The organism is Patescibacteria group bacterium (assembly GCA_023380635.1).
Classification (GTDB): domain Bacteria; phylum Patescibacteriota; class Microgenomatia; order JAMCZE01; family JAMCZE01; genus JAMCRP01.
The window spans coordinates 453,480-559,045 of record JAMCRP010000001.1 but is presented as its reverse complement, the minus strand read 5'-3'; the positions used below and the strand labels follow the sequence as shown (position 1 = coordinate 559,045).

Annotated in this window: 125 protein-coding genes and 4 tRNA genes (1 of these 129 only partly in view); 39 read left to right on the top strand and 90 right to left on the bottom strand. The window is 47.1% G+C overall.

Going from position 1 to position 105,566, the window contains the following annotated elements:
- Positions 1–167: 167 nt before the first annotated feature.
- Positions 168–377: a hypothetical protein gene (locus tag M1403_03210; GenBank protein ID MCL4398010.1), complete on the top strand. Its 210-nt coding sequence runs from the start codon at positions 168–170 to the stop codon at positions 375–377.
- Here M1403_03210 and M1403_03205 read toward each other — a convergent pair.
- Together M1403_03205 and M1403_03200 are read right to left on the bottom strand one after the other, a co-directional pair.
- The gene (locus M1403_03205; GenBank protein MCL4398009.1) at positions 374–1,324 is read right to left on the bottom strand and encodes a hypothetical protein; all 951 of its coding nucleotides are present in this window, start codon (positions 1,322–1,324) and stop codon (positions 374–376) included. The two genes, M1403_03210 and M1403_03205, sit on opposite strands and share 4 nt — an antisense overlap.
- Before the next feature lie 28 nt (positions 1,325–1,352).
- On the bottom strand, positions 1,353–2,090 hold the full coding sequence (locus M1403_03200; GenBank protein ID MCL4398008.1) for a DsbA family protein: 738 nt from the start codon (positions 2,088–2,090) through the stop codon (positions 1,353–1,355).
- Positions 2,091–2,158: 68 nt separating this feature from the next.
- Here M1403_03200 and trxB point away from each other — a divergent pair, with 68 nt between their 5' ends.
- Together trxB and M1403_03190 are read left to right on the top strand one after the other, a co-directional pair.
- Positions 2,159–3,070, top strand: coding sequence for a thioredoxin-disulfide reductase (gene trxB, locus M1403_03195; protein MCL4398007.1), 912 nt, complete (start codon positions 2,159–2,161; stop codon positions 3,068–3,070).
- A gap of 17 nt (positions 3,071–3,087) precedes the next feature.
- Positions 3,088–3,324: a hypothetical protein gene (locus tag M1403_03190; protein MCL4398006.1), complete on the top strand. Its 237-nt coding sequence runs from the start codon at positions 3,088–3,090 to the stop codon at positions 3,322–3,324.
- Here M1403_03190 and trxA read toward each other — a convergent pair.
- The 14 genes from trxA to M1403_03120 all read right to left on the bottom strand — a co-directional run bounded on the left by trxA (position 3,321) and on the right by M1403_03120 (position 13,729).
- The gene (gene trxA / locus M1403_03185; protein MCL4398005.1) at positions 3,321–3,632 is read right to left on the bottom strand and encodes a thioredoxin; all 312 of its coding nucleotides are present in this window, start codon (positions 3,630–3,632) and stop codon (positions 3,321–3,323) included. The genes M1403_03190 and trxA overlap by 4 nt on opposite strands.
- Complete coding sequence (locus M1403_03180) at positions 3,613–4,104, bottom strand: hypothetical protein (GenBank protein MCL4398004.1); 492 nt, start codon at positions 4,102–4,104, stop codon at positions 3,613–3,615. Before M1403_03180 ends, trxA begins: the two co-directional genes overlap by 20 nt.
- Positions 4,105–4,109: 5 nt before the next feature.
- The gene (locus M1403_03175) at positions 4,110–6,434 is read right to left on the bottom strand and encodes a hypothetical protein (GenBank protein MCL4398003.1); all 2,325 of its coding nucleotides are present in this window, start codon (positions 6,432–6,434) and stop codon (positions 4,110–4,112) included.
- A gap of 3 nt (positions 6,435–6,437) precedes the next feature.
- Complete coding sequence (locus M1403_03170) at positions 6,438–6,704, bottom strand: hypothetical protein (GenBank protein ID MCL4398002.1); 267 nt, start codon at positions 6,702–6,704, stop codon at positions 6,438–6,440.
- A 12-nt stretch (positions 6,705–6,716) separates the two neighbouring features.
- On the bottom strand, positions 6,717–7,367 hold the full coding sequence (locus M1403_03165; protein ID MCL4398001.1) for a cohesin domain-containing protein: 651 nt from the start codon (positions 7,365–7,367) through the stop codon (positions 6,717–6,719).
- Positions 7,364–7,945: a hypothetical protein gene (locus M1403_03160; protein ID MCL4398000.1), complete on the bottom strand. Its 582-nt coding sequence runs from the start codon at positions 7,943–7,945 to the stop codon at positions 7,364–7,366. The genes M1403_03165 and M1403_03160 overlap by 4 nt, the downstream gene beginning before the upstream one ends.
- Before the next feature lie 43 nt (positions 7,946–7,988).
- Entirely contained in the window at positions 7,989–8,270 is a 282-nt protein-coding gene (locus tag M1403_03155; protein MCL4397999.1) for a hypothetical protein, read from the bottom strand.
- Positions 8,242–8,709, bottom strand: coding sequence for an aminoacyl-tRNA hydrolase (pth, locus tag M1403_03150; GenBank protein MCL4397998.1), 468 nt, complete (start codon positions 8,707–8,709; stop codon positions 8,242–8,244). The genes M1403_03155 and pth overlap by 29 nt, the downstream gene beginning before the upstream one ends.
- Positions 8,710–8,791: 82 nt before the next feature.
- Complete coding sequence (locus M1403_03145) at positions 8,792–9,247, bottom strand: hypothetical protein (protein ID MCL4397997.1); 456 nt, start codon at positions 9,245–9,247, stop codon at positions 8,792–8,794.
- A gap of 71 nt (positions 9,248–9,318) precedes the next feature.
- Positions 9,319–10,398: a DUF2130 domain-containing protein gene (locus M1403_03140; GenBank protein ID MCL4397996.1), complete on the bottom strand. Its 1,080-nt coding sequence runs from the start codon at positions 10,396–10,398 to the stop codon at positions 9,319–9,321.
- A gap of 59 nt (positions 10,399–10,457) precedes the next feature.
- Complete coding sequence (locus M1403_03135) at positions 10,458–10,703, bottom strand: hypothetical protein (protein MCL4397995.1); 246 nt, start codon at positions 10,701–10,703, stop codon at positions 10,458–10,460.
- The gene (locus tag M1403_03130; protein MCL4397994.1) at positions 10,700–12,442 is read right to left on the bottom strand and encodes an ATP-dependent DNA ligase; all 1,743 of its coding nucleotides are present in this window, start codon (positions 12,440–12,442) and stop codon (positions 10,700–10,702) included. Before M1403_03130 ends, M1403_03135 begins: the two co-directional genes overlap by 4 nt.
- 34 nt (positions 12,443–12,476) lie before the next feature.
- Positions 12,477–13,562: a Fic family protein gene (locus M1403_03125; protein MCL4397993.1), complete on the bottom strand. Its 1,086-nt coding sequence runs from the start codon at positions 13,560–13,562 to the stop codon at positions 12,477–12,479.
- Positions 13,523–13,729, bottom strand: a complete 207-nt coding sequence (locus M1403_03120; GenBank protein ID MCL4397992.1) for a hypothetical protein — start codon at positions 13,727–13,729, stop codon at positions 13,523–13,525. The genes M1403_03125 and M1403_03120 overlap by 40 nt, the downstream gene beginning before the upstream one ends.
- A gap of 53 nt (positions 13,730–13,782) precedes the next feature.
- Between M1403_03120 and M1403_03115 the strand changes: the two genes are divergently transcribed.
- On the top strand, positions 13,783–14,484 hold the full coding sequence (locus M1403_03115; protein MCL4397991.1) for a hypothetical protein: 702 nt from the start codon (positions 13,783–13,785) through the stop codon (positions 14,482–14,484).
- Here the strand turns inward: M1403_03115 and M1403_03110 are convergent.
- The 12 genes from M1403_03110 to M1403_03055 form a co-directional block, all read right to left on the bottom strand.
- Complete coding sequence (locus M1403_03110) at positions 14,468–15,457, bottom strand: AAA family ATPase (protein MCL4397990.1); 990 nt, start codon at positions 15,455–15,457, stop codon at positions 14,468–14,470. The two genes, M1403_03115 and M1403_03110, sit on opposite strands and share 17 nt — an antisense overlap.
- 263 nt (positions 15,458–15,720) lie before the next feature.
- Positions 15,721–16,590, bottom strand: coding sequence for a bifunctional DNA-formamidopyrimidine glycosylase/DNA-(apurinic or apyrimidinic site) lyase (gene mutM / locus M1403_03105; protein ID MCL4397989.1), 870 nt, complete (start codon positions 16,588–16,590; stop codon positions 15,721–15,723).
- Positions 16,591–16,611: 21 nt separating this feature from the next.
- A complete protein-coding gene (locus M1403_03100; protein ID MCL4397988.1) occupies positions 16,612–17,736 on the bottom strand; it encodes a glycosyltransferase in 1,125 nt (374 codons plus the stop codon).
- Between the two features lie 212 nt (positions 17,737–17,948).
- Positions 17,949–18,935 carry a hypothetical protein gene (locus M1403_03095; GenBank protein MCL4397987.1) on the bottom strand — a complete coding sequence of 329 codons (987 nt, stop codon included), beginning with the start codon at positions 18,933–18,935 and terminating at the stop codon, positions 17,949–17,951.
- Positions 18,936–19,027: 92 nt separating this feature from the next.
- On the bottom strand, positions 19,028–20,956 hold the full coding sequence (gene ftsH / locus M1403_03090) for an ATP-dependent zinc metalloprotease FtsH (GenBank protein MCL4397986.1): 1,929 nt from the start codon (positions 20,954–20,956) through the stop codon (positions 19,028–19,030).
- The gene (locus M1403_03085) at positions 20,956–21,303 is read right to left on the bottom strand and encodes a methionine--tRNA ligase (protein ID MCL4397985.1); all 348 of its coding nucleotides are present in this window, start codon (positions 21,301–21,303) and stop codon (positions 20,956–20,958) included. The genes ftsH and M1403_03085 overlap by 1 nt, the downstream gene beginning before the upstream one ends.
- A gap of 13 nt (positions 21,304–21,316) precedes the next feature.
- Positions 21,317–22,294, bottom strand: coding sequence for a tryptophan--tRNA ligase (gene trpS, locus M1403_03080; protein ID MCL4397984.1), 978 nt, complete (start codon positions 22,292–22,294; stop codon positions 21,317–21,319).
- 152 nt (positions 22,295–22,446) lie between these two features.
- Positions 22,447–22,989, bottom strand: a complete 543-nt coding sequence (locus M1403_03075; protein MCL4397983.1) for a hypothetical protein — start codon at positions 22,987–22,989, stop codon at positions 22,447–22,449.
- A gap of 54 nt (positions 22,990–23,043) precedes the next feature.
- Positions 23,044–23,478: a hypothetical protein gene (locus tag M1403_03070; protein MCL4397982.1), complete on the bottom strand. Its 435-nt coding sequence runs from the start codon at positions 23,476–23,478 to the stop codon at positions 23,044–23,046.
- Positions 23,479–23,544: 66 nt separating this feature from the next.
- Positions 23,545–23,617 (bottom strand) — tRNA-Met (locus tag M1403_03065).
- Positions 23,618–23,687: 70 nt separating this feature from the next.
- Positions 23,688–23,762 (bottom strand) — tRNA-OTHER (locus M1403_03060).
- A gap of 35 nt (positions 23,763–23,797) precedes the next feature.
- Complete coding sequence (locus M1403_03055; GenBank protein MCL4397981.1) at positions 23,798–24,142, bottom strand: septum formation initiator family protein; 345 nt, start codon at positions 24,140–24,142, stop codon at positions 23,798–23,800.
- A gap of 47 nt (positions 24,143–24,189) precedes the next feature.
- Between M1403_03055 and M1403_03050 the strand changes: the two genes are divergently transcribed.
- On the top strand, positions 24,190–25,041 hold the full coding sequence (locus tag M1403_03050; GenBank protein MCL4397980.1) for a tyrosine-type recombinase/integrase: 852 nt from the start codon (positions 24,190–24,192) through the stop codon (positions 25,039–25,041).
- A 9-nt stretch (positions 25,042–25,050) separates the two neighbouring features.
- Positions 25,051–25,629 (top strand): hypothetical protein, encoded by a 579-nt coding sequence (locus M1403_03045; GenBank protein ID MCL4397979.1) that lies wholly within the window; start codon positions 25,051–25,053, stop codon positions 25,627–25,629.
- Here the strand turns inward: M1403_03045 and M1403_03040 are convergent.
- The 5 genes from M1403_03040 to M1403_03020 form a co-directional block, all read right to left on the bottom strand.
- Positions 25,552–26,172: a hypothetical protein gene (locus M1403_03040; protein MCL4397978.1), complete on the bottom strand. Its 621-nt coding sequence runs from the start codon at positions 26,170–26,172 to the stop codon at positions 25,552–25,554. The two genes, M1403_03045 and M1403_03040, sit on opposite strands and share 78 nt — an antisense overlap.
- A gap of 53 nt (positions 26,173–26,225) precedes the next feature.
- Complete coding sequence (locus M1403_03035; protein MCL4397977.1) at positions 26,226–26,474, bottom strand: hypothetical protein; 249 nt, start codon at positions 26,472–26,474, stop codon at positions 26,226–26,228.
- Positions 26,475–26,512: 38 nt separating this feature from the next.
- A tRNA-Ile gene (locus tag M1403_03030) sits at positions 26,513–26,584 on the bottom strand.
- A 24-nt stretch (positions 26,585–26,608) separates the two neighbouring features.
- Entirely contained in the window at positions 26,609–28,972 is a 2,364-nt protein-coding gene (locus M1403_03025; protein ID MCL4397976.1) for a type IV secretion system DNA-binding domain-containing protein, read from the bottom strand.
- Between the two features lie 491 nt (positions 28,973–29,463).
- Positions 29,464–29,907 carry a cob(I)yrinic acid a,c-diamide adenosyltransferase gene (locus M1403_03020; protein MCL4397975.1) on the bottom strand — a complete coding sequence of 148 codons (444 nt, stop codon included), beginning with the start codon at positions 29,905–29,907 and terminating at the stop codon, positions 29,464–29,466.
- 24 nt (positions 29,908–29,931) lie between these two features.
- Here M1403_03020 and M1403_03015 point away from each other — a divergent pair, with 24 nt between their 5' ends.
- Entirely contained in the window at positions 29,932–30,318 is a 387-nt protein-coding gene (locus tag M1403_03015) for a hypothetical protein (GenBank protein ID MCL4397974.1), read from the top strand.
- Positions 30,319–30,534: 216 nt separating this feature from the next.
- Here M1403_03015 and M1403_03010 read toward each other — a convergent pair whose 3' ends face one another.
- The 4 genes from M1403_03010 to pgk all read right to left on the bottom strand — a co-directional run bounded on the left by M1403_03010 (position 30,535) and on the right by pgk (position 35,876).
- Entirely contained in the window at positions 30,535–33,027 is a 2,493-nt protein-coding gene (locus tag M1403_03010) for a vitamin B12-dependent ribonucleotide reductase (GenBank protein ID MCL4397973.1), read from the bottom strand.
- A 136-nt stretch (positions 33,028–33,163) separates the two neighbouring features.
- On the bottom strand, positions 33,164–33,667 hold the full coding sequence (locus M1403_03005; protein MCL4397972.1) for a DUF5667 domain-containing protein: 504 nt from the start codon (positions 33,665–33,667) through the stop codon (positions 33,164–33,166).
- 183 nt (positions 33,668–33,850) lie between these two features.
- Positions 33,851–34,891, bottom strand: coding sequence for a type I glyceraldehyde-3-phosphate dehydrogenase (gene gap, locus M1403_03000; protein MCL4397971.1), 1,041 nt, complete (start codon positions 34,889–34,891; stop codon positions 33,851–33,853).
- Positions 34,872–35,876 carry a phosphoglycerate kinase gene (gene pgk, locus M1403_02995; protein ID MCL4397970.1) on the bottom strand — a complete coding sequence of 335 codons (1,005 nt, stop codon included), beginning with the start codon at positions 35,874–35,876 and terminating at the stop codon, positions 34,872–34,874. The genes gap and pgk overlap by 20 nt, the downstream gene beginning before the upstream one ends.
- Before the next feature lie 34 nt (positions 35,877–35,910).
- Here pgk and M1403_02990 point away from each other — a divergent pair, with 34 nt between their 5' ends.
- Entirely contained in the window at positions 35,911–36,120 is a 210-nt protein-coding gene (locus M1403_02990; protein ID MCL4397969.1) for a hypothetical protein, read from the top strand.
- Positions 36,121–36,373: 253 nt separating this feature from the next.
- Here M1403_02990 and M1403_02985 read toward each other — a convergent pair whose 3' ends face one another.
- From M1403_02985 to M1403_02965, 5 genes are all read right to left on the bottom strand, one after another.
- Positions 36,374–37,312, bottom strand: a complete 939-nt coding sequence (locus M1403_02985) for a D-glycerate dehydrogenase (protein ID MCL4397968.1) — start codon at positions 37,310–37,312, stop codon at positions 36,374–36,376.
- A 283-nt stretch (positions 37,313–37,595) separates the two neighbouring features.
- Positions 37,596–38,459, bottom strand: a complete 864-nt coding sequence (locus M1403_02980) for a class II fructose-bisphosphate aldolase (GenBank protein ID MCL4397967.1) — start codon at positions 38,457–38,459, stop codon at positions 37,596–37,598.
- Between the two features lie 73 nt (positions 38,460–38,532).
- A complete protein-coding gene (locus M1403_02975; protein ID MCL4397966.1) occupies positions 38,533–39,450 on the bottom strand; it encodes a carbohydrate kinase family protein in 918 nt (305 codons plus the stop codon).
- Between the two features lie 14 nt (positions 39,451–39,464).
- Complete coding sequence (gene deoC, locus M1403_02970; protein ID MCL4397965.1) at positions 39,465–40,133, bottom strand: deoxyribose-phosphate aldolase; 669 nt, start codon at positions 40,131–40,133, stop codon at positions 39,465–39,467.
- 23 nt (positions 40,134–40,156) lie between these two features.
- Positions 40,157–40,714 (bottom strand): LOG family protein, encoded by a 558-nt coding sequence (locus M1403_02965; GenBank protein MCL4397964.1) that lies wholly within the window; start codon positions 40,712–40,714, stop codon positions 40,157–40,159.
- 40 nt (positions 40,715–40,754) lie between these two features.
- Here M1403_02965 and M1403_02960 point away from each other — a divergent pair, with 40 nt between their 5' ends.
- The 4 genes from M1403_02960 (at position 40,755) to M1403_02945 (ending at position 47,172) form a co-directional block, all read left to right on the top strand.
- On the top strand, positions 40,755–42,968 hold the full coding sequence (locus tag M1403_02960; protein ID MCL4397963.1) for a transglycosylase domain-containing protein: 2,214 nt from the start codon (positions 40,755–40,757) through the stop codon (positions 42,966–42,968).
- A 49-nt stretch (positions 42,969–43,017) separates the two neighbouring features.
- Positions 43,018–43,533 carry a hypothetical protein gene (locus M1403_02955; GenBank protein ID MCL4397962.1) on the top strand — a complete coding sequence of 172 codons (516 nt, stop codon included), beginning with the start codon at positions 43,018–43,020 and terminating at the stop codon, positions 43,531–43,533.
- A gap of 102 nt (positions 43,534–43,635) precedes the next feature.
- Positions 43,636–46,074, top strand: a complete 2,439-nt coding sequence (locus tag M1403_02950) for a PBP1A family penicillin-binding protein (protein MCL4397961.1) — start codon at positions 43,636–43,638, stop codon at positions 46,072–46,074.
- A 24-nt stretch (positions 46,075–46,098) separates the two neighbouring features.
- A complete protein-coding gene (locus tag M1403_02945) occupies positions 46,099–47,172 on the top strand; it encodes a quinone-dependent dihydroorotate dehydrogenase (GenBank protein MCL4397960.1) in 1,074 nt (357 codons plus the stop codon).
- 105 nt (positions 47,173–47,277) lie between these two features.
- Here M1403_02945 and M1403_02940 read toward each other — a convergent pair whose 3' ends face one another.
- Positions 47,278–47,772, bottom strand: a complete 495-nt coding sequence (locus M1403_02940; GenBank protein MCL4397959.1) for a ribonuclease H-like YkuK family protein — start codon at positions 47,770–47,772, stop codon at positions 47,278–47,280.
- 61 nt (positions 47,773–47,833) lie between these two features.
- On the opposite strand from M1403_02940, the gene M1403_02935 reads away from it, so the two are divergent.
- The 5 genes from M1403_02935 (at position 47,834) to M1403_02915 (ending at position 51,552) form a co-directional block, all read left to right on the top strand.
- The gene (locus M1403_02935; GenBank protein ID MCL4397958.1) at positions 47,834–48,406 is read left to right on the top strand and encodes a hypothetical protein; all 573 of its coding nucleotides are present in this window, start codon (positions 47,834–47,836) and stop codon (positions 48,404–48,406) included.
- A 17-nt stretch (positions 48,407–48,423) separates the two neighbouring features.
- Positions 48,424–49,542 carry a hypothetical protein gene (locus tag M1403_02930; GenBank protein MCL4397957.1) on the top strand — a complete coding sequence of 373 codons (1,119 nt, stop codon included), beginning with the start codon at positions 48,424–48,426 and terminating at the stop codon, positions 49,540–49,542.
- Positions 49,543–49,591: 49 nt separating this feature from the next.
- A complete protein-coding gene (locus M1403_02925) occupies positions 49,592–50,233 on the top strand; it encodes a hypothetical protein (GenBank protein ID MCL4397956.1) in 642 nt (213 codons plus the stop codon).
- Complete coding sequence (locus M1403_02920; protein MCL4397955.1) at positions 50,230–50,931, top strand: DUF5666 domain-containing protein; 702 nt, start codon at positions 50,230–50,232, stop codon at positions 50,929–50,931. The genes M1403_02925 and M1403_02920 overlap by 4 nt, the downstream gene beginning before the upstream one ends.
- Positions 50,932–50,997: 66 nt before the next feature.
- The gene (locus tag M1403_02915) at positions 50,998–51,552 is read left to right on the top strand and encodes a thermonuclease family protein (GenBank protein MCL4397954.1); all 555 of its coding nucleotides are present in this window, start codon (positions 50,998–51,000) and stop codon (positions 51,550–51,552) included.
- On the opposite strand, the gene M1403_02910 is transcribed toward M1403_02915, so the two are convergent.
- From M1403_02910 to M1403_02895, 4 genes are read right to left on the bottom strand one after another with little or no spacing between them, the layout of a single operon-like run.
- Entirely contained in the window at positions 51,549–51,767 is a 219-nt protein-coding gene (locus M1403_02910; protein ID MCL4397953.1) for a hypothetical protein, read from the bottom strand. The genes M1403_02915 and M1403_02910 overlap by 4 nt on opposite strands.
- A 1-nt stretch (position 51,768) precedes the next feature.
- Positions 51,769–52,491 (bottom strand): hypothetical protein, encoded by a 723-nt coding sequence (locus M1403_02905; GenBank protein MCL4397952.1) that lies wholly within the window; start codon positions 52,489–52,491, stop codon positions 51,769–51,771.
- Between the two features lie 21 nt (positions 52,492–52,512).
- On the bottom strand, positions 52,513–54,243 hold the full coding sequence (locus M1403_02900; protein MCL4397951.1) for a hypothetical protein: 1,731 nt from the start codon (positions 54,241–54,243) through the stop codon (positions 52,513–52,515).
- Positions 54,240–55,088, bottom strand: coding sequence for a nucleotidyltransferase domain-containing protein (locus tag M1403_02895; protein ID MCL4397950.1), 849 nt, complete (start codon positions 55,086–55,088; stop codon positions 54,240–54,242). Before M1403_02895 ends, M1403_02900 begins: the two co-directional genes overlap by 4 nt.
- Between M1403_02895 and M1403_02890 the strand changes: the two genes are divergently transcribed.
- Positions 55,048–56,040: an AI-2E family transporter gene (locus M1403_02890; GenBank protein ID MCL4397949.1), complete on the top strand. Its 993-nt coding sequence runs from the start codon at positions 55,048–55,050 to the stop codon at positions 56,038–56,040. The genes M1403_02895 and M1403_02890 overlap by 41 nt on opposite strands.
- Positions 56,041–56,159: 119 nt before the next feature.
- On the opposite strand, the gene M1403_02885 is transcribed toward M1403_02890, so the two are convergent.
- Entirely contained in the window at positions 56,160–57,419 is a 1,260-nt protein-coding gene (locus M1403_02885) for an extracellular solute-binding protein (protein MCL4397948.1), read from the bottom strand.
- A gap of 10 nt (positions 57,420–57,429) precedes the next feature.
- On the opposite strand from M1403_02885, the gene M1403_02880 reads away from it, so the two are divergent.
- Positions 57,430–58,875: a VanW family protein gene (locus tag M1403_02880; GenBank protein ID MCL4397947.1), complete on the top strand. Its 1,446-nt coding sequence runs from the start codon at positions 57,430–57,432 to the stop codon at positions 58,873–58,875.
- On the opposite strand, the gene M1403_02875 is transcribed toward M1403_02880, so the two are convergent.
- A complete protein-coding gene (locus tag M1403_02875) occupies positions 58,868–59,101 on the bottom strand; it encodes a hypothetical protein (protein ID MCL4397946.1) in 234 nt (77 codons plus the stop codon). The two genes, M1403_02880 and M1403_02875, sit on opposite strands and share 8 nt — an antisense overlap.
- Positions 59,102–59,122: 21 nt before the next feature.
- On the opposite strand from M1403_02875, the gene tsaD reads away from it, so the two are divergent.
- Together tsaD and M1403_02865 are read left to right on the top strand one after the other, a co-directional pair.
- The gene (gene tsaD, locus M1403_02870; GenBank protein MCL4397945.1) at positions 59,123–60,103 is read left to right on the top strand and encodes a tRNA (adenosine(37)-N6)-threonylcarbamoyltransferase complex transferase subunit TsaD; all 981 of its coding nucleotides are present in this window, start codon (positions 59,123–59,125) and stop codon (positions 60,101–60,103) included.
- A 4-nt stretch (positions 60,104–60,107) separates the two neighbouring features.
- Positions 60,108–60,737, top strand: coding sequence for a hypothetical protein (locus tag M1403_02865; protein MCL4397944.1), 630 nt, complete (start codon positions 60,108–60,110; stop codon positions 60,735–60,737).
- Here M1403_02865 and M1403_02860 read toward each other — a convergent pair.
- Entirely contained in the window at positions 60,691–61,872 is a 1,182-nt protein-coding gene (locus tag M1403_02860) for a hypothetical protein (GenBank protein ID MCL4397943.1), read from the bottom strand. The two genes, M1403_02865 and M1403_02860, sit on opposite strands and share 47 nt — an antisense overlap.
- A gap of 58 nt (positions 61,873–61,930) precedes the next feature.
- Between M1403_02860 and M1403_02855 the strand changes: the two genes are divergently transcribed.
- Genes M1403_02855 through M1403_02845 form a run of 3 tightly spaced genes read left to right on the top strand, consistent with a single transcriptional unit; the run spans position 61,931 to position 64,786 of the window.
- The gene (locus tag M1403_02855; protein MCL4397942.1) at positions 61,931–62,158 is read left to right on the top strand and encodes a hypothetical protein; all 228 of its coding nucleotides are present in this window, start codon (positions 61,931–61,933) and stop codon (positions 62,156–62,158) included.
- A 28-nt stretch (positions 62,159–62,186) separates the two neighbouring features.
- On the top strand, positions 62,187–64,163 hold the full coding sequence (locus tag M1403_02850; GenBank protein ID MCL4397941.1) for a valine--tRNA ligase: 1,977 nt from the start codon (positions 62,187–62,189) through the stop codon (positions 64,161–64,163).
- Positions 64,164–64,183: 20 nt separating this feature from the next.
- Positions 64,184–64,786 (top strand): hypothetical protein, encoded by a 603-nt coding sequence (locus M1403_02845; GenBank protein ID MCL4397940.1) that lies wholly within the window; start codon positions 64,184–64,186, stop codon positions 64,784–64,786.
- Here the strand turns inward: M1403_02845 and M1403_02840 are convergent.
- Genes M1403_02840 through M1403_02785 form a run of 12 tightly spaced genes read right to left on the bottom strand, consistent with a single transcriptional unit; the run spans position 64,749 to position 73,497 of the window.
- On the bottom strand, positions 64,749–65,444 hold the full coding sequence (locus tag M1403_02840; protein MCL4397939.1) for a 50S ribosomal protein L25: 696 nt from the start codon (positions 65,442–65,444) through the stop codon (positions 64,749–64,751). The genes M1403_02845 and M1403_02840 overlap by 38 nt on opposite strands.
- Positions 65,441–67,927: a DUF4012 domain-containing protein gene (locus M1403_02835; protein ID MCL4397938.1), complete on the bottom strand. Its 2,487-nt coding sequence runs from the start codon at positions 67,925–67,927 to the stop codon at positions 65,441–65,443. Before M1403_02835 ends, M1403_02840 begins: the two co-directional genes overlap by 4 nt.
- 9 nt (positions 67,928–67,936) lie before the next feature.
- Complete coding sequence (locus M1403_02830) at positions 67,937–68,344, bottom strand: ribonuclease HI family protein (GenBank protein MCL4397937.1); 408 nt, start codon at positions 68,342–68,344, stop codon at positions 67,937–67,939.
- A complete protein-coding gene (locus M1403_02825) occupies positions 68,337–69,644 on the bottom strand; it encodes a flippase (protein ID MCL4397936.1) in 1,308 nt (435 codons plus the stop codon). Before M1403_02825 ends, M1403_02830 begins: the two co-directional genes overlap by 8 nt.
- A complete protein-coding gene (locus tag M1403_02820) occupies positions 69,644–70,699 on the bottom strand; it encodes a hypothetical protein (protein ID MCL4397935.1) in 1,056 nt (351 codons plus the stop codon). Before M1403_02820 ends, M1403_02825 begins: the two co-directional genes overlap by 1 nt.
- Before the next feature lie 12 nt (positions 70,700–70,711).
- On the bottom strand, positions 70,712–71,044 hold the full coding sequence (locus M1403_02815; GenBank protein ID MCL4397934.1) for a hypothetical protein: 333 nt from the start codon (positions 71,042–71,044) through the stop codon (positions 70,712–70,714).
- The gene (locus M1403_02810) at positions 71,041–71,556 is read right to left on the bottom strand and encodes a KH domain-containing protein (GenBank protein MCL4397933.1); all 516 of its coding nucleotides are present in this window, start codon (positions 71,554–71,556) and stop codon (positions 71,041–71,043) included. The genes M1403_02815 and M1403_02810 overlap by 4 nt, the downstream gene beginning before the upstream one ends.
- Positions 71,543–72,289 carry a YidC/Oxa1 family membrane protein insertase gene (locus M1403_02805; protein ID MCL4397932.1) on the bottom strand — a complete coding sequence of 249 codons (747 nt, stop codon included), beginning with the start codon at positions 72,287–72,289 and terminating at the stop codon, positions 71,543–71,545. Before M1403_02805 ends, M1403_02810 begins: the two co-directional genes overlap by 14 nt.
- Positions 72,282–72,494: a membrane protein insertion efficiency factor YidD gene (yidD, locus tag M1403_02800; protein ID MCL4397931.1), complete on the bottom strand. Its 213-nt coding sequence runs from the start codon at positions 72,492–72,494 to the stop codon at positions 72,282–72,284. Before yidD ends, M1403_02805 begins: the two co-directional genes overlap by 8 nt.
- Entirely contained in the window at positions 72,433–72,780 is a 348-nt protein-coding gene (gene rnpA, locus M1403_02795; GenBank protein ID MCL4397930.1) for a ribonuclease P protein component, read from the bottom strand. The genes yidD and rnpA overlap by 62 nt, the downstream gene beginning before the upstream one ends.
- The gene (gene rpmH / locus M1403_02790) at positions 72,780–72,917 is read right to left on the bottom strand and encodes a 50S ribosomal protein L34 (GenBank protein MCL4397929.1); all 138 of its coding nucleotides are present in this window, start codon (positions 72,915–72,917) and stop codon (positions 72,780–72,782) included. Before rpmH ends, rnpA begins: the two co-directional genes overlap by 1 nt.
- 52 nt (positions 72,918–72,969) lie before the next feature.
- Positions 72,970–73,497 (bottom strand): hypothetical protein, encoded by a 528-nt coding sequence (locus tag M1403_02785; GenBank protein ID MCL4397928.1) that lies wholly within the window; start codon positions 73,495–73,497, stop codon positions 72,970–72,972.
- Positions 73,498–73,644: 147 nt separating this feature from the next.
- On the opposite strand from M1403_02785, the gene dnaA reads away from it, so the two are divergent.
- Both dnaA and dnaN read left to right on the top strand, forming a co-directional pair.
- Positions 73,645–75,021, top strand: coding sequence for a chromosomal replication initiator protein DnaA (gene dnaA, locus M1403_02780; GenBank protein ID MCL4397927.1), 1,377 nt, complete (start codon positions 73,645–73,647; stop codon positions 75,019–75,021).
- Positions 75,022–75,300: 279 nt separating this feature from the next.
- Complete coding sequence (gene dnaN / locus M1403_02775) at positions 75,301–76,431, top strand: DNA polymerase III subunit beta (GenBank protein ID MCL4397926.1); 1,131 nt, start codon at positions 75,301–75,303, stop codon at positions 76,429–76,431.
- Here the strand turns inward: dnaN and M1403_02770 are convergent.
- Genes M1403_02770 through M1403_02760 form a run of 3 tightly spaced genes read right to left on the bottom strand, consistent with a single transcriptional unit; the run spans position 76,406 to position 80,343 of the window.
- Positions 76,406–78,367 (bottom strand): ATP-binding protein, encoded by a 1,962-nt coding sequence (locus tag M1403_02770; protein MCL4397925.1) that lies wholly within the window; start codon positions 78,365–78,367, stop codon positions 76,406–76,408. The two genes, dnaN and M1403_02770, sit on opposite strands and share 26 nt — an antisense overlap.
- A 4-nt stretch (positions 78,368–78,371) precedes the next feature.
- A complete protein-coding gene (locus M1403_02765; GenBank protein ID MCL4397924.1) occupies positions 78,372–79,037 on the bottom strand; it encodes a hypothetical protein in 666 nt (221 codons plus the stop codon).
- Positions 79,021–80,343 (bottom strand): hypothetical protein, encoded by a 1,323-nt coding sequence (locus M1403_02760; protein MCL4397923.1) that lies wholly within the window; start codon positions 80,341–80,343, stop codon positions 79,021–79,023. Before M1403_02760 ends, M1403_02765 begins: the two co-directional genes overlap by 17 nt.
- A gap of 118 nt (positions 80,344–80,461) precedes the next feature.
- Here M1403_02760 and M1403_02755 point away from each other — a divergent pair, with 118 nt between their 5' ends.
- A complete protein-coding gene (locus M1403_02755) occupies positions 80,462–81,043 on the top strand; it encodes a ribonuclease HII (GenBank protein ID MCL4397922.1) in 582 nt (193 codons plus the stop codon).
- On the opposite strand, the gene M1403_02750 is transcribed toward M1403_02755, so the two are convergent.
- The 15 genes from M1403_02750 to M1403_02680 form a co-directional block, all read right to left on the bottom strand.
- A complete protein-coding gene (locus tag M1403_02750; protein ID MCL4397921.1) occupies positions 81,040–81,429 on the bottom strand; it encodes a low affinity iron permease family protein in 390 nt (129 codons plus the stop codon). The genes M1403_02755 and M1403_02750 overlap by 4 nt on opposite strands.
- Before the next feature lie 14 nt (positions 81,430–81,443).
- The gene (locus M1403_02745; GenBank protein ID MCL4397920.1) at positions 81,444–82,367 is read right to left on the bottom strand and encodes a TPM domain-containing protein; all 924 of its coding nucleotides are present in this window, start codon (positions 82,365–82,367) and stop codon (positions 81,444–81,446) included.
- Positions 82,367–82,933 (bottom strand): LemA family protein, encoded by a 567-nt coding sequence (locus M1403_02740; protein ID MCL4397919.1) that lies wholly within the window; start codon positions 82,931–82,933, stop codon positions 82,367–82,369. The genes M1403_02745 and M1403_02740 overlap by 1 nt, the downstream gene beginning before the upstream one ends.
- Before the next feature lie 3 nt (positions 82,934–82,936).
- On the bottom strand, positions 82,937–83,902 hold the full coding sequence (locus M1403_02735; GenBank protein MCL4397918.1) for a phospholipase D-like domain-containing protein: 966 nt from the start codon (positions 83,900–83,902) through the stop codon (positions 82,937–82,939).
- Positions 83,886–84,440 carry a cupin domain-containing protein gene (locus tag M1403_02730; GenBank protein ID MCL4397917.1) on the bottom strand — a complete coding sequence of 185 codons (555 nt, stop codon included), beginning with the start codon at positions 84,438–84,440 and terminating at the stop codon, positions 83,886–83,888. Before M1403_02730 ends, M1403_02735 begins: the two co-directional genes overlap by 17 nt.
- The gene (locus tag M1403_02725) at positions 84,437–84,670 is read right to left on the bottom strand and encodes a DUF5652 family protein (protein ID MCL4397916.1); all 234 of its coding nucleotides are present in this window, start codon (positions 84,668–84,670) and stop codon (positions 84,437–84,439) included. Before M1403_02725 ends, M1403_02730 begins: the two co-directional genes overlap by 4 nt.
- A 35-nt stretch (positions 84,671–84,705) precedes the next feature.
- Positions 84,706–85,104, bottom strand: a complete 399-nt coding sequence (locus tag M1403_02720; protein MCL4397915.1) for an MscL family protein — start codon at positions 85,102–85,104, stop codon at positions 84,706–84,708.
- 278 nt (positions 85,105–85,382) lie between these two features.
- Entirely contained in the window at positions 85,383–85,805 is a 423-nt protein-coding gene (locus tag M1403_02715; protein MCL4397914.1) for a DUF5666 domain-containing protein, read from the bottom strand.
- Positions 85,802–86,548 carry an ABC transporter permease gene (locus M1403_02710; protein ID MCL4397913.1) on the bottom strand — a complete coding sequence of 249 codons (747 nt, stop codon included), beginning with the start codon at positions 86,546–86,548 and terminating at the stop codon, positions 85,802–85,804. The genes M1403_02715 and M1403_02710 overlap by 4 nt, the downstream gene beginning before the upstream one ends.
- Before the next feature lie 7 nt (positions 86,549–86,555).
- Positions 86,556–87,350, bottom strand: coding sequence for an ATP-binding cassette domain-containing protein (locus M1403_02705; GenBank protein MCL4397912.1), 795 nt, complete (start codon positions 87,348–87,350; stop codon positions 86,556–86,558).
- A complete protein-coding gene (locus M1403_02700) occupies positions 87,343–88,569 on the bottom strand; it encodes an ABC transporter permease (GenBank protein MCL4397911.1) in 1,227 nt (408 codons plus the stop codon). The genes M1403_02705 and M1403_02700 overlap by 8 nt, the downstream gene beginning before the upstream one ends.
- A complete protein-coding gene (locus tag M1403_02695) occupies positions 88,556–89,263 on the bottom strand; it encodes an ABC transporter ATP-binding protein (GenBank protein ID MCL4397910.1) in 708 nt (235 codons plus the stop codon). Before M1403_02695 ends, M1403_02700 begins: the two co-directional genes overlap by 14 nt.
- Positions 89,264–89,267: 4 nt before the next feature.
- Positions 89,268–90,536, bottom strand: a complete 1,269-nt coding sequence (locus M1403_02690; protein ID MCL4397909.1) for an HlyD family efflux transporter periplasmic adaptor subunit — start codon at positions 90,534–90,536, stop codon at positions 89,268–89,270.
- 65 nt (positions 90,537–90,601) lie between these two features.
- Positions 90,602–91,627: a HAMP domain-containing histidine kinase gene (locus M1403_02685; GenBank protein MCL4397908.1), complete on the bottom strand. Its 1,026-nt coding sequence runs from the start codon at positions 91,625–91,627 to the stop codon at positions 90,602–90,604.
- A 4-nt stretch (positions 91,628–91,631) separates the two neighbouring features.
- Positions 91,632–92,312 (bottom strand): response regulator transcription factor, encoded by a 681-nt coding sequence (locus M1403_02680; GenBank protein ID MCL4397907.1) that lies wholly within the window; start codon positions 92,310–92,312, stop codon positions 91,632–91,634.
- Positions 92,313–92,581: 269 nt separating this feature from the next.
- Here M1403_02680 and msrA point away from each other — a divergent pair, with 269 nt between their 5' ends.
- Together msrA and M1403_02670 are read left to right on the top strand one after the other, a co-directional pair.
- Positions 92,582–93,088, top strand: coding sequence for a peptide-methionine (S)-S-oxide reductase MsrA (gene msrA, locus M1403_02675; protein MCL4397906.1), 507 nt, complete (start codon positions 92,582–92,584; stop codon positions 93,086–93,088).
- 47 nt (positions 93,089–93,135) lie between these two features.
- Positions 93,136–93,612, top strand: coding sequence for a methyltransferase domain-containing protein (locus tag M1403_02670; GenBank protein MCL4397905.1), 477 nt, complete (start codon positions 93,136–93,138; stop codon positions 93,610–93,612).
- On the opposite strand, the gene M1403_02665 is transcribed toward M1403_02670, so the two are convergent.
- From M1403_02665 to M1403_02655, 3 genes are read right to left on the bottom strand one after another with little or no spacing between them, the layout of a single operon-like run.
- Positions 93,591–94,157: a class F sortase gene (locus tag M1403_02665; GenBank protein ID MCL4397904.1), complete on the bottom strand. Its 567-nt coding sequence runs from the start codon at positions 94,155–94,157 to the stop codon at positions 93,591–93,593. The two genes, M1403_02670 and M1403_02665, sit on opposite strands and share 22 nt — an antisense overlap.
- A 10-nt stretch (positions 94,158–94,167) precedes the next feature.
- The gene (locus tag M1403_02660; protein MCL4397903.1) at positions 94,168–94,386 is read right to left on the bottom strand and encodes a hypothetical protein; all 219 of its coding nucleotides are present in this window, start codon (positions 94,384–94,386) and stop codon (positions 94,168–94,170) included.
- Between the two features lie 55 nt (positions 94,387–94,441).
- The gene (locus M1403_02655) at positions 94,442–94,984 is read right to left on the bottom strand and encodes a class F sortase (protein MCL4397902.1); all 543 of its coding nucleotides are present in this window, start codon (positions 94,982–94,984) and stop codon (positions 94,442–94,444) included.
- Positions 94,985–95,079: 95 nt separating this feature from the next.
- Between M1403_02655 and M1403_02650 the strand changes: the two genes are divergently transcribed.
- Both M1403_02650 and M1403_02645 read left to right on the top strand, forming a co-directional pair.
- Positions 95,080–95,472 (top strand): VOC family protein, encoded by a 393-nt coding sequence (locus M1403_02650; GenBank protein MCL4397901.1) that lies wholly within the window; start codon positions 95,080–95,082, stop codon positions 95,470–95,472.
- A 14-nt stretch (positions 95,473–95,486) separates the two neighbouring features.
- Positions 95,487–96,260, top strand: coding sequence for a class I SAM-dependent methyltransferase (locus M1403_02645; GenBank protein MCL4397900.1), 774 nt, complete (start codon positions 95,487–95,489; stop codon positions 96,258–96,260).
- On the opposite strand, the gene M1403_02640 is transcribed toward M1403_02645, so the two are convergent.
- From M1403_02640 to M1403_02625, 4 genes are read right to left on the bottom strand one after another with little or no spacing between them, the layout of a single operon-like run.
- The gene (locus M1403_02640; GenBank protein ID MCL4397899.1) at positions 96,250–96,555 is read right to left on the bottom strand and encodes a hypothetical protein; all 306 of its coding nucleotides are present in this window, start codon (positions 96,553–96,555) and stop codon (positions 96,250–96,252) included. The two genes, M1403_02645 and M1403_02640, sit on opposite strands and share 11 nt — an antisense overlap.
- Before the next feature lie 42 nt (positions 96,556–96,597).
- A complete protein-coding gene (locus tag M1403_02635) occupies positions 96,598–96,996 on the bottom strand; it encodes a cupin domain-containing protein (protein MCL4397898.1) in 399 nt (132 codons plus the stop codon).
- Positions 96,997–97,013: 17 nt separating this feature from the next.
- A complete protein-coding gene (locus M1403_02630) occupies positions 97,014–97,820 on the bottom strand; it encodes a hypothetical protein (GenBank protein MCL4397897.1) in 807 nt (268 codons plus the stop codon).
- A gap of 20 nt (positions 97,821–97,840) precedes the next feature.
- A complete protein-coding gene (locus M1403_02625; protein ID MCL4397896.1) occupies positions 97,841–98,431 on the bottom strand; it encodes a cache domain-containing protein in 591 nt (196 codons plus the stop codon).
- A 241-nt stretch (positions 98,432–98,672) separates the two neighbouring features.
- Here M1403_02625 and M1403_02620 point away from each other — a divergent pair, with 241 nt between their 5' ends.
- The 8 genes from M1403_02620 (at position 98,673) to M1403_02585 (ending at position 103,586) form a co-directional block, all read left to right on the top strand.
- Positions 98,673–98,930, top strand: a complete 258-nt coding sequence (locus M1403_02620; GenBank protein MCL4397895.1) for a GIY-YIG nuclease family protein — start codon at positions 98,673–98,675, stop codon at positions 98,928–98,930.
- Positions 98,921–98,992: transfer RNA gene (locus M1403_02615), tRNA-Asn, on the top strand. The genes M1403_02620 and M1403_02615 overlap by 10 nt, the downstream gene beginning before the upstream one ends.
- 94 nt (positions 98,993–99,086) lie before the next feature.
- Positions 99,087–99,398 (top strand): metalloregulator ArsR/SmtB family transcription factor, encoded by a 312-nt coding sequence (locus M1403_02610; GenBank protein ID MCL4397894.1) that lies wholly within the window; start codon positions 99,087–99,089, stop codon positions 99,396–99,398.
- Positions 99,395–99,646, top strand: a complete 252-nt coding sequence (locus tag M1403_02605; protein ID MCL4397893.1) for a thioredoxin family protein — start codon at positions 99,395–99,397, stop codon at positions 99,644–99,646. The genes M1403_02610 and M1403_02605 overlap by 4 nt, the downstream gene beginning before the upstream one ends.
- The gene (locus tag M1403_02600; protein ID MCL4397892.1) at positions 99,643–100,530 is read left to right on the top strand and encodes a permease; all 888 of its coding nucleotides are present in this window, start codon (positions 99,643–99,645) and stop codon (positions 100,528–100,530) included. Before M1403_02605 ends, M1403_02600 begins: the two co-directional genes overlap by 4 nt.
- A gap of 148 nt (positions 100,531–100,678) precedes the next feature.
- Positions 100,679–101,968, top strand: a complete 1,290-nt coding sequence (locus M1403_02595; protein ID MCL4397891.1) for a hypothetical protein — start codon at positions 100,679–100,681, stop codon at positions 101,966–101,968.
- 410 nt (positions 101,969–102,378) lie between these two features.
- Positions 102,379–103,266, top strand: coding sequence for a hypothetical protein (locus M1403_02590; GenBank protein ID MCL4397890.1), 888 nt, complete (start codon positions 102,379–102,381; stop codon positions 103,264–103,266).
- Between the two features lie 65 nt (positions 103,267–103,331).
- Positions 103,332–103,586, top strand: a complete 255-nt coding sequence (locus M1403_02585; protein ID MCL4397889.1) for a YdeI/OmpD-associated family protein — start codon at positions 103,332–103,334, stop codon at positions 103,584–103,586.
- Between the two features lie 18 nt (positions 103,587–103,604).
- Here the strand turns inward: M1403_02585 and M1403_02580 are convergent, their stop codons facing one another.
- The 3 genes from M1403_02580 to M1403_02570 form a co-directional block, all read right to left on the bottom strand.
- The gene (locus tag M1403_02580; protein ID MCL4397888.1) at positions 103,605–104,240 is read right to left on the bottom strand and encodes a hypothetical protein; all 636 of its coding nucleotides are present in this window, start codon (positions 104,238–104,240) and stop codon (positions 103,605–103,607) included.
- Between the two features lie 175 nt (positions 104,241–104,415).
- A complete protein-coding gene (locus M1403_02575; GenBank protein ID MCL4397887.1) occupies positions 104,416–104,817 on the bottom strand; it encodes a hypothetical protein in 402 nt (133 codons plus the stop codon).
- A gap of 146 nt (positions 104,818–104,963) precedes the next feature.
- A protein-coding gene (locus M1403_02570; protein MCL4397886.1) for a class A beta-lactamase-related serine hydrolase crosses the window boundary here: on the bottom strand, positions 104,964–105,566 show its 3' portion. It continues 375 nt past the right edge of the window; 603 of the gene's 978 nt are visible here — the last part of the coding sequence; its start codon lies beyond the right edge, outside the window; it ends in the stop codon at positions 104,964–104,966.

Sequence of the window (105,566 nt, the reverse complement as noted above, 5' to 3'; positions counted from 1 at the left end):
TTACCCGCAAAGATAAACCAGAGCTTAGGGAGACTGCGATTTGATCCCGTTCTTGAGGTGTTAGTTTAGATGTTTTATGCATACCTGAATTTTACTTCAGGTGTTGCGATTCGTTTTAGAACTCACCGAGCTTTACAGGTCAATCATAACTATACTATAATCAGATTATGACCGAGCACATGTTTCCAAGTGAGTTGGGAGACGGAAGTCCTGCTCCAGAGTGGGCAGACTATTTGCATGTGGCAGCTAAACATCCTCGCGAAACAATTTTTGTCGCTTTGACTACTATTACTGCCTGCATAGGTTTGTATGAAGCTTTCACCATTTTAAGTTACATTGCCGGAGGACAATCCCCTTTGCCTGGAAAACAGCCCTAATTACTTCCCAGTTTGTATTCTCTCCCCCATGCGGCAATCTCATAATCCGAATAATCTTGGTTGGAGCGGATCGGTAACAAGATCACTTTAAAATCAATCTTGTCCCCTGGATTAAGTAAATCGTTTTTAAAATCCGTCCGGCCGAGAGCAAAAACCTTATTCTGGTCATCTTTGGCCCAGGCATAAATTGTAATATCTGTCATGGGGTTAGCCAGAGGATTATTGATTTGCCCCGATACTATATAATAGTCCACCCGCTGGGTAGGCACCGGTTGTGCCGCCGGAGTGGCTTGCCCACTTGCGGTACTATTATTATGGTCAGTAATTTCCTGATTACCCTGATCTGCTTGGGCACTAACATTAGCCGTTTTAGTTTCAATATTTCGGTTGGAAATTAAAAGTGGCTTATAAACAGCTGAGTCTGTGGACGCCGTAGTGTTAAAAATAATTTCCAATTTATCCGATTGCGGCGGGTTGTCAACTGTGACATCATAAAGCGATTTATCTTTGGCCAAGATCGTCTTAAAGTCAAAATTGTCCGAAGGCCGGGCTACTTTCTGCCCGATCAGGGTACCATTGGTAGCATAAAACTGCACCACCGGCGACACCCCGGTAATCAGCTTGTCGCTGTGGTTTTCCATCTCACCCACCACCCGAATCCCGGTTAATTTGTTATTTTTGTCAAAAATGGCCGCCAAGTTAGCTGAAATGACACCAAGCCGGGCTTCGTCATTAGTTTTGGAAACATTGTTATTCGCGCCTCCGTCGGTTACTTTAGGCAACAATAGTTCCCCTTTATAAATTGTTGGCAACGCCACATCTGGTGTTTTAGCACCTTTCACCCGGCCCATTTTTCCAGAAAGGAAGAGGATTGTAACTGCCAAAATCACAAATCCGCCACCGATCCCGGCATAAATCAGAAGCCGTTTACGAAACGGAAGAAACATGAGAAGAATATAACACAAACGGAATCACTTATTTAGCCAGTTCCGCATCTATGAGAGTCTTGAATTGTGAGTAGGGTTGGGCTCCAATTACCGGCGTGGTCCCAACAGCGAGACTAGGTGTGCTTTGGAAACCGTTTTTGCTGGCCTCCGCCTGGTCGGCAGTCACCTGAGCATTATATTTTTGCTTATCCAGACAGTCATTAAACTGACTGGTGTTCAAACCCAGACTAGCAGCAAAGCCTTTAAGTTTGTCGATGGCAAACCCGCCCTGGTTTTCGCCGCTTTGGCTGCTAAAAAGTTTATCGTGATATTCCCAGAACTTGTTTTGTTCTTTGGCACAAAGGGCGGCATTAGCCGCGTCGGTCGACTCTTTCCCCAGGAAAGCTAAATTCTTAAAAACGAACTTAACCTTGCCGGTATCCACATAATCTTTAATGATTTGAGGAAGCGTATCTGTCTGGAATCGGGCGCAGTACGGGCATTGATAATCAGCAAACTCCACAATCGTTAGTTTGGCGTTAGGGTTGCCTTTCACCGGATCATTCCCGGTAACATTCACATTAACTTTAGTCGGTCCTGACGGCTGTGAAGGAGCCGCGGGGGCACTGGGAGCCGTCGGGGCGTTGTTAGTGCCGGTATTTACTCCTGCCACTTTTCCCTCTAGATACTGGATCTTGACATACATGCCTCCCAAGGTCAAACCCAAAGCAAAAAAGACTATAACAACTGCCAGAGAAAACAGAGGATTCTCTTTAAACTTATTCATCGACGCTGTTCATTCTGCCATAATATTCCCCGCCCTGTCAACGGGCAAAAACATGTTAAAATAGTTAGATGGAAATTTTTGATGTCGCTATCATCGGAAGCGGGCCGGCGGGCTTAACCGCCGGAATATATACTTCCCGCGCTAATTTAAAAACCCTGATTTTGGCCGGAGCTAAATGGGGTGGACAATTAATGCTGACCACGGAAATCGAAAATTATCCCGGCTTCCCAGAAGGCATCCAGGGACCGCAGCTCATGGAAAAAATAAAAAAGCAGGCGGAAAAATTCGGAGCCCACATCAAATTCCAAGATGCCACCAAGGTACAAAAAGAAAATGATTTGTATCTGGTTTCTTGTAACTTGGAGACTTACCGCGCGCGGGCAGTAATTATTGCTACCGGGGCAGATACTCAGTGGCTCGGATTACCAAATGAATTACGCCTAATAGGTCATGGTGTGTCCTCTTGTGCGCCCTGCGACGCGTTTTTCTTTAAAGACAAAAAGGTCGCGGTGGTGGGCGGCGGTGATGCGGCCATGGAAGAGGCTTTAGTTTTGACTAAATTTGCCAGTGAAGTCACTATTATTCATCGCCGGGATAGTTTTAGAGCCTCCAAAATCATGCAAGATAGAGCCCTAAGCAATCCTAAAATAAAAGTTCTATACAACACTGAGGTGGTTGATGTTTTGGGACAAGACAAAGTAGAAGGATTGGTTCTAAAAAAGACCAGCAATCAGCAACCAGCAACCAGTCAACTAGCGGTGAATGGAATGTTTGTCGCTATTGGTCACAAACCCAACAGTCAAATATTCGATGGTCTAGTGGAATTGGACCAAAAAGGTTATATCAGCAAGTCTTTAATGGACGGTGTTTTTATCGCCGGGGACGTCCAAGATTACAAGTACAGACAAGCCGTCACCGCGGCCGCGTATGGCACTATGGCTGCCCTCGAAGTGGAAAAATGGCTGGAAAATCAAAAGTAATGTATAATAAAGGGTATATGCGCGAGCCGCAAAAAGATCCGGAACTATTTAGACGATTAAACAAACCTCAACAGGAGTCCGCCCCTACTCCGCCGGCCAAAGAGAAGGCCGTTGAAGATGAAGCGACCAAAGATTTTAGTTCGGTGCTTACCCACATCCTTCATGAAGGGTCAAAAGATCAATCGGCGGAAAAACCCAAACAGGAGAAAAATTTATTTCAGCGCCTGAACAAACCCAAGACGCAGCAACCTTAAACTTCCAGAGCTTTAAGAAGCGTTTCTTTCGGCTGATACCCCACTAGCTGTTTAACCGGTTGGCCGGATTTAAAAAGAATTATTGTGGGAATGCTCATGATACCGTATTTCATCGAAACATTCGGGTTGTTGTCAACATTGACTTTGCCAATAATTATTTTGCCATCGTATTCTTTGGCAACATCATCAATAATCGGGGCCATCATCTTGCACGGCCCGCACCAATCGGCATAAAAATCGACCAGGACCGGCAACGTAGCTTTTTTCAATTCCTCGTCAAAATTGGTATCAGTGAGAGTTAATTCCATAGTTTTCAGAAGATATTTTACACCCTTTTAGAGCCGTTTCCATAGCTTGATTTAATTGGGAAATGATGTTACGCGCTTCTTCAAAAGATAAAGGTTTATGGACTCCCGGAAAGTAGTGAAAAACCCGGTTTCGGCCGTTTTTCCAGGCCTCCCAAAGCCTGTCCGGAAGCGCATTACTCCCGGATACAGAAACTACCCGATCATAAACGGATTCCTCATGCCGCAGCTCTTTTTCCAGTTGCGGATTTAAGGCTTTGCCGACACGCCAATGATCAGAGTTATACTGGGCTTCAGAAATCGCCCCAATTTGAAAAAAGAGTTTTTTTAAGAAGCCTTCATAGACTTTGGCAAAGGGAAAAATGACAAACGAGTAGTCAGTAAATCCCCCGCCGGCTGAAGCCAAAAGCCTTTCCCCGTCAGCATAAAGGCTGGCCAGTTCCGGACCCAGGAATTTTTGCAGTTCTTCCGACATAGCAATTATTGAACATTTTTATCCCAGACCTGGATAAAGCAGGAGTAATCGAGGACATTAATCACTCCGTCGCCGTTGCAGTCATAACAACGCCCATTAGTGCCGTTATTGCCCCAGCAGGCATCCGCCTCACTGGAAGAAACCGTGCAGGCGCCTGATTGGCAGGTTCCGGCTTGGTTATCCGCCGTGGTACATGTTGTTCCGTCAGTTATGTTAGTAATCGTACAAGCATGATTGGAAGCTGTATAAGTTTTACAGACATCTTGGTCGCTGGTAGCCGGGCAGACATCGACACACTGTTGACTATTAGTGCATTGTTGCGTGTCCGGACATTGAGTGTTGCCAGTACAGGTACTAACGGTGCAGCTGGCAGCGTCTGTCGTGCAGCCATCAGCGTTACTTTCGGCCCCGGTTTTATAAGCGCAAGCCCCTGAGCCATTATTGCCGGCAATACAGGCCAGATGTGCTCCGTTAGGATCGGTACATTTTTTACTGCCGCCACCGCTCTGGGCGCATACCAACGGCGGATAACACTCGTCTCCAGCGTTGCAGCCGTTGCAGGTCGTGGAGCCATCAGCTTTAACGCAAACTCCCCCGCTGCCGTTTGCCGCCATCCGACAAGTTAGGCCGGTTGCACATGTTTTTCCGCCTGATCCGCCACAAACTTCACACTCGTTTGCCACCGAAGCAGAAACGGTTACCTGAACTCGACTGGCGCTTCCCCCGTCTTGATAAGTAATGCCAGCTGAAGAAGTATACGGATAAGAAACAAAAGGATTGCCGGAAACTCCGGTATTGGCATTGGTCCGGGCGTCACAAACCACCCAGTATGTTCCGGTAGACGGGAAAGTGATACTTTGGTTGGAACAACCACCGCTGGTATTGTTATTGCACATAGTTGTCCAAGAGGCTGATGAGGTCGGACTCCAGTAAAGCTGGCCGCTGGCAGCATTAGAATAGGTAAAACTGTAACTGGCTGCTTGGTTGATGATCGCCGTAGTGGGACCGGAAACCGAGCAGGAAGCAGCTGCACCCGCTGTCACCGATAAGCTGGTATAGTCGCTGTTATTGCTGTTGCAGCCGGAGAAACCCGAACAGCTAACCGAACCGCCTTTGTAATCACAGAAGGGATTACCGGAACAACTGCTATTGTCACTGGCGACGACATGGCACCAGATTTTGTAGTCGCCAACCGGCAACCCACTGACAGTATTACTAGAAATTTTGTAATATTTGTGACTCTGGCTATCTGTAAAAACAGGGTTACCGAAACCTGACAAAGTATTAGTATCTGTCCGAGAAATAAAGGCGTCAGTGGTGCCTCCGGTCCCGGACATGGTAATTGTTGCTGATTGGCCGGTATTAATGCTTGTTGGGGATAAAGAAATCGAGCAGGACATTGCCCCCCCGCCACCTCCGCCGGGATTGGTATAGGTGCTGGTTCCAGTCACAAATCCCCAACTGCCGCAGGGATAATTTGGGTCGCCGGGAATGCCATTAACACATTTAACTCCGCAGCTAGCCACACCCCATGTCAGTTGCCACCAGTAAGGCGTATTTGGTTTAAGCTGTTTAACATGGTCACCGTTCCAGTCAGCGGCAAAAGTCGTCCCCTTGCCGGCCCCGGGTTCCCGGTAAAAGTCGACGATCGAAACCCCATCATAGTAAGGTGCTTTAGTGGCTGCGAAAACCATACAGTCAGCTGTTTGAGCCTGACAGCTAAAGATTCGAACATTAGCATAAGCCTCTCCCCCGGATGGCGGCGTAGTATAGGCCCAAGTGAAATTAGGGTTAAGTACCACATTTTGGGCGCTGACCATCGGCAAAACCGTACTGGTATTGACCACCTGGGGAATACTACAAGAGCTGCTACCACACCAGGCTTCCCGGGCATAGCCACAAGCGCAAGATTTGCTAGGGTTTGGAGCTCGACACACCGTGCCGCCATGGCCGTCCGGATAATTACATTGATCTGATGGACAACCCGCCGAGTCACAGCCGCTGGCGTCAGCACACCTGGGAGCAGGAGCGTTCCGGCTGCCATTACACTGATCCTGGCGGCATTGTCCCCTTAAATCATAATTAGGGCAAGAATCATATCCCTTTCCGGCGGCAATGTCGTCACAGCATGATGGCGGCGTTTGTGAACACCAGGCCGGTGCTGAACTGGCTTTTGGTAAAGAAATAGTTGTTTGCAGATTACGAACGCGGATAACCGTGGCTCCCAAAACCACAAACGACCCCACCAAGGCCACCATGCCAACTCCAAAGGTAATGGCCTTACCTTTGGAAATATTCCAATTATGCCAGTCTAATCTGCCAAACAACATAAGCTATTTTCCAACATTTTGGTCATAAAACTTGGTGAAACAGGCCCGGTCCAAAATATTAATCTTGTCATTTTTATTATCTTTTAAACAATCGAAGCACTTTGCCGGCGGGTGCGGATTCCCCTGGCATTTGTTCGAATCCACCTCTGCCGCTTTGGAGGAAGTGGCGTTTTGCGGCCGATTAACCCCTCGGACTAGCAAAAAAAACAGGATGCCGATGGAAGCCAGAAAAAACAGCAGAGTTAAAAAATAAAGAAATTTTGAATTCACGAATTATTTTAATTATCTAAGAAACTTAAGTTTTAAAAAAAGACTGCCGATTAACAGAAAAACTCCTCCGCCAACCATCATGAGGGTATTTTCTATAGCTCCCGTGGGCGGCAGCGGCGCAGTGGTCGTCGTGGTGCCGCCGGCAGTAACCGTAAAAACAGCATTATTGACGGTAGTCAACAAATTGGTCGGGCCTGAAGCCGCAGCCACCAGCGAAGTTCCGGTCGTAACCGTAGGATCAAAAACAAAAGTTACCGGCGCCGAACCGGCGGCAATAGCCCGAAAAGTAATGGTCGCCATTGTTCCTCGGGTCGTCACTGCCGTCCCAAGGCTTCCGGAATCGTAGCGAATTTCCCCTTTTGTCGGGTCCGTCGCCGAAGTCCCGATCGTATTGGTCAAGGGATCCTGATTAAAAAGCGACCCTTTGGTAACCGTCAATGCGGTTAATTTAGAACTGTCAAAATCGACAATCGCCGAGGCGGCTGAAATCGAATCGGTTCCAGGATCGACAATTATATCCACCGTGAAAGTACTGCCGACCGCCTCAGTTCCGGAAGCTGGAGACAGGGAAAGAGTGGCGGCAAGAACCGAAGCCGGTTTAATAAAATTAATAAAGTTAATAAGAATTACAAAGATAATGGCAGTAGTGAGGACTTTTTTCATTGGAAATTAAAACTGGCATTCGTCACCGAGCCTAAAATATCCTGGGCTGTCGCGTGGTCAGCAATATTACTGTCCGTTGTGGCTCCCGGCGCAAACTGAAAATTAATGGTTGCCTGGCCCCGGGCAATTGGCTTAACCCGGAAGGTGCCAACGATGCCGGTGATTGCCTTGGGAGTAAAAGCCAAAGCGGAAAGCCTGATTTCGCCTTTAACATTATCGATTTTGTTAACCGGATATTGCTCAAAGGAGTTGGTAACCGTTACCGTTGTCCCGTTAACCTGAATCTTTTTGGGATCAAAAGTCAAAATAATATCCACCCCGTCAATGGTTTTGCCGCTGGAATTAACAATAATGCCCACCGGGTAGCTGGTTTTGCCGTCGACGACAAAATCCCCCGTTGCTGGAGACAGAGCCATGGTAGCGTTTTCTTCTGCTGCTTTCGTCGCCAGATTTTGGTTGGTGTTAGAAGCCAAATTGGAAGAGCCTTTAGAAGTGACTGTCAGCACGCCCACCGTCAGAGACAGCACCAAAACCAGAAATCCTGAAGCCAGAGGCAGGTACGAGATCGGACTTTTCATGACTACTATAGTTATAAGGCGAAGTGAACAGGAGTGTCAATAACTATCTTCTATCCTCTATTGCCGATCGTTTTTTTAACTGTGCCAGTTTCCACATGAACAGTTTTCCTTTGCTCTGGGCGTTGGCATCCAAAACAAAAGAGAGGGCCTGGTCCAAAAGATCCCGCGGTGTTTGTTTGGCCAGCTTAATATAAAGAGCTTTATGGGCCATGTCCTCCAGCTTTTCTGTCAAGTAAATTCCATATTGTTGAAACTCCCGGGAAAGATATTTATCCTCGTTATTGTTTAAATTGATTTTATTTAAAACCGTCTTTAATGATTGCATCGAAAACTTTATCTAAAATAACTAGCTCTTCATCGGTGAAGTTTTGCAAAACATATTCTTCTCCTGGGATCCGGTTCTGAGAATTGCGGTTGTCTATACCTATGCGTATGCGCCAAAAGTCTTTTGTTCCCAGAGCTTCTTCAATCGAGTTTACGCCGTAGTGGACCTTCGGCCCGATTCCTTTTTGGATCTTGTATTGGCCCAGGGGAATATCCAAATCATCATGGGCGATGCAGAGGTCGTCCGGCGTTATTTTGTAGAAGTTATATAGCTGCGCCACAAACTTTCCGGAGTCGTTCATTAAACTCTCGCTTTCCATAGCCCTAATATCTCCCGGATTCCCCATCTCCTTCATTTTCTTCACCAAAAGTTTCCCCGCACTATGGCGGTTTCTGGCGTAGTGTTCACCCGGATTCCCCAGTCCAATAAGAAGTTTCATATCTTTAAAATACACCAAAAGCACTGGCTCTCACCAGTGCTTCTAACTAGTTAATAACCTATCTAACCCAACCTTTAGCTGGCTATTTGTAATAGCTCTTCACCTGATAAAGCAAATAGAAGCCGATTAAAGCTCCCACGATTGCCCCGATCAGATTTAAAGCTACTACCGACGCGATGACGGACACCAGTTCGCTGCCGAAAAGCAGTTTCCAACCGGACATTTTCCGGTCACGAAGGCCGGGAAAAGCCATCACCATTAAAACGCTTGATCCTAAGGCCAACACCGCTCCAACAATACTTCCGGCCGCTAGTCCTACCCCGCCGCCCAAGGCGATAAAGGGTGAGAGTGCAGTCAGAAAACCGGTTGCGGCAATCGATCCCAGAATTCCCAGAATTCCGAAAATTAGCGCTAGCCAGGGAGCAATTTTTACCAGAATTTCTCTGACATTAGCGGGAAGATTCGGAAGCTTGGCGAACCATTCGCCCATGGTCTTAATGACTTCGTCGAGGCTTAATTTTGTTTCTTTCGCTGCCATTTATTCTCACCCCCTTTCACATGATCTGCTTTCAGTTTTTCACGGGGGCAGCTACTTGTCAACTGGAAGATTTACGAGTCTGTCAGTTCCAAACTCTTCACCGTAGGCAGAGCCGAACCCACAATTCCGGCCAGTTCGCCGTGAATCGCTCCGGTCTGCTCCATTAAGGTCCGCACTGACTTTTCCTGCCGGGCCCATTTCGACGAAAACCAACGCTTTTCTTTTTCAATATCTTCCAAAATGAATTGGTACGAATCCATCATTGCTTCGACCCGGTGGGCAAACTGCGATCCGGTGACATACTTATAAAGCTCGTCTTTATCTTCTCCTGTGACCTCGGCAGCTTTGCGGATGTTAGTCGCCTGAACCAGATGGTAGCGCAAAATCCAGCTTGCCCCCAAAGCGCTGCCTAAATTAGTCACCCAAATGCCGCTGTAATAACCCAGATTTTTCACCTTTTCCGGCAAAACCGCGGAAATAATTACCGCCACATCCGCGCCGGCTGCCCGGGCATCTTCTTTCAGTTTGGCTACCCAGCCGTCGCTCCAGGCTTTAGTTTGCTTTGATTCCCACAAAATCTTGCCGCACTCGCGGCCATTTTTATCGAAGACTGTTTGGAGCACATCCCCGCCCCGAACCCCCTTAGCTACCGGAGCAATTTGATCGTTGGGGAATTCCGCTTTCAAAAATTCTTCCAGAATTAATTCCTGAACTTCGCCTTGGGTCTGCTGTGACCCCTGTTCTAACTTCCTCCGTAGTTCATCGTTAACAGTTGAAGCATCCTGAAGACGTTTTTCGTACTCAGCCATTTTTAGACGGTTCTCTTCGTCTGCTCTCTTTTTGACTTCTTCAGTAATTTTTTTCTCGTCCTCTACTAGCTTTCTTTGAAATTCCAATTCTCGTTGTTGATCTTTCTGTTCAACCTCACGAATTTTCTTATTCTTCTCTAAGAGTTCTTGCTCTGCTTCTTTGGCTCGTTTTCGTTGCTCCTCTACTTCATTCGTTTTATCCTTTAGCTGTATTTCCATCTCCCGGCGAACCTTCTCCTCCGCTTTCGCCTCGGCTTTCAGTTCGTATTCATGCGAGAGCGCTTCAGTCAGGGGAAATTCCTGTTTACAGTGAGGACAAATGATTGTAGCTTGCGCAGCCATTAATGTGGCTCTAAATTAGTCTTTTTCCTTTAAAAAAGCAATGCGAAAGAAAGGCGAAACTAGCTTAACCGGGGGTCCTTCTGGCAATCCGGTCCCACCCCAGTCCACCAAAATGCCATATCTGAAATAAGATTAGAAAGAAGACTTATCCTCTCTCCCACATTTTTCCCAGGAAACAATTCTTCTGTAGGATAAAACTCCATCACTTCAAAATTACCGCGCCACAGGTCCTGAATGTCCTGCCAAGCAACTCTTAAATGAGTTCCTTCGAGCGTCGTTGGGGATATTTCTGGACTCTGCATCATTTTTGTAATTTAGCCATTTCGTGGATTTCCATTAGAGAAGTGGCATCTTCGGGCTGTTTGTCTGTTCGCCAGTTGTCCAGTCTGGGAAAGCGCAGGGCGTAGCCGGCCGTGTGCATCGGGCTTTTGGTTAATTGATCGGCTCTAAACACTCCCACCAACTTAGGCTTCATCCAGACATCAACCGCCATAACTTTATTAACATCGAAATTCTTTGGTTTTTCGGCAACTTTTAATTCCTGGCCGTTTTTCGCCAATTCTCGCCATTCTTCGTCAGTTAATCCCGTCCCTACTTTACTTATGGTCTTAAATGTATCTGTTTTTTGATCAAAAATCCCAATTAAGAAGGCTCCCACGCCGAATTTGTTTCGTTTTCCTTGGCCAAAATCATAACCCATGACCACCGCGTCGACAGTGTCATTCATTTTGCCTTCATAAGAAGCTTTGAGTTTTATCCAGTTCCAGCCCCGTGCTCCGGCCTGGTAAACACCATCCAGTTTCTTGGCCATAATCCCCTCCAGACCTTTTTTAACGCTCTCATCAAAAAACTTTTTCAGCTCATTCGGATTGTCCATGACCTTCATTTCCGCCGGAACGATTATCTGATTATTTTTTAGCAGCTTTTCTACCAGCTCTCGGCGCTTAGTATAAGGCTCATTAATGTAGCTTTTGCCGTTGTATATTAAGACATCAAAAACGACGAGTTTAAGGGGAAAATTCTTACTAAAGAGGTCAATATCATATTTTCTTTTGCGCTGAACCGTTTCCTGAAAAGGCAGGTATTTTCCGGTCTTGGGATCAAAACCAATGGCTTCGCCGTCAAGAATAACATCTTCACAATCGACTTCTTTCTCCGCCGCTTCCACTAGGTCCGGATACATGGTCGTGACATTCTCCAAACCTCTACTGTATAGCCGTACTTCACAATTCTCTTTACGCTTTACGCTTGACGCTATACGCTTTAGATGCAGTTGGGTCCGTAGTCCATCTATCTTAGGTTCGACAGCTGCCTTACCGCCCGCTTTTTCCAAAATATCCTTGGCGTTAGTCAGCCGCTCTGCCCGCATGGAAAGGATCGGAGTTTTTACCGCTGGTTTGACATGTTCGATACCGGCTAAACCGAATTCTTTGACCTGTTTAACAATGTAGCCCAAATCCGGCCGGATGTTGTAAGCCGCTTCAATCCGATCCTTATTCTTTTTTGTGCCGTCGAGCATCCACGACAAGCCTTCCAAAACGGTCATATCCGAAAACCCCAGGCGCATTTTGTCCACCGGAATCCGGGCAATGTACCGGGCAGATAGCGGATCAGATTCTTTTAACAACTCTGCTAGTGTACCGACCTTTTTTTCCACTGATCCTTCTCCTCCCGTCCGGGCAATTTCCAATAGCTTTTCAAATACCTCCTTCACGCTTAAGTTTCTTAAGTCTCTTAAGTTACTTAAGGATCTTAAATGTTGGGCCACTTCTCCCAGATCACCGGTTTTTTTAAAAGCGTCCGTCGCTTCTTCCAGGGGTTTATCATAGGCCAAAGAAATGGACTTTAGGACCATTTTTTCCGCCATTCCCAACTCCACCGGTTCATATAAAGGAGCTACCCTGCCTTGTGTTAGGTATGCGACCTTATCGATTTCCTCAACAGATGTTTCCTTAAACAGCTCCCCGAGGATTTCGACCATAGCGTTGCGGCTCGAAGTCTGCTCCAGTTTGTCAAAATATTCTGAAAGTTTTTTAAAAGTCATAAGATTCTTAAGAGACTTAAATTGCTTAAGATACCTACTTCATTTCGTATCTCGCTGCCTTGGTTTTCCCTTTCTTTTTAACAATCTTTTTTTCCATTAAATCCTTCAGGTCCCGCAAAACCGTGTCCTCAGACACCATCGGCAGGATCTCTTTGAACTGCTGATTAGAAAGATACCCCACTTCTTCAATATATTCTACAAGCTTAATCTGCCGTTCGTTTAAGAAAATCTGGGCCCCCGCTTTGGCTTTTAATTTTAAATCCAGCGATAAATGCTGAACTTTATCCTTTACCCGGTTAAACTCAATCGCCACTCCTTCAGTAAAATATTCCAACCAGGAAGTCAGGTCATGATCAGGGTTCTGGTCGGCGGTTTTAATGGCGTAATAGTAGCCGGCGACATTTTTGTCGTAGTATTCTTCCAAAGAAAACAGTTTACGAATATCGTAGCCTTCGTTAAGAAGGATTAGCGTTGCCAAGGCTCTGGACACCCGCCCATTGCCCTCGGTAAACGGGTGAATGTTAACGATCGCATAGTGAGTAATGCCCGCTTTTAATATCGGGTGCAAATCGCGCGTCGACGGATCTTCCAGCCATTCAAAAAAATCTTCCATTTGAAACGGCACTTCGACCGCCGGGCAGGGCCGGTGAACAATTTCCCCGGTTAAAACGTCCCGCAAGACCACTTGCACCGTGCGGTATTTTCCGATCTGGTCTTCCGGGATAATTCCCGCCACCGTTAGCTTGTGCAGTTCTTTCAACGCGTCTTGGGTGTACAGTTTCTGGTTTCCCTTATACCCCCCATTTCCCCCATCTCCTTTATTTCCCTGGACTTTTTTTTCCAAGAACTCCAGCACTTTCCGGTAATTAATGACCTCTTTAACATCCCGTTCCCGGGCCACGACCTGGTGGCCTTCCATAACTTTTTTAACCTCTTCCAGATTAAGCTCATTGCCTTCCACGTGGGTGCCGTAGTGAACTGCCCGGAGTTGAGCGTCTTCCTTAAACTTGGCTTCCCAGGCCGGCAGGAGTGCCGCCGAAGCAATGACCGCTTTGGCTCCTTCCACCAGGCCAATATCTTTCAAGAGTTTTGGGGAGATGGTGAATTTTGGGTAGTACATATAGTTCGCCCCATTTTGGGCTTGTTAGTCATGACATCAAGCCATTCCCGAACTGGTATCCGAACATTTCTCAGCAGTCCACCGCGGTATTTTTCCAGTTCTGAAAGAGTAGTGACAGACGCAGCCGCGGCAAGAATACTCAGATAAACAACTGTCTCTGCTTCCACAAAACCATATTACCGCATTTTCTCCGCAAAGACTATGGAGTAAAATTACCTTTATGCAGGTGTTTTTGTATTCCCAATACGGGCGTTATCCCAAGGAAATCGAAAAAACGGTTAAAGAAATGGGCTTGGAAATTGTCAAAAAGAACCCGGAAGTAGTTATTACTTTCGGCGGCGATGGAACGCTCCTTGGCGCGGAAAGAGATTTTCCGGGCGTTCCCAAATTGACCCTGCGTAACAGTGAAATTTGCCACTTCTGCTCACCGCTGCCCAATGAAGAGATCCTGAAATTATTAGCCCATAACCAACTGGAAACCCGGGAGCTGATTAAACTTGAAGCCGATTTTAATAAGCACAAACTAACTGCTTTGAACGACATTGTTGTGGCTCACAAATTCCCCAATACCGCTTTGCGTTTTCGGGTTTTTACCAGCGACCAGCAACCAGCAACCAGCAACCAGCTTATTGGTGATGGTGTGGTCATTTCCACTCCTTTTGGCAGCACGGGCTATTTTAATGCCATTACCCATCAGGTGGTAGTTAGCGGTCTTGGTCTGGCCTACAACAACATTCACCCCTTCCCCAACGAGGCCTTTACCATTTATCCGGAAGAAACGGTGATTAAAGTGACTATTACTCGCGGTCCCGGAGTTCTGGCCGCCGATAATGACCCCCACCTTATTGACTTGAAAGAGGGCGACGAAGTGGTCATTAAAAAATCTTCCCAAACTACCAAAGTCCTTATCCCAGTTCAATAAGCTGCGCCCTGCGCAAAGCGCTTCGATCCACCAAGTGTAAATCCGTCGTCGTCATGATCGTCTGTTGTTTGGGAATCACTTCTAAAATGTGATGGCGGTTGGCGTGATCCAACTCGGAAAAAATGTCATCCAACAAGAGCACTGGGGCCGTTCCCGTAATTTCCCGGACATACTCCAGTTCTTTGAGTTTAATATTAAACACTGCCAGACGCTGTTCGCCCCGAGAACCAAAGGCTTTTACCGGCCGGTCATGATGATTAATGATAAAGTCATCGCGCTGAGGGCCAACTAAAGTCGTGGCTGCCGCCACTTCTTCAAGCGCGTATTTTGCCAACCGTTCGGCGGAAATAACGCTGGAGTCATAAGTTAAACCCAAAAACTCCAGATAATCTTTGCGCCGGTTATGAATTACTTGTCCATTAGTAATTAAAAGATTATTCCAGTAGACTAGCTGTTCCCGGCTGATTCCTTCCTCGCGTATCCGCCAGAGTAACCGGTTACGCTGTCGCAAGGCTTTCTCGTAAATATGTGCTGCCAAACGATAGTCTTTATAGATTTGCTCCAAAACCGAGTCTAAATAGCGGCGGCGCACCGCTGGCCCGTCGGTGACCAGTTCAATGTCCTGCGGCGAAAAAAGCACCGCGCGCAAATTACCGACGAAGTCCGCCTGTCGCTTTCCCACCCCATTTACTTTGTAGGTTTTTACAAATCTCTCCCTTGCGTCCCAATCAACTTCCAACTCGTTATCTCCTAACTGACCTACTAACCTACTAACCTGCTGACCTACTTTTATCATTTCATGTTCGTTTTCTGCCCGAAAACTCTTGCCCGTCGCCAGGAGATAAACGGCTTCGACAATATTTGTCTTGCCAATAGCGTTAGGTCCCACGATTAAAGTCGCCCCGGGATTAAACTCGAAGATTTTTTTGGAATAACTGCGAAAATTTTGGAGCGTTAATTTGGCCAGCACCACAAGGCTATTCTACCTTATTTTGGTTGAGGAGAACACTCTTTCGGACAGTTTATAATTTCTGAAGTAGCCGTTTCATGAGCTTCTTCATTCGTAACGATAACGATCCCCTGTTCGTATCTATTTCTATCTAGATGGAAGTTGATTCTATTTTTATACAGCCCTCTCGCTATTTCCTGACAGCGCAGACAATTTTCCGGCGTACAGTTATTAGCCATAATTTTCAATCTATCACCCCGCTCTTTCTTTTGACAAGAGATCAATTCTTATTTCTGGCACTTTGGACAAAAAAAAGTTCCCCGCCCGCCGATTTCGCCGCGAACCACTTTCCCTCCGCAATTATTCGGGCACGGTTGGCCGGTTCGGCTGTAAACTTTGAAGTGTTCCTGCATTTTGCCGGGGTTGCCGGCGACATCAACATAGGCCTCATCTCCCGCCGAACTGCCATGGTATTTTAGCCCTTCTTCCAAGACTGATTTTATACAAGCGTACAGCTTTTTAATTTTCTCTTTTTCTACTTCTTTCCCCCGTTTCATTGGGGAAATTCCGGCGCACCACAAGGCTTCGTTGGCATAAATGTTCCCGATCCCGGATATTTTGCTTTGATCCAAAAGTAGCAGCTTTACCGGCCGGCCCCAATTGCTCAAAATTTTCTCCAGATACTCTAGTGTAAATTCGTCCGAGAAAGGTTCAGGACCATGCTTTTCTGAAACTTCCACCAATTCATCATCCGTCAGCACCTTGACCCACCCGAACTGCCGCATGTCATTAAAAAACAAAACCCCACCGCTCAATTGGAAAATGATATGGGTAGTCTTGCCAGGTAAAGTAGTGCCGGCAAAAGGTATCGGGTTCGGAAAAGTTACCGTCTCCCTATTGTTACTATTGTTACTAATGTCACTGTAAATTAGTTGTCCGGTCATTTTGAGGTGGACCACCAGATTGCGGCCATGGTCCAGTTTAATAATGATCATCTTCGCCCGCCGCCGGACATCCAAAATCTTAGAACCGATTATCTGTTCCTTGTTCCCTGACCAAAGCTTGGACAAACGAATATCTATCCCAGTAATCGTTTTGCCCACCAGGTTTTCTTTTAGCTGGTTAACAATCGTCTGGACTTCAGGTAATTCCGGCATATGTGTTGTATTGCGCTCGTTTCACTCGCTCGCGATAATACGGGACATTTCTTTTATAAACCTTTCTTTTGAAAACTTTTCCGCCTGTTTTTGGCAGTCGGCTTTATTGATTTTCATTTTTTGAATTCTTTGCATGGCTTCCACTAGGCTTTCCACATTATATTCCTTGAAAAAAGTCCCGGTTTTGCCCTCGATGACCGTTTCCAGATAGCCTCCGGAGGCATAAGCCACAACCGGCGTCCCGGCCGCCATCGCTTCTACCGGCGTCATCCCGAAATCCACATCCTTTTCCAGGACAATAAAGGCCAGCGCTTTGGCCATCAGTTGGTTTCTTTCTTCATCCGGTACCCGGCCCAAAAATTCAATGTTATCTGATTTTCTTTTTTCAATTTCCGTATTTTCCCACTGCAGTCCGGCCTTTTCACCGACAATTTTGAGCTTTACTCCGAGTTTGTTCGCCGCCTCCATGGCCATGGGAATCCCTTTCTCCCCCACAATCCGGGAAACAATTAAAAAGTATTTATCGTCTTTTTTAATCCCTGCCGTTTCTTCCTCGATTTTTACCGTGTTTACCGGCGGATAGATTATTACTGCTTCCTTGCGATAAAACTTCCTGATCCGGCCAGCGACATTTTTAGAATTAGCGATAAACTGGTCCACTCGTTTGGCTCCAAGGGCGTCATAAAGGCGCAGGAAATGGCCCACAATGTACCCATAAACATTTACAATCGGATAGCGCTTCCACTCCACCGAAGTTTCGTAGCCGTATAAAAACCGTGACGGTGTATGGCAATAGCAAATGACTTTAGCCTCCTTAGGAATTCGCACTGGTTTGGTTAAGTAGCCGCTGCTGGAAAGAATGACCGTGTCGTACTTAGAAAAGTCGAAGCTCTCCCAGACCGTCGGAATTAGAAACCGGAAGGCACTGTGGCAATTTTTATATTTTAAAAGCAAATTAGCCCAGGACGGAATGAGTTTCACCCCGACTTTTTCAAATTCTTTTTCAGCACTGCCGTCGGCCACAAAGGCAGTGTAGATCGGTGCTTCGGGAAACATTTCATGAAGAGCCATTAAAACCCGCTCCGCCCCGCCAAATTCCTTAATATAGTCATGGACCAAGGCAATTTTATGCTTGTTTTCAGCCACAACCCTAATTATACTAAACTGCCCATGGACGAACTAACCGAAAGCCATTGTCTCCGTTGCGGGACTACTATAGAAAAACACGAAGTCCCTGGCCGGCGGTGGGTAGTTCTCAGAAATGGACAGAAAAGGATTGATATAGAAGATTTCAGCGATTTTCCCGAGAGCTGCCAAAAGAACCTTGATTCCCACTGTCCCGCTCTTAAGTTTCTTGGCTAAAGCAACTTTATCTGCGGATCCTCGGCAGGAGTTGTCTTTAAAAAGTCTTTCTCTATCCTCGATACCAAGCTCTTAAAGCCTAATTTGTTCTGCATATACTCCGCCCCGTTTTTCCAGTTAATATTTTTTACTTCGGCTTTATCCAATTCCAGTTTAAGCGGCACATCACAGACAATTCTGGCCAGCTCTTGAGCCAAGCCGGCATTTTCAGCTCCCTCGGCCAGTTTAGTGGCTACTTTTGGCGGTAGTTCTCCCAAATGTTTATAGAGATTTTCCAGAGTGTCATATTTGGCAATTAAATCCTGGGCTGTTTTCGGCCCTATGCCCACGACCCCGGAATAATTGTCCGAGGCGTCACCTTTGAGAGCTTTAACATCCACCCATTGGGACGGATTTACGCCAAACTCTTCTTTAATCAATTCCTGGGTATAAATTTTCGTTTCACTCAATCCCTTCACCGGCACACATACCTTCACCTGATCATTTACGAGCTGCAACATATCTCTATCTCCGGTAACTATTACCACTTCTGTCTGTGTATCCTTATTTCGTATTTTCGCTGCCTGAGCAGCGAGTGTCCCGATAACATCATCCGCTTCATATCCTCCCACTTCATAATGTTCAATTTCCAAAGCCTCCAGAAGCTCGTGAACCAGCTTAATCTGGTCTTTTAGTCCATCCCCCATTTCCGGCCGCCGCGCCTGGTATTGGGTGTATTTTTGCTGCCTAAAAGTGGGCTGGGGCAAGTCAAAAGTGACAATTAAATGGGTCGGTTTTAGGTCTTCCAATACCCGCAGGAGCATAGTCATAAAGCCGTAGACGGCGTTGGTCTGGGTCCCTTCAGCGTTAGTTAAGGGCGGCAAAGCATGATACGCCCGATGAAGTATGGCATGACCGTCAATTAAAACTAATTTCTGTGTCAATTTAAAAATGGACGGCAGCGAAGGTAATTTTTCGAGCCCGAGGGTAAGCGTTCCGGGCACCTGTCTAGGAACCTACTGTCTAGACTAAAAGTAATGAGTACCCGGGATCGCAGCCGAGCGCGAGAAAAAGTTACCGAGCTGACAAACCCAAATCATGATTTCGCCGCCGCTAACGCCGGCTTGGCTATGCCCACAATTTGTTCAAATTCTTCACCCTCCAGGGTTTCCTTGGCCATCAAGGCATCGGCCACTTTGTCCAGAAGTTTGCGGTTTTTCTTCAAAATGGCCTTAGCGGTCTGCAAACCCACATCAATCAGCTTTTTAACTTCGGTGTCAATTTGGGCCGCCATGCCTTCCGATATCCGCACCTGTTCCGGGTAAAGCCGGCCATCGGGCCCACGCATGTCTCCGCCCAGGTTCACCGGTCCCAACGGACTCATGCCGAACTCTTCCACCATTTCCCTCGCGATGGTTGTCGCCGCAGAAATATCTGAGGACGCTCCGGTGGTCATTTCCGTAAACACCAGTTCTTCCGCTGCCCGGCCGCCAAGCATGGAGGCAATCTGCTGAATTAAATGGGTTTTCGTCTCATGCAGTCTATCCGCTGCCGGCGGGATTAAGGTGTGACCTAGCGACATGCCCCGGCTGACAATACTGATCCGGTGCACCGGATCCATGTGCGGCAGGAAGTGGGTGACAATGGCGTGACCGGCTTCATGGTAAGCCGTAATTTTCTTATCCTGGTCCGACTGCAGCCGTTTCCGCTCCGGGCCAAGTTTTACTTTCGTGGCCGCCTCTTCAATATCTTTCATATCGATGGCAGTTTTATTCAGGCGGGCTGCCAGAATAGCCGCTTCGTTAAGCATATTTTCCAAATCGGCGCCGGAAAAACCGACGGTTCTTTTAGCCACCTTTTCCCAATCCACATCTGCCGCGAAAGGTTTACCGCGTTTATGAACCTGAAGAATTGCCAGTCTCCCCTCTTTATCCGGAAGATCCAAAAGCACCCGGCGGTCAAACCGCCCGGGCCGCATTAAAGCCGGGTCTAACAAGTCCCCGCGGTTAGTTGCCGCCATAACCACTACCTGTTCGTTGGGCTCGAATCCGTCCATTTCAATTAAAATCTGATTTAAAGTTTGCTCCCGTTCATCGTGGCCGCCGACCAAACCCATACTGCGGGTCCGGCCGATAGCGTCAATTTCGTCTATAAAAATAATTGCTGGCTTGTTCTTTTTGGCGGTAGCAAACAAATCTCGCGCCCGGGAGGCCCCGACTCCCACTAGCATTTCCATAAATTCGCTGCCCGCCATGGCAAAGAAAGGCACGCCCGCTTCTCCCGCCACAGCTTTGGCCAGGAGAGTTTTACCGGTACCTGAAGGACCAACCAAAAGCACGCCTTTTGGCGTCCGCGCCCCCAGCTGCTGGTATTTCTTGGGATTCTTCAAAAAGTCAACCACTTCGGTTAACTCCTGTTTAGCTTCTTCAACGCCGGCCACATTGGCAAAAGTTACTTTCGGTTGATCTTTAGAGTAAAGTTTTGCCGGGCTTTGGCCAAACGAGAAAATCGAGTTGGCTCCCTGCATTTGACGACGATAGAGCCAAAAGATTAGCAAGAAAAAAAGCACTATTGGTCCGAATTGGAGGAAAGTATTTATCCAGAAGTTTTGTGTCAGGTCGTTTTGATTGACTAAAGTAATTTGGTTTGGGTCCAGCCCTAAACCGTTGGTTTTGGAAAACAATGTTTGTGATAAATCTTGGTTAGGGCTTTGTAGAGAATCCACTACTTTGCCGTCTTTGTAGGTCACCGTGAGATTTTCCTGGGAAACGACAATTTTAGAAATCTTGCCGTCTTTTGCGTCGGAGAGCACTTGGGAAATCGGCTCAGTCGCCGGTTTCGGGCTGGTACCGCCCACAAAACTAGAAATGCTCAGGAGCACCAGAAGCCCGATTAAGGTATAAAGCAGAATATTTTTTAAGTCAAAACGAAACTCCATCCGCAAGCCATGCAAAGCCTTGCGGCCGTTTTTTCCGTTTTTGCCGTTGTGGTTATTTTTTGTTGAGATCGGATCCGGTACTTTCATTATCTTATTTTGGTTCCGGGCTGCGGATCTTTATCAAAAGTATAGAGGGCCGCCTCGTCATGACCATCTGCAGCGAGCAGCATTCCCTGGCTCTCAAACTCCTGACCATTAATCTTAAACTTCTTGGGTAAGAGATTGGTGATAAAGACCAGTTTTCGTGCCTTAACCGAGCTTGGAGTATACCACTTTTTGATACCAGCGAAAATGGTGCGGACGCCGATTTCCGATCCGAAATTGACGGTTAATTTTAGGAGTTTCTCGCTGCCTTCTACCACCGAGGCTTCCGCCACTTCCCCGATCCGCAAATCCAGTTTGGCAAAATCGTCATAAATTATGGTAGGCTTCACAAGAGGAATTGTACTACACTAGTCCCATTTTTTCCCGAACCTCTTTGAGGGTTTCGTCAGCAATCGATTTAGCGTATTCGGCCCCGTCGGCCAGAATTTGGTCCACTTCTTCCGGGTGAGCCTCGTAGTAAGCCCGTCTTTCCTGTATCGGTTGCAGTTCTTTATAAATCGCCTCGGCCAGTTCAGTTTTCAGTTCCCCGTATTTTATGCCGGTAGTTTTATACATTTCCCGATATTGCATGGCCCGGTCATGGCCTTCGAATAATTCTACGAATGTCAGAATATTAGCCGCCGGGCCTTCACTGGGAAACTTCTCCCCCTTGCCATTGTCGGTAGGTGCTTTTGCCAAGGAAGCCTTAATTTCTTCTAAAGAACTTGTCAAGTTAATCGTGTTTCCTCGGGATTTACTCATCTTCCCTTCCCCGGAAAGCGAGGGAACATACTGACCAGGCATTTTGAAACTTTGTGGCTCCGGAAAAGTTTCTCCGAACATACTATTAAATTTTCTAGCCATTTCTCTGGCAACTTCCATATGTGGCTCTTGATCCTTGCCGATGGGTACTAGCGGAACTTTATAAATTAGTATGTCCGCAGCCATAAGTACCGGGTAATATAAAAGCCCCATGTTAACGTAGTCTGGATTTTGAGCCGCTTTTTCTTTATAGGTTGGAAGATCTTCAAGCCGCGAAACTTGGTAAATAGTCCCCAAATAATAGGCCAATTCTAGATGCTGCGCCCGCAGATCCGATTGGATAATTAAATGACATTTTTTTGGATCCAACCCTGCCCCTAAATAATCCAAGACCACCTCTCTGACCATTGGTCGCAGGGCTTTTATATCATACGGTGTCGTAATTGTGTGTAAATCAACCACACTAAAAATACAGTCATATTTATCTTGTAACTCCATCATTCCTTTGATAGCACCCAAATAGTTCCCGATGTGTGGTCGGGCATTAGCACGAACTCCAGAAAACACGCGTTGTTTCATATGATTATTCTAACAAAAATCTCTAGGAGTAAGGACGAAGATTATTTCGTGGTGCCACCCTACTTTGCTTCTCGTTATTTAGCCCTCGCCGGTTCCAACCTTCCGGGTCATTAAGCTCTGGAGTCGATTATAGAAGTAAAGGCTAGACCTTGTCAAACGACCTCAACCACTTCCCCAGCCTTCTCCGCCCGGGAAATAATCTCATCAACAGTCATTTGGGAAAAATCAACTTTTTCGCTCGTTAGTACGGATATTCCCTGCAAAATCCTCCGAGCTCGGACCGCGTCGTTACGCCACAAGCGCTTTACCATGGACACATCGGAGCCAAAACCTTTTTCGTACATGCTGATACTGGCAAAGATCGGTCCGGAGATCATCGAAATATTGGCCACATCCGCAAGTTTAATCTGCCGGGTGCTGCCGGAAGACAGAAAAATGTGATGGGTGACCGTTACTTTTACCTCATCAATAATTAAGGTATCTGGCGATAGTTCCCAGGGCCAGGCAGAAGTTACCTTAAGAATAACCCGCGGCGCTCCCACTTCCCTGGGTTTTTCCTGCGGCGTTGGTCCCAGAGGCGGACCGGGGGTTAATTTCTCCCCTTTTTCCTCCAGCATTCCCGGCGGCTTTTGTTCCTGGCGCTTAGGCTCCGTCGCCTCTTTTTCCAACTGACTTAGCGGCACCCGGTTTGGCATGAAAGGAGTATAAATTTATGGAGTAAGACTGCAGTAAGAACATAAGAACAATCGTTACGAGGTAAAAGCTTCCGTTAATCCGGCACTAACAAGTCTTCTTATTTTCCTCGACCAAGTCATTTTTGCCGCCTCGGTTTGACCGGTCTGGATTCTAGCTAGGCGTTCAAGACCGGAATAAATGTCTTTTGCCATTTTAACCGAAAGCCCGTGGCTATCAATAAATCTAAAGGCCGATTCAAAAGCTCTAGCTTGATCAGGAGAAAGATAAGCAATAAAAGTCTGTCTCGTATGCGAGCCGTGTCTGCGAACATCAAAAGCTAAAGCCCCTTTTTCTTCCCGATAAACCCGGCCTTCCCTGGAAAGACTCTGATCATTAATCACTTTTATGAAAGTCCACTTCCCGCCGATTATACCGAAGCGCTCCTGGCCGGGTCTTATCACCCGGATACTTGGAGCTGGATAGCCGGCTTCGACGCGGAAATAAGGCATAGCCGGATTATAGTTAAATTTAGACTGGCGTCAACAAAAAAAGAGCCCCCTTGGGCCCTAAATATTTGGTTGCGGGGCCAGGAATCGCGCCTGGACCGTCAGATTATGAGCCTGACATGCAACTTTACACTACCCCGCGATATTAAATTGTCTCTTAATTATACTTTCGTTGAGCTGGAGCGTCAATTATAGAAGTTCAAAAGAATAAATGGTGCCAGGGGTGGGGGTCGAACCCACCAAAAAGCGCTTATGAAACGCCCCACGGACCCGGCCGAAACCCTGGCAATAGCGCTATTATACTAAAAACTGACGCTTGAGATCAAAGTAGGAGTCTAGCCCATTTTTGCCAGTTTGGCGTCGCGTCGGGAGTGGCCACCGGCGTGTTATCCACCAACAGCTGCGATGGAATAATAATAATCTCCTCCCCGGGTTTGGACAGGCCCAACTGATCGCGGGCCACCTTTTCCCAATAGTTGGGATTTTCCACAGCCGCTTTTCTGCGCAGCAAGTCTTCTCGCTCTTTTGAGAGCACCGTTACCTGATTTTCCCGCTCCGTCAGTTTGTCGCCAGCCTGCCATAAATCGGCGATGGCCTTTATGGTGGTGACTATAAGATAGAGACAAACGACAATGGTTGCTAGTCTTAAAATTTTCCGGTTAGTCATAAGTTCCAGATTGAACTTTAACCCTAACGGTGGTATTATGGGCCATCATGGATTTAGACAAACAACTTGACCAATTTATAAATTTCCTCAAGAGCTCGCACAAAGCCACAGCCACCGTTATCGCTTACCGCAAAGACATTGCTCAACTCCTAGATTACCTGAAAAAGATCGACAAGACAAACTTAAAAGAAGTTACAACCGAAGATCTGAATAATTTCCTTAAACTTTTAAACGAGCAAAACTACACTCCCAAATCCGTCTCGCGAAAAATTAATTCCATTAAAACTTTCTACCGCTATTTGATCCTGAATAAGGTAATCGAAAATAATGTCGCGGCCGCCATCGCCCACCCTAAATTCGATTCGAAGGCCCCGCGAATCTTGTCCCGGATGGAATACCGGGCTCTGCGTGATGCCTGCCGGGATGATATCCGAATTGCGGCTATCGTGGAATTGCTCCTGCAAACCGGTATGCGCATCGGCGAACTCTCCGCTTTAACCACCGACTCAGTCAGCGAAAATTTTATTACTATTCCGGCTCTGGAAGGCCATCCCAGCCGCGAAGTCCCTTTAAACAAAGCTGCCAAAGAGGCTTTAAGTAAATATCTCGAAACCCGGCCGAAAGTGGCGACTAAAGCGTTGTTTGTCACTAAAACCGGCCACCCGTTATTGATTAGAAATATTAGAACTGCTATCGACCGCTATTTCAAAATTGCCGGTATCCAGGGCGCCAAGGTCAATGACCTGCGACACACTTTTATCGCCCACCACCTGGCCGCGGGTGCATCACCGGTGCTTATTAGTAAGTTAGCAGGCCACAAGCGCATTGCCACCACGGAAAAATATCTGGAATTCATCAAAGATCTCCCCATTGAAAAGACTAAACTCGACGAGCTTTAATATCTTCTAATGCTTTATAGTATCGAAACCTCCGATGGCTTTAGCCGGCGAAACCGAGGCGAGCGCGACTTTTTGGTAGAGCTGAAGGACCACACGCTTAATGTTGACAGTCGTTTGCGGAATGAAGCTCAGGCTCTCTTAGCCACCGAGTTACGCTATCAAGGTTTATGTAAAGAAGAATTCCGTGCCAAACGAAGACTCGAAGTGGCTGACCTGCGCTCCAAAAGAACTTCTCCTTATATTCCGGTCGCTGATAAACAGACGCTCGGGCCTTTTACTTTTGGTACAGTCAACGGCAAAAGGACTAGAAAAGAAGCCGATCCGCATTTTGCTCAAGGCGGCCAACCCAAAGTTTATGACTACATCCCTCCGCGAACCTTTGTGGCCGAAGAAGCCTTGGATCCCCAAGAAATTCCAGTTACTTGGCTGCACGAATTTAGTGAGTACTTATTTATGTCCCTCTTATTACCCTACGATCCAGCGCATTTTATTGCGGATAAACTGGAAGGATTAGCTCGCAAGGTACTCATCAACTTCGCGTGGCGAGATATCCGTGAGCATCAACCAGCGCCGGTCAAAGGGGACTGAATTCCCATAATTATCCGCTTCCAAACCCGATTCCGGCCCATCATCCCACCATTTTTCCCACTTTTCCCGACTCCAGTCTAGTAGGCCGCCGATGTAAGTGCTGGGGTCATAAAAAAGCACCCGGCGATCTTTATAAATTAAAGGTGTTTTAATCACAGCGACAGTATGTGATTCAGGCGGATCTGTGGTTTCGTCAAAGCCCGGACTTATACGCCGATCCCATACCGACGCGAAGATGTCGACATGAACTGGAAGTTTTTCCACCATCGCTACCAGTCGTTCGAAAGGACAATCCCACTCAATATGATGACGGATACCAATTTTTTCCAGGTAAGCCACTACATCATCGTTATCCGTTCCTCCGGCTACCGTTGTTTTCATTTCTTTAATTAACTTTTGCCGCAATTGCTGACGGTTGCCATTATGATATTCAACAGAGTGCAGTCGCGCTTCTTCTAAAGCCACCCAACACAAACCTTCCCCGTTTTGCTTGAACTCGTGGGTTATTAATCTGGAACGAAAATGTTCAGCTCGTAGCGCCATAAAAGCAACAAAAAGGAGTATCTTACACTTGTGAAGATTTTTAAAGAACTAATTTACTCTTTCTCGATTGTATCTCCGTCTTTGACCGGCATATCGACTTTGATTGCCACTTCGTCTCCTTTCTTGGCGGTTTTAACTGGTTGGTGATCCACCTGCATCGAAGTGACCGTTTGTGAAAACTTGGGGCCGGTTTTACCCACAATATCGATCGAATCGCCTAGTGCGATTTGCCCCGTTAAATCTAGAACCGCGACTCCTATGTGGTCAAAGTAATGTGAAACCGTGCCAACTGTCTTGCCCATATTTCTCACCTTCTCTCTAAGGTGTTTTCGGGCTGCGGTGGATCCGGTAGGACTCGAACCTACAACATGATGTGTATAAGACATCTGCTCTACCATTGAGCTACGGATCCCTAATGGTATTCTAGCAGATTATGTTAAAAGAGGTGGCTTCGGGAAGCGATTTCCGCTTCCACTTCCCGAACATCGCGGCCGTATTTAAGGGAAGACAATTCTTTAATCATTTCCGCCACTTTTTTGTTGCGCTGGGCATTGATTTTGCCAAAATCATGATCAATTTCCAAACTGAAGGCCGAAGTCGGTTCGTTATTTACCAGGGTTTTGACATAGGCGTTAAAAGCTTCAACCTTAATTAAATCCGATTCGCCAAAGGTGGGAGCGTACTCATGGGCCAAAAACTGGGCGTCGGCGACACCCACCCGGAAGGCGATCTTCGTGCCGACATTGCCAAAAATCGCATTTTTAATGTCTTCTTCGACCTGGGCGATAAACTGATTCGCGACAGTTAAATTAAGGGCGTACTTTCTGGCCTCAGACAAAATCGTGGCAAAATCCGGGGTGGCAAAGTTTTGAAACTCGTCAACATAAAGATAAAAATCCCGGCGGGCTTCGGCGGGAATATTCTGCCGGGAAGTCGCGGCGGAAAGAATTTTGGGGACCAGAAGTGTGCCCATAAAGGAGCTATTCTCTTCCCCGATTAAACCTTTGGCCAGATTGACGATAATGATTTTTCCCTCGTCCATGGCTTGGCGGAAATTAAACGAACTTTGGGACTGACCTACGATGTTGCGCATTAATTTATTGGTGACAAACCGGCCGAATTTGGAAACAATGTAGTCCAAAGTTTCCGACTTATGAAACTCGCTTGTAGCGGCAATTTGCTCCGTCCAGAAGCGTTTCACCAACGGATCGGTTACCCGAGGCAGGAGTTCCTGAAGATACGGGCCGCCCGGATCCTGCAGGACGCGCATCACTTCGATAATAGTTCCCCGCGGTTCCGCTTCCATCACGGTTAACATGGCGTTACGGACAGAATGTTCCAAACGCGGGCCGACAATACCGGTCTGGTGCGGATCAAAAAGCTTGTAAAGTAACCCGATAAAGCCGGTCACCGTCATATGCCGCTCATAGTCATCTTTTGCTTCCATGATGTTCCAACCGAACGGCCGTTCGTGATCGGAAACATCGAAATAAATGACATCTTCGGCTCTTTCCGGCGGAATACTTTCCATAACTTGCTCGTAGGTGTCATGGGGATCAATAAAGCACACTCCCCGGCCCGCCCTAATGTCCTGCAAAATCATCTGGGCCAAAAGTGTGGATTTTCCCGTTCCGGTGGCGCCGACAATATAGACATGGCGTCGGCGGTCCGGATTAAGCAGACTGACCGGCCGCTCCTGGCCGCGGTAAATGGATTTACCCAGGTAAATATCGCCTTTTTCGGGAATCTCCTGCGGGGCCGGCGCCCGTTTGGCGTTGAGCCAGAAAATATTGGGCGTTTCGATCGATTTATTGGGAAAATGGAAAACCGTCGCCAGTTCTTCGGAAGTTAAGACCGGCGGCTTGGCGAACAGCGGCTGGAAGCGGTAAATGAAATCCGTCATAAAATTCTGCTGGATACGGATCTTGTCGTTTTTAAAATTATTCTGGTCCGAGGAAAACTGGGTAAACGAGCTTTTTAAATTATCCAGGATCACTTTGGCCTCTTCTTTGGTAGGAGCGTTGGCCACAATCCGGATAGAAGTTGCAAAACCTGGCTTACTGGTTTTGTTTTCAATCGCCTCCAGCGTTTTGGCGTCAACATTAAACCGAGCCTTTTCCGGATCGGCTTCGTTTTTCTTGGTTTTAGAAATAAATCTTCGGCCCTGGGAGCGCCACTTCCCGTCCGCCGGCGCCACAACATATTGTATGGCCGCCGCTTCGCCCGGGTTTAACTTCGCCAGTGACGAGGTAATTAAAGACATCGGGTCAACGGCCAGATCGCGGAAAACTTTAATGGGATAGTAGTTGGAAGATTTTAATTTGAGGGAAGCGTAAGCCACTTCCCCGTTTTCCGTAAAGATGTTAGGGTCCTCAACTTCCGTCACCATCGCTCCCGGATAGGTGCCATGAATCTGCTTTTCGATCAACTCGCGGTGCTTTGAAGGGACGGAAATATAAAAACGGATATCGCCCGGCTGGCCGACAATTTCAAAAGCGAGATGATCCTGGGGCACTGACCAGGTTAAATCCAGCATATCAAAAAACATCTTCTTGCTTTTAAAAAGAGTGTACAGGGAAGCAAAAAACTGCTCCATGGCGTCAATTTTGATCTCGTTATCTTTGGGCACGGCCACCTGGAGAGTGACAAAAGTTAAGGCATTGTCCTCCCGCCCCCGCCATTTATAGAATTGGAGAAAAAAATAGCCCGCTACCGCGCCCACACCGGCTAGAAGACCCAGGCCGATTAAGACGAAGACCAAACCCACCATAAAGGTCGAAAAGTTGGCCACCAAATCCATAGGACTATGATATCATTTTCTCATGGATAATCCTGCCCCGACCCATAACGGAATCCCGTTAGACATTACGCCTGATCCGCAGGCGCCAAACCCAACACCGATTATCCCCCAAACCGCCCCTGCTGCGCCGGCAACCAAAGAGTCGGAACCCAACTATCAGGAAGCGGATAAGGTGGCCAAGGAGGAGGGCGACCAATACTGGGAAAGTTACGCTCGGGAAATTGAGCTGGAAAAGGCTATTGCCGAAATGGGAGGCGTGGAAAAAGTAGAATCCGGAGAAGTCAAACTGCCGGAACCGGCCGCCCGTGAGATGGGAATCCAGCCGACTGTAACTATTGATACTCCTATTGCCCAGGTGGCGGATTTTACGATTCGGGGAGTCGCCTTAACTGACGAGCAATTGGGAATCGGTTTAACCAAACCGACTTCTTCCGGATTTCGCTGGCTGGTCGAGTGGTTTATTTACCAGTTACTCAAGGCCCATTATCTTGTTAAGAAGGCGCACGGTAAGATTTTTCGCGGGTCACCCAGCGGGCCAAAACAAACAAGTAGTCAGACAAACGGTTCAGGTACTTTGAGTAACCAAGCACTGCCGTCACCCGCCGCTCCGTCCGCCGGCACACCGCCCGGGCCAGGTGCACTGACCCCGTCGGCAGGATAAAATTGTGCAGCGGCGGCAGCTCTTTTTCCATCCGGTCAATCTCTTTTTCCAGCCATTTTTCATTTACTCTGGCTTTTTTGCCGCCGGCCACCTCCGAGGCAAGAGCCATCAGGTCTTGCTGAATTTTTTCCAAAGGCAAATTCAAATTACCAAGGTGGGCGTTCAACTCGTCAATTGTCCCCAACGCCTCCACCACCGGATCGGTTTTGGGCACCCGTTTACCACCGATTAACCCCGTCTCCCCCTTATCTCCCTTTTTAGTATAGATCTTCATTTGGAGCTATAGTATCATATCTTTATGTTAAAAGCCCCCAAGAAAACTACAGTTTGGACATCTAAAATTAATAATCCGAAGGGGGAAATTTATTTTCCGCCGGAACTGATTGAATTTGTCAAAGCAAAGAAGAAGTCTTCTACCTATCGCTACGGCAATAAGTATGATTATTTAAATATTGGGGACACCATCATTATCCGGGAAAACAACAAGCCCGAACCTTCTTACAAGGCAGTTATTACCGGAAAGAAAAAAACCTTTTTTAAAGATTTACCTTTAACCAATCCTGGCCACGAAGCGCCGGAAAACAAAGAACACCAGCGGCAAATTTTAAGCGGCTATTATGCCTATCTGGGTCGTTCTATTGCCGACGACGACCCCTTCATCATCATCGACTTCGAGCTGATTTAGCTAACTACGAGCCAGAGAGAGCGGCCTTTTGGGAAGGGCTAAAATCGATCCGGGGGAGACTAAGCTTCGCTACTTCGGCTCTTTTCCTCAGAGAATACGGGAGAATTACTGCTCTTACCGAAACTTCATTCGGTCCCTTAGAAGCGATAGCGTCTTTTTCCATCGCTTTCGGGCCAACTGTTTGCAGAAATATTTCCGGGCCAAAATCCGGCGGCCTTAGCATTTTGAATAGCCACAGGCGTAACATTTGGAGCAGCCTTCTTCAAAAACAAAGGCTGCGGCCCCGCAGGAGGGACAAAGATCACGCTTGGCGGAAAGATATTTAGGACTAAGGGTTGGGTCTTCGGCTTTGGCTCTTTGCGCTTCCGCGTCCAGTTTCAAATTGGCAATATCAATTTGGCCGCTTAACCCAAAATGCATGCTGATCGCTTTGGCCACCGCATCGGGTAAGCTGCGAACCCGGTTGGGTCCAAAGCCGACGGCACTGCCACCGCCAATGCCATGCAATTGGTTAACTATCTCCCTGGCCCGTTCGCGGGCCGGCAGATGATTACCAAAACGCAAAGTCGTGGATATTAGTCTTCCGATCGCTTCGGCCATAGCCGCTACTTCTGAACCCGCCTTGCCGACGCTGATAAAAACTTCGTAGGGATTGCCTTCGGCATCCTGGTTAACGGTAATGTAAGCCCGGCCTAAAGGCGTTTCGATTTTATAAGTGGCTCCGTCCACTTTCACCGGCCGCGGCATTATTTCCGCGGCCGCCGTCACTGCGTGGCCGTTAGTCTTGGGTTCTTCTTTAGCCTCTTTGGTTTTGGTCCCCAAATTTAACACCTGCATGTCTTTGCAGCCGTCACGGTAGACTGTGATCCCCATGCAGCCCGTCTCGTAGGCCAAAAGGTAGGCATTTTTAATGTCTTCAGCGGTGGCGTCATGAGGAAGATTTATTGTTTTAGACACGGCGTTATCGGTGTATTTTTGAAAAGCCGCCTGCATTTTGACATGCCAGTCATAAGAAATTTCGTGAGCCGTGGCAAAGACCCGGCGGACTTCTTCGGGGATTTCGTTAATATGGGCAATAGTTCCCTGGGTGACAATTTTTTCTTTGACTTCCGGGGTATACCAGGACTGACCGATTGCGGCTTTTTCAAAATAATTATTAAAGTAACTCATTTCCCGGTCCAGAAATTTATCTTTGACGACATGCTTGAAAGCGATGGCAAACAGTGGTTCAATGCCGGTCGAAGTGTGAGCAATCACGCCAATGGAACCGGTCGGGGCAATGGTCGTCACTGTAGCGTTACGCATCGCCGGACCGTCTCGGTAAATACTTTCGGCAAACATGGGAAAAGTCCCGCGCTCTTGTGCTAATTCTTGTGAGGCTTCGTGCGACTTTTCCTTGACAAAGCCCATCACTTTTTCCGCCAGGACAATGGCTTCATCGCTGTTATAGGGAATACCCAACTGGACAAGCATGTCCGCCCAGCCCCCTACTCCCAGGCCAATCCGGCGGATCAAGCGGGACATTTCCCGCACCTGGGGAAGCGGGTAAGGATTTCTTTCAATGACGCTATCCAGAAACCGGACAGCCAGTTTGGTCACTTTTTCCAGTTTTTCCCAATCAACCTCTTTTTGGCCATTATTATCTTTAACAAAGTAGGTTAAGAAGATACTGCCGAGATTGCAGACATCAAACGGATAGAGTGGTTGCTCGCCGCAGGGGTTTGTGGTCTCTACCGGGCCCAAAGACGGCACGGGATTGCCCGACCCCGCGTTTATCCGGTCAATAAAAATCAGGCCCGGGTCACCGGTTTTCCAGGCCCCCTGAGCAATTTCTTCCATCACCTGACGGGCATCCAGTTGAGCAGTCACTTTTTTGGTGTGCGGGTCAATAAGATCATAAGTAGTCCCCTCTTTTACAGCCTGAATAAACTTATCGGTGACGGCCACGGAAATATTGAAGTTTGTTATCCCGCCGTCTTCTTTACAATGAATGAATTTCAAAACATCGGGATGGTCAATGCGTAACACTCCCATGTTGGCACCCCGGCGAGACCCGCCCTGTTTAATTTGTTCAGTAGCGCTGTCGTAAACCTGCAGAAAGGATACCGGCCCGGAAGCCACTCCATGTGAAGAACCAACCCGGGACCCGGCCGGCCGCAATCTCGAAAAAGAAAAACCCGTGCCCCCACCGCTTTGGTGGATAATGGCAGCGTATTTGATCCCGTCAAAAATGCCGATTAATGAGTCGTCAATCGGCAACACGTAACAGCCGCTGTACTGCAAGCCGTTATTTTTGCCGGCATTCATTAAGGTTGGAGAATTGGGCAAGAATTCGTGGGTGGCCAGAAGGTGATAATACTGCCGGGCTACTTCCATAATCCTCTCGTAGCTGTGGCCGAAATTGGCTTCAGCGCAAGCTATGTCCCAGGCAACCCGCCAGCACATCTGATCCGCAGTTTCCAGAATCTCGCCGCTTTCGTTTTTTAGAAGATATCTTTCCCGCAGGACTTTTTCCGCCTGTTCGCTCCAGTGACCCTGAGGCAGATCTTCCGGCATCGGCGGCACAATACTAATATTGGTATTAGTAGAGTTCTGGGTGTTTGGAATTTGGTGCTTGGAATTTGGAACTTCCGCCTTTGGTGGGCGCCCCGGCCGGACAATAGCCGGAATCGGTTCGGTAATTTTGGTTTGCGGATCAACTTGCGCCATAAGAAATTAAAACGCCACTTTTGACAGTGGCAGCATACAAGGTAAACCCGGCCGTTAGTTCAGTCAACTACTAACTTTTGTATCAGAGGAAATCAATTTTATTTTTTGAGGCAGCCGCAAAATTTTTGCGGGAATTTTACTTCGTCATCGATAACTCCAGTACTCGGTTTTTGTCATTTTGGTCGGCGTCGAGAGCTTTTTGCAATTCGGCACTTTTATTATCAGTAACTTTTGGCTGTAAAAGAGTAATCACTTCCTCGTGTTTGGCTCCGGCCACGGCCAGTTTCGACAGCAGATTTGCGTCTTTATTTTTAACCGCCAAGTCCACGGCCCGAGTGTAATCCTGCTGCCCCTGAGTAATTGTGGTCACTCCCAAATCAGTTTTGCCGTTATTAATCAGAATAAATCCGGCTGACAACCGTTTGTCCGCCATAAGAAGCAGATAAAAGGCTTTTTGTTTTGGGTCCAGCAAAATCAACTCGAAAAGATTATCCCGGGCTACTTTGAAAATATAAAGCGGGCTATCCGGCAAAATCCCCGGGTAAGGCAGGTTGTACTCCACTCCGGCCGCCAAAATTGATTTGGAAAAGGACAGACTCAGAAAGAATAGAACCAGAACAAAGAGACTAACTTTTTTCATCTCCCTCTTGAATATCTTCCGACTTTCCGCCTACAATTGCAAGTAGATATGTGGTTAATTGACGCCATTCCAGTTAATGTTTTTATCATTGGAACCTCGGTCTTTGCCGGCATAATTTTATTTCTGATTCTGACTCAAATCCCCGATGAAGACGAAGCCAAAGTTGAAAAAAAGAAAAAATAATTAGCTCCCGACTAATATCGCTTCTTCGACCAATCTGTTTGCATAACCCCATTCGTTATCATACCAGGCAAAAACCTTAACTAAATCCCCGCCGGCAACCTGAGTCAATGACAAATCGACTATAGCCGAGTGCGGATTGCCGACGATATCCGAGGAAACCAGGGGGTCGCTGGATACTTCCAGGACATTTTTGTACCGCGGGCTTTCAGCCGCTGTTTTCAAAACACCGTTTACTTCTTCGACGGTCGTAGTCCGCTTTAAATGAAAAGTAAAATCGGAAAGCGACCCCACGATCACCGGAACTCTTATGGCAACCCCGGTAAACAGACCTTTTAATTCCGGCACGGTTTCGGTGGCGGCAATGGCGGCTCCGGTCGTGGTTGGGATAATGTTTTGGCCGGCTGCCCGCGCCCGGCGGTAATCTTTGTGGCCCCCATCCTGAAGCCTTTGGTCGGAAGTGTAGGCGTGCATGGTGGTCATCATGGCCTTATTAACGCCAAATTTCTCGACCATAATCTGAGCCACCGGGGAAATGCAGTTGGTCGTGCAGGAAGCGTTAGAAATTACTTGATCGGCAGGTAAGTTTGAAGCTCCGGACATTGTTTTGACTCCGGGATCCAAATTGACATCCAGAACAAAAGTTTTAATGGTGCTGTCTTTAGCCGGCGCGGACAAAACTACTTTTTTGGCTCCGGCATCCAGATGGGGTTTAATTTTTTCCGCCGTAGTAAATTGACCGGTGCATTCGAGCACTACATCGATATTAAGATCTTTCCAGGGCAATTTGGCCGGATCCTTTTCCGTTAAAAAAGGAATGTCTCTTCCGTCAACGACCAGTTTTCCCGGCTCGCCGGCAACCAGATGATTATTCAAAATCCCGTACGCCGTGTCATATTTCAGAAGGTAGGCCCAGCCAACCGTATCCGTGGAAGCGCCACCGTTAATCGCGGCAATCTCTATCTGGTCGGAAAATCTTTCCAAAATCACCCGATGAGCCACCCGGCCAATCCGCCCGTAACCGTTAATTGCCAGTCTGATCATAAAGTGCTTCAATGCCGGGTAGTTTTTCCCCGGCTAAAAATTTCAGCATGCTCCCTCCGCCCGTGCTCACCCACTGAAACTTATCTAATAACCCCAACTTATTCACAAATCCAATTGTATCCCCGCCACCGATAATCTTATTCGCCTTTTGATTGCTGGCGACCAATTCGGCGATTCTCCTAGTGCCAACTTGAAAGGTGTAGTCCTCCACTACTCCCATCGGCCCGTTCCAGACAATGGTCGCTGCGTCGGCAATCGCCTCTTTATTAGCGTCGATTGATTCCAGTGTGACATCTTTCCCGCCGTCAGTCAATTCAAGGTAGTGGATCTTTGTTCCGGATCCTTTGTCCTTTATCTCCCCCAACAATTTCCCTCCCACAACTATCTCATCAGCCGCTTGCACCATTTTTGTAATGACCGGCAGTTTTGTTTCCAACTTCGCTCCGCCGATAATTACCAGCATTGGTCTCTCCGGGTTATCCATTACCCTGCTTAATTTTTCTACCTCTTCCGCTAACCTAAATCCAGCGTAATGCGGGAGCAGCTTCGGTACTCCGACGATAGACGCGTGTTCTCTCTCGCAAGCGGCAAAAGCTTCATTAATATAAATATCCGCCATTGCGGCCAATTCGCGCGCGAAACTTTCATCATTGGCCTCTTCTCTCGGGTCGAACCTTAAGTTTTCTAAAACCCTTACCTGCTTACCCACTTTCCCGCTTATCCATTCTTGTACGGGTTTAGTTGACAACTCCGGCCTCACTTTCCCTTCCGGCCTGCCTATATGTCCGCAAAGAATTATTTCCGAAGCCTCGTTTTTAATAAGGTATTCCAGCATCGGTTTCATCGCTTGCAGTCGTGTGTCGTCAGTGATTATTGGAATTTGGGATTTGGAGCTTGGAATTTGAAGCGGAACGTCAATATCTCCCCTTACCAGCACCCGCTTCTCCTTCACTTCTTCCTGATCAATTGTTAACAGTTTCATCATCAATTTAGTGTAGCATTTGCCAAGAAAGCTGCCTATGACCGAAAAACGCTTATTTGTGATTACTAATGAATGTCCGGAAGGGCCCCATTATTTTCGCCGGGTGGTGACTGCTTCCCGGCGCTTACCCCCCGAAAACGATTTAATAGCCGTCTGCCCGGACCACGGCAAAAAATCCGCTTTTGTCTACTTTCGCCGGGTTTCAATCAACGAAATTCCCTCCCCTAATCCAGCCCCTAAATCTTAGCTCGATTATTTCGACGATTAGCCAAATTGACTTTCCGGAAAAATGGGGGAAAATAGCCAGATGCCGGAAAGGAAAAACAAGCGGCTGCCGGACAAAACAACTTGTCAGGACCCGACAATGGCAGGCCAGAGAGTTTCAGTGGCCATTTTTACAGAAGGCGGCTATCAGTTTTCCCGGGGCTTCGTCAAAACCGGCCAGAGGTTTTGCGTTTGTACCCGCTCGGGCCATTGTCCTTTCGAACAACGAGCAGTAACTACTTCACCAAATCCTTCGGCGTCTGACCGGACAAAGCCGTAAGAATATTTTCCGCAGCAATTCGGCTCATTTCGTTTCTCGCGGCTATCGTCGCTGAGGCGATGTGCGGCGTTAAGACGACATTATCTAGTTTATAGAGAATACTTTCTGACTCCGTGACAGTTTTGGTTTCATCTTCAAACACATCCAACCCCGCCCCGGCGATCCAATTTTCCTGTAGGGCTTTTGCCAGAGCCATTTCGTCCACCACTGCTCCCCGGGCAGTATTAATTAAATAGGCCGTTTTTTTCATACTGGACAGCTCTTTTTGCCCGATGCAATGCTTCGTTTCCGGAGTCAGAGGCACATGCAAAGAAACCGCGTCGCATAAAGGCAGCATTTCCAGCAAATTAAGGTAATGTGTCGCCCCCAGCTCTTTTTCCAGGTCAGGATTGGGAGTGTGACAATGGTATAAAATTTTCATTCCGAACCCCGCCGCGGCAATTTTGGCAACACATGATCCGATTCGACCCAACCCGACTATGCCCAAAGTTTTCCCGTACAGTTCGTCTCCTAAAAATAAATTCGGGTCCCAGCGCTCGTACTCGTTATTGCGCAAAAACCGGTCCGCCGGAATAAGTTTCCGGGCCACCGCCAAAAGCAAAAGCATTGTATGTTCCGCCACTGATCTTTCAAAACCCCCCGGAGTGTTGGTAACAAAGATATTTCTCTGCGTGGCCGCTTCCAGATCAATATTGTCGTAGCCGACCGCATAATTGGCAATAATTTTTAGCTGCTCCCCTACCGCATCCATCACTGCCCCGTCAATTTTATCGGTAAGTAAAGTCAGGAGCGCGTCCGCCCCGGTCATGTCTGACCCGACAGCCACTTCGTATCCGGCCTTCTTTAGCATTTCTTCCGCCGGTCCGGGAATATGGTGAGTAATTACAACTTTCATCTAATTAATAGTGTCATTTACCGGCTTCTTTTTCAACTCGTTTCTTTGTATGATCCGGATAACATGGACGAATTTTACGAATCCTTTAATTTCCGCCGCCGGTCGGGCCAAACACCCCACGAAAGACATAAACTTCGGGCCGAACGGCTCTATCTGGCAATCCAATCCAGAATCAGTTTCAGCGAATGCTTCACCCTGGCACTTATAGCCGACCTGTCCAGTAGTAATCTTCTTGTTCCATTAGAAAAAAGAAGTGACTGTCAACCGCAGATATATCACGAAATCAATCTGAACTAGAACCGGAGAAAACCTTGATCTTCTCTTCGATGACCCTTTCTACTTCAGCAATTGGTTTTTCGGTCAGTTTGTACCAGGCAGCTTCATGGCGGTTATCACCAAGGGTTACTTCCAAACTTTCCCGCCAGGCCAGGCGCAGTTCGGTATTAATGTTCACCTTAACGATGCCGTACTTTATCGCTTCCCTGATATCTTCGGCTGGTATCCCCGATCCGCCGTGCAGCGAAAACCAGGTATCAGGTAAAATCTCCCGCAGTTTTTTTAAATGCTCTAAATTAATCCGCTCGCTGCCGTCGGTATAGACCCCGTGCTTATTCCCGACAAAAACGGCCAAAATATCTATTCTCGTTTCTTTTACAAAGGCTCTGGCCATTTCGGGGTCGGTGAGAATCTGCTCTGAGTCCGTAGAAGTCTCTTCATGCAGTTCACTACTCCCGGGAAAATGATCAAACTCTCCCTCGACTAAAATTCCTTTTTCGTGGGCGGCTTTGACTACCGGAATCGCGTTATGCAAATTCTTCTCAAACGACAACTTTGAGCCGTCATAATGAACCAGGTCAAAACCGAAATTTAAAGCTTCTTCTATCTTGTCGGTATCTTCCGCATGATCGAGATTGAGAAAAAGCGGTATCCCAAACTCGCGTCTCGTATTATCGATTAAAGCTGCTAAATTCCGGATACCAATATAATCCACTTCTCCCGGCGACACTTCCGCCAAAACTGGCGCCCGCATTTTTTTCGCCGCTGCTGCTAGGGCTTTTAAAGTCTCTAGGCTATCCAAATTAAAAGCGCCAATAGCAAACTTTTCCCTATTTGCTTTGTCTAGGAAAGCTTTTAACTGATTTTCCATTTTCTTTTTCAACTCCAATTTTCATTTTGAAATTTAAAATTTGAAATTAAATTCAAATTGAAAAATTCAAATTTCAAATTGAGATAGCATTTTTATCCAGGAGACCTTCTATGGCTCCAACCCTCTTAATAACAGAACCTGAATTTCGCAGTCCCCAATCGAGGGCCTCTTCCAGATTTTTACCGTAATACAGCGCGGCCAGAAAGCCGCTGCTAAAGGCATCTCCGGCTCCGGTGGCTTCAACTGCTTTACCGCCGACAGAAGGTTTTTGCCAATACTTTTGGCCATCAAAAATTCCGGCCCCGTTGGGTCCGTCAGTCACGGCAATTATTTTTGGTCCTAGTTCCCGCATCTTTTCTTCTGTCACTTCCCCGATTAAAGTTTCCAGCTCTTCCTTATTAAGGATTAAAACTTCGGTCACTGCTAAAATCGATTGGAGATATTCCCGGCCCTTCTTTAAATCCTGCATATTGGGGTTAAAGGCAATTTTGGGGCAGAGACCGCCCGATTGGCCGCGGGCAGTCAGGAAAGTTTCTATCGCCGCAAAGGTTTCGTCGGAACTTTTTCCGGCAGACGAGGTCAGATACAGCCACTTAGTTTCAGGGATTTTAGCGATTTTTTGAGTTGTTGGAGCGTGATAGCTTAAAATTGTCCGGTCGCCGCCGACCACGATCACCGTCGATAGATTGGACTGGCGCGCCGGATCAATTACAGAATAGTCTAAAACGACATTATTTTTCATTAGTTCCCGTTTAATCCAGACTCCCCGGTCGTCATCGCCAAAGATGGTTACCAAGGCAGCGTTTATTCCCAGCCGGGACAGTCCCACGGAAACATTGGCCGCGTTGCCGCCCAGCGACCAGGCAATGTCGGAAACCGGAATTTTGGCCCCGTATTCCAGCTCCAGTTTGCCGTTGGTTACGGTCAGGCTTTCAGGAAAAATGAAAAAATCGCGGGTCGCGTCCCCCACGCAAACAAACTCGGGCAGCATATATTCATATTACACTACTCTCCGGAGAATTTTGTAGCGGCGGACTTAGTCGTAATTTCCACCGCATGAGAAGTTCCAATGCGGTCCGCTCCGGCATCGATAAAGGATTTTGCCTGGGTAAAAGTTTCAATGCCACCGGCCACTTTTATCTTTAGCTTCTTACCAATGGCTTCGCGAACTAGTTTGATATCTTCGACGGTAGCTCCCCGCGGCCCCAGCCCCGAACAGGTTTTGAAAAAATCCGCGCCAGAATCGGCCATGATTTCTGCCGTCTGCTTAATCTCATCGGGGGTTAAATAACCGGTTTCCGGAATAAATTTAATGATTATCTTAGGATTAATCCTTCTGGCTGCTTCCACCACCGCTTTCATTTCCACCAAACTCTCGGTATATTTTCCCGACTTGATGTACCCAACATTTAAGGAAACATCCAGCTCGTCAGCCCCCAGCGAGGCGTAGCTTTCCGCGCAGCCACTTTTTACGGATAGAGTTTCCTGACCCAACGGGAAGGAGATTACCGTTCCGACCTTTACTCCAAAACTTTTCGCGTACTGAATATAGAACGGATTTACAAAAGCGGAATTAAAGCCGTATTCTTTTACCTTGTCGCAGATGTTTTTAATATCCGCCTCAGTAGAGTTGGGATGATGATTAGCTAAGTCGAGATATTTAGCAATATCCACAATTTGAAATTTCAAATTAAAAATTACGTGCCGGCTTCCAGCGCTTTAATCTTAATCAACGCCTCTTCGGGAGTGGTCACGATGTGGTAAACCTGAAGTTCTTCCGGCCGCAGATGCATGCCCTTGCCGAAAGCTTCAATAATTTGGTGCCAGAAATTGCCAAACAAAATCAGAGGCCGGTGGTGGCCGAAATGAATCCGGGCTAAGCCCCAAGCCATGCCAAACTCCGAAATCGTTCCTGTCCCGCCATTAAATATGAGATAGACATCCGCCATGTTCATAATTCGCAGCGTCCGTTCAACATAGGTGTCGGCAATAATTTCTTCATCAAATTTATTTTCCGGGTCCCGGCCTTCAAAGTTTGGCTCCTTGCTTTCCGGATAATAAGTAATGCCAATGGCTTTTCCCCCGCCGGCATGGGCCCCTTCGGTAGCCGCCCGCATGATCCCCGGTCCCCCGCCGTCGATAATGGTATAACCCGCCTGCGCCAGAAGTTTAGCCGTTTCGAAAGCTTCTTTATACTCGTCACTTTCCGGTTTACACTCGGCAAACCCCAAAAAGGCGATATTATTAATCTTCATTGAATTTAGAATAACCCAAAGTCCGTGGTACAATCAAGCCGTGCAGAAAATCAGGAAACTTTTTGTCCGTTTCCATTTTCCTCCGAAAGACTTTCGTTCCTTTATTCCTTATCTTTTGGCTTTGGTTTCTGTCGGGGCAATTGCCCTACTTATTACTCTGGTGGCAACCCTCAAAGACCTTCCCGGACCTACAGCCCTAACCGACCGGCCGGTCCCCCAGACTACCAAGATTTTAGATCGTAACGGCAAACTGCTTTACAACATTTATGTCTCTGAGAACCGAACAGTCATTCCCTCCTCAGATATTCCCCAGGTAGTTAAGGAAGCTACAATTTCTATTGAAGACAAGGATTTTTACAAACACGGTGGGATTAATTTTGCCGGCGGAATTTTACGGGCCATTAAAGACATGTTGACCGGCAGTCAACTGGAGGGCGGCTCAACAATCACCCAACAACTGGTTAAAATGAGTTTATTAACCCCTGAACGCACGATAACGCGCAAAATTAGAGAGGTGGCTTTGGCCTTCTGGACAGAAAAAATTTACACCAAAGACCAAATTTTAACGATGTACCTTAACCGGGTACCATATGGCGGCACGGCTTACGGCATTGAGGAGGCCGCCGAAATTTATTTTAACAAACACGCCAAAGATCTGGATCTGGCCCAAGCTGCACTTTTGGCCGGATTACCTCAGGCTCCCACTTATTATTCCCCCTTTGGAACCGATCCAAGTCGCAGTGTTGTCCGCCAACACCAGGTTTTGCAGCGCATGGCTGAAGATGGTTATATTTCCAACGCCCAGCTCCAAACTGCGGAAAATGAAAATCTCCACATGGCCTCTGTTTCTGCCGGGATTAAAGCCCCGCATTTTGTCGCCTATGTTAAAGAGCTGCTGGTGCAAAAATACGGCGAAACCCTGGTCGAAAACGGCGGACTAAAAGTGACGACCAGTCTGGACTTAGATCTTCAAGACGCCGTTCAGGCTTCTTTATCCGCGGATGTGGCTAAACAAGCCAGTTTAAATGTCGGCAACGGGGCAGCTCTGGTCACTAGACCGAGCACTGGGGAAATTTTGGCTATGATCGGCTCCAAAGATTATTTCGCCTCCGATTCCGGCAAGGTTAATGTTACTTTGGCTAATCGGTCCCCGGGCTCTTCTATTAAACCCTTAAATTACGCTCTGGGTTTTTTGAAAGGCACTACCACCCCAGCCACCGCCTGGATCGACGCTCCGTTTTGTTTTCCGCCGTTTAACGGCAAAAGTTATTGTCCGGGAAATTATGACGGCAAATTCCACGGTGTGGTCCAAACCCGGTTTGCTTTGGGCAATTCCTTTAATATCCCGGCCGTAAAAGAACTGGCTTTAAATACTGTTCCGGACTTTATCGCCACCGCCTCCGCCATGGGAATCACCACTTTTAATGATGACCCCAGCCGCTATGGTTACTCCCTGACTCTTGGTGGCGGCGAAGTAAAAATGGTCGACATGGCCGTGGCTTACGGCGTGTTTGCTAACGCCGGACGGCGACAGGATTTAACTCCAATTTTAAAGGTTGAAGACGCTACCGGCCGAGTTTTGGAAGACAACACTCATTTTACTACCGAGACCACCCAACCTTCTTGGGACGGTTCCGCTCCCTGGGTGCCGCATGGCCACTGGGTTTTACCTTCGGAAGTAACTTATCTTATTTCTCATATCCTCTTAGATGACAGTGCCCGGGCCACCACTTTCGGTGCCGGCAGCATCTTAAATATTCCCGGGGAAACCGTTTCCGTTAAAACGGGTACGACCGAAGACAAACGGGATAATTGGACCATTGGTTATACTCCAAGTTACTTAGTTGCGGTCTGGGTCGGCAATAATGACAATTCGCCGATGTCACCCTATCTCGAATCCGGCGACACTGGCGCCGCTCCCATCTGGCATGATATTTTCGGCTATGTTCTAAAGGGCAAACCCGCCGAATGGCCGGTTAAACCCGACGGCATTGTCTTTGCCCAGGTCTGCAGTTTGTCCGGTTTGCTACCCGATCACGATTGTCCCCAGCGCGGCGAATATTTTATTAAGGCTTTTGTGCCCACCCAAAAGGATTCCGTCTGGGGCCAAAAACAGAAAGTTCTGGTTTACAAAGATAGCCACAAAGTCCCGGGACCAAATGACAAACCTACCCCGGATCAACTGACAGAAGAAGATCACCTGGTTATTTCCGACCCCTTCCAGAAAAACTACTGCGCCGACTGCGCTATGTAATCTAATTCTTGCCAGAACCGCTAGCTTCTGTTAATGTGGCTTTATAGCAATGATTACCGAAACGCAAGGGCTGTCTCGTGTCGCCCCACCCTCTCTCCACCCAATCCAGCAAGATAGTTGCACTGACATTTTGGGCCAAATTACTATCACCCGGCCGGGTTTTAACTTGACCGCTTTACTTTTTGAAATTGATCAGAATAAAGAAACTACCCTGGTGGTAGCTAAAACAAATCAGGGTCCGCTGAATAACTATCAGGTAGTTCGGTGTCCGCAGCCTTTCGTTAAGAACGAAATTATTCATATTTCTTTTGATCCTTATCCCGGTCAGCCTAACACCCGCTGTTCCGTTTGTTTGCTTCCGCGGGACTGGAAAGAAAACCCTAAACCGTTACCCTTACACTTTGGCCGTGGAAATAATTTTGAATTAACCTATCGGGACCCCGAAAGTCTGGAAGCCGAGAAGGGCCGGGAAAAACTTTACCAGTATCAGGAAGCATTTTTACTCATGGCTTACTGTGTCCCCAGTCCCCAGATTCTCGACGCTATCCGTCTCCCCACCACTTAACAAACTTCTTACTTTTTCCCTATTGCCAAACGGAAAAAGTTTGTTAATAATCAGGCTAGCTTTGGGAAGCAAACTTCGGGATCCGTTTTTGTTAAGTGTGGAATGTCTTCCCATTATTATGCTAAAAACTGGCTTCTAGAATTATTAAAAATAACCGGGCAAACTTTAAGTGCCATCGGAACTCCTGTTTTGTTCGCCATTAAAATTCTCGTTTGGACCATCTATTGGCTCGGCAACGAAACTATCAAACTATGCCAGAAAATCGTTTTCCTGTTTGAAGGTTTAATTAAAACCCTCTTCTGGTTTTTGTCTCCGATCGTCACTTTAGCCAAAAATTTCCGGTTTCCCGAACTACCTGAACCTCCACAAAAATCGCTGCCAAAAATTTACTGGCCGGAATTTTCCTGGCCCAAATTGCCCCTGCCCCGCTTCAAAAAACCTCGGATAAAAACCAAAATCCGCCGGCTGACAAACTGGTTCTATATTAATTTTCGCTTCCGCTCCGTGAGGTTACCGCAAAAAATGGCTTACCTGGGAATTGGAGCGGTCCTGGCCGTTTTTTTTATTTTCATTCCCGTCTGGGCCAAGTTTGAACTGGACCAGTTGCCTAACCCAGAGTTGTTATCAGCCCGGGACATTCCTGTCTCGACAAAAATTTATGACCGAAACGGCGTCCTACTTTACCAAATTTATTCCGGGGAAAACCGCAACATGATTGCCCTCTCCGACTTGCCAAAATATGTCCCGGAGGCTGCCATTGCGATTGAAGACAAAAATTTTTACCACCACTGGGGCTTTGACCTGGCGGGCATTACCCGGGCGGCGTTTGCCAATTCCCAGGGAGAAATTGTCCAGGGCGGTTCCACCATTACCCAACAGCTGATCCGCTCCGCTTTGCTTTCCCCGGAAAAGACTTGGTCGCGAAAAATTAAAGAATTAATTTTGTCTTTCTGGGCAGAGCGGCTTTATTCCAAAGACCAGATTTTAACCATGTACCTTAACCAGATTCCTTATGGCGGCGCGGCTTACGGCATTGATGCCGCCGCCCAAACCTATTTCGGCAAACACGCCAAAGATTTAACGCTGGGCGAGGCGGCACTTTTGGCCGGACTGACTTCCGCCCCGACGACCTATTCGCCTTTTGGCACCAGACCGGAACTCTCCCGCGAACGCCAAAGACAAGTCCTTGAAGACATGGCTTCCCAGGGCTACATTAACGGCGACCAGCTGGTGGCCGCTTTAGCCCAACCGCTTAACTTTACGCCCCCGGAAACTGCCATTAAGGCCCCCCATTTTGTCATGTATGTCCGCGATTATCTGACCAAAAAATATGGGGCACGGACAGTCGAACAAGGTGGACTGGAAGTTACTACCAGCTTGGATTATGGTATTTACGAACAGGTGACCAAGATGATTTCTGACGGCGTCGTCGCCCAAAAAAGTTTAAATGTCGGTAACGGAGCAGCTCTGGTCACTAACCCGGCGACCGGAGAAATTCTGGCCATGGTCGGCTCGGTCAATTTTTTTGACAGCGCTCATGACGGCAATGTTAATGTCACTCTGGCCGCCCGTTCCCCTGGTTCCTCGATTAAACCCCTAAACTATGCCCTAGCCTTTGAAAAAGGCTTTATTACCCCGTCAACCATTCTCGACGATTCGCCGGTAGTCTATCGCAGTGCCGGCGGTCCGGATTACGCCCCACAAAATTACGACAACCGGTTCCATGGTCGGGTTTCGGTGCGCACCGCCCTGGCGAGCTCCTACAATATCCCGGCGGTCAGAGTTCTGGAAAAAAACGGCGTGGGCAATTTTATTGATTTCGCCCAGAAGATGGGAATTACCACCTGGACCGACCGCAGCCGGTTTGGTCTGTCATTAACTCTGGGTGGAGGCGAAGTGACAATGATGGATTTGGCTACCGCCTACAGCGCTTTTGCCACCGGCGGGAAAAGAGTGGATTTAAACCCCATCGAAAAAATTACGGACTATCGGGGAAAAGTTTTGGAAGATCATCTTGGCTTTAATAGCGTTCCTCAAAGCACTCAGGTTATTTCGCCACAAACCGCCTTTCTCATTAGCGACATTCTTGCCGATAATTCCGCCCGGACACCCACTTTTGGTCCCAACAGCAACCTGGTTATCCCCGGCCGGACGGTCAGCGTTAAAACGGGTACAACGGAAGACAAACGGGATAACTGGACGATTGGCTACACTCCCAGTATACTGGCTGCTGTTTGGGTAGGTAACAACGATAATTCACCCATGGGAGCGGCTCTCGAATCCGGCAACAGCGGAGCGGCGGCTGTCTGGAATCCGATCATGAAATATTTGCTCGCCGGCAAACCTGATGAAGGCGTGGCCCGCCCGGATAATATTATTCCGATCCAGGTCTGCAGCCTGAATGGCTTGTTGCCTTGCGAGAATTGTCCGACCAAGACTGAATACTTTATCAAGGGCACTGAACCTAAAACCGCGTGCAACTTTACCAAAGAAGAGGTCGACAAAATCCTGCACCCTCCGGAAAATAATAAGCAGCCGTAAACTATAACCGATATAATAACTCTAATGCTTACACCCCAACTCGAAAAAGCGCTTTATAAAAACTTGGCCAAGCCGGTTTTTTTTCTTTTTGACGCCGAACTTATCCATAATCTTTTTACTGACTTTGGGGAACTGCTAGAAAACGCCGGACCGGTGGTTCAAACCCTTTTTGCTTACCAAAACCCCGCTTTAAAAAGAAAAGTCCTGGGGCTGGAGTTTCCTAATCCTATTGGTTTAGCCGCCGGGTTCGATTACGACGGCCATCTGGCCAAGGTTATTGCCGATACGGGTTTTGGGTTTAACACCGTGGGGACGGTCACGGCGAAAGCCTATCCCGGCAATCCCCCGCCCCGCCTGGCTCGTTTACCCAAGTCCGGGAGTTTGCTGGTTAACAAAGGTTTTAAGTCCAGTGGTGCCGCAGTTGTAGCTAGGCGTCTAGACAAAAAGAAACTGGATGGCCAAATCCTGGGAATTAGCGTTGGCAGCTCCAATTTACCGGAGATTAATACGATTCCCAAGGCTATTGAAGATTATCTGTTTACTTTTAATGTTTTCAAAAATAAACCTTACGTCAAATATTTTGAACTCAATATTAGCTGCCCCAACACGGCCATGTCCGAATCGTTTACTAATCCAAAAAACTTTCAGAAATTATTAGTCGCCGTAAAAACTCTAAAAATTAGACAACCAATCTTTATCAAAATGCCTAACGAGATTACTGTGGTCGAAAGCGATAAATTAGTCCAAATTGCCCTTAAGTTGGGCATTCGCGGCTTTATTTTTTCTAATTTAGTGAAGAGGCGCGACAATCCCATTCTTAATTCTGAAGAGGTAACCAAATATCAGAATCACAAAGGCAGTTTTAGCGGCAAACCGGTCGCCGCCAATGCCAAAAATTTAGTGGCGCATACCCGCCAGAAGTTTGGAGAAAGCGTCGCCCTTATCAGCACCGGCGGCATTTTTACCCCCGAAGACGCTTTAGAGAGGCTAGATTCCGGAGCCAATTTAGTCCAGCTGATTACTGGTATGATTTACGAAGGACCACAATTAGTAGGAAGCATTAACGCATTTATCGTTCGAGCGAAGCAAGAACTGTAGCGCCGGTGAGCTAAATTTTTGCAGCGCGAGGGTAAGCTGCGCAGGCACTTGGTACCTCGCCATAGCGGCCGAGCGCGAAAACAATTTAGCGAGCAAAGGCACGAGTTACGTGTGGCGGTCGGCAACATTAGAAGCTCCAAAACTGTCGGGTTTGGTTTTACAGATAAAACCACTGCCGCGGATCATTCCCACAATTTCGTTAATCATCATTTTGGTATCCCCGTTTTGGCCGATATCCACATGGATTTCTAGAAGCTTGTCCAAAGGTAACTCCCTTAATTTAAACTCATCTAAGAGGCGCTGAGCCAGGGTTAATGAGTAGGTCGCCTCTTCATACATCCGTTGCCGGAGGTCTTTGATGCCGCTTTTAGTCACCTGACCCCAGAAATAGACCCCACCGTGACCCACATGATGGACCACAACCGCGGACACAAAATGGGCCGTCTGGCGATCGGTTAATTCTGAATCCGTCCCAATAACGATTTTGAAGTGGGAATTATTTTCTTTTTCAATAAAACTTACCACCCGGTCAACAAGCCGCGGCAAATCCATTAACCCCAGGGTCGGCGAACGAAATTGGTCGATATGATGGTCGGTCATAGTTTGAGCTTTGGCTTACTAGAGGATGGTAAGCCTGTCCCTCAAGAAGTAGAATAGCTTCATGCACAAGTATACCACTGATGAGCTAGTGGCGCAAAAGCCAAACGAGGCTGATTTTACTAATTTGAAACGAAATCCCATCGTTTTTGTTTTGCATAACATCCGCTCGTTACAAAACGTGGGATTATTCTTTAGATTGGCTGACGCCATCCGGGCAGAAAAAGTTTATTTGACCGGCTACACCGGCTATCCGCGGCTGGAAAACGACACCCGTGACGAACGGATTGTTAACCACGCCGAAAAGGAAATTGAAAAAACCGCGATTAAATTGGTCCCCTTCGTACCTTGGGAGAAAACCGAAGATATTCATGGATTAATAGCGGATTTACGCCGGTCCGGTTACCAACGCGTCTCCGTCGAGCAAACGGATCAGAGCATCGATTTTCGGGAAGCAAAGTATAAAAAACCCGTCGCTTTAATCTTTGGCCACGAACGCACCGGCGTGGAAGATGATCTGTTAGAAAAATCGGATTTAGTCGTGGAAATTCCGATGTTAGGGATGGGCAATTCCCACAATGTGGCTATGTCCGCTGCCATTGTCAGCTATCATATTCTCGAGCAAATTCAGCAATAAATCGCTACAATGGTTTCATGCACTGGCCGTCGTTTTTTAAAGGCAGCTTCCTATTTCTCTTTTTATTATTTTTCTCTCTAACCGGAGCTTCCTTGGCTTTTCAAGTTCACCAGGAACAAATTATTGCTAACTCCAATCATTCTGTCCCGGTTTATCTCGCTCAAGCAAAAATCCCGGCCGCTTCCGGCCATTTTGCCGCCGTTTTGGGCACTGCCACCATGGCCGAACCGCTTAAAGATACCAGTATTTTGCTTTTGGGTCTGGATTCGCGCAAGGGCGACAAGTCCGCCCGCTGTGACGCCATTCATACGGTTAGCTTTTTGCCAAGCCAAGGCAAAATAATTATCACTTCCGTTCCCCGCGGCACTATTTCTAAAGATGGAAATATTATTGCCAATGTGTGTTCGATTTACGGTTTTGATACCGCCAAAAAGGAAATCGAAAAGATCACCGGCATCCCCGCCGACTACACTGTCAAAACCGGTTTTTCCCAAACCATGGGGGCATTTAGATTACTAGGTTTACCTCCATCACCCACTTTACAGTTTCTTCGCGACCGGCATGACTACGCCATCGGCGACAACCAGCGTAGTTTTAACCAGGCCAATTTTCTCAAAGATATGTTAGTCCAACACCTGGACCAGATTAATGCCTTGCCGGAGCCGATTAAATATCTGGGCTTTAAAACTATCGATACGGATATTTCTTATAACGACGCCAAAAAATTACTGGCAGAAATTATCGCCAGCGGGATTTATAAAGATCCGGCCAACATCGAAGTCGTCGTTAAGCCGGCGGATAATCTGGTCCGCCAGGATATTCATTTGAGCGCGCAAACAGCCACAGACTGGAGCTTTAGTCAGGACCCGGAGTACCAGGCCTACCAGAAAGAAATGGTGGATTATCTGGAAAACATCACTAAAACCGCCAACAAAACCGCCGTCATCACCGCTCTGGCTCAAAAATCCTGGCTTCAGGTCGACGACCCCGGTCTTCGTAACCAGCTACACTTTGATTTATTGAAAATTGTTCCAACCCCCGACACTCTCAAAGATTTTATTTTAGAAATGTCTCAGGCTGGCCAGCCAAGCCTCCAACAACAGGCAGAAGAGATACTGGCTTCTTTAAAATCATAAACTTCCTCGCCACTTGACATCTGTTTTCCAATTTGGCTAAACTAATTCCATGGATTCTGCAAATACTACCCCGGCCCAGTCAGGACCAACCAATCCCGCTGCTCCTGTTGCTCCGTCACCTGCACCCACACCTATTACTCCCCCGTCTGCTAATCCGGTTGGACAAACAGTCTCGGTTAATCCTCCACCGGTAGCAGCAGAGGCTTCTTCCGACAAATGGAACTTTTTAGCCATTGCAGGGATCATTTTAGTCGTTGTCTTGGTTGGCGCCGGCGCTTTTTTGATCATGTCCAACCCGCAAATGCTTGGCAGCTTAACCGGCAATAAAGCTCAAACAACGACTCCAGCCGCTAATCCGCCGCTGGTGCCAAAAACCCCAACTCAAACTCCACCTACAGCTCCCCAGCCCCCCGCCTCGCCGCAACCAATTGACGAAATTCCTTTAACGATTGCCACACCAGTAAACAATGTGACCGTAACCACAGCTACTATCAAAGTTACCGGAACCACTTCCGCCAGGGCTGATGTATCCGTTAATGAAATTGATACTAAAGCCGACGCCACCGGCAAATTCTCGGCTACTCTTACCCTGTCTGAAGGCGATAATCCCATAGTGATTGACGCCGTTGATGAAAACGGCCAAACCTCCGAACGGGAATTAACCGTTACCTATCAGCCTGCCGGCTCATGACCAGAAAATTTTTAACCGGTTCCGTCGTCTTTTTAACTTCCACTGTTTTAGCCAGTTCGACGGCTTTCGCTGTGGTCACTACGGTTACCCCACCCATAGTCAACAATTCAGTCAGAGCAGCTAGTAGTGCCGGTCAGCTTCAGGAAAAAATCACTGCGCAGGCGCAAACGCGAAGCACAATTGCCAAACTCGCCGGAACGATTTCTTCTCTGGGCACCAATAATTTCGTCATTAACGGCGTGACGGTAAACTTAACGCCGACAACAATTTTGTTGCGCCAGTTCGGGGCCAGATCGGCTTTTTCAGAATTTAGTGTCGGCGACCAGGTGCAAGCTTTCGGCAAATGGACCAACACCACCCAAACCGCCGTGAACGCCCGGCTGGTCCGCGATATTTCCATCCAAAAACGCCGGGGCACTTTTGTAGGAACAATTGTTAGTACAAACGCCACCGGCTTTATTTTCCAGCCTCTGGCCCGGCCTCAACAGACAGTCACTGCCGGCAAAACTACCCGGTATCTCGACCGCCGGATGAAAACGATTAACCCCTCAACAATTATCGCCGGCCACCGGGTGATGATTCGAGGAATGTGGGATAACAAACTCAACACCATTACCGAAGTAACCCTGGTTAAAGACTTCTCCCAGCCAACCCCACCAGTAGCAACACCTTCCGCTGCCGTGAACGCGCCGCGGTAGCTACCACCCTCGTGGCCTCGCCCCTGCCAACCACCACGGCCCCATAAAAACTGGTAATATTAATTAATGGACCAAAAGCACAGTTTTCTTGTTCTTTCCTCATGTGGCCTTATTCTGGTCGCTTGCGCTTTAATCCTAGCCCGGGTGGCTACCTCCGGTCTGGGCGCGCAGTTAATCCTCGACCAGCAAACCTCGGCTGAAGTTAGTGAAACAGTAGAAAATCCCACCGTGGCTAAAGTTATAGACGGTGACACCATTGCTTTAACCGATGGCCGGCGGGTGCGCTACATCGGGATTAATACTCCGGAAATGGCAGACATGAATAAGCAACCCCAATGTTTTGCCCCGGAAGCTAAAGCCGAAAACGAAAAATTACTGGCGGGTAAAACTATCCGTCTGGAAAAAGACACCACCAACCGGGATAAATACGGCCGATTACTGCGCTATGTCTACGCCACTGACAGTTCCGGCCGGGAAATCTTTGTGAATGATTATCTTGTGCGGCAGGGTTATGCTAGACCTCTGCCCCTTGCCCCCGATTTGCATTTTGCCAGCCAGTTTAATGCCGCCGCTGAAGAAGCTAAATTTCAGGATCGCGGATTATGGAGCGCTTGCAACTAAACCAGCAATATCCCTAGAAAGAAAAGAATTCCTACAGCCACAACTTGCCCCAAAGCTATCATCTTAAACAGCGGAGAGATCTTGCTGTTCAGCACCTGGGTCATAAGGACAATCTGCCGGTAAACCACTACTGTAAAAACAAAGTACAAAAGCATCAGAACCGCAAAGAAAAGCTTAATAAAAATGCTAAATTGTAAAAGATTAAGCAGCTCCATACTATCTTCCCTCTTTTTCCTGGTCTTCGATTTCCATTAATTCCTGAATTTTTTTGGAAACCAACTGGGGATGCGGGACAGCTTCAAACTCAAAATTTTCCTCTTCTGCCGCCGTCTGGATAGCCACATTTCCGTAATCGAAAACCCCGGCCAGAACGCCGATGGCGCTGGAGCTGACATCCTCGATGTGACTGATCTGGGCCGCACTCACTTTGCGGTAAATAATCGAGTACCAGTCAACATCCACCACCCGTCCAGAAGTGACGATATAAACATTAAAATACCAAGACAAAAAATTAATAAAGGCGTAGGAAAAAGTCCCAGCGTACCAAAGCAGAAAAAAGACAAAAACCGTGCCCGGGTTAACCGGTAAATGGAGCATTGACACCAGGGGCAGAATAATTAAAGGCAAAACAATTAGCCCCAGGGTTGCTAAAATCCAGGGTAAAGTCGTAATGATATGGGCTCGCAAGAGAAGAATAATATCCTCGTCGGGTTCTTTATCGGAAAAAGTAATGCTTTGGGGAAAGGCTTTAAAGGCAGCCAAAAGCGAGGTTCCTGATTTTTCTTCCAATTCTTTATCGACCGCGGTTTCGTTTTTAATCTGGCTGTTGGCCAGCGCGGGCGGCTCAGCCAGCGTTGTCTTTTCCGGTTTTACTTCAACCGGTTGGGTGAGAACAGACTTACTATCCGGCTCTAAGTTATCAACGGCAATTCTTGGCATTACGCCATTATATCAGGCAGCTTACTTATGTTCTATGTTAAACAGGGCGCTGGCTAGCCAGATTTCTCCCGGAGCGCGAATGTTAAAAATTTGCCGGAAGTTACCACCGTCAAAATTATGACCGTTAATGGTCACTGTGTTTGTATAGCCGCCGGTGGAATACGACACGCTTACGCTGCTCACATTGTCAAAAGGGGTCACGCCCCGGTTGCGCAGTTCATTTTTAACCTGATCTCTCGACCAGGTATCCGGATTGGATTTGTCCGTCTGAGAAAGATGAGACATAGTACTGCTGTCTTTCTCGTAAAGCAGCGCGGCATTGGCAATATCGGTAAATTCATCGCCGGAGAGCCAGGCATTGGGACGGCTGGCACTGCTATAGCGGGGTTTATACCAGGCTTTATAAAACCAGGGAGAATTGGCAATTTTTTCGTAGGCGTCGTTGGTCCAGCAGGATTGACTGCCGCACTTGGTATCCCACCCGCCCGGCGTTGAGTAGCCCTGAGCAGAATAGGAATAAGTATAACCGCCGGCGGAAGCGGCATACCAAGCGGAAAACGGCTGGCCGTTGGCCACCAGTACCCAACCTCGGGTAGCGTCCACCGCCGCATCCCAGTCTCCGCCCTTGTCATTCGGCTGAAATACCTGACAGGATTCCGTGGCACAAATTGACCCGCTGCCGTTATTCGTGTAGGCCAAAGCGTACGACCGGGCCGCCACCGCCTGAGCCATTAGGGCTGCCCGGTTATTATCTGTCCAGGAAGAAGGCATCTCATAAATTCTTTTAACATAGTCCTCAATATTGTATGTTCCGTAACCCTGAACAGAAATATTAATCGAAGTGGAATAATCTTTTTTAATTTCGATCCCGCCGTAGTAGGCGTGGAGAATATCTTCGGCGCTTTGTCCGGATTTAGCCCGACCCCAGGCACCGTATTGGCTCATTCCCTTGCGGTGCGGTGCCCCGAAGGAAAAGCCGGCAAAAGAGCCCGCGGGGGCGTTTCGTCGAAAACCATCAATTGATGAGTTGTCATCCTGGGTGTCCGGTACATCGCCGACACTGGTGGAAAAGTTTCCTGTTTTTTCCGCCAACAATTCCTGCTGACGGGCGCTTAAAGTTCCCACTGTTTGATTTAACTGAGATTGGTAGGCTTTAGCGTCGGCAACCAGTTTTTTAATTGGCGCTAAAGTTGTTTCCAGGCCCGCCCGTTTGGCCGCCAGCCAGGTCTGGTTGTCCTCCAGTTTCTGTTTTTGGGAGTTTAAATCGGAAAGCTCCATGACCAAAGTGGTAATGGTGTTTTTTTCCTGATTAATCAAGGTTTGCCGGTAAGCCAGATTATGCAAAGTGTCACCGACATTGTCCCCGCTTAAGGCCATAACGAGAAAGTATTCGAGGGGCGAAGTCCAGTTTTTCTTGTAGTAATCACGAATTTGACTGTCCAGACTTTGCTGTTGTTTGGTAAATTTAATCTCGTCAGCGTCAATCAGCTCCTTTTTTTTCTCAATTAGGGCTGCCAACGCTTTGGTGTTAGTTTCAATATCGGCAATCTCCTTTTCCAGGGTCTGCACCGTCTGTTCGTGTGGCTTGGTAGCAGCGATGGACATATCCAGAAGTTTTTGACATTCAGCAATTTTGGCACTGCATTCGGAGTCGGAATTACAGCTGGAATTACACTCGTCAGCAAAAGACAGCGTCGAGCGGAAAGCATAAAGTGTTAAGAGAATTGTTACTACCAGAAGAAGCTTCTTCATAGGTGGGTATATTTTAGCAATTTCTTCTCAAACTTTTGTACCACTATTTCTGATAAGTTGTAAGGGTGAAAAAAAGCAAAGCCCCAACCCACCCGTTCATGAGTCATTTTTGGTTTCATATACAAATACTGAAAGAGAAAAGCAAAAAATTCCGGGATAAGTAAAAATAAATTCCAGGCGCTAAGCACCAAATTCCAAATAAATTTCAATGTCCAATTGGGAAAATTCCAAAATTTCGGGGTTTGCGATTTTGAATTTAAAGCATGTTTGGGATTTGGAATTCGGGATTTGGAATTTTTGTAGGCCTCTGGTAAGTATTCCTTTGTCCACAAATTAACCTTCAACCACCGTCGTTCTACCTTGTCCCGGTCATATAAACATTTTGCTTGTAATATTTCATGGGCAGTGAACAAATTCTGATCCTTAATTTCCAAATGGTTTAAATCGAGAAAAATGTTGGGACAAAACCGCCGTTTTAGCCAGGGAAATACCAATAATCGCGTCAGCCATAAAGTATTAGGCTGGGTGACGATCATTAAATCAATATCAGCCCTAGAAGTGGCATTCTGCGCGGCCACCGACCCCGTTAAAAAGACTGCCGCCACTGTCGGGATTTTTTTTAGCAGCCCCGTAACTTTTAGCGCTTCTTTTTCTTTTTGCGAAGAATATTTTGCCCTGACCTGGCGGATGTCCCAAAGTTTGGCTTCTTTAACCGTCAGCGGATAGCCAAAGAGGTCAGCGTAGACAACGGCAGCGAGCCGGCCCCGATTGAAAACGGATCGGGGTTGGCTATAATGAGAATTAATGAAGTTTAAAGACTTTCCAGAGCTGCGGATTTTGGCCATCCTTGGCATTATAACTCTCGGCTGGCATTTGTTGGGTCTGTTTAGCTCTTTCCTGGGCCTTTTTGCTGATTTGTTTATCCTTCTAATTTTATCCTGGGTTCTGGCTTTCATTCTTGAACCACTGGTCGTTAAAATTTCTTCCGGCGGGATACCGCGAATAGCCGCGGCTATTATTACTTATCTGGCCTTAGCGGCCGGTGTGGTTTTGTTGGTTCTTGTTGTGTTACCAACAATGGTCACTCAGTTTTCCCAGCTGGCCACCCTGGTTCCGGCTTACCTGCCGGATAATTCTTTCTTGTCTGCCCGGGTCGAAAGTTTCTTAAGCACGACCGCCAATAATTCTCTGGTTCTGGCATCAGGAGTCGCTACCACGGCGACTAATTTACTTTTGATTCTGATTCTCTCGTTTTACTTTTTGATCTCCCGCAAGGAAATTTCCAAGTTTTTCCTGGATATTATTCCCGACGAATATGAAGAGGATTACCTGTTCCTAGAAAAAACTCTAAACCAGACCTTTGCTTCCTTTATTCAGATTCAGGTTGTTTTGGGCTTGCTGCTGGGACTAATTACTCTACTCACTCTGGTTATTCTCAACATTAACTTTGCCCTGTCTACTGCTCTTCTTTCCGGCATTTTGGCCATGATTCCGGTCGTGGGATCAGTAATCTTTGTCATTCCGATAATTTTGGCCGGGCTGACAGTCTCGGTTCAGAAAATGATTATTGCCGTAATCGTGGTCATTTTGGCCGCCCAGCTGGTTTACAACCTTGTGGCTCCAAAACTCATGGGCACAGCCTTGAAAATTCATCCGATTATTGTCCTGCTTTCGTTTTTAATCGGCTACAAACTGGCCGGCGTCTGGGGCGCTATTTTTGCCATTCCGGTAACCTCAGCTCTGGCCATTATCGGGAAGGATTTACTAAAATATTGGAAAGAAGAAGCAGATCGATAAAATTCCAGGTTCCAAACACAAGCTCCAAACAAGTCTTAGGTTCTAAACTCCAAAGTCCTCAAGCTACGGGTTTTGAATTTTTAAAAATTGGAGTTTGTTTGGAATTTGTGGTTTGGAATTTATTTTGTAAGACCATATTGTGAAAGTACCTGAGTTACCCCTTGCTGCACTGTCTGCAGGACGGAAGAGGCGTTATTGCCCTGGAGCATAGAGTTTATGGCATCAGCATAGTATTTGCCGATCCGGGTGTTGATGCCGGTGTCCCCGTCGCCGGTGTTAGATGCGAGATACCAGGTCTTGGCTGTCGGCGCAGCCGCGATAAACGGGCCAACATTGGGATCAGCAGAGAGCAGATCGGCCATATCGGTTCGCGCATAAGGCTCCCCGAAACCCCGGACATTAGTTTCAGCCGCATATAACTTCGTTAAGACTTCTCTGCTGGAAAGGTATTTGAGAAAGTCCCAGGCTTCTTTTTGATGAGAACTGCGCTTGGAAACGGCTTCGGTCCAAAAGGAAGCATAATTAGCGGCCGCTCCCCCGGCCAACTGGGGTACCGGGGCCAGATGGAAATTTAAGTTCGGGTTGATTTGTTTAATGTCAAAATAGCGCCATGACGGGCCAAAATACATCGCCACCTGGCCGTTGGCAAAAGCCAGAGTGGAATTATCCAGGGTTTCGTCCCACATATGTTCGGAAGTGGCAAAAGCCACATAGTAATTCAGAGCCTCAGCGTTAAAGTTATCGCCTGCCTGAGCCATCATTAAACCCACAATATCCTGCCACTGGTCAACATTGGAAGCTGTCCCCATAGCCGCTCCGGCAGTTTTAATCCGGCCGCTGCTGTCCCGGACCGTTAGTTTCCTGGCTGTCGCCATAAACCCCTGGTCGCCGTCCCAAATGGTTGGGACACTGACCCCCCCGGCCCGCAAAATATCATCGTTAACATACATGGCCAAATCGTCAATTTCCAGGGGGATCGCGTAAGGATAAAGAGTAGCGGCCGCTGGATAAAAAGTTTGTTTAAAAGAAGCCTGGGAATAAACATTGGCCGGCATTGGAGATAAGCCCGAAGCCAGAGTAAGCACCCAGCTATCGTGAATCCGGACAATATCCGGACCGTTGGTACCGGATAAAGCCGTCACCACCCGGTCGCGGTAATTTAACGGTGATTGCTTAATATATTTAATGGTGACATTGGGATGGAGACGCTCGTAATCGGCAATTATTCCCTGAAAAACCTCCTCCGGCTCCCACAAACCCCAGTAGGTTAAAGTTACCGGGCCGACCCGGCGCACGAAAGTCAGGAGAAACACTACCAGGGCGACGATTAGAACGGCCAAAACTCCTCCGGCTAAAAGCAGGATTTTTTTAGTGTCCATCTTTGCTACAATGATTACCATCATTATGCACCGGACGCGCGCTTTTTTAAAGACAACCTTCTTTTTTCTGCTGGGCGCCACGGTAACCGCTTTAAGCATAAGCGCCGCTTTATATTTGGTCTTTGCCGCCACTTTTAAAAACAAAGTTTATCCCGGTGTCAGAGTGGCCGGAGTGGAAGTATCCGGCAAATCCGAACCGGAACTGGAGAAAGAATTAAGCTTAAGATACGCGAACTCTTTAAACAGCTTGAGTTTTGTTTTTTCTGACCCCAAAGCAACCGTGTCGGCTACCGGTAAAGAATTAAACCTTCGTCCCGACACCGGCCTTATGGCCAGACGGGCTTTTTCTATCGGCCGGCAAACCCCCAACCCTTATTACAATTTCCTGCAGATTGTCGCCGCCTGGCAAAACCAGATTAATTTACCCTTTGAAGTTAATTTCGACGAAAAACCTCTCGACCAAAAAATTGACACGGTAGCGCCCAAGATCGAAAAAGTGGCCGTCGACGCGGTTTATCAGTTTGTGCCCAATAGCGGACCGGACCGCCGGGGCCGCGTCACCGCTTTCCGCCCTTCCGAAAACGGGCTAAGTATCGACCGGGAAAAAATTAAGGAAACCATTTTGGCCGCCGCCAAGAAGTCTGCTGACTACAGGCAGCCGACTACAGCTACTTATATTCTGCCGACCCAGGTAATCTACCCTTCAGTCAATTCCTCGACAGCCGATAGTCTGGGCATTAAAACCCTCTTGGGACGGGGCGAATCCTATTTTTATGATTCCATCCCCGGCCGCGTTTATAACATTTCTCTGGGCGCCAGTAAAATTAACGGCAGCTTGGTAGCCCCCGGGGAAACTTTTTCATTTGATCAGGCGATTGGCACGGTTTCAGCCGTTTTTGGCTTTGCGAAGGCCTACTCCATTAAAGAGGGAAAAACCGTTTTGGATGACGGCGGTGGCGTTTGCCAAGTGTCGACGACTTTATACCGGGCGGTTTTAAACGCAGGGTTACCAGTGATCGCCCGCACCGCCCATTCATACCGGGTCGGCTATTATGAACAGGGCGGCTTTTTGCCCGGCCTGGATGCAACGGTTTACCCTCCCGATCCAGACTTTAGGTTTAAAAACGATACTAACGGTTGGATTTTAATTCAAACTACCTTTGATGAAGCCAATAAAAAATTAACTTTTGATCTTTTCGGGACCTCGGATAACCGAGTAGTAAATATTACCGGCCCAGTGATTGTTTCGACCGCTCCCCCGCCGGCGCCGATTTATGAAGACGACCCAACTAAGCCGGTAGGCGTTGTTACTCAGGTTGACACAGCCCACTATGGGGCAAAAGTTTACTTTAAAAGACTGGTCACCCGCAGCGGGCAAACTCTAATTAACGAAACAGTTTGGTCAGATTATGTTCCTTGGCCTGCTAGATACTTGCGGGGTACGAAAACTAATTAGTTTTAGGTTTAAGGTCTTCTACTATATTTTTGTAAGATATTAGAATTTTAGACGCTATGCCATCGTGTTCTTGGCCAGCTAGTCTTTCTAATTCTTCTATTCTTTCCTCAACATTTTCGTTAAAAAATATCTTTCTGGCTGCCAATCCACGAGCAATGCGCAAAGCGCTGTCATTAGCAAGATCATCAGCCTTGTTTACCAGTTCCCTTGCCTTTTCATTAACCACATCTGATATTATAGCAATGTTATGCGCATATTAGGGATTGAAACTTCCTGTGACGAAACGGCGGCAGCTATTGTTGAAGATGGAACCAAGATAGTTTCTAATGTGGTAGCCAGTTCTCAGGCCATGCATGCTAAGTTTGGCGGGATTATTCCGGAACAAGCAGCCCGGGAACAATTGGCTTCAATGATTCCTGTTTTAAAAGAAGCCATGATTACTGATTTTGATGCGATCGCAGTAACTATTGGTCCCGGACTGATTGGCAGTCTACTTGTTGGTGTGGAAACCGCTAAGGCCTTGGCTCTGGCCTGGAAAAAGCCCCTTATTCCTGTCAACCATCTTATTGGCCACATTTACGCTAATTGGCTGACGGGGACTCCCCCGGTTTTACCCGCAATGGTGTTACTGGTTAGCGGAGGGCACAGCGAATTAATCCTTATGCGAGATCACAGCAACATTAAATATCTTGGGGGCACCCGGGATGACGCTGCCGGAGAATGTTTTGATAAGTGTGCCAGACTGCTTGACCTCGGTTATCCCGGCGGACCAGCCGTTGAAAAAGCAGCCGAAAGCGTTAAGCGTCAAGCGTTAAGCGTCAAGTTACCCAGGCCAATGATTAACGAGAAAAATTTAGATTTTAGCTTTAGCGGCTTAAAAACCGCGGTTTCTTCTCTTTACGCTTCCCGCTTGACACCAAACTCTAAAGAAATTGCTTACGAACTTCAGGAAGCCGTTACCGATGTTCTGGTTAGAAAAACCTTGCAAGCAGCGGAAAAATATCAGGTAAAAAGTGTTCTCCTGGCCGGCGGCGTGGCCGCCAATAAACGACTACGAGAAAAGTTACAATCTACTGTCTACAGACTACCGACTACGGTTACTCTTCATGTACCGCCAATACAACTTTGTACTGATAACGCCGCTTACATTGCGTCGGCTGCCTACTTCAACCAAAAGACAGCTCCGTGGCAACAAGTTGACGCCAACCCTGCCCTTGATTTAATCTAAAGAGGTGGTGGAAATTACGCCGCAAGCCAGGAAAATAATTTTAATCGTCGTCATCATCGTAGCTGCCGGAGGGGTTATTGCTACCGGCGTAGCCGTCACCCGTTCTATTTTGTCTAAAGCCAGCGAGTCTGAACCCACTCCGCCGACAACCGTCGTCAAACTGGCTCCGCCTGGGGCTCCGGCAAAAACCAGTACTCCCAGCGCAGCCCCGACTACTCTAACTAACCGCCCGGCACCGGCGGCCACTCCGGCGGCCACTCCGGCCTCAACCACTACCAGCACCGGCTGGACGGTAACCGGCACTGGAAACGTGGACATTACTCCAACTTTTAGTTTTGATCTGAAAAATTTGTATGTGGATTTTGCTGGAGCAGATTTAAATTTGGTAACCGGAATGGATTATTCCCTAAGCTATACTGCCGACCCCAATATCCCCCGCCTGGTTAAAGGCAGCTTTTCGGCGCCTTTCACCCGCAAGGCCATCCCCCTTGGTACCTGTTCCGGCACCGCTTGTGTTTACGACACAAACCCGGCCGGATTCGTCCTGAGAGTTTTAGTGAAGACCAATAACGGTTTAACCGTTAACCTTAAGACCTTGACTTTCGCCGGTGCCCCAACAGCCGGGGTTCAATAATCACCGGTTGCTTGTAGGCCAAAACGGCTGCTCCCAGAGCAAAAACCACCAGAAGCATCTTAACTAAGGCTCCGGCAATGGGAATTAATCCCAAAAGCGCGATCAAAAACAACCCCAAAAGCAAAGCCCAACCCCGTCTTTCGCCAAACCGCGGTAGCATTATCTTCCGGCCAATAAAGAAAGCCGTTAAATATTGAGCCCCGACCCAGGCCAGCGAACCGACCAGAAGAAGCACCAGCGATACTGGAATTCCTACAATTGTAATGGCAAACAAAACCACAACCAGCGGCGCCATTAAAGCGATAATTATTCCCCAGCCAAAAGAAGCGGCCGGCCGGTTTTCCATAGCCATGACTGTTTTTTCAAAAATCCGGGGAAAAAGCCCCAGAAGCAAAAAGCCGATTAAAGCAGAAACCACAAAACCCAAAACTTCCGTAATCGGCTTAATTCTCTGATAAGACGACAACAAGGTCCGGGCTCCGAAAAAGCGCGGGTAATTGGTATCCGGGTTTTCTTTCTGATAAGAAATATTTCCGGCGATCGTGGCTCCTGGTTCCAGAACGGCTTCGGAGTTTCCGGTGTATTTTAAGCTGCTGGAAATGGAAGCCTGGGGGCCGAGCAAAAATTCCCGATTGGCAACCACATACGCTTCATTATTAATCGGCGAGTTTAAATAAAGTCGGCTGCCAAAAAAACGGAAGCCACGACCAATTTGCGCAGCGGATAGTTCCAGATTAGCTGCAGTTACTAATAAACTACCACCGATAGTTGACTGTTTAGTGACACTACAATTTCCACAAATTAACAAGGTGTTCCGGCTGACCGGGGCATTAATAGTGACATCCCCGCCAACTACACGAATGCTGTTACCCACTTCCCCATTTACATTAACTTTGCCTCCAAGAACAAACAAGTCCCCGTCGATTTTGCCGTTTACCGTCACCACCCCGCCGGCCAGAAAGGCGTCTCCATGAATATCCCCGTCAATCTGTACTGTTTGGCCGGTGCGGAAATAATCAGAATCAATACTCTGCCCTGCCGGTAGCAATTCGTAGCCTTGGGCCAAGGCCGGTTTTGGCGCAAAAAGAAGAAAAACAACGAAGCCGCAGAGAAAAATAGCAACTGCCTTGCACATTTAGGCGATATTATGGAACACGGTAGACTTTGTCAAGAAGGATAATTAAAATAATTGCATGGCAGAAGTAATCAAGACTCTCGAATACAAAATGGGAAGATTAATAATTAATACCAGGCCCGGCGGCGGCCACCTGGATAGACCCCATATTATCCAACCGGTCAACAGTGCCGTCATTAACCTTGTTTCTAATCAGCCCGTCCTGATAACCATGCCTGAGATGGCCCCGGTTTCTAGGGCGCGAAGACTTTTTGTCACCCTCCAACGACTATTCCAAGCTTCTTAAATTCCTTCTGCTCTGCTAAAATCTCCTTATGGAGCCAAAATACGACCATCTCAAGGTTGAAGACCACATTTACCGCATGTGGGAAGAAGGCGGCTATTTTAAGCCGGAAATTAATCCCGACGGCAAACCCTTTACTATTATTCTTCCCCCGCCAAACGCCAACGCCGATCTTCACTTAGGCCATGCCTTATTTACCATTGAAGACATTCTCATTAGGTATCACCGGATGAAAGGCTTCGCTGCCTTGTGGCTGCCGGGCTTAGATCATGCCGGCTTTGAAACTCAATTTGTTTTCGAAAAACAGCTTAAAAAAGAAAACAAAAGCCGTTTCGACTATGACAACACTACTCTCTATAAAATGATTTGGGACTTTGTTGATAAAAACAAACAAACAGTCCGCGATCAACTGAAAAAGCTTGGTTTTTCTCTTGACTGGTCCCGGGAAAAGTTTACCCTCGATCCTGATACTCTTAAGATTGTTTTCCAAACTTTTGAAAAAATGAGAAAAGAAGGCTTGGTGTATAAGGGTGAAAGAATTGTTAATTATTGCCCCCGCTGCGGAACGGCTTTTTCTGATTTGGAGGTGGACTATACCGAACGTGACGACAAGTTATACTTTCTAAACTACGGGCTGTTGCACATTGCCACCACCCGTCCGGAAACAATTTTTGCCGACGCGGCGATTGCCGTTAATCCTAAAGATAAACACTACAAGAGCCTAATTGGTAAAACGGCCGTAATTCCCTTAATCAACAAGGAGATTCCGATTATTTCCGACGAAGCGGTGGATATCAAGTTTGGCACCGGCGCGCTTAAGGTTACCCCCGCTCATGATCCTCTGGATTTTGAAATTGGTAATCGCCACGATCTGCCTCAAATTACCATTATTGATTTTTCCGGCCGCTTGAACAGTAATGTCCCCGAAAAATATCGGGGACTAAAAGTCGAACCAGCCCGAGAGGCCGTTGTTACCGATTTGAAGGAAAATGGCTTTCTTGTTAAAGAAGAGCCCCTGCATCACTCCGTCGGCATTTGTTATAAGTGTAAAGGTGTTATCGAACCCCTTCTTCAGAAACAATGGTTTGTCAAAACTAAGCCTCTGGCAAAACCGGCTATTGACGCAGTTAAGAATGGGGAAATTAAAATTCTTCCTAAATCTTTTGAGAAGACTTACTTTCGCTGGATGGAAAATATCCGCGATTGGAACATTAGCCGTCAAATTGTTTGGGGCGCTAAGGTTCCCATCGAGGGAGAAACCGACACTTTTGACACTTGGTTCTCTTCCGGCCAGTGGCCGTTCTCAACCCTCATGACCACAAAACCCGGTGATTTTGAAAAATTCTATCCAACGACAGTTATGGAAACCGGTTACGATATTCTGTTTTTCTGGGTAGCCCGAATGATTATGCTTGGACTGTATGTGACAGGAAAAGTTCCGTTCAAAACAGTATACCTTCATGGCTTGGTCCGCGACAAGGAAGGTCAAAAAATGAGTAAAAGCAAAGGTAATGTCATTAATCCCCTCGATATGGTTAGTAAATATGGCGCGGACGCTCTGCGATTTTCCCTGGTTGCCAATGTTGGCGCCGGCCAGGACCAGAGACTCTTCGAAGAAAAGATTATTGGCTATCGGAATTTCACTAACAAACTCTGGAATATCGGGCGGTTCATTCTTGGTGTTGAACAGAAAAACAAAACTGGCAAACTTGACAAGGAATTAGCGAAAAAGCTGGCTGCTTTGGTTAAAAAGGTTACCCGGGAATTAGACGCCTTTAAACTGGGAGTGGCGGCGGAAGATCTTTATCAATTTACCTGGCATGAGTTTGCGGATAAGTATCTTGAAGACTACAAGAAAGGATTTGTGTCCTACACTTCCCTACTGAAAACTTTCGAAACCCTGCTCAAACTTCTCCACCCCTTCATCCCGTTTGTCACTGAAGAACTTTGGGGACTGCTCCCCGACCACAGCAACAATCCTATCATTATTGCCCCCTGGCCCCGGTAAGAAAGGTATAATAGTACTGTATGCTTGGGCGCATGAAAGGTTTGGGGTTGCCCCGAAAGAAGTTAGGAAAAGTTTTCGAAAAACTGCAAAATTTTCGCCCTTACTTGAGGCTGTTCATGTCATGGAAAAAGCTTCCCCTCTTGTACCTGCGCCGCCTGGCCCGCGAGCTGGTTTTTGTGCTGGCTTTTTTCTTTGTTGTCATCCTGCTTATTAACCTGACTTTACCTAAATCTCCCTTCGAAACCCTGAAAGATAATCTCCTGGTCAATTCCTACGACACCAACTCTCACCGCCTTCTGGGACAGCTTCTTCTTAACTCTAACGATTTTAGTCCGGCCGAAACAGAAACCCTAAAAGCTTTTAATGACCCTCATAGCTCTGAAGTGTTGAAAATTCAGGCGATTAAAAATCAGCCAGATCAAATTAAGAAGGATATTGTCTTCTGGCAAAAGCTTGCGGAAACTTTTCCGGGATACCGGGATGCCTATTTAAAATTAGCGGTTCTTTCCGGGCAGATTTACCGCAATTTTGACGTGTACAAATTCTTGGAAAAAGCTGCGGAAATTGATCCCAATAACGAGGTTCTTAAGAAGCTTTCTCTCCAGCCGGAGTTTCGGCTTTAGGGGATTCCCCTTCTGCGGGAGCGACGGCTTCCCCAGCCCCTTCAGTTGCAGCTTCCGCTGCCGCTTTGGCAGCTTCCTCTTCAGCCTCTTTCTTGGCTTCTTCTGAAACAGCCGGAGCCACTTTCACTACTACTTCCTCTTTGCCGGTGAGCACTTCTACTCCGCCGGGAATTTTCAAATCAGCTACGGTTATCTGTTGATCCACTTCGGAAAGTTTCCTGGTGTCTACTTCGATCTTTTCCGGCAAATCAGTCGGCAAGGCTTCCACTTCGATTTCGTTTAGGGTCTGAAGCAGCAACCCAATGTTGCTGGTCACTGCTGGCGACTCGCCCACCAATTCGAGAGGGACGTTGGCCTTAATTTTTTCTGTCAGCTTAACCGCATGAAACTGGACATGAAGCAGTTGGCGGTTTAAAGGATGAATTTGGACCTCGGAAATCAGAGTAGGAAGCGTAGTCTTGTCAAATTTCAGTTCCACCAATCCGGTCTCGCCCGCCTGAGCAAAAACTTTCGCAAATTCCTTTACCGGCACGGCCAGACTTTGGGATTTAACTTCTTTCCCATAAACCGTCGCGGGCACCAATCCGTCTCGGCGAAGGGATTTGACTTTTTTTCCGATTAAACTCCGAACCTGAACTTCCAAAGGAATTGCTTTCATAGCTTTGTTTCAAAATTAACCTCAAAATCCCGATCCTGGGTTAGATCTGAATTATATATAAGCTTCTGGTTAAAGACAAGAGGAACCGTGCTTGCCAGATTCTTTTGAACCGGAGACAGGAAAGAGGGGTAGTCTAAGGAAAAATCAAAAAGGTCGCCGCTTGTTCCCGGCTGTTTGAGAAGATGAAACTCATAAGTGGTTTTAGTGTTGGCAAACGAGAGTTTGTCCGGCAGACGATAACGGAAAGTTACCGTCTGGTCGGATTCAATAGGAATTTCCACCAGGGTTCCAAAACTAGCATAATTGTTTTCTGTCGTCTGGAAGACAAAAAACTCATCAGGGGCGACTTTTGAGAGTTCCTCGGCGGTTAAAGTTGGGGAAACCGCCGGCTTGCGGCCGTCACCCAGATCGAAACTAATTAGCTTTGAACCGGCCGGTACCAGAAACCGCAGGTAGTTTTTGTATTTACCGCCCGGCCAAGTGTCAGACGGGGAATCGTTGCGGTAAAGAACCGTCACGGTATTTTCAATATCGCCGCCTTTACTGACCGTCGAATCCACTCGCAGCGAGCGCTTGACAAAATAATTGGCTTTATTGGCTCCCAAGTTAGCTTCCACGAGCATCAGGCAATTGCTGCCTTTCTTTTGACAGTCGGGAGTAACAATACTTCCTGACCAGCCGGCCCCAAAAACGGCTTTTTGAGCTTCGGTGCCGTTAAAATAGAGAAGGATGTTTTTTTCATTAAGGCTAGCTACCAGAGCATTGGCTATAGCCGGATAATTCTTATCGTCATCGGTTGTCAACTTAGACAAAATTGCCCGGGCCACACCCCCCAGAAAATCCTGTTTTTGGCTGGAGCCGGCAAAAAAATTAATTTCCGAAGAATATTCCGCCTTCTGAAAAAAGTCTGAGGCTGAAACCGTCTGGTCAAAATCGGGCAAATTCAACGGTCCGGTAGCCTCCAGAAGCTTTTGAACTGCTCCCAGATTGACGGCAATCACGCCATCAGCTGTTTCGCCGGTTTCTTTTTCTAAAAACCATTCCAAGCGTTTAGCTGTCAAAGGAAAATCTGCCGCCCAGTTACTGTCACGCATATACCAGTCCGGCTGGCCCATGAACTGCAGGATCTCATCCGGCGGGGTAATCGTCCCGGCAAGCTTGCCGTCGGCCGTGTAAATATCGTAAATTTTCCAATCCAGAAGCTTCCCGTTATTAAACCGGACCAGTCCGTAGGAACCAATGAACCCGCCGGTAGGCCGCAACTCGGCACTGTTTTGAAAAACTACCAGATAGGTCTTTTTACCCTCGGCCGGCACAATCTGAGGCCAGGCGGAAAGCACCAGATCGGCCTGGGTCAAGAGCTGACGGACCCGGGGAATTTCCCCGGCGTAAGTTTTAATTTTTCCAGCTGGAACCCCCATAAAAGAAAGCAGTCCCAAGGAAGCCGGCGACAGGCCGCCCACCTGGGCTTCAATTAACCCCAGATCCTGATTAAGGGGCCCTGTCTCGTCTTGAATTTGCGAGGACAGGGCGCTTAAGTTTTGCCCTCCGTTAAGAAAGCTTTTTGCTGCCAGATCTGCCAGGGGTCCCAAACGGGCCGCCCGGGCGGCCACATCCGCTCCGGTTTCGCCAACAGAAAGCAGATCATAGTACCGGTTCATGGGGCCACTGAAACCGATCAGAAGCGGCCCGAAAAAGCGGGCGATATTTTGGGAATAAACCAGATCCTGTTTTGCCTGTGTCGCCAAACTCTCGGCTGGCGTAAAGCGGCCGGTTATAAGCATTTCCTTGGCCTGGCTTAATTCAAACACCGCCTTTAAAGAGACGGCTCCCATTAAAAACAGGGGGGACAAAATGCCAAAAAACAGGGCTAATACCAGAGTAATCGTGGCGTATTTTTTTAGCGGCGGAGGGCGGCGGCGATTAAATTTGTTTAAGCGGTCGAAAACATCCTGAGCCGACAAGTGCCTTTCGGGAAAGTTGCTTTGAACCGGCGTCCCCTTATTTTTACCCATGATCATCTGCCGATGTCCGGCGCCGGACGAAAAAGCCAGGCGCACTATTTTTCCGGCGGCAGCTTCCGTAGTTGGTCCGGCCGGCCCGTCCATCTCCCCATGAACTTCGGCTAGTGAAAGCGGCCAGCCCAATTTTTCCGCCTGAGACGCCAGCACTTTCTCGTAAAAGTTTTGAACATTATCTAAAATCAAAACTACTTTGGCCCCATTGGCGCCGGCGCTGCTGACTGCTTCCTGAAACTGCAATTTTGCGTTCGCCAGCGGAACCTGATCACTAATGAAGAAAAAAATGTAGGCCGGGTGTTCTAAAACAGGCAGGGGAGTGGCCTCGTTTTCCAGGTGCAGGACGCGCAGGTGCTGTTTTTTGAGCGCCCGCCTCACCGCCAGACTTAAATCGCCAGTGTTATAAACGACTGCCAGGGGCGCGCTTTCGTTCGTTTCGACAGTAATTTTGGCAGCAGGGCTCACACACTCATTCTAGCGCATTTGGCCGTCGAGTGTTTCGTTGACCAGAAGATCCGCCTCTTTATTTTGTGAACGGGAAACATGAGAGTAGGTGACGGTTAGTCCGTTTTCTAAGCTCCGAACCTGAAGCATTAGTTCCCGCAGTCGAGCCTCTTTGACCTTCCATAACCCATTGAGCTGATTAACCACCAACAGGGAATCCAGGAAAAGGTCGATCTTTAAGTCTCTTAAGTCACTTAAGTTCCTTAAGAAACTTAGGGCTTCAATCACCCCAGCATATTCCGCCTCGTTGTTGGTCTTATTGCCGAGGAATTTTCCGCGTTTTTCCCGCAAATTTCCGGCAGCCTCCCACACCACAAAAGCACAGGCTGCCGGGCCGGGGTTACCACGAGCTCCACCATCAGTAAAAACTTTAAGCATACTCAAAAATCTTCCCCCTTTTCTGAATGATTTCCCGAGTGACGCTAACAAGATCCCGGATTTGCGGCCGCAAACCAATGGTTCGGTGCAAAAATAATAAAGTCGCCAGGACAATTAAACCCTCGGTCACAAAGGTGATAAACGCTGCGGCTTCAAAGCTAAAACGGGGGATAAAGACAATATTTAGGGCAACATTAATAATTAGGGCTCCGATGGCAATGACAAACGAATACCACTGTTTTCCCAAGGCAATCAAAGTGTAGCCGTTTAAATGGTTGAAATAAGCAACGACCAAAGCTAACGACAAAATTCTTAGGGCGGGAACAGCCCCGGCAAACCTCGGCCCGGCGATAATGGCAATGCCCAAGGGAGCCAGAAGATAGTTAACCGCCGCCACAGTTATTCCCAGGAGCATCAAAACGACAAAACATTTCCGGTACACCTCCGCCAGCTTCGCCTTATCCTGATGTGCCAGGGTGGAAATTAACGGCAGCACGGCGTTGGCAAAATAAGCCGCCCCAAGAGTTAAAACCTCGTAGATTTTGTAGGCCGCTCCATAAAGTCCCACCGCTTCCTCTCCCTTAAAGTAGGAAAGCACTACCGTGTCAATGCGGTTGTAAATCGTAAAGACGACCAGAATTGCTCCCATCGGCAAAGATTCTAATAACAGGTATTTGGTAGTCGGGGTCACTAACTTGAGCCGCAGCGGCAGCAGCCGGATACCCAAAGCTCCGGCTACCAGAGCCGCCAGAATATCCCCGGCCAAATAGGCCAAAATTATCTGGGTTAAGCCCAGGTGGAAATAAATAATTAAACCCACCAGGGCCACAATGATGACATTGGCAGAAAAATCGGACAGAGCGGTGTTTTCCATCTGAAGCTTCACATTAAAGGTAATCTGAAACGAAGTCTTTAGAGATGTGGCCAAAAGCGACAGGGAAAAAATCGCCACCAGAAACCGGGTCAGGGGGTCATAGGGAAGCAGATTAATAGCAATAATTGCCGCCAGGGCCGCGGCGGCCGCCAGAAGCAGGCGGATAATTAACACATTCCCGATAATTTCATGAGCCTGGTCGCCGTTTTTGCTGGCTTCGCGCACGGTAATCAAAGTTAACCCCCAGTCGGCGGCGCTGCCAAAAAGGGTGACAAAAACCATGACAAAAGTAAAAGTCCCAAAGCCGGTCGGGCCAAGATAACGGGTTAAAAGGATGGTGATAATAACACCCAGGGTTGTGGTAGCCGCTTTACCCGCCATTTGGACCAAGGTGTTCCAGGCAATTTTGCGTGACAGGGAAGCCATCAGATGATTGTACCAAGAACAATCGCAAAAAGCAGTTGTCCCTGTTGCAGGGTTAGAAAGTAATGATCAAAAAGACCCAGCCCCATGATCGCCAGCAGGGGAATCTTATGCCTTATATTTTCTTTCTTCCATAAAGCTGCGAGGAGCAAAATCACAAATATACCCAGTCCTATTAACCCTGTTTCCGAGAGACTCAAGAAATAGAGATTATGGATAGGCTGGTGAAGGAGGGAAAAGTTGGCAATATTGCGAGGGTAAAGCGGGGAAGTGCCCAAACCGGTACCAAACAGGGGAGATTTTAACCATTGTTGTATCGCTATCTGGTTTAGCTGCATTCGCAGGCCCCAGCCGGTTAGCAGATTGCCCCGCGACGGAAGCAAGACTAACACTATTAATAGTAGCCCCAAAACCACTGCGGTTATCTTGCGGGAAATATGCGGGAATTGTGTAAGAATTAACAGGCCGGCCACCATCAAAAAGCCCATTAAGACATTCGGGTGGGGGAAGGTGGCGTAGGGCCGCAGGAACATTTGCCCGTTAAACGAAGCTAAAGCAATCCCAGGAGTACTATTATTAAAACTGCGCTCGCCGAGCCAGTACCAGATTCCGCCCACCGACCCTTGTTTGGCAAATTGCCAAAGGGCTAGAACACAAGAGTATACAACAGGAACCAGTAGGAAAATAGGTAAGCGGGAAAGCAGGAAAGTTTTATTTTTTGCCACAAACCAGGCCAAAAACGCCATCTCGCCAATTTTTAACCATTTATAGAAAGACAACCAGGGGAGAGTAGAAAAATAAATGTTTACTCCAATTGTCATTGCGAGGAACAAAGCGACGAAGCAATCTCTTTTGTGTAAATGGAGATTACTTCGCTTCGCTCGTAATGACAGTGGAAGTAAAGCGATTACTAAAAGGTCAGTGAAGTACACCGTCGGCGAGAAGTAATCCACGCAGACACCATTAATATAGGACCAGGCTGGCCAAAAATGCAAACCCAGCTGGGAAGGCAGAAAAATAATCAGAAGGGCAAAAAGAATTTTTTGCGCTTTGGCCACAAAGAAATAGTACTACGAATTCTTCAATAAGTGGGTGCGAAGTTGCAGCCAGTTCAAGGCTTCAGCTCGGCGATCCTGTCTCGACATTCCTGGAATGCGTCCGTATTTTTCATCGAATTCTTGCATGATGTCCCTCAATTCAACTTCCACCTGTAAAAATTCTGGATTTACGCTCTTACCTTGAGCGGCTGCGGCATGAGCCGGAAAGAGGACTGGATCCCAAATTACTTTTTGTCTATCTTCTTTTAAGACTGGAAGATCTGGAGACCTTTTAAAGCCAGCCTTTTCCAACGCGGTTTGCATGGTGTTTCCCACGCTTGAGTCTGGAGTATTTCTTCCCCTCATACTTTTGGTTTTACAACCACTCTTCTTTGATTTCCTTCACCAACGGATTCGGTTTCGACATCACCGCGGTTTTGCAGCGCCATGTGGATGACCCGGCGTTCGGCCGGCGGCAACGGTGGCAGAGTAATGGCTTGGCCGGTAGAAACCACCTGATTAGCATAAGACTCGGCCATGGCCGTCAGTTGTTCGGCCCGTTTCGCTCGGTAGTCGCCAACTTCCACCACCACTTTAACCCAGGAACCGGTACGTTTGTAAATCATGAGGCCTAAAATCAGCTGGAAAGAGGACAGGGTTTCGCCGTGATAGCCAATTAAAAGCCCTGATTCCGGCGTTTCCAGATTTATATTGTAGATTCCCTCGACTTCAGAAACACTAACCGTCGCTTCAATCTGGAGTTGCGACAGCAACTCTTCAGCGGTACTTCTTACCACCTCGGTAAAGTTTTCGGTTTTTCCCGCCTGGGGCGGACCAGCCTTGGACTGGGGTTCGGCGGTCTTTTTAGCTCTTGGCATACTTTCTTAATTGTACTATATATTGTTCCAATCCGCCAAGTCCCGCGATTTGGTACTGCTGGATGATCATTAAAACGGAGCTAATTGTCCAGTAAAGGGCCAGACCCGAGGGCCACTGGGTGCCTAAAAATAAAAACATTAAGGGAAACATCCAAATCATGGAACTTTGGGCCTCGGCAAATTCGCTCATGAAATCGCTCTTCTCCTGTTTTTCCGCCGGTTTATCTTCTTTGCGGATTTTAGGGGCCACCGGCAACATCATTTTGGTTTGGATAAATTGGGTCAGGGCAGCCAGAACAACCAGGATCCCAGGCACTAAAAAGGGAAGGCCATCAATTTTGACCGCATCCGGCTTGGCCATATTCCAGACCCAGAAATCCAAGTTTATATGGTCCATTTTTAAAATATTATTCAGTGCTCCCAAGAGACCAAACAGAACTACAATCTGGACGATTGACGGCAAACACCCGGCCGCCGGGTTGACTCCGTGTTGCTTAAACAACTCCATTTGCGCCTGGGCGAAAGCCTGCTGGTTTCCTTTATGTTTTTCTTTAAGCGCGTTAATGTGTGGCTGGAGCTCGGCCATTTTTTTGCTGTAGTGGGTCTGCTGCTTAATAAACGGGTAGAAAATGACCCGGGTTAAAACGGCGATTTCAATAATGGCCACGCCGAGGTTGTGAAAGGCAATGGTGTTATATATAAACAAGATGATTTGTAAGAAAAAGTTACCCATGACAGGATAATATTCGTTTAAAGCCTAAAGACAATCCTTTTATTGTACCAAGTTTTTGAACTTGTTGGTAGGTATATTCAGAGCAAGTGGGAGTATACCGACACTTTGAAGGAAACAGGGCCCAAAGGTAACGCCGATAAAAATTAATCAGCAATAAGACGAGCGCGACGGAGAACGGTTTCGATTTCGGTTTTAAGTTGGTCACGGTCGGATTGTACTGCTTTTTGCTTAGCAAGGAAAACGAGCTCCAGATTATTGGCTAAGTGAGGCAGAAAAAAAGCAATAGCGTCTGAAAGCTTTCTTTTTACCTCGTGCCGAACTACAGATTTTTTATCGACTTTTTTACTAATAATAAAGGCCACCTGGGTCGTCTTATTACTATTATTATAGGAGACTAAGAGACCAAAGGAGGGGGAATCGTAGTTTTTGCCGGTTTGCCGGATTTTGGGAAATTCTTTTTTTAAATTAACGGTCTTTTTGCGCGGAAGCATTAAATCGTTAGTTTTTTGCGGCCCCTAGCTATCCGTCTTTTGAGCACCTTGCGGCCGTCATGGGTTTTCATTCTTTCCAAAAACCCGTGCTTGCGGACCCGTTTTACTTTTTTTGGTTGCCAGACACGTTTAGGCATAGTAGTCCGATTATGTCAAAAATCAGTGAGATTGGGAAGAGGGAAAGATGTTTTAAAGATGAAGCCTATGTAAAGTCTTGTGTTCTTCGTTGTTCATCTGGTGAAACTCAACCCTACCGTCTTCTGTAATCGTCACCCCACCATGGGTTCCTAAAGCACAAAATGTAAGAAGGTCGCCGTCCGAGGAACCAGATTCTCTGATACCTGTAATACGGAAAGGGAAAATACCATCAACTTCCGCATTCCTTTGATAGATATCTCTTTTTTTAATTCTGCTGTTTACTTGTAAATGGATCCTTTTGGGGTCATCTATACCCCGCACTAAATAACAGCGGGTTATTTTTCTGTCCCGACGGAGAGTTTCCATAACCACCGTGTCATTCGGTAAAATTATTTCAAATCGGCTATTAGCCACTACACGGCTGTTTTGAAAAAGACCAACTAGCCAATCAAGGTCGTCTCCCTGAAGCTCCAGTTTCAGAACATCCCTAAAGTGGGTAATGAGTTGCCGGAGATCACCTCGCCTAACGTCTTTTTCTGATCGGTAGAGTCTTACTTCAGGATTATTTTTATTGACCATAAAGAGAATACAAAGAATCTATCCCATAGGGATAATTATGTCAAGATATAAGTTTAATTCTCTGTTTATTAGAGTAAAGATGACCTAGTAAGATACCTTGAATTTTTGTGGATAACTTGTAAGATAGGGCATACTGCCGCTATCCACATGAACAACGATCAACTTCATGATTTATGGAAGGCTACACTTGGAGAACTTGAGGTCGAGCTTGGAAAAAATAATTTCGGCATTTATTTAAAAAATAGTACACTTCTTTCTCTGGAAAATGGTGTTGCCAAATTAGGTTTTAAGAATAAGGGTGTTGCCCAATCAACAAGCTCTCGGTATTACAGCTTAATTCAAAACAGTTTACAAAAAATCTCTACCGTTTCTCCATTAAGTCTCGTTTTTGACGTGGATACTAGCCTCCAATCACAAACTACACCGGAAGCTAAAACTGAACCTGGTCCGTTATTTGCCCAACCCAAGGAAGATAAACAAGAACTACTCGACGCTATCAAGCGTTGCCACCTTCGTCCTGATTTTACCTTTGAAGAATTTTGCGTCTCGACCAGTAATCAGCTGGCTTTTGCCGCCGCGACGGCCACGGCTCAAAACCCCGGCAAAAACTATAACCCGCTGTTTATTTGGGGCGGGGTAGGCGTGGGCAAAACTCACCTTATGCAGGCAGTAGGCCACGAGATACTTCGTAAAAACCCGCGGGCTAAAATTATTTTTGCCCCCGGCGAGCAGTTTACCAACGAAATTATTGCCGGCATCCGCTCGAAAAACACGGCCGAATTTAAGGAAAGGTACCGGTCGGCTGACGCCTTACTAATAGATGATATCCAGTTTCTTTCCGGTAAAGATACCGCCCAGGAAGAATTTTTCCATACCTTTAACGCCATTTCCCAAAACGGCGGCCAGATTGTCATGACTTCCGACCGCAAGCCCGCCGATATTGCTGATCTGGCCGACCGCTTACGCAGCCGGTTTGAAGGCGGGATGGTGGCCGACATATCCACACCGGATTCAGAATTAAAGACGGCTATCTGTATGCAGAAAGCTCGTAAACGAGGAATTGAACTATCCAATAGTGTGGCCTTTTCTATTGCCAGTAATGTGGATAATATCCGGTCTCTCGAGGGAGCCTTACAAAAAATTCTTATGGCTGCTCAAGCAAACAAACTGGAACTTACTCCGGAACTGGTCCTAAAGGTGCTGGAGATTAAAGAAACTCCCGCTCAGGCGGTAACCAGGCTGGACGCCCGGCTGATCGTTGACCGGGTGTGCGCTTTTTACGAGTTACCAATAAAGCTTATTAAAGGCGAAAAGCGAGATAAGCCTATTGCCGTACCCCGGCAAATCCTCATGTATCTCCTGCGCCACAAGGGAGGAATGACCTATGAAGAAATTGCCGACTATCTCGGCGGCCGGGACCACACCACAATCATTCATGGCGTTAACAAAGTTTCGGCTTTATTAGAAACCAACGAGCGTATCCGAGGTGAAGTAGAACAACTCCAACAACTCCTGGTTAACTAGTTGTGGATAACTCCTGAATATTTTTTTAACTAGTTGTGGATAAGTGGAGAACCCCAAAACTTATCAACTTATCCCCAAACCCCGAAGGTTTGTCCTCAAAGATATTCACAATCACCCCTAAGAGATATCCACAACGAAAAAAATCCGTAACAGACAATCTATACACAGTTCCCGCCGTTTTTAGTCACTTACTCACAATGCCTACTACTGTTACTACTAGTTGGAAATAGAAAAAGACGAAAGTTGCAAAAAAACTATTAAGATCGTATATTGGGGACGATGGAGCTGGAAGTTCTTCAGGAAAATCTTAACCGGGGACTAAACACCGTTGCCCGGGTTTTAGCCAGCCGGCCGCAGGTGGCGATTCTTTCTAATATTCTTCTGCGCACGGAAACCGGGCAATTGCAGATTACTGCCTCAAACCTGGAAACCACAATCATGACCTCTATTGGGGCTAAAATTGAAGCAGCTGGAGAATACACCGTGCCGGGACGGACCTTTTTAGAGCTGGTAGCAGGCTTGCCGGCAGAGAAACTTACCATAAGCCAAAAGGACGGCGTCTTGACCCTTTCCGGGGGTAAATTTAAAGGGAAAATTGCCGGGACCCCGGCGACAGAGTTTCCTAAGCTGGTACCGGAAGAAAAGACTAAAGCCCAGTGGAAAATAGACAAAAAGGCGTTCCAGGAAGGTGTCAGTAAAGTAGCTTTTGCGGCTGGCCAGGATGAAAGCCGGGCGGTTTTGACGGGAGTTTTGTTTAGCAGCGACGAAGTTGGTTTAACCCTGGCGGCAACCGATGGTTTCCGGCTGTCGGTTAATAAGATTCCGGCTGAAGGCGGCCAGAAAGAGACGAAGTTTATTATTCCGGCAAAAACTCTGGCGGAAGTTAACCGGCTTTTAGGAGAAGAAAAAGGGGAGAATGAGAAAGCTTTTCTCATGATTTACCTGCCGGAAATCAATCAGGTGGCCTTTGACTTGGGAGAAATAAAAATATATTCCCGCCTAATTGCCGGTAATTTTCCTGACTATGAGAAAATTATTCCTGCAAATTCGACAATTCAGGTTACGGCCGCAACCGAAGAGTTTTCGAAAGCTATTAAGTTAGCTTCAATTTTTGCCCGCGACAGCGCCAATATTGTTAAGCTTAAAATAGACAAGGGAAAACTGAAAATCAGCGCAAACGCGCCGGAGGTTGGCGAGAACGAGAGTGAGATTGATATTACAGTGAAAAAAGGCGCTGACGAAGAGTTTGTGGTGGCGTTTAATTATCGTTACCTTTTGGATTTGTTTGTCGCAGTGGGGAGCACGGAACTAATTATCGATTTTAATGGTCCCTTGACTGCTGGGGTTTTTCGCTTACCTAAAGACGACAATTTTCTCCACATTATTATGCCGGTCCGGGTTCAGGGGTAGGAGAGGCGGGTGATACGGGGGTAATAGGTGGAGTGGTGGGAACCGGAGGAGTAACCGGCTGAGCTAGAGTTGGGCCGGCGGGTTGCGCCGTAGTGGAACTACTCTTTTCCAACGGATTGGTAGTGATTAGTTTATGTTCATCGGGAGAAGCGATGGTTCGCATAGCCACATGGGAAGAACCGGCAAAAAAGAGACCTTGACCAACCCCGGCGGACATAAGCAAGCTTTTTTCGCCTTCAGACAGGTAAAAAACCTCGCCCAACTTGTCGATCGCCGCCGGTGACTGTTTCATTAAAATTTGGATACTGCTATTGGTAATAATCGTCTTGCCCAGGTCGGAACTTAAGAAATCTTCAATGTCCTGAGTGATGGTAGTTAAACCCAGGTAGTATTTCCGGGCCCGCTTGGCAAAACCCCACAAAAATTCCGCCGAAGAAGGGTCTTTCATAAGATACCAGGCTTCATCCACAATCAAGATCCGCTTTTTGAAGTCGCGTTTAATAGAATTCCAGATAAAGTCCACAATAATAAAAATTGCCAAACTGCGAAGCTGGTCCTCGAGATTTTTGAAGGAAAAGACGGTAAACGGGTTATCCAGTTTGAGATTGCTGCGCTGGTTAAAAATGGCCCCAAAACTGCCTTTGACAAACTTTTCCAGGCGCAAGGCGAGATTGGCCGCCGCCGGCGTTTCCATGCCGACCAGAACTTTATATAAATCTTCCAGAATCGGCGGTTCTTTTTTGTGGGTCGTCGGGTCGTAGGTAATGCCTTTTTGTTTGTAGGTCAGCTCTAAGGCGTTATGAATAATGGCGTCGTCTTCGGCGGTCGTCGTTCCTACCATGAGTTTAATGAGCCGGGTTAAGGAAAAGCCGATTTTATACTGCAAATCATTTTCCTGCGGGTCATCGTTGGTGCCGGCTAAATCAAAAGGATTAATGTGGGTTTGACTACTAAACGAAAAAGAGAGGTAATCGCCCCCAACGGCCCGGGTTATGGGTTCATATTCTTCCTCTGGATCAATAATAATTACACTGGCCCCAAACATTAAACTACGCAGAGCCTCCAGTTTTACCAGGTAAGATTTTCCGCCGCCGCTTTTTCCTAATACTACCTCGTTGGCGTTTTCCAAACTAAACCGGTCAAAAATAATTAAACTGCCGTTGTGCTCGTTTAAGCCGTACATCACTCCTTCGTTGGCCGTCAATTCTGAGGAAGTAAACGGAAAAGTCGTGGCCAGAGATGTGGTATCCATATTGCGGGTGATGAGCAGTTTATCGACACAAAGCGGTTGGGTAGTGCGAAAACCGTCTTCCATTTGCAAGGTGGCCTTTTTGGAAACCAACATCAAGGAGGCCAAAGTCGACTCCACTTGCTTACTGACCTTCTCTAAATTGTCCAAAGATTGGGCGTTAATCGTGACATAAAGACCAAACTGGAAAAATCGTTCGGCCCCTTTGGCCAGCTGTTCTTGTAAGGCTAAAGCGTCATCTAAAGCCACCTGAACGGCCGGGTCGACCACATGCCCCCGTTTAATGTCCGACTCGATAGTTGCCTCCATTTCGGCAATTTTGCGTTTTAAGTTAGACAGAATATCCCGGGATTCTACCGGGTAAATAAACATGGCCAGATCCTGGGACGAGTCAAAATCGATAATCGGCGACAGCCAGCTGGCAGACACAAATCGGGGGTAATTGGCGATAAAAAAAGTCCGGAAATAGGTTTCGCTGATTTTGACAAAATTAAAATCCACCTCGATTTTTTCCGGGGCGATGATATCCAAAACCGAAGAGGAGGGGGAGGTTGGCTGGAGGCGGTTGACGGCTTGGTTAGTAATCGGTGATTGGGAGATAGGAGTGGTACTGACGCTCTTCCGGTCGGGTGCCGGCTGGCTGGGCTGATTAGCTACTGGCTTCTTTTTAAAAAAGGGCAGAGTCATAGGTTTATTGGGTAAGCGTTTCAAATTTAGAACCGGAATTTTCCTGGTGCTGCTTATGGGGGTTGTAAATGTCGTAAAACAGCTCGATAAGCTCCGAAGTAGTCAGTTGTTTGGCTTTAAGACCCAGCCGACCCAGCTGGCGCAGGACATGGTCACGCTTGGGAAAAAGGGCAGTTTTGGCCTTTTCTAAAATAGTCTCGGGCGGCAGTGGTAGTTTCTTTTGTTTTTTTACTAAGCCTTTGGTAGCTGATCCAGCTCCTAGTTCCAGTGAAGAAAACGGAACGACGATATAAAACTTTTTATCCAGAACATTATTGTCTTTAACTGTTTGCAGAATAAAATCCCGGTAAGAAGCAATTTGTTTGGCTAAAAGAGGGTTGGTTTGCTTCTTTTCTTCGGCAGTTAATTTTTCCAGATAAGCGGAAATGTCTTTTTGCTGGCTGCGGACGACAATCTGGACGGCAAAGTTAAGCGAGTTAAGGAAGCCGGCGTAAGCAAAAATAATGGCCTCCTGCTCTTTTTCGGACAACAGCCCGAAGTTAACGGCAGAAACGCCAACGATTAGGGCCACGGACCCGTCGGGCAGCAAAACTAAATCGTCGCGGATATCGGCGATTTCCAAAAAGATCTGGGTCGTGCCCCGGATGGCGGTTTTAACTGTGTCGGCCATGAATTTCTAAGGGTTGGATAACTTTCCCGTTTAAAGTAATTTCCAGGACATCAAAAACGTAACCTTGACGCTCAAACTCTAAATAGTAAGTCCCGTTTTCGAGCGGGGTGCTGGCGATAAATTGGCCAATCTGGTTCGTTTTAAGGGCCCGGATGGAATTGCCGGCTTTATCCTTAATGATCAAAATTGCGCTGTCCAGAGGAACGCCGGTCTCGTTGGTTACTGTCCCGTTAATAATATTGGGGACATCAGTTAGAGAAATGCTGGCTTCCCGGGCTACGGGTTTTTCGACAACCTTAACCTGGTTGTCGGGGGTTGGTTGGGTAGCAACGGGCTTTTCTTCCGGTTTTTTGCCTTCTAGTTGGGTTTGAATAAGAGAAATTTGTCCGCTTAAACCCCGCTGCGAAGTGGTAAGATTATTTAACTGAGTTTGGAGCTGGGTGGTGTCCGAGCCGGCGAGAGCCTGAATCCGGGTTTTAATGCTTTCGATTTCTGATATCAGTTTGGTGTTTTCTTCCAACAGCGACTGGAGCTGGGTTTCGTCGGCCTGTTTTTTCTCATCCCGGCGGCGAGCCAGGTCGTCGACGGTAACTACCCGCGGGCCGTTTTGGGCTTTGTAAAGATCGGCTTTGAGGTCCGTCTGGGCCTTTTCCATTCTTTTAGTAATGCCCTGAAGTTCTGCCATCTTCTGATCGCGTAGCTTTTGCAGGTCCTCAATGGAGATGGTGGGCCCGTTTTGGGCAGCCGGAAAAGGAGCCTGTGGCTGGATGGCGGACGGTTTCGGGCTTGGCGCCGCTTCGGGTTTTGGAGCCGGAGGAGCAGCTACCGGACCAGGAGAAACTTGAGGCATGGGCGCGGCTGGCTGAGAAGCGGGGGTTACCGGTGGCGGCGGGGTGGGCGCCGCGGGTTTGGTTGCGGGTTGCGGTTCGGTGAACGGCCAAGGCATAACTGCCGGTTGGGGATTGGTTGGAACATGACCGGGATTAGGACTGACAGCAGAAGTGAAAGCCGGGGTGACGGCCCCCTTTTTCCAGACGTAAAGCGTTGGCTGGTAAATTGCCTTCAAAAAATTCACGATCCAGATATCCAGTGGGCGTTCTTCGATCGGCAAAAAAGCCAGGGCAAAGCCCAGGAAACCAAAAAAGAGGACCCCGGGCCATTTTAAAAGCGGGTTCCAGTTGGAAGCAAAAAAGAGATAGGCAATAACCGTCCCACCGGCCAACTCGCCAAATTGTTTGAGGGTCATGTCGCCGACAAGCTTAAACTTGAAGCCGGTGATATCCTGGGGGACAGCGTGTTGCTCCATTATCAACCAGAATAGCAAGCCCAATATGAAAAACAATAGGGTTTAGATTTTCACAGAGCCACATTTTTTGATTAACACGGATTAGTAACGGATTATCACGGATACTATAATTCAAGACATGGTAATCTGTGGATTAGACGAAGCTGGTCGGGGAGCCTTGGCCGGTCCGCTCATGGCAGCTGCTGTGGTAATTAACCAAGAAACAAAACACAAGATACAAAAGGATAAATTAAAAGACGGAAAATTGTTGACGGCGCTGGAGCGAGAGGAGATATGCCGGCGATTACGAAAATCTGGAGCAATAATACTTGTCGAAACTATTTCGGCGCGAAGTATCAATAATCATGGTATTGGTTGGGCAAATAAAGAAATCTTTCGCCGGTTAATTAAAAAGGTAGAGACTGATAAATATATTGTTGACGGAAAACTAAAAATCGGCCGGGTAGCGGGTAAAACCGACAGGATACAAAGCATCGTTGACGCAGACGCGACGATACCGGAAGTAATCCTGGCGGGAATAGTGGCAAAAGTCGAACGGGATAAAATTATGCGCCAACTCCACAAGGAATTTCGCCGCTACCACTGGAAAATTAATAAGGGCTACGGGACCAAAAAACATTTGGCGGCCATACAAAAATACGGTCCGTGCCGCTATCACCGGGACATTTTTGTGACCACGGCGCTGAAAAAGGGGGTTTAGGTTTTGGCCCGGCGGCGGGAGAGTTCGTCGCGATATTTCTGGTGCATATCAGAAAATTCTTTCTCTAGTCTGGTCAGCTCCTCGTCGGTGACATCTTCAATGTCCACCATCCCGGTGCGGGCGCCCTTAACCCCCTTAAGAAGCTCGTCGAGTTTTAAATTTATCGCTTTGGAGTCGCGGTTTTGGGTATTTTGGATGATAAAGACCATAAGAAGGGCCACGATATTGGTGACAGTATTAATAATTAACTGCCAGGTGTCGGAGAAACCGAAAATCGGGCCGGTAACCACCCAGCCAAGGATAAAGACTACGGCCAGGATAAAAGCCCAGGGAGAACCGGCAAGATTGGCAATATTATTAGCCAGTTTGTGGAAAAAATTGTTCATAACTTCAGTATACACTACCAGCTGCCGGAAGAACCGCCGCCGCCGGAAGAGCCTCCGCCAAACCCTCCAAAACCGCCCCCACTGCCACCACCCCCGAAGCCGCCGGTATAAAACCCGCCCCAGGTATGGTGCCACCGGGTGCTTTTCCCAAGTTTTATCAGCCTGTCATAATTTTTAGATAAGACCCAATCAAGAAACAAACCTATTAACCCCAAGATGACACCCAAGATAGCGGCGGCCAGATAGCTAAAAACTACACCGATTACCAAACCGGCCAAGAGCCCAACCAAACCTCCCGGCCAGATTCTTTTACTGCGACCGAAAAAGGCGGCCAGGTAAATAGCCAATGGAATCAAAAACCAGCCGAAAATTCCCACAAACACCACCGCGTTAAAAACCGAACCGAAACTTAAAGTTTTAGAAGTTGTCGTGGTCCCAGAAGCGGGGGAATTATTGGAGTTGGAAATGGTCTCTTCCATAATAGTAATCCCATCTTTTATCCCGCCGTAATAGTCGTTTTGTTTAAATTTAGGAGTAATGACGTTTCTAATAATGTCGCCGGCCCGGGCGTCAGTCAGCGCCGGTTCCAAGCCGTAACCCACTTCGATATGCAGTTTACGGTCGTTTACGGCAATTAGTAGAAGGGCGCCGTTATCTTTGCCCTTTTGGCCGATTTTCCACTGTTCAAACAATTTAACAGCCATATTTTCAATCGTATCGCCGCCCAAATCTTTAATCGTGACCACGGCAATTTCGTTGCCGGTCTGGTTTTGAAAATTTTGGAGATTTTGTTCTAAGTCGGCTTTTTGCGAAGCGGTTAAAATTCCCGCAAAGTCATTGACAAAACCGGTGGGAGCGGGAAAAGAAGCGGCAAAAACGGAGGAAGTAAGGAAGAAAAGAAGAAAGGTAGAGAAGAAGACAAGGAAAAGTTTTTTCATTAGAACTTTACCTGGGGAGCGTTTTCTGATCCGGGAGTAGCGTTAAAGTACTGCCGGGACTTGAAACCAAATATGCCGGCAAAAATATTGCCCGGAATAGTGCTGATGTTGGTGTTATATTGCTGAACCAGATCGTTATAGCGTCGCCTTTCCACGGCAATCCGGTTTTCGGTTCCCGCCAGTTCATCCTGCAGGCGCAGAACCGCTTGGTCGGATTTAAGCTGAGGATAATTTTCGACGATAGCCAATAATCTGCCCAGAGCAGACTCGACCTGATTGGCAGCGGCCACTTTCTGGTCAGGGGTTTGGGCTCCGGCGTAGTTAGCCCGGGCGGCGGCGATGTTGCCAAAAACCGTCTGTTCCTGCTGCATAATTCCCTTGGTAGCTTCAACCAAATTGGGGATTAAATCAAAGCGCCTTTGATATTGCACTTCGACCTGTTTCCATTGGCCGTCGATGGCGTTGTTGGCGGCCACAAAAGAGTTGTAATAGCCGGCGGTAACCACCAGCAGAAAAACAACCGCTCCGGCAATGACCCAGAGAAGATGTTTTTTGATAAAGTCCATCTTTTATAGATTAGCATTATTCCAATCTTTTGCAAATGTCTGGTTAAGTCGGTCTAAGATATCTGTCTGAGAAACTAGGATGCCCAGCTCGCGGTTTTGATCCAGGCTTTGGGTAGTTAAGTTGACTGAGCCGGTATAAGCCCGCACTCCATCAACGATAATTAATTTGGCATGAGGGTAGGGTTTTTTCAGAGATTTCACCTGCGCGCCGGGAACGGGAGAATTGGCAACATCTTTTGGATTGGGAACCAGGATTTGCACCGGAATATTTTTAGCTTTATCAGTTAAAAGATTAACCATCTGGTCGTCGCTCACCACCTCCATCTCGATATCCAGGGATTTTTGGGCTCCGGAAATAAACGCCGTTAATTTGGCCCGGGAGTTAACGGGGGAGACGACCAAATTTGGATCAGCCGGAGAGAAGTCCTTTCGGTTCCAATCGGCGTTAAAAATATTGGTTACCTCGGCGACATCTTCTTTATTTTCGCTGCAGATGTTGTACTCCCGGTTTTTACTAAAAGCCGTGGCGGATAAATTCATGTTTAAAATGCAGACGACCGCATCGTCGAAGACCATTGATTTTTGGTGAGTAAGGGTAAAATCCGGATTGGTCCAGCGGACGATATTTCCCAGCCAATCTTTCGTTTTTTGGTTGAAATTACCCCCGCCAAACGGGTGCTCTTCGAGAAGTATCTTGGTAATCGCGCTGCGGGAAGCCAAAGCCGAACCGATTTCCTTGTCGGAAAGAATGTAAACCTCGGTAAGAATTTGGTTTTGGCTGGCGTTAATGTAATTTAATAAAGGCGCCCGGCCGTCGTCCGGCTCGATAAATAAAGTTAAATTGGTATTTTCGCCCAAAACCTCGGCGGAGGAATAAGAAGTCTTGGGTGGCGGCCGAAAAAAGGCGAAGTAAAAAGTAACCGCGGCAAAAACCAGAAGGTAAAAGGAAGCCTTAAAGCTTTTGTTCATTAAACTCTTTAGCCGTCAGCCATTTGGGTTCCGGAAGGTTTTTGTAGTTCGGGTTAGGGGTGGCCCTAACTTTGCTATTACCGTCGGTAATGTAATAGGCCAAGCCGTGATGGTCTTCTATCCATTTATAATCCTCAGGCGAATGGGGGGTGGCCCAGTCATCCAAGAGAACCAGGTCGGCGTTTCCGGTGTTAATCCAGGCATGGCCATACCCGACAGGAATTACCACCCGGTCACCCTTTTGAGCTTTAATAAGCAGCACTTCACTAGCCTCAAACCCTTTTTGCAGTTCCAAAACTCCGTTGCCTTCCTCCACAAAGTAGGTTTCCGGGTTATTGTTGTTATGGTAATGACCAAAGGTCTTAGCGTATTCATCCTGAAAAATTCCCGGGCCGATTTGGGTCATGTTTATCCACTGTTTCCATCCGGGATTTTCCAAATTCGTAAACACCCGGTAGACCACATTCGGGCCAACAGAAAAAGGGTCTTTAAGGACCGGGCGCAGATCTTCCAGAGTCCGGGTAGATTTCAGGGTCATTTCTTTTTACTGGTTTGGGTTTTCTGAAAAAAAGCCAGGTAGACTAAGGGAAGAATCCCAACAGTGTTAAAAATTAACAGAGCGACAAACCAGTAGGACTGATTGTTTCTGGCGGCCCGCCATAAGGCAATTCCTTTTAGGATAAGATCTAAAATCACCAGAGGCAGAAGCCAAGCAAAAACAGAAACGCCCATCATCGGCCAAAAGCGGGGAAAGGCAGAATACATCATGTGTCGGTTTCAGCAACCATACAATTATCGTAGACCTACTTTTCTTCTTTTGCAACTGGTTCCGCCTGGATAATGACAGTGCCGATGTAGACGACCGTCGCCACAATCAGAAAATCAATCAGGTTGCTGACAAAATCGCCCCATAAAATTTTGACGCTGCCTAAAGTTAAAACAGCGTCACGAAGATTAACCTTACCTAAAACCACGCCTAGCGGGGGATTAATAATGTCCGCAACCAAGGCGGACACCAGTTGGGAAACTTTTCCGCCCAAAACAAAACCCACCGCCAAGCTAAAAATGCCCTGCTTGCGGATAAAGCGGACAAAGCCCCGTGCTTGACGGCCGAGCAGGGAATTACTTACGGTGGCTGCGAGACCGCGACTTGCGGCCCGCGCCTTTCTGGCGTGTTTTTTCAGAGCCTTTAGTCTTGGCATTTTCCTGGGCCTTTTCGACAGGCTTTTCTAGACCGGATTGGTCCGGAGTAAAATTAACGGCGTTGCTGTTATTTTGGTCGTTATCCATTATTTGTCACCTCCTTAGTTCCGCAGTCTAAAATTTGATTGGAAATTAAAACTGAAAAGGGGGTAAGAGTTGGGCAAGAACAGGCTCGAAAAACCCCCGATTAGCAAGGGGAGCAGGAGAGTGCTAAGCAGTTCTAACCAGAAAAAACCCGAATATATCCAACTATATCACAACTTCAAACTATAGGTACTTATTGGGTGGGGTTTGGCGGGGGCGGTTGGACGGGATTTATCTGCACGTTCTGAGCGGTAATGCTGCCGTCAGAGTTGATAGTGCCAAAGACGGCCACGGTGCTTCCGGTTTTAATGTCATCCTTAGTGGCGACGTCGGCCTTATTAATGACCGTGCTGCCGGAAAACAAAACGATTCTGCTGCTCCCGTCCCGATTTTTCACGGTCAGTCCATTGGCGTCAACCGAGAGAACTTCTCCGCGCACGGCTCCCCCGTTGGCGCCGTTTCCAAAGCGGGTGCGTATTTGGCCGTTATTCCCGCCGTTTTGGGAAAAACTGCTTATTCGGGCGGCAGCCTGTTTTTGTTGGTATTTAATCCCGCCGTAAAAAGCCAAACCGGCAAGGGCCAGAGTAATTAAACCGTAGATTATTTTATTCGTCATATCTCGATTTTGCTAAACAAATAGCTGCCGATAGCAATAATAATCAGAGTAATTACCATTAAAACAGATAAATCTGAGGAAAAGCTGAAAGCCGAAATTCCGGTCAGACTCCCCCGCAAACCGTCAACGCCGTATGACAGGGGGTTTAAGATAGTAATCAAGGACAATGGCTCGGGCAGCCCCCGCAGCGGAAACAGGGCGCCGGAAAGAAAGAAAAGCGGCATGACCAAAAAATTCATAATCAGCTGAAAACCCTGCATGTCGTCCAAAACTGAAGCGATAGCTGTTCCCAATCCGGTAAACAGTAAAGCAATCAAAACGACCACAATGGCGGCGGGAATCAAATTGACCAGGGGCGGAAACCGGAAGCCGGCAAACAGGGCAATCACAAAGACGATTAAACCTTGGAGGGCCGCAACGGTGGCGCCGCCCAAAGTGCGACCGGTCATAATCTGCCAGCGCGGAACGGGGGCAACCAGAGTTTCTTTAAGAAAGCCAAACTGCTTATCCCAAATGACTTCAACTCCGGCAAAAATTGCCGTAAACAACACGCTCATGGCAATGACCCCCGGGGCTAAAAACTGAAGGTAACTTCCCTCTCCGGCCCGGGCAAAAGTCGGCCCCAGCCCAAAGCCTAAAGCCACTAAAAACAGGATTGGCTGGCCTAAAGACCCCACGATTCTTGATCGCGAGCGCAAGTACCGTTTCAATTGTCTAAGCCAAAGGATGTAGATTGCTTTCATAAAATATTTATCGGTGCCATAACCGTCTCCCCATGCGCATTCTTTCAATGGCCGTTCCCTCTTCGTCGCGGATTTCGTGCCCGGTTAATTCTAAAAAGGCTTCTTCCAGGGTTTTGCTTTGGGTTTGCTTTTTAAGCTGAGCCGGCGTGCCAGTGTTAATAATCTTGCCGTGATCAATAATGGCAATTCTTTGAGCTACCCGGTCAGCCTCTTCCATGTAGTGAGTGGTGAAGAAAATAGTAATTCCCTCGCGCTTGTTTAAATCCAGGACATATTGCCAGATACGGTTTCGGGTTTGCGGGTCCAGGCCCTGGGTAGGTTCATCCAGAAAAAAGACTTTGGGGTGGTGAAGTAAGCCGCGGGCAATTTCCAGTCTTCGTTTCATCCCGCCGGAAAAAGTTTTAACTAAGTGATTACGCCGGTCGACCAGTTCGACAATAGTGAGGAGTTCGTCGATTCTTTTTTTAGCCACCGCCGGCGGTACGCCGTACAAAACCGCGTGGAACTGCAGATTTTCGTAGGCGGTCAGCTCGTCATCCAGGCTGGGATCCTGAAAGACAATGCCAAAGGATTTGCGCACCGCATCCTGGTTTTCTGCCGGGCTTTGACCGTTAATTAAAATTTTGCCGGAAGTGGGGGCCAATAAAGTCGTCAGCATTTTAATCGTGGTGGTTTTACCGGCGCCGTTAGGACCCAAAAAAGCAAAGACTTCTCCGGCGGCAACGCTAAAAGAGATATTATTTACGGCGGTAAAATCGCCAAACTTTTTAACCAGATTGGTAACCTCAATAATGCTATTCATATCTTAGAGCTTCGATCGGGCTCAACTTGGCGGCTTTTTGGGCCGGGTACCAGCCAAAAATTATACCAATTGCCGCGGAGACACTGAAAGAGAGCAAAATCGCGGAAAGGGAAACAGTAAAAGGCAAGCTGATTAACTTCGAAGCTACGAAAGATAGACCAATTCCCAAACCGGCACCGATGACTCCCCCGCCAAAGGTCAGAAAAATGGCTTCGATTAAAAACTGGGTAATAATAACCGTGCTGGTAGCTCCCAGGGCCTTGCGAAGGCCGATTTCCCGGGTGCGTTCAATAACCGTCACCAGCATGATGTTCATAATTCCGATCCCGCCGACCAGAAGAGAAATGGCGGCGATGCCGGAAAGAAGGACAGTAAAAGTGCCGGTAATCTGGCTGGCGGCTCCCAGAATATCTGCCTGGGAAAAGATAGAAAAATCCGCCTGGGACGGATCGTTAAAATGATGGCGGGAGAGCAGAAAATAACCGACTTCATTTTGGGCGGCGGTCATGTCATTGGCGTTTTTAGCCTGAAGAGAAATATCCGAAACATAATCGACGCCGAAAACCAGTTTCTGGGCGGTAGTTAAGGGAATGATAATCATGTCGTCCTGATTATTGAAACCCGTGCCTCCTTTTGAGGCGGTTTCGCCGATGATCCGGAAAGCGACCTTATTAATCCGGACATTCTGGCCAACCGGGTCGGTACCGTCACCAAAGAGATTACTGGCGGTCGTAGGGCCGATGACGGCGACTTTACTCAGCGAATCGACCTGGTCAGAAGTGATAAAACTTCCCGACTGCAGAGTAAGATTGTGGACGGTTTCGTAAGCCGGGGTGGCCCCCATGATTGAAGTGTTGGTGTTGGCAGCGCCGGTGGTTACCTGAGCCCGTCGGGATAATTCCGGTGAGACCTGGGCGACTGTCGTAATTTGCGGTGAAGTGGCAATCGCCTTGGCGTCGTCATAAGTTAAGGTGGTAGCTCCCCCAAACCCGCTTTGAACCCCGCCGCCGGCCCGCTGAGACCCCGGAATAACTGTCAATAGGTTTGATCCCAGAGACTGGATCTGATTTTGAACCGCAAGCTGGCTGGCTTCACCAAGAGAAATCAGGGCAATAACTGCTCCAATGCCAATAACGATACCCAGACCCGCCAGGGCGGTACGCAATTTATTTAAAGTTAACGCTTCTAAAGCTGAGTAAAAAAGTTCACTTATGTCCATACCGGTGACCGTTTCGTTTATCGCTAACAATTTTGCCGTCTTTTAACTCAATAATTCTCTGGGCGTGGGCGGCTATGTCCGGTTCATGGGTAATCATGACAATCGTATGTCCTTTTTTATGCAGATGTTCAAAGATTTGCATAATTTCTTCGGCCTGGACGCTGCTAATGTTTCCGGTCGGTTCATCGGCCAGAATAATGGCCGGATCCATGACCAGGGCCCGGGCGATAGCCACCCGCTGCATTTGGCCGCCGGAAAGCTGACTGCTGGTATGGTCCATCCGGTCGCCTAAACCTACCAACTGAAGCACTTCAGTGGCTTTTTGCACCCGTTCCTGCGAACTTACCCCTCCGTAGACCATGGGTAGCATGACATTTTTTAAGGCGGTAGTCCGGGGAAGCAAATTAAAAAACTGAAAGACAAAACCGATTTTTTTATTGCGCAGCTGGGAGAGTTTATTTTCCGATAATTTGCCAACCTCTACCCCGTCGATTGCGTAGGTTCCGCTGGTAGGTTTGTCCAAGGCGCCGATAATGTGCATTAAAGTGGACTTGCCGGAACCCGACGGGCCCATAATGGCCACAAAGTCACCCTTTTCAACCCCAAAAGAAATATCGGAAAGAGCCACGGTTTCAACCGTGTCATTCACATACACTTTACGCAGATGAGAAGCCTGGATAATTGGTTGCCCCATTCATTTATCCTCCTCTTCTAAACGCGCCTCCGCCGCCGATTCTAAAACCGCCACCGAAGGGCGAAGAAGTTTGGTTGCCGGGAGTAGTTAATCCGCCGCCAACAATCACCGTTTGCCCTTCAGTTAATCCGGAAGTGATTTCTGTCTGAGTGTCTGAAGAAACCCCGAGAGTTACCGGCACCGTCTGAATATTGTTACCGTCTTTCACCCGGACTGTGCTTTGGCCGTTTTGAGTCGTAACCGCGGCTGTAGGAATTAGCAAGGCGTTGTCTTTAGTTTGGGTAATGATATTGGCGGTGACAGACATATTGGGCAGAACCGCCTCGGGCGAAGTGTCAAACTGGATAACCATCGGATAAGTCGTCACATTGGAAGAGACCACGCCGCTGCGGTTGATACCCACCACCGTGCCGGTAAAGGTCGTGCCCGGCAAAGCATCCAAAGTCAGGGTGGCTTTCTGGCCCTCTTTCACTTTAGTAGCGTCAATTTCCGAAAGGCTGAAAGTGGCCGTAGGGGCATTATTAGTCACAATACTGCCCACGGTCGTGGCCGAAGGCACATTACTGCTATTAGTGGTGCTGGTAATTGCCATTCCCGGCGTTAAGACTAAATCCGAGACGATACCGCTCGTCGGGGCGGTAACCATGGCCGAAGTTCCCTGATAATTTAACCAGGCACTGGAGAGGGCTGCCTGATTTTGGGTAATTACATTTTGCTGATTTTTGTAAGTGGCCTCAGCGGAGAGCCAATTATCCTGAGCAATGGTAAAGGGAGTCAGGACCCGATTGGCGTCATTAGGGGTCCCGTCACTATTTTGATAAGTGGAGTTTTGGGCAATGTCCATGTATTTTTGCCAGTCGGTATACATTGTTGATTGCAGAGAATACAAATTATTTTGGGCGGTAGTCAGATTATTTTGAGCCGAAAGATAGGAAGCCCAGGCGGAAGCGTTTCTTTGCTGACCGGTCTGGTCCAGGGCTAATTCCAAAATATTTTGCCCCGCGGAAACCTGCTGCCCGTTTTTGACGAAGACCTGTTTAATTTGGCCGGAAGCCTGGGTGGTGACCGGCAACCGGTTTGCAGAGGCCATGTTTCCAGATTCCGCAACGGAAACAACCAGGGTGCCGCGTTCCACGGTTGCGGTCTGGAGGGTAGTGGTTTGGGGTTTAGCCGAAAGTTTTTGGCGGACAAAGAGACCGGTAGCGACAACAATGACCACGATAACCGCGGCTAAAATTTTGTGATCCCTAAACCAGTTAATAATCTTTTTCATTCGGGCCGAACTTTATGATGGCAAACTGAGAAATTGCTTAGAAAACGGATTCTATCACACGGCAGTTAAATTAACCGTGAGGATTGGGTGCGGGGAAGGTTAACAAAGAAAACGCTGCCGTCCCCCGGCCAGCTTTGAGCCTGAATTGAGCCGTTGTGTTTTTTGATAATTTGAGCGGCAATCGACAGGCCCAAACCGTAGCCGGCGGTTTGAGTAATGTGGCGGGATTTGTCTGCCCGGTAGAAACGGTCAAAGATATGGGGCAAATCGGAAGGGTCAATACCCATACCTTGATCTGCAACCTCAATGGTAACGGACTGGTTGTTGCCTTTCGAAGTCAGGGAAATTTTGGAGTGCTCGGGACTATATTTAATCGCGTTATCCAAAAGAATTACAAACAATTCGCAAAGAGAGGCCGCGTTGCCTTCCAGTCGGTAATCGGCCGTTCGGTTATCAATGGTAATCTTTTTTGCTTTGGAAAGAGCAGCCACTTTAGAAACGGCTTCGTCAATAATTTTAGCCAGGCGGACGGGCTCAAAAGTGATGCCATTCTCGGTTTTTCCGTACTGGGTCAGTTTAATCAGGTTATCAGAAAGGTATTGCAACCGGTTAATCTCTTCGAGATTACTGGCAATCAGTTCCCGGGTGTCGGCAATCTTAGGCTGTTTGTCCCGCAGATAAACTTCCGTGGCCGTTTTGAGCGAAGTTAAGGGAGTGCGTAGTTCGTGGGAAGCGTCAGTAATGAACCGGTTTTGTTCGTCAACCATTTCTTTAATCGGGCCCAGCGTCCGGCCGGCCAGAAAATAGCCGGCCCCGGCGGAAATTACCAGAATCCCCAAATCGATAATGGCTAAGACCGCAATCAGTCGCCGGCGGGTTTCTTCCAGAATGTCCGGATCGATAATATAAAGCGGTGTCGGCGTGCCCGGCCGTAAAATAATCCGCCGCTCCGAGCGGCTGCGCAGAGTCTGTTCGATCCGGTCCAGTTCTGAGGTGCTGACCCTGTACATGGCCACGCTAAACGACACGGTAATCAGCATGATAATAAGAAGATACCAGGCGGTCAGTTTTAATCTGGCGGAATGAAACATATTCTTAGCTAGCCTTGCCCAGCCGGTAGCCAAAACCCCGGACAGTGTGAATTAAAGCCGGACTTTGGGGAAAAGGTTTATCAATTTTGTTACGCAAATAACCAATATAAACTTCGACGGTATTGGGCAAAACATCGGCGTCGTAATCCCAAATATGGCTGATAATTTGTTCTTTAGACAGGGTTTGGTCATGGTGTCGTATCAGATATTCCAGGAGAGCGTATTCCCGACTGGATAGCGGGATTTTCTTACCACTTCGCATGACTTCGTAGGACACGGTATCCAATGTTAAGTCTTCAACAGAAAGGCTGGTTCCTAAAGAATTTTTAGGCCGGCGGCCCAGAGCTTTGACCCGAGCCAAAAGTTCTTCAAAAGCAAAAGGTTTGGTTAGATAATCGTCGGCCCCGGCGTTGAGGCCGTTAACCTTGTCTTCCAGTTGGCCTTTGGCTGTCAGGATAAGAATGGGGGTGTGGATTCCTCCGCCCCGAAGCCTTTTACAAATTTCCATGCCGGACATTTCCGGCAAAAGCAGATCGAGAAGGATAATGTCATAATCTTCCGAGGCGGCCAGATCATAACCGGTATTGCCATCAAAGGCTAAGTCCACAGCAAAAGACTCCTGTTCCAGGCCTTTTTTAATGGAGGAAGCAATCTTGTGCTCGTCTTCCACGACCAAAACTCTCATACGAGCAGTTATTATACCGCAGAGCTGAAATTTAGCTGAGAGACGGCTAAAAAGTTACTTTTTCTTTTTGCCGGTCTTTTTACAGCAGGAGCTGTCGCAGTAATGGTGGCAGCCCAGCTTGCACAAGGCTTTTTTTAAGTGTTTAACCATATTTTCACCTCGCTTTCTGTCTCTTATACCAGTAGACCATTCCGGGTAATTTTGCGTCAAGAGGAAAAATTACTATGAACTCTTATTAATTTTTTACGCTCTTTCAGTACGATACTACAATGGAAGAAACGGCGACCTTGGCAGGCGGGTGTTTTTGGTGTACCGAAGCAATTTTTAAACGGCTAAAAGGAGTCACCTCTGTTATTCCCGGCTATACCGGCGGAGTTTTGGACGACCCCTCCTACGAAGAAGTATTAAGGAGCGGCACCGGCCACGTCGAAGCGGTTCAGGTTAAATTTGATCCCAGGGTTCTTTCTTTCCAAAAACTCCTGGAAGTGTTTTTTGCCCTGCATGATCCTACTACTATGAATAAACAGGGTTATGACGAAGGAACCCAGTACCGCTCGGCCATTTTTTATCGTAACGATAAGCAGAAAAAAATTGCGGAAGAAATGTTAAAGCCGGGATACGTGACGGAAATCAGACCCTTGACCAGGTTTTATCCGGCGGAAGAGTATCACCGGAACTTTTATGAAAACAATCCGGACTATCCCTACTGTCGGGTCATTATTGATCCGAAAATTCAAAAACTGATTCAGGATTTTCCGGGGGATTTAAAAACCTAACTTCTGATTTAACGATTTCTTACAGTCTTTGGTTACTATTTGCGCTCATGACTCCTACTTTTCCTGACCTTAGTTCTCAAAAATATGACATTCCGTTTGTTCCCAGCCTGGAAGAAAAAGTACGAATAATGGTAGAGCTGGCCGGGCCGCTTCAGGGTAAAAAAACTATCGATTTGGGGGCTGGCGATGGGCGGGTGGTGATCGCCTTTGCCCAAAACGGGGCTGAAGCGACGGGAGTAGAAATCAGTCCGGAGCGGGTAGCGCTGGCCCGGCGAAATATTGCCAATACCAGGCTAAATAATAAGGCTAACATTCTTGCTCAAAGTTTTTGGGAGACGGACTTAAGCGAGGCCGATGTAATTACGCTTTACGGCATTACTTCTATCATGGAAAAACTGGAGAAAAAAATTGAGAGCGAAGCTAAACCGGGAACGCTAATTATTTCCAATGTCTTCGTGTTTCCCCACTGGCTCCCGGTTTTGCAGCGGGAAGGGGTTTATGTTTACCGCCCCAAATCAGTATAAACGACCACTCTTTGAGAGTATGTTCCCTTCTGGTTGCTCCAGACCCCGTCGCAGGTAATCAGATTTAACTGCGGCCGGCTAGCCGGGCCGAAAATTTTTTGGATCGGAAAGTCGACTGTATTTTCGCTGACCACTTTCTGAACAATAAAATTGTATTGTTGCCCTGAGGTATCCAAGATAGTGACAATATCCCCCGGTTGCAGCTTTTTCAGATTCCAAAAAATGTTTGGTTGCAACTCCGGAGTGTTCAGGTGGCCGTCGATGACTGCCTGACCGATCTGCCCGGGTTTAGGACCTAAGGCATACCAGCCGGCGTTATAAATATTTGTCGGAACGCCCATATTACCGTTTTTGTCTAAGCCGACCGGTTCGATGGCTGCGTTTACCCCGATTTTGGAAATAACCAACCGGGCCGGATCGGCCACTGGGGTTTTTGCCTGACTATTAATGAATGCCGGAATCGGAGGCAACCTCGGCCTGACAACAAATACTGCGGCTAGAGCGCCCAGGGCAATAGCGATCAAAGTAACTATCGCCCTTTTCATTTAGATTAAATTAGAACCCGGTTGACGGAGCACCGCTGGGTGTGGTCGTGGTACTGGTTGAGCTGCTGGTTCCGCTGGTGCCGGAAGTTCCCTGCTGGGTAGTGTTTTGGGTTGTGCCACTGGGATTAGTAGTGCTTTGGTCAGTAGCTGTCTGGGCACGAGCAATTCCCACGACAGCAAAGAACGCCAGGGCAAAAGCGAGAACGGCGGTAATGAGGGTTCTGGTCATATCTTTTCCACCTCCTTTCAGAAGGGCATGCTAAAACGTGCAGGAAATTTTGGGGTTAACGGGGGGTAAGGATCCTGTTAGAGAAAACGACCGTTCGGCCGGAAATTCCGGTGCAGGTAATCATAATTAAATTAAAGTCATTCGAGGGACCATAAATGTCTGAAGTGGGGAAGTTACTGACAGTATATAAAACATTTTTAGTCACTTCGTAAGTTGCTCCGTCAGCATAAATCTTATCGCCGGGTTTTAAATTGATAATTTTGGAGAAGATGCCGGGGGTATGGCCGACCAGAACGGCGTTACCTCTCTCCCCTGGTTTGGAATCCAAAGCGTACCAGCCGGGAATTTTGTCCGGCACGACTTGTAAACCGTCTGGTCCTAAACCGGTGGGAACAATTTTCGTATCCAGACCGATGGCCGGAATAATCAGGCGATTGTCACTGTTACTAGTGTTAACCGGAGAGATAACGGCCGGGGTGGGTTTTGGCCGGAGAGCCAATACTTCTTTAGTGTCGGAAGCCAGGATGCCGTTTGGATGAAGCGAAAACAGCAGATAAGCCGCAAGCAAGAGCAGCCCCCAATTTTTGATAGCAGCCAAAAGTTTTTCGGGCAGACCGGGCGATTTTAAGCGAATTTAGCTTCGAAATCAAGGCTTTTACCGGTTTCTTTTATTTATATGTTAGAAGGTCGGTTATGCCAGTCCAATTAGCGCCGGGAATAAACCATCTGGAAATCTGGGTCTCCGATTTTAAAAGGTCACAGGAGTTTTATAACAGAATTTTTGCCCTGACAGGCTGGAAAGAAATCCGGGAAGGCGGCTGGTCCAACGGCCAAACGGAGATTTATCTTCGCGAAGAATCGTCAACCTCGCGGGTCCTGTCGCTGGGCGTGCACCATCTTTGTTTGCAGGCTACTAGCCGGGAGGTCGTGGATGAGGTTTGCCGCTGGCTGATTTCTCAACATCACCGGGTTTTTGCCGGGCCGATTTCCATGGAAAATTATTCTGCCGGTTACTACACTTGTGATTTTTATGACCCCGACGGGATGATTTTGGAGGTGGCCTACACGCCCAACATGGTAGTCTGATGTAATATCAGACTATGGAAAAAACGAAATGTCCGGTTTGTGAAGGTAATCGCTGGGAGAAATATCTGGTGGGGAAAGGATTTGTTTTAGAAAGGTGTCAAAAGTGTGGGTTGATAAAAACGGTCACCAAGAAAAAGAACCGGATATACGAGAGCAGAAAAGAGGCGTTGAGCCAGTTTGGCGAAGACAGGAGTAAACACGAGAAATATGCCAAAGAACTACTCGACTACTTACCTATTAGTAAAGGCAGTCTTCTGGATATCGGGGCGGGGACGGGGTTTTTAGTCAAAGAAGCCAACAAAAGAGGCTTTAAAGCGGAAGGCGTTGAACCGGCTAAAGTATTTGTGGCAGTAGGTGCTAAAAAATTGGGTGTAAAAATTCAGGCAACTTCTTTGGAAAAATTTAAGGCCAGAAAAAAATATGACGCGATTATCTTAAAACATGTCATTGAACATGTGCCGGATTTGAATACTTTTCTGGGTAAATGCCAAAAGCTCTTAAAACCCGGCGGCATAATTTTAATTTCCTGTCCGAATATCCGGTCCCTCATGTATTTTATTTTTCGACAGCGATGGTATGGTTTACAGCCCAGCCAACACCTCTGGCAATTTTCTCCCGCCACTTTGCATCAATTATTAGAGAATAACGTTTTTAATAACGTTAATATCTCGGTAATAAACATGGACTATCAGGTCCCAGGAATAAAAGGCGCAGTGTTTGCTCTCTTACTAATCAAGGCTAAAGTAACGGGCCTGGGAGACCAACTGGTGGCGGTGGCTAAAAAATAGCGATTAACAGGCCCAAAATTACGGCAATAATCAGAAGACTGGGTAAGCCGGCAAAAACCAGGACTCCAAGTATCGACAATAACCACAAAACCACAATCACCCAAACAATTTGCCGGATCGGCGAGGGTAAAACGCTGGCGGCCCAGATAATGACGGCAAAAACCAGAAGGTCCCAAATGGTCACCGGGTGGGCGCCGATGTAAAACAAGGGAAAGGCGGGCACCGCCAAACCGGGAATAGTGACATAGCCCAAAATCCACAGGGCCAACAAGAGGATAAGGAGAAAAGCTAACACGCCGCCACTATTAACTTTTCATATAAAAACGCGGTAAGAAGCTTATTCGGAAGTTTTGCCGTCAAATTCCGGGGCCGAGGCCACCGCTTCCGCTTTTGTGGCCCGCAAAACGCCGTCCTGATGATGTGGAGGGCAATACAGGGTGTAAAGATTTAAGGTTTCCGTTTCCGAGAGATTAATAATATTATGCTGCGCTCCGGCCGGGACAATCACGACTGTGCCATTACTAATCGGATACTCATTGCCGTCAATGATTGCCTTACCGGTGCCTTTTTCAAAGCGGAAAAACTGGTCATTATCCGGATGCACTTCCATCCCAATTTCTTCTTTGGGCTGGAGAGTCATTAAGACCAACTGAGAATGTTTGGCGGTATACAACACCTTGCGGAAATTGGTGTTTTCCAAAGTGGCCTGTTCAATGTTGACGGAAAAACCTTTCATGAAATTAGTATATCAGATTATTCACATTTAGTTTCTCTTTCACTTCCGGTTAGTTGGGCATCAAGGGTTTGGCATTTACGAATTAATTGGCTGGTTTTTTGGTTTAAGTCAATTCGAAACAGAAAACCATAAGCTGCCCCACCGTCACCGGAGCCGCATTCATAATAGAAAAGATCACTCTTGGTCAGCTGGATCGGGTTGGGGCAGACGAAATAAGGATCACCGGGATCAGAAAGAGTAGTAACGGGAACAAAAGTGATATCAGCCTTAACCAGACCGAGGTGGTTATCGTGTAAAACCAATTGCCGCCCGTCTTCGGTTTCACAAAGCTGGAAGTTGGACTCAATGGGTTTTTTAATAAGAATTTCCGAGAAAGACTGCAGTTTCTGGAAGAAGGCTGAGGTTTCCTGGGAACCGTCGGCCAGTTTTTTTCCGTCGCCGCTGCGATACCAGATTCCGTTCCAGTCTTTATTATAGTAAGGCGAACATTTCAGACCAACTAAATCCGATTCCTTAACGGAAGTGATTTCCTGCGGATAATTTTCCAACCCCATAAACTTGTTTGGGGGAAATTGTCTTTTCAGATAATCAGTGGTGTAAAGCGACAACGGGTCTTTATTGGGATTAACAGGCGGAACGGGCGATGGTGGGAATTTAGCAGAATTGCTAGCGGTTTCGCCAGGTGTATTCTTAGCTGTTTTCTGAACAACTTGTGAAGCAGGTTTTGTTTCCTGTTTTTGGAAATAAAGATATCCGGCAGCAATAGTAAGAAGAATTACAAGAATCGGGATAATAACCAGGATGTTGCCTCTTTTTTCTTTCACAAGCTTTGGAAGCCCCGCTTTTATTTCAGCTTAATGTCATTAAGATAGTAACCGGTGCCGACAACCCACTGATAGGGCTGAGACAGCAAGCTGTAGGCCCGTTTGGCCTCGGGGGTGCTGCCCTGTAATTTCGGGTAGAAATAGTCGGTATAACCGCCGCTTGGTTTCTGACCCTGGGCGATAATTTCCTGGATGTAATTAATCCCGTCGATCTGGTCGTTGTACCGGTTTTTTCCTTCGACATCGGTCCGGCCGTACAAAACGACATTGACTCCGTTGGTCGTGTCTGCCCAGAAATAACCTTGCTGGTCGTCACCGTAGCGCAGGTCGCGAAGAAGGTCGGCGGCCAGTTTATTGGCGTAGGCGGGCGTCAGTTCCCCGGTAGCCGCCTTTTTATTAATGGCGGAAAGCATGCTGACGGCAGTCTGGGTTTCGTAACGGATCATTTTGTCCGTGTTATCCGCGACCACTTTTTCCGTCAGGGCGTAGTAAGCCAGGCTGGTCAGTTTTTTGCCGACTTTGTAACCGCCAACCCCGCCGATAATCAGGGCTATCAGAACGAAAATGACCACCTGGGGAAGAGAAAATTTGTTATGAGTAAGTTTTTTCATACGCATTCAGTACAACATGGTTTAAAAAAGTTTGCAAGGGGACAAAGAATAAATTCATTTCGAGTGTTCTTGTCTGCGCGAATTGCCATACAGATATCTGTGCCAGAATCAGACAGTCGGCTGTTTGACTATATCCGAAGCCACTTTTTGTGATAAAATTCAGCCTGGAGACCGAACATTCACAATTTAATAATCCCCTGTAGTCCGCCAATTGGCGGACGCTTCGCTGTAAAATATTAGTGTGAACTATTTTGTTTACGCTTTATATAATGCAGAGGGGAATAAGATCTATATTGGACAGACATCTGATATTGACAGAAGACTGAAAGAACACAATTTGAAAGTTGGAAAACATTACACCGCCCAGGCGAGAGGAGAATGGAAGGTAATTTATAAAGAGTATTTGGAATCAAAGACGGAAGCCCTAAAGAGAGAAAAACAATTAAAGAGTTGTCAAGGAAGATTGTTTATCAAAAAGTTAATAGCCAATCCCCTGTAGCTCAATGGTAGAGCGCTTCGCTGTTAACGAAGATGTTCTAGGTTCGAGTCCTAGCGGGGGAGCCGATTTGAATAATATCGTCATCCCGGAACTAATGGTGGCGGAAACTCCAGACGGGTATTGCTTCCTAAGTTAATTTGGAGTTAATATATGAATATGAGTTCATATAATTGCTGTCAGAAAGGGAGTAAAAATAACAAGGAACTTGATCAACTAATTCCCCTGCTTAAAATTGTTGGCGAGGAAAGCCGGTTAAAGATTCTTTGTATTTTGCGTCAGGGCCAGCATTGCGTCTGTGAACTTCAGGAACACCTTTTTGTTTCCCAAAGTCTATTATCGCATCATCTCAAAGACCTCAAAGATTCAGAAATTGTTACTGACAAAAAGGAAGGGCTGAAGGTCTATTACTCTCTTACCACCAAAGGCAAAAAAGTTACCGCCGCGTTATTTAATTTAGTTGATTTATGAAAATTCAGGTTCTTGGTTCCGGTTGTCCGACTTGTCAAAAACTTTACGAATTGGTTGATAAAACCGTTAAAGAGATGGGGCTGGATACAAAAGTGGAATACCTTACCGGAAATGAGGGAACAACCAGGATTGTGGAGCTGGGAATTATGAGTTCGCCAGTGTTGGTAATTAATGACAAACCGGTGATGGTGGGGTTTACGCCGGATATTTTAAAACTTAAAGATATTTTTTCTAAAAATTTGGAATGATTGAAGCGCTGAACTTTTTCATTTACGACAGCGTCAAGATCTTCATTCTTCTTTGCGTAATTATTTTCTTCGTCACTTTTCTCCGGTCGTTTATTGCTCCGGAAAAAACCAGAAAGTTGTTAACCAGAAAATTTTCAATAATCGGCAATGTTCTGGCGGCCTTAATCGGAATAGTTACTCCTTTCTGTTCCTGTTCAGCAGTGCCGTTATTTATCGGGTTCGTTGAAAGCGGAGTGCCTCTCGGCGTGACTTTTTCCTACCTTATTTCTGCTCCCATGGTGAATGAAGTCGCGGCGGTATTACTTCTGGGGCTTTTTGGCTGGCAGATTGCTGCTTTGTATATTGCTTCCGGTGTGGTAATCGCCATAGTTGTTGGCTTTATTCTTGGTAAATTACATCTGGAACCCTTAGTTGAGGATTATATCTGGAAAATAAAAGCGAACACAACAAATCTGTCGGCTCAAACCACAATTAAAGACCGCTTAATTGAAGCAAAGATTTACACGGTTGATTTAATTAAAAAAGTATTCCCGTACGTTTTGTTGGGGGTGGGTCTTGGGGCTTTAATTCACGGTTATGCTCCGGCTGATTTTCTGGCCAAAATTGCCGGTAGGAATAATCCTTTTGCTGTGCTTATTGCCGTGGCCATTGGAGTTCCTCTTTATTCCAACGCTGCCGGGACAGTTCCTGTTGTAAGTTCGCTTATTGAGAAAGGCTTGCCGTTGGGGACTGCCCTGGCTTTTATGATGTCAGTCACGGCGTTATCTTTGCCGGAGATGATTATCCTGCGCAAAGTGCTGAAACCAAAACTTTTAGCTATCTATATTGCTATTCTTGCTCTTGGAATTGCCTTTACCGGTTATTTGTTTAATCTGGCCTTCTGATAAAAGAATAAATCAGTTTAGATTTGAGCGTAAAAGTTCCAAATGTCGTCAACGGCACGGAGCCGGTTATTTTTAGTCTCGGTTTTTCTTCTACTAAAAAATAGTACTTTTAGCTTCTTTTGCTATACTGATTTAAGGTAAGGAATTTATGGAAGAGAATACCGACACTTCTGTTGATCAGGCAAAAGAAATTAAAGATGTAAAAGAGCAGATGAAAAATCTTCTCAAGCGTTTTTGGTGGGTAGGGCTTATTTTAGTTGCCATAGTGGTTTTTGGGGTAATAGTTGCGTTTTTTGGTTCTAAAAATACAGAACCCAATAACAATAATGAGCTGGGAAAAGACATTAATCAGCAAAAGAATAAACAAGAGACAAATGGCTACCGGGACATTTTCCTTACCAGCACTGTTTATCAAAAAGACGCCGAGGTAGAGTTTACCGTTCCCCCTATGCCTGTCGATAAAATTACATCGATTGATCCTTTAGGCGGTGCTGATTCAGGAGATCGAGACTCGACAGGGGGTGGATCCCACAATATTCCCGTAGACCATATTTATGTTCATGAAGGAGATAAAAAAAGTGGCCAAACTCAAGCTTACGATGTCAGCGCTGTTGCAGATGGGTATCTGGTTCAGGTTGAATATGAGAAAGCCCGTTGGGAGGCAAATGATCATATCAGCAGAATGGATGATTATACCCTCACTTTTCAATACTCAAAAAATTTATTTCTAATGATCTGCCATTTGACCGACTTATCACAAGATCTGAAAGATAAAATTGGAAATCTTAAAGAAAGCGACCAGAACTTTTATGAAATTCCCATTAAAGCCGGACAAATCATCGGCCGTGGAGGCGGGGGTCCAACCATTGACGGTATAGATCTCTGGGCCGTTGATCTAAATAAACCCGCCCATTTCATTCACTCTAAAAGATATGGTACTAAATCAGGTAATTCTGTTAACCCGCTTAATTACTTCGCTGAGCCTTTAAGGAGGCAGCTTTATACCAAACTGCCACAGAGGCCGGAACCCAGAGGGGGCGAGTTTGCTTATGACATTGACGGCAGGCTTGTTGGGAACTGGTTTCCGGAGACTGATAAAAATATTAAAAAAATAGGGATGCCGACTTTATCGTTTTTTTATTTCAATTACGACCCTTCCGTTATCCAGATAGGTTATATCCCCACCAACATGGTTTACATTGTTAAGAATAACAGGCCGGATCCGGCAGCGATTAATGTAAACTCCGGCCTAGTTAAATATGAAGTAATGAATGAAAGATCAACAAACGACAGTAGAAAGACCTCCAATTTTAAAACTGAAGGAACCTTTTTGGTGCAGATGTTGGGAGAAAGAGAGATAAAGGTAGAATTTTTTGAAGGAAAGACGGGGTCTCAAATAGCGGGATTTACTGAAAACGCACAAAGATACGACCGATAAGAAATTTGTTTAAAGAGACGTCTGCCGATTCGGTACGTTAATTACCTTTTTCTCTCCTTGTTTCACTTTATAGATGCAGAGGCAATCGTGAAAGCATGTGTATTTATTGGGTTGGCATCGTAAGTCGTTGTGCTTGGCGAAAATAAGTTTCTGGGTCGTTGATTAGCACAGCCCAGTTGCGGTACGAAAAGTGAGTCATTCCTGAGAAATTCCCTATTAATTACAGTTTTGAGTGTAAAAGTTCCGAATTAAATCTACTGCCCGGAGCCGGTCTTTTTAAGCTCGAAATTTGAGTACCTTCAGTAGATGTTCGGACTTTTTGTGACGACACAAACTCCGAAATGGGAAAGGAATAGGTTGTAATAAGGCCCTATATTTTGTTTGATCTTTTCAGTTGATATACTTCCTTTGTGAATAGATACTTTTCAACGTTTATTCCTGGGTTGGGAGAGGAAGTTAAAAACCAGCTGGAAAAATCGCTGAGAGGGTTTATATGTCAGCTACTTCTTGACGGCTTAATTGTCTATCAGTCGGAATCCAGCCCGGAAGAAATTAAAAAACTGCGGTTTCTTAATAACTCCTTCTTGGAAGCAAAGCCGGAGGAAAAGACAGGAATAAAGCTGGGAAATACATTCCGGGTAATCTTTTCTAGAGAGAATGAAATTATCGCCATCAATAGAGAACGGCTTGCAAGAATTGAAAAGAAAATTGCCGAGGCCAATCACCTTACTGTTGATCGGTCTAACCCTGATTTTGAATTTTGGTTCTTAGAACGAAGCGAGGGGTATAAATTTGCCGGTGTAAGAATCACCAAACACCCCGACTACAAAGATGTTCTCCAAAAAGGCCAGTTAAGACCAGAATTGGCTAATCTGCTTTGTTTAATTTCTGACCCTAGGCCGGATGATGTCGTCCTTGACCCTTTTGCCGGATCCGGTGCGATTCCTGCCGAAAGAGCCAACTTTCCCCACCTGAAAATCATCTCCGGGGATATTAAAACCGGAACGGATGCTCTTCATATGACTGAGGTTGCCGATAATAGCGTCAATAAAATCATCACCGATCCACCCTGGGGAATTGAAGTAGGAAAGGAATTGGACTTGCCAAAGTTTTACGAGGCAACGCTAAAAGAATTTAAACGGGTTTTAAAACCAAATGGATTAGTGGTGGTATTAATGGGAAACAAAACTGTTTTTGAAGAAGCATTAAACAAGGCAAGTTTGTTTAAACTTCTAAAGAAATATGATGTTTTAGTTTCAGGGAAAAAGGCAGCAATTTATAAATTGGTTTGTGCGTAAAAATTCCGAATAGAGTCAACCGCTCGGAGCCAAGGTTCCTAGCCTCAATTTGATATAATTACTCCATGGCTAAGGCTAAAAATATTTCAGGGGGTGTAGTACACACGCTTCCAACCGATTTAAGGGAGGCTTTGATTTCTGACCCTAAAGCGCTTACCCTTTGGGAAAGTCTTACACCTTTGGCTCGAAATGAATGGATTTGCTGGACAACATTGGTTAAAAAGGCAGAGACTAGACGCAATCATATTAAAAGAGTGATTAGTGAACTCAAAGAGGGAATGCGCCGCCCTTGCTGCTGGCCAGGGTGTACTCATCGCTAAGGTAGAAGTTCTAGCTTCTTAGAACCTGAAGGAGAGGAGGTCCAAGAACCGGGAGAGCAGCGACTGGCTCTGGGAAAGGATCTGGCCAGAATCGGTGGCCACATAAGCTGTCACAGGCAAAGAGACGGGAATAAACCCCAACACATTAAACTTCTTTTCGCCGGCAATTTTATAAACCCATTTATTGTCCAGTGTAGTCATGGTTACGGCTGACGAGGATGCTATTCCCGACGGCGAAGCAGAGTTTGATAGAGTGGCGACGGGAACGATTCCCTGAGAAAGCATGTTATCAATGGCTTTTTGCGGCAGGGTGGCCACAATTTTTGTTCCGGCCGGAGTAGTTACGATTAGTTGATTGGTCGTAGAATTAACAGAAAGCGGAAAATGTGGCCGGGCTGGTTCGCTGCCATCTTTTTCTACTTCGTTACTTTCTGGTTTTTGTTTCTGCTCCTGTTCTTGGTTTTGCTCTTGCTCTTGTTCTTGTTCTTGTTTCTGCTCCTGTTCTTGGTTTTGGATTTGATTCTGATTTTGATTTTGTTGGTACTCGGCCAATTGATCTTTGGCTAAAACTCGCGGCACAGCCAAGGCGACTAAAAGCAGAGCGACAGCGGCGATTAAGATTAAGATATGGGCGAAACCATTTTTCTCGAGCATTTATTAAGGTTAACCGCCATTTTTCTCTTTGTCAATACCCGCTAATCACATAGATTGCTTTTTTTGTCATTTCCAGAACCACACTGCCGGGGATTTTTGGCAGACCGGCGTTTCATATTTGAAAATTTACGGCGTTCTCCTAGGCGAAACCGGTGTGGAAGCGTGGGATTCGAAGTCATTGTTTCTTAGAGTAAGAATTGAACCAGTCATGGTATTCTCTCCAGTCGAAGACAGCGGTTGGTTTAACGCAAGGGATCAGACAGGGTTGTTCGTCGGCACGGGGATTTACGGTCAGAATAAGCCTTCTCTTACATTGGCGTTCGTTAGTTTCTACAGGCTCACAAAAACCCATTAATCCATTGGGAAGAGGAACATAGTTTTTGTGGTCGTTAACCCGGACAGAGCAGCCTTCACAGATCAAAGACCTCTCGCGCGGAAAAGAGAGAGCGATTTCCTGAAGAGGCCGCCCATCATGATCAAAGGTTACATAATATAAATTCCGGGCATTGGCCCAGGCAGGATTTTCTTCGTTGTCGGTCATATGAATCAAACTGGGCAGACAGTGGTTTTCGGTCATTCCGAGGATAACACTATTAAGGATTTTTGTCAGGCCGGAAGTTTCATATTTAAAAGTTTGGCGGAAACGCCCGGTACCACCGTTGGACCCTCTTTTTCTTAAAACTACCGGACTAATCGGACCGGTTGTTTACCCGTCCTTTAAAATTAATTTGTTAAACTGCCCGAAGGAGTTGCCGTGAAGTAATCGTAGACCCCTTTAGAAATCAGGGCGATGCGTTCTTTGGCCAGGGGGCGGGAATCAGTTTCGGAAAAAACAACGATGAGGTAATCGCCGCTATCGGCATAAACTATGCCGGCATCATGAGTGAACGGTTCCATTTCTCCGGTTTTGTGGGCGACGGTAATATCATCAGGCAGGTATTTGGGCAATCCGTCGTTTAGCTTCTGCCAGCGCAAAAGACTAAGCATTTCCGAAGTATTTTGGGGATTGGCCAGCTGGCCGAGATACAGTTTTTCCAAAAATAAAGCGGTGTCAGCGGGAGTAGTCAGGGGTGAGGCTTGGCCGACTCCGACTTTAGATTCAGTTAGACCCTTGGTGGCTAAAAAGCTGCTAATGGCAGAAAGACCTACCCTGTGTGTTAAAAGCAGAGCAGCGTAGTTATTAGAGATAGTAATCATTTGATTAAGAGCGTCGCGGACAGAGTAGGAAACCGGACCGGACGCTTGTTCGGCATCTTCAGGGGCGATTGCAAACTCTTTGTTTAAATCCGCGGCGTCAGCGGTTAAAACTTCATCTTGGTTTAATTG

Coding starts and splice junctions, on each gene's coding strand:
- M1403_02625 (MCL4397896.1), bottom strand. CDS start 98,431: ATGAAAAAACTTACTCATAACAAATTTTCTCTTCCCCAGGTGGTCATT.
- M1403_02825 (MCL4397936.1), bottom strand. CDS start 69,644: ATGGCTTCCCTGTCACGCAAAATTGCCTGGAACACCTTGGTCCAAATG.
- M1403_02975 (MCL4397966.1), bottom strand. CDS start 39,450: ATGCTGCCCGAGTTTGTTTGCGTGGGGGACGCGACCCGCGATTTTTTC.
- M1403_02705 (MCL4397912.1), bottom strand. CDS start 87,350: ATGAATAGCATTATTGAGGTTACCAATCTGGTTAAAAAGTTTGGCGAT.
- pth (MCL4397998.1), bottom strand. CDS start 8,709: ATGAAACTTCTTATTGGACTGGGGAATCCGGGTGAACACTACGCCAGA.
- M1403_02735 (MCL4397918.1), bottom strand. CDS start 83,902: ATGAACAAAAGCTTTAAGGCTTCCTTTTACCTTCTGGTTTTTGCCGCG.
- M1403_02665 (MCL4397904.1), bottom strand. CDS start 94,157: ATGAAAAGGGCGATAGTTACTTTGATCGCTATTGCCCTGGGCGCTCTA.
- M1403_02935 (MCL4397958.1), top strand. CDS start 47,834: ATGCACAAGTATACCACTGATGAGCTAGTGGCGCAAAAGCCAAACGAG.
- gap (MCL4397971.1), bottom strand. CDS start 34,891: ATGATCAGACTGGCAATTAACGGTTACGGGCGGATTGGCCGGGTGGCT.
- M1403_02710 (MCL4397913.1), bottom strand. CDS start 86,548: ATGAAAGCAATCTACATCCTTTGGCTTAGACAATTGAAACGGTACTTG.
- M1403_02895 (MCL4397950.1), bottom strand. CDS start 55,088: ATGGCCAAAATCCGCAGCTCTGGAAAGTCTTTAAACTTCATTAATTCT.
- trxA (MCL4398005.1), bottom strand. CDS start 3,632: ATGGAATTAACTCTCACTGATACCAATTTTGACGAGGAATTGAAAAAA.
- M1403_03130 (MCL4397994.1), bottom strand. CDS start 12,442: ATGACTTTTAAAAAACTTTCAGAATATTTTGACAAACTGGAGCAGACT.
- M1403_02925 (MCL4397956.1), top strand. CDS start 49,592: ATGGATTCTGCAAATACTACCCCGGCCCAGTCAGGACCAACCAATCCC.
- M1403_02600 (MCL4397892.1), top strand. CDS start 99,643: ATGATTGAAGCGCTGAACTTTTTCATTTACGACAGCGTCAAGATCTTC.
- mutM (MCL4397989.1), bottom strand. CDS start 16,590: ATGCCGGAATTACCTGAAGTCCAGACGATTGTTAACCAGCTAAAAGAA.
- M1403_02905 (MCL4397952.1), bottom strand. CDS start 52,491: ATGCCAAGAATTGCCGTTGATAACTTAGAGCCGGATAGTAAGTCTGTT.
- M1403_02595 (MCL4397891.1), top strand. CDS start 100,679: ATGGAAGAGAATACCGACACTTCTGTTGATCAGGCAAAAGAAATTAAA.
- M1403_03075 (MCL4397983.1), bottom strand. CDS start 22,989: ATGCCAAACCGGGTGCCGCTAAGTCAGTTGGAAAAAGAGGCGACGGAG.
- M1403_02695 (MCL4397910.1), bottom strand. CDS start 89,263: ATGGGGCAACCAATTATCCAGGCTTCTCATCTGCGTAAAGTGTATGTG.
- M1403_03010 (MCL4397973.1), bottom strand. CDS start 33,027: ATGGCGCAAGTTGATCCGCAAACCAAAATTACCGAACCGATTCCGGCT.
- M1403_03070 (MCL4397982.1), bottom strand. CDS start 23,478: ATGCCTTATTTCCGCGTCGAAGCCGGCTATCCAGCTCCAAGTATCCGG.
- M1403_02760 (MCL4397923.1), bottom strand. CDS start 80,343: ATGGAGCAACACGCTGTCCCCCAGGATATCACCGGCTTCAAGTTTAAG.
- M1403_02810 (MCL4397933.1), bottom strand. CDS start 71,556: ATGCCAAGAGCTAAAAAGACCGCCGAACCCCAGTCCAAGGCTGGTCCG.
- M1403_02755 (MCL4397922.1), top strand. CDS start 80,462: ATGGTAATCTGTGGATTAGACGAAGCTGGTCGGGGAGCCTTGGCCGGT.
- M1403_02840 (MCL4397939.1), bottom strand. CDS start 65,444: ATGAAAGCAATTCCTTTGGAAGTTCAGGTTCGGAGTTTAATCGGAAAA.
- M1403_02965 (MCL4397964.1), bottom strand. CDS start 40,714: ATGAAGATTAATAATATCGCCTTTTTGGGGTTTGCCGAGTGTAAACCG.
- M1403_02805 (MCL4397932.1), bottom strand. CDS start 72,289: ATGGGTAACTTTTTCTTACAAATCATCTTGTTTATATATAACACCATT.
- M1403_03135 (MCL4397995.1), bottom strand. CDS start 10,703: ATGATGCAGAGTCCAGAAATATCCCCAACGACGCTCGAAGGAACTCAT.
- M1403_02850 (MCL4397941.1), top strand. CDS start 62,187: ATGGAGCCAAAATACGACCATCTCAAGGTTGAAGACCACATTTACCGC.
- M1403_02785 (MCL4397928.1), bottom strand. CDS start 73,497: ATGGTCAATAAAAATAATCCTGAAGTAAGACTCTACCGATCAGAAAAA.
- M1403_02740 (MCL4397919.1), bottom strand. CDS start 82,933: ATGGACTTTATCAAAAAACATCTTCTCTGGGTCATTGCCGGAGCGGTT.
- M1403_02985 (MCL4397968.1), bottom strand. CDS start 37,312: ATGAAAGTTGTAATTACTCACCATATTCCCGGACCGGCGGAAGAAATG.
- M1403_03155 (MCL4397999.1), bottom strand. CDS start 8,270: ATGCAATCATTAAAGACGGTTTTAAATAAAATCAATTTAAACAATAAC.
- M1403_03165 (MCL4398001.1), bottom strand. CDS start 7,367: ATGAAAAAAGTCCTCACTACTGCCATTATCTTTGTAATTCTTATTAAC.
- M1403_02720 (MCL4397915.1), bottom strand. CDS start 85,104: ATGCCAAGACTAAAGGCTCTGAAAAAACACGCCAGAAAGGCGCGGGCC.
- M1403_02750 (MCL4397921.1), bottom strand. CDS start 81,429: ATGAACAATTTTTTCCACAAACTGGCTAATAATATTGCCAATCTTGCC.
- M1403_03145 (MCL4397997.1), bottom strand. CDS start 9,247: ATGGCAGCGAAAGAAACAAAATTAAGCCTCGACGAAGTCATTAAGACC.
- M1403_02725 (MCL4397916.1), bottom strand. CDS start 84,670: ATGATGTATTCTGCCTTTCCCCGCTTTTGGCCGATGATGGGCGTTTCT.
- M1403_02635 (MCL4397898.1), bottom strand. CDS start 96,996: ATGAAAGGTTTTTCCGTCAACATTGAACAGGCCACTTTGGAAAACACC.
- dnaA (MCL4397927.1), top strand. CDS start 73,645: ATGAACAACGATCAACTTCATGATTTATGGAAGGCTACACTTGGAGAA.
- M1403_02845 (MCL4397940.1), top strand. CDS start 64,184: ATGCTTGGGCGCATGAAAGGTTTGGGGTTGCCCCGAAAGAAGTTAGGA.
- M1403_03180 (MCL4398004.1), bottom strand. CDS start 4,104: ATGTCGGAAGAACTGCAAAAATTCCTGGGTCCGGAACTGGCCAGCCTT.
- M1403_02915 (MCL4397954.1), top strand. CDS start 50,998: ATGGACCAAAAGCACAGTTTTCTTGTTCTTTCCTCATGTGGCCTTATT.
- M1403_02575 (MCL4397887.1), bottom strand. CDS start 104,817: ATGACCGAAAACCACTGTCTGCCCAGTTTGATTCATATGACCGACAAC.
- trxB (MCL4398007.1), top strand. CDS start 2,159: ATGGAAATTTTTGATGTCGCTATCATCGGAAGCGGGCCGGCGGGCTTA.
- M1403_02860 (MCL4397943.1), bottom strand. CDS start 61,872: ATGTGCAAGGCAGTTGCTATTTTTCTCTGCGGCTTCGTTGTTTTTCTT.
- M1403_02730 (MCL4397917.1), bottom strand. CDS start 84,440: ATGACCCTGAAATCTACCCGGACTCTGGAAGATCTGCGCCCGGTCCTT.
- M1403_03055 (MCL4397981.1), bottom strand. CDS start 24,142: ATGACTAACCGGAAAATTTTAAGACTAGCAACCATTGTCGTTTGTCTC.
- M1403_03015 (MCL4397974.1), top strand. CDS start 29,932: ATGTTAAAAGCCCCCAAGAAAACTACAGTTTGGACATCTAAAATTAAT.
- M1403_02645 (MCL4397900.1), top strand. CDS start 95,487: ATGGAAAAAACGAAATGTCCGGTTTGTGAAGGTAATCGCTGGGAGAAA.
- trpS (MCL4397984.1), bottom strand. CDS start 22,294: ATGAAACAACGCGTGTTTTCTGGAGTTCGTGCTAATGCCCGACCACAC.
- M1403_02950 (MCL4397961.1), top strand. CDS start 43,636: ATGTCTTCCCATTATTATGCTAAAAACTGGCTTCTAGAATTATTAAAA.
- M1403_02920 (MCL4397955.1), top strand. CDS start 50,230: ATGACCAGAAAATTTTTAACCGGTTCCGTCGTCTTTTTAACTTCCACT.
- M1403_03175 (MCL4398003.1), bottom strand. CDS start 6,434: ATGTTGTTTGGCAGATTAGACTGGCATAATTGGAATATTTCCAAAGGT.
- M1403_02605 (MCL4397893.1), top strand. CDS start 99,395: ATGAAAATTCAGGTTCTTGGTTCCGGTTGTCCGACTTGTCAAAAACTT.
- M1403_02680 (MCL4397907.1), bottom strand. CDS start 92,312: ATGAGAGTTTTGGTCGTGGAAGACGAGCACAAGATTGCTTCCTCCATT.
- M1403_02940 (MCL4397959.1), bottom strand. CDS start 47,772: ATGACCGACCATCATATCGACCAATTTCGTTCGCCGACCCTGGGGTTA.
- M1403_02650 (MCL4397901.1), top strand. CDS start 95,080: ATGCCAGTCCAATTAGCGCCGGGAATAAACCATCTGGAAATCTGGGTC.
- M1403_03190 (MCL4398006.1), top strand. CDS start 3,088: ATGCGCGAGCCGCAAAAAGATCCGGAACTATTTAGACGATTAAACAAA.
- M1403_02945 (MCL4397960.1), top strand. CDS start 46,099: ATGCTTACACCCCAACTCGAAAAAGCGCTTTATAAAAACTTGGCCAAG.
- M1403_02890 (MCL4397949.1), top strand. CDS start 55,048: ATGAAGTTTAAAGACTTTCCAGAGCTGCGGATTTTGGCCATCCTTGGC.
- tsaD (MCL4397945.1), top strand. CDS start 59,123: ATGCGCATATTAGGGATTGAAACTTCCTGTGACGAAACGGCGGCAGCT.
- M1403_02955 (MCL4397962.1), top strand. CDS start 43,018: ATGATTACCGAAACGCAAGGGCTGTCTCGTGTCGCCCCACCCTCTCTC.
- M1403_02910 (MCL4397953.1), bottom strand. CDS start 51,767: ATGGAGCTGCTTAATCTTTTACAATTTAGCATTTTTATTAAGCTTTTC.
- M1403_03005 (MCL4397972.1), bottom strand. CDS start 33,667: ATGAAAAAAGTTAGTCTCTTTGTTCTGGTTCTATTCTTTCTGAGTCTG.
- M1403_03040 (MCL4397978.1), bottom strand. CDS start 26,172: ATGGCGCTACGAGCTGAACATTTTCGTTCCAGATTAATAACCCACGAG.
- M1403_03025 (MCL4397976.1), bottom strand. CDS start 28,972: ATGGATTTGGTGGCCAACTTTTCGACCTTTATGGTGGGTTTGGTCTTC.
- M1403_02980 (MCL4397967.1), bottom strand. CDS start 38,459: ATGGAAAATCAGTTAAAAGCTTTCCTAGACAAAGCAAATAGGGAAAAG.
- dnaN (MCL4397926.1), top strand. CDS start 75,301: ATGGAGCTGGAAGTTCTTCAGGAAAATCTTAACCGGGGACTAAACACC.
- M1403_03035 (MCL4397977.1), bottom strand. CDS start 26,474: ATGGGCAAGACAGTTGGCACGGTTTCACATTACTTTGACCACATAGGA.
- M1403_02885 (MCL4397948.1), bottom strand. CDS start 57,419: ATGGACACTAAAAAAATCCTGCTTTTAGCCGGAGGAGTTTTGGCCGTT.
- M1403_02690 (MCL4397909.1), bottom strand. CDS start 90,536: ATGAAAAAGATTATTAACTGGTTTAGGGATCACAAAATTTTAGCCGCG.
- M1403_02990 (MCL4397969.1), top strand. CDS start 35,911: ATGACCGAAAAACGCTTATTTGTGATTACTAATGAATGTCCGGAAGGG.
- M1403_02610 (MCL4397894.1), top strand. CDS start 99,087: ATGAGTTCATATAATTGCTGTCAGAAAGGGAGTAAAAATAACAAGGAA.
- M1403_03205 (MCL4398009.1), bottom strand. CDS start 1,324: ATGTTTCTTCCGTTTCGTAAACGGCTTCTGATTTATGCCGGGATCGGT.
- M1403_02715 (MCL4397914.1), bottom strand. CDS start 85,805: ATGACGAATAAAATAATCTACGGTTTAATTACTCTGGCCCTTGCCGGT.
- M1403_03050 (MCL4397980.1), top strand. CDS start 24,190: ATGGATTTAGACAAACAACTTGACCAATTTATAAATTTCCTCAAGAGC.
- M1403_02815 (MCL4397934.1), bottom strand. CDS start 71,044: ATGAGGGGAAGAAATACTCCAGACTCAAGCGTGGGAAACACCATGCAA.
- M1403_02765 (MCL4397924.1), bottom strand. CDS start 79,037: ATGGCCGACACAGTTAAAACCGCCATCCGGGGCACGACCCAGATCTTT.
- pgk (MCL4397970.1), bottom strand. CDS start 35,876: ATGATGAAACTGTTAACAATTGATCAGGAAGAAGTGAAGGAGAAGCGG.
- M1403_03160 (MCL4398000.1), bottom strand. CDS start 7,945: ATGAAAAGTCCGATCTCGTACCTGCCTCTGGCTTCAGGATTTCTGGTT.
- M1403_03200 (MCL4398008.1), bottom strand. CDS start 2,090: ATGAATAAGTTTAAAGAGAATCCTCTGTTTTCTCTGGCAGTTGTTATA.
- M1403_02900 (MCL4397951.1), bottom strand. CDS start 54,243: ATGAAGAAGCTTCTTCTGGTAGTAACAATTCTCTTAACACTTTATGCT.
- M1403_02580 (MCL4397888.1), bottom strand. CDS start 104,240: ATGCTCGAGAAAAATGGTTTCGCCCATATCTTAATCTTAATCGCCGCT.
- M1403_02670 (MCL4397905.1), top strand. CDS start 93,136: ATGACTCCTACTTTTCCTGACCTTAGTTCTCAAAAATATGACATTCCG.
- M1403_03045 (MCL4397979.1), top strand. CDS start 25,051: ATGCTTTATAGTATCGAAACCTCCGATGGCTTTAGCCGGCGAAACCGA.
- rnpA (MCL4397930.1), bottom strand. CDS start 72,780: ATGCTTCCGCGCAAAAAGACCGTTAATTTAAAAAAAGAATTTCCCAAA.
- M1403_02585 (MCL4397889.1), top strand. CDS start 103,332: ATGGCTAAGGCTAAAAATATTTCAGGGGGTGTAGTACACACGCTTCCA.
- msrA (MCL4397906.1), top strand. CDS start 92,582: ATGGAAGAAACGGCGACCTTGGCAGGCGGGTGTTTTTGGTGTACCGAA.
- ftsH (MCL4397986.1), bottom strand. CDS start 20,956: ATGAAAGTACCGGATCCGATCTCAACAAAAAATAACCACAACGGCAAA.
- M1403_02660 (MCL4397903.1), bottom strand. CDS start 94,386: ATGACCAGAACCCTCATTACCGCCGTTCTCGCTTTTGCCCTGGCGTTC.
- M1403_02830 (MCL4397937.1), bottom strand. CDS start 68,344: ATGCTTAAAGTTTTTACTGATGGTGGAGCTCGTGGTAACCCCGGCCCG.
- M1403_03210 (MCL4398010.1), top strand. CDS start 168: ATGACCGAGCACATGTTTCCAAGTGAGTTGGGAGACGGAAGTCCTGCT.
- M1403_02855 (MCL4397942.1), top strand. CDS start 61,931: ATGGCAGAAGTAATCAAGACTCTCGAATACAAAATGGGAAGATTAATA.
- M1403_02745 (MCL4397920.1), bottom strand. CDS start 82,367: ATGAAAAAACTTTTCCTTGTCTTCTTCTCTACCTTTCTTCTTTTCTTC.
- M1403_02770 (MCL4397925.1), bottom strand. CDS start 78,367: ATGACTCTGCCCTTTTTTAAAAAGAAGCCAGTAGCTAATCAGCCCAGC.
- rpmH (MCL4397929.1), bottom strand. CDS start 72,917: ATGCCTAAACGTGTCTGGCAACCAAAAAAAGTAAAACGGGTCCGCAAG.
- M1403_02880 (MCL4397947.1), top strand. CDS start 57,430: ATGATTACCATCATTATGCACCGGACGCGCGCTTTTTTAAAGACAACC.
- M1403_02685 (MCL4397908.1), bottom strand. CDS start 91,627: ATGTTTCATTCCGCCAGATTAAAACTGACCGCCTGGTATCTTCTTATT.
- M1403_02930 (MCL4397957.1), top strand. CDS start 48,424: ATGCACTGGCCGTCGTTTTTTAAAGGCAGCTTCCTATTTCTCTTTTTA.
- M1403_02700 (MCL4397911.1), bottom strand. CDS start 88,569: ATGGACATAAGTGAACTTTTTTACTCAGCTTTAGAAGCGTTAACTTTA.
- M1403_03140 (MCL4397996.1), bottom strand. CDS start 10,398: ATGGCTGCGCAAGCTACAATCATTTGTCCTCACTGTAAACAGGAATTT.
- M1403_03020 (MCL4397975.1), bottom strand. CDS start 29,907: ATGAAGATCTATACTAAAAAGGGAGATAAGGGGGAGACGGGGTTAATC.
- M1403_03115 (MCL4397991.1), top strand. CDS start 13,783: ATGCAGGTGTTTTTGTATTCCCAATACGGGCGTTATCCCAAGGAAATC.
- M1403_03125 (MCL4397993.1), bottom strand. CDS start 13,562: ATGTACTACCCAAAATTCACCATCTCCCCAAAACTCTTGAAAGATATT.